The sequence below is a fragment of the Cohaesibacter sp. ES.047 genome (assembly GCF_900215505.1).
Lineage (GTDB): Bacteria > Pseudomonadota > Alphaproteobacteria > Rhizobiales > Cohaesibacteraceae > Cohaesibacter.
In genome coordinates this window covers 2,646,302-2,761,644 of sequence record NZ_LT907844.1, presented here as the reverse complement: position 1 = coordinate 2,761,644, position 115,343 = coordinate 2,646,302, and the positions used below count along the sequence as shown (strand labels likewise).

The 115,343-nt window shown below is 55.7% G+C and carries 96 protein-coding genes and 3 pseudogenes (2 of these 99 running past the window's edge); 40 read left to right on the top strand and 59 right to left on the bottom strand.

Annotated features, from left to right (window positions below):
- Nucleotides 1-277 (top strand): annotated as a pseudogene (locus CPH65_RS12600) (IS110 family transposase); it begins 745 nt to the left of the window's first position.
- Between the two features lie 386 nt (nt 278-663).
- Here the strand turns inward: CPH65_RS12600 and CPH65_RS12595 are convergent.
- The 13 genes from CPH65_RS12595 to CPH65_RS12535 all read right to left on the bottom strand — a co-directional run bounded on the left by CPH65_RS12595 (nt 664) and on the right by CPH65_RS12535 (nt 15,956).
- Nucleotides 664-1,887, bottom strand: a complete 1,224-nt coding sequence (locus CPH65_RS12595) for an IS256 family transposase (protein WP_096171576.1) — start codon at nt 1,885-1,887, stop codon at nt 664-666.
- Between the two features lie 104 nt (nt 1,888-1,991).
- Entirely contained in the window at nt 1,992-3,089 is a 1,098-nt protein-coding gene (locus tag CPH65_RS12590) for an IS110 family transposase (RefSeq protein WP_244574392.1), read from the bottom strand.
- Between the two features lie 217 nt (nt 3,090-3,306).
- On the bottom strand, nt 3,307-3,705 hold the full coding sequence (locus CPH65_RS12585) for a Rap1a/Tai family immunity protein (protein ID WP_096173786.1): 399 nt from the start codon (nt 3,703-3,705) through the stop codon (nt 3,307-3,309).
- A gap of 399 nt (nt 3,706-4,104) precedes the next feature.
- On the bottom strand, nt 4,105-4,866 hold the full coding sequence (locus CPH65_RS12580) for an SDR family oxidoreductase (protein ID WP_096173785.1): 762 nt from the start codon (nt 4,864-4,866) through the stop codon (nt 4,105-4,107).
- Between the two features lies 1 nt (nt 4,867).
- The gene (gene lpdA, locus CPH65_RS12575) at nt 4,868-6,247 is read right to left on the bottom strand and encodes a dihydrolipoyl dehydrogenase (RefSeq protein WP_096173784.1); all 1,380 of its coding nucleotides are present in this window, start codon (nt 6,245-6,247) and stop codon (nt 4,868-4,870) included.
- Nucleotides 6,248-6,257: 10 nt separating this feature from the next.
- Nucleotides 6,258-7,136, bottom strand: a complete 879-nt coding sequence (locus CPH65_RS12570) for a 2-oxo acid dehydrogenase subunit E2 (protein ID WP_096173783.1) — start codon at nt 7,134-7,136, stop codon at nt 6,258-6,260.
- Between the two features lie 10 nt (nt 7,137-7,146).
- On the bottom strand, nt 7,147-8,571 hold the full coding sequence (locus CPH65_RS12565) for an NAD-dependent succinate-semialdehyde dehydrogenase (RefSeq protein ID WP_096173782.1): 1,425 nt from the start codon (nt 8,569-8,571) through the stop codon (nt 7,147-7,149).
- A 15-nt stretch (nt 8,572-8,586) separates the two neighbouring features.
- Nucleotides 8,587-9,873 (bottom strand): biotin/lipoyl-containing protein, encoded by a 1,287-nt coding sequence (locus CPH65_RS12560; RefSeq protein ID WP_096173781.1) that lies wholly within the window; start codon nt 9,871-9,873, stop codon nt 8,587-8,589.
- Nucleotides 9,863-10,858 carry an alpha-ketoacid dehydrogenase subunit beta gene (locus CPH65_RS12555; RefSeq protein ID WP_096173780.1) on the bottom strand — a complete coding sequence of 332 codons (996 nt, stop codon included), beginning with the start codon at nt 10,856-10,858 and terminating at the stop codon, nt 9,863-9,865. Before CPH65_RS12555 ends, CPH65_RS12560 begins: the two co-directional genes overlap by 11 nt.
- A gap of 10 nt (nt 10,859-10,868) precedes the next feature.
- A complete protein-coding gene (locus tag CPH65_RS12550; RefSeq protein ID WP_096176391.1) occupies nt 10,869-11,864 on the bottom strand; it encodes a thiamine pyrophosphate-dependent dehydrogenase E1 component subunit alpha in 996 nt (331 codons plus the stop codon).
- 73 nt (nt 11,865-11,937) lie between these two features.
- Nucleotides 11,938-13,236 carry a Xaa-Pro peptidase family protein gene (locus CPH65_RS12545; protein WP_096173779.1) on the bottom strand — a complete coding sequence of 433 codons (1,299 nt, stop codon included), beginning with the start codon at nt 13,234-13,236 and terminating at the stop codon, nt 11,938-11,940.
- A 67-nt stretch (nt 13,237-13,303) separates the two neighbouring features.
- Nucleotides 13,304-14,113, bottom strand: a complete 810-nt coding sequence (locus CPH65_RS12540) for an SDR family NAD(P)-dependent oxidoreductase (RefSeq protein WP_096173778.1) — start codon at nt 14,111-14,113, stop codon at nt 13,304-13,306.
- A 22-nt stretch (nt 14,114-14,135) separates the two neighbouring features.
- Nucleotides 14,136-15,956, bottom strand: coding sequence for an ABC transporter substrate-binding protein (locus CPH65_RS12535; protein ID WP_244574391.1), 1,821 nt, complete (start codon nt 15,954-15,956; stop codon nt 14,136-14,138).
- Nucleotides 15,957-16,178: 222 nt separating this feature from the next.
- On the opposite strand from CPH65_RS12535, the gene CPH65_RS12530 reads away from it, so the two are divergent.
- The 8 genes and pseudogenes from CPH65_RS12530 to CPH65_RS12495 all read left to right on the top strand — a co-directional run bounded on the left by CPH65_RS12530 (nt 16,179) and on the right by CPH65_RS12495 (nt 23,938).
- Nucleotides 16,179-17,135, top strand: a complete 957-nt coding sequence (locus tag CPH65_RS12530) for a sugar ABC transporter substrate-binding protein (RefSeq protein WP_096173776.1) — start codon at nt 16,179-16,181, stop codon at nt 17,133-17,135.
- A gap of 79 nt (nt 17,136-17,214) precedes the next feature.
- Nucleotides 17,215-18,012 (top strand): SDR family oxidoreductase, encoded by a 798-nt coding sequence (locus tag CPH65_RS12525; RefSeq protein WP_096173775.1) that lies wholly within the window; start codon nt 17,215-17,217, stop codon nt 18,010-18,012.
- A 31-nt stretch (nt 18,013-18,043) separates the two neighbouring features.
- On the top strand, nt 18,044-19,018 hold the full coding sequence (locus CPH65_RS12520) for an ABC transporter permease (protein WP_096173774.1): 975 nt from the start codon (nt 18,044-18,046) through the stop codon (nt 19,016-19,018).
- A 13-nt stretch (nt 19,019-19,031) separates the two neighbouring features.
- Complete coding sequence (locus CPH65_RS12515) at nt 19,032-20,033, top strand: ABC transporter permease (RefSeq protein WP_096173773.1); 1,002 nt, start codon at nt 19,032-19,034, stop codon at nt 20,031-20,033.
- Nucleotides 20,030-21,541, top strand: coding sequence for a sugar ABC transporter ATP-binding protein (locus tag CPH65_RS12510; protein WP_096173772.1), 1,512 nt, complete (start codon nt 20,030-20,032; stop codon nt 21,539-21,541). Before CPH65_RS12515 ends, CPH65_RS12510 begins: the two co-directional genes overlap by 4 nt.
- Entirely contained in the window at nt 21,541-22,407 is an 867-nt protein-coding gene (locus CPH65_RS12505) for an NAD(P)-dependent oxidoreductase (RefSeq protein WP_096173771.1), read from the top strand. The genes CPH65_RS12510 and CPH65_RS12505 overlap by 1 nt, the downstream gene beginning before the upstream one ends.
- Nucleotides 22,404-23,108, top strand: coding sequence for a ThuA domain-containing protein (locus tag CPH65_RS12500; protein ID WP_096173770.1), 705 nt, complete (start codon nt 22,404-22,406; stop codon nt 23,106-23,108). The genes CPH65_RS12505 and CPH65_RS12500 overlap by 4 nt, the downstream gene beginning before the upstream one ends.
- Before the next feature lie 255 nt (nt 23,109-23,363).
- Nucleotides 23,364-23,938, top strand: a pseudogene (locus CPH65_RS12495) (tyrosine-type recombinase/integrase).
- 377 nt (nt 23,939-24,315) lie between these two features.
- Here the strand turns inward: CPH65_RS12495 and CPH65_RS12490 are convergent.
- A pseudogene (locus CPH65_RS12490) lies at nt 24,316-25,376 on the bottom strand (IS110 family transposase).
- Nucleotides 25,377-25,425: 49 nt separating this feature from the next.
- Between CPH65_RS12490 and CPH65_RS12485 the strand changes: the two are divergent.
- Nucleotides 25,426-25,878: a GGDEF domain-containing protein gene (locus tag CPH65_RS12485; protein ID WP_096173769.1), complete on the top strand. Its 453-nt coding sequence runs from the start codon at nt 25,426-25,428 to the stop codon at nt 25,876-25,878.
- A gap of 57 nt (nt 25,879-25,935) precedes the next feature.
- Here the strand turns inward: CPH65_RS12485 and CPH65_RS12480 are convergent, their stop codons facing one another.
- Genes CPH65_RS12480 through CPH65_RS12470 form a run of 3 tightly spaced genes read right to left on the bottom strand, consistent with a single transcriptional unit; the run spans nt 25,936 to nt 29,294 of the window.
- Nucleotides 25,936-27,066: an ABC transporter permease gene (locus CPH65_RS12480; protein ID WP_096173768.1), complete on the bottom strand. Its 1,131-nt coding sequence runs from the start codon at nt 27,064-27,066 to the stop codon at nt 25,936-25,938.
- Nucleotides 27,063-28,298, bottom strand: a complete 1,236-nt coding sequence (locus tag CPH65_RS12475; protein ID WP_096173767.1) for an ABC transporter permease — start codon at nt 28,296-28,298, stop codon at nt 27,063-27,065. The genes CPH65_RS12480 and CPH65_RS12475 overlap by 4 nt, the downstream gene beginning before the upstream one ends.
- Nucleotides 28,299-28,301: 3 nt before the next feature.
- The gene (locus CPH65_RS12470; protein WP_096173766.1) at nt 28,302-29,294 is read right to left on the bottom strand and encodes an HlyD family secretion protein; all 993 of its coding nucleotides are present in this window, start codon (nt 29,292-29,294) and stop codon (nt 28,302-28,304) included.
- A 106-nt stretch (nt 29,295-29,400) separates the two neighbouring features.
- On the opposite strand from CPH65_RS12470, the gene CPH65_RS12465 reads away from it, so the two are divergent.
- Nucleotides 29,401-30,033 carry a TetR/AcrR family transcriptional regulator gene (locus CPH65_RS12465; RefSeq protein WP_096173765.1) on the top strand — a complete coding sequence of 211 codons (633 nt, stop codon included), beginning with the start codon at nt 29,401-29,403 and terminating at the stop codon, nt 30,031-30,033.
- A gap of 59 nt (nt 30,034-30,092) precedes the next feature.
- Here CPH65_RS12465 and mgrA read toward each other — a convergent pair whose 3' ends face one another.
- Together mgrA and CPH65_RS12450 are read right to left on the bottom strand one after the other, a co-directional pair.
- Entirely contained in the window at nt 30,093-31,124 is a 1,032-nt protein-coding gene (gene mgrA / locus CPH65_RS12460) for an L-glyceraldehyde 3-phosphate reductase (RefSeq protein WP_096173764.1), read from the bottom strand.
- A 265-nt stretch (nt 31,125-31,389) separates the two neighbouring features.
- Nucleotides 31,390-32,322: a LysR family transcriptional regulator gene (locus CPH65_RS12450; protein ID WP_096173762.1), complete on the bottom strand. Its 933-nt coding sequence runs from the start codon at nt 32,320-32,322 to the stop codon at nt 31,390-31,392.
- 221 nt (nt 32,323-32,543) lie between these two features.
- Here CPH65_RS12450 and CPH65_RS12445 point away from each other — a divergent pair, with 221 nt between their 5' ends.
- Nucleotides 32,544-33,386 (top strand): SDR family oxidoreductase, encoded by an 843-nt coding sequence (locus tag CPH65_RS12445; protein WP_096176390.1) that lies wholly within the window; start codon nt 32,544-32,546, stop codon nt 33,384-33,386.
- Complete coding sequence (locus CPH65_RS12440) at nt 33,379-34,314, top strand: SMP-30/gluconolactonase/LRE family protein (protein WP_096173761.1); 936 nt, start codon at nt 33,379-33,381, stop codon at nt 34,312-34,314. Before CPH65_RS12445 ends, CPH65_RS12440 begins: the two co-directional genes overlap by 8 nt.
- An 85-nt stretch (nt 34,315-34,399) precedes the next feature.
- On the opposite strand, the gene CPH65_RS12435 is transcribed toward CPH65_RS12440, so the two are convergent.
- From CPH65_RS12435 to CPH65_RS12410, 6 genes are all read right to left on the bottom strand, one after another.
- On the bottom strand, nt 34,400-35,047 hold the full coding sequence (locus tag CPH65_RS12435) for a dihydroxyacetone kinase subunit L (RefSeq protein ID WP_096173760.1): 648 nt from the start codon (nt 35,045-35,047) through the stop codon (nt 34,400-34,402).
- A gap of 10 nt (nt 35,048-35,057) precedes the next feature.
- Nucleotides 35,058-36,059 (bottom strand): dihydroxyacetone kinase subunit DhaK, encoded by a 1,002-nt coding sequence (locus CPH65_RS12430; RefSeq protein ID WP_096173759.1) that lies wholly within the window; start codon nt 36,057-36,059, stop codon nt 35,058-35,060.
- 40 nt (nt 36,060-36,099) lie between these two features.
- Entirely contained in the window at nt 36,100-37,128 is a 1,029-nt protein-coding gene (locus tag CPH65_RS12425; RefSeq protein WP_371359460.1) for an ABC transporter permease, read from the bottom strand.
- 5 nt (nt 37,129-37,133) lie between these two features.
- A complete protein-coding gene (locus CPH65_RS12420) occupies nt 37,134-38,678 on the bottom strand; it encodes a sugar ABC transporter ATP-binding protein (RefSeq protein ID WP_096173757.1) in 1,545 nt (514 codons plus the stop codon).
- Nucleotides 38,679-38,825: 147 nt separating this feature from the next.
- Nucleotides 38,826-39,836, bottom strand: coding sequence for a substrate-binding domain-containing protein (locus tag CPH65_RS12415; protein ID WP_096173756.1), 1,011 nt, complete (start codon nt 39,834-39,836; stop codon nt 38,826-38,828).
- A 41-nt stretch (nt 39,837-39,877) separates the two neighbouring features.
- Entirely contained in the window at nt 39,878-40,897 is a 1,020-nt protein-coding gene (locus tag CPH65_RS12410; protein ID WP_096173755.1) for an ABC transporter permease, read from the bottom strand.
- A gap of 206 nt (nt 40,898-41,103) precedes the next feature.
- On the opposite strand from CPH65_RS12410, the gene CPH65_RS12405 reads away from it, so the two are divergent.
- From CPH65_RS12405 to CPH65_RS12380, 6 genes are all read left to right on the top strand, one after another.
- Nucleotides 41,104-42,159, top strand: a complete 1,056-nt coding sequence (locus tag CPH65_RS12405; protein ID WP_096173754.1) for a LacI family DNA-binding transcriptional regulator — start codon at nt 41,104-41,106, stop codon at nt 42,157-42,159.
- Between the two features lie 217 nt (nt 42,160-42,376).
- The gene (locus CPH65_RS12400) at nt 42,377-43,660 is read left to right on the top strand and encodes an NHLP bacteriocin system secretion protein (RefSeq protein ID WP_096173753.1); all 1,284 of its coding nucleotides are present in this window, start codon (nt 42,377-42,379) and stop codon (nt 43,658-43,660) included.
- Entirely contained in the window at nt 43,660-45,834 is a 2,175-nt protein-coding gene (locus CPH65_RS12395) for a cysteine peptidase family C39 domain-containing protein (RefSeq protein ID WP_172891516.1), read from the top strand. Before CPH65_RS12400 ends, CPH65_RS12395 begins: the two co-directional genes overlap by 1 nt.
- On the top strand, nt 45,831-48,020 hold the full coding sequence (locus CPH65_RS12390; RefSeq protein WP_096173751.1) for an ATP-binding cassette domain-containing protein: 2,190 nt from the start codon (nt 45,831-45,833) through the stop codon (nt 48,018-48,020). Before CPH65_RS12395 ends, CPH65_RS12390 begins: the two co-directional genes overlap by 4 nt.
- A 261-nt stretch (nt 48,021-48,281) precedes the next feature.
- Nucleotides 48,282-49,250, top strand: a complete 969-nt coding sequence (locus CPH65_RS12385) for a hypothetical protein (protein WP_096173750.1) — start codon at nt 48,282-48,284, stop codon at nt 49,248-49,250.
- A 39-nt stretch (nt 49,251-49,289) separates the two neighbouring features.
- The gene (locus CPH65_RS12380; protein WP_096173749.1) at nt 49,290-49,736 is read left to right on the top strand and encodes a hypothetical protein; all 447 of its coding nucleotides are present in this window, start codon (nt 49,290-49,292) and stop codon (nt 49,734-49,736) included.
- A gap of 61 nt (nt 49,737-49,797) precedes the next feature.
- On the opposite strand, the gene CPH65_RS12375 is transcribed toward CPH65_RS12380, so the two are convergent.
- The 6 genes from CPH65_RS12375 to CPH65_RS12350 all read right to left on the bottom strand — a co-directional run bounded on the left by CPH65_RS12375 (nt 49,798) and on the right by CPH65_RS12350 (nt 56,113).
- The gene (locus CPH65_RS12375; RefSeq protein ID WP_096173748.1) at nt 49,798-51,324 is read right to left on the bottom strand and encodes an FAD-binding oxidoreductase; all 1,527 of its coding nucleotides are present in this window, start codon (nt 51,322-51,324) and stop codon (nt 49,798-49,800) included.
- A 157-nt stretch (nt 51,325-51,481) separates the two neighbouring features.
- The gene (locus tag CPH65_RS12370) at nt 51,482-52,555 is read right to left on the bottom strand and encodes an L-idonate 5-dehydrogenase (RefSeq protein WP_096176389.1); all 1,074 of its coding nucleotides are present in this window, start codon (nt 52,553-52,555) and stop codon (nt 51,482-51,484) included.
- 9 nt (nt 52,556-52,564) lie between these two features.
- The gene (locus CPH65_RS12365) at nt 52,565-53,842 is read right to left on the bottom strand and encodes a TRAP transporter large permease (protein WP_096173747.1); all 1,278 of its coding nucleotides are present in this window, start codon (nt 53,840-53,842) and stop codon (nt 52,565-52,567) included.
- Nucleotides 53,833-54,333 (bottom strand): TRAP transporter small permease, encoded by a 501-nt coding sequence (locus tag CPH65_RS12360; protein WP_096173746.1) that lies wholly within the window; start codon nt 54,331-54,333, stop codon nt 53,833-53,835. Before CPH65_RS12360 ends, CPH65_RS12365 begins: the two co-directional genes overlap by 10 nt.
- A 63-nt stretch (nt 54,334-54,396) precedes the next feature.
- Nucleotides 54,397-55,368, bottom strand: coding sequence for a TRAP transporter substrate-binding protein (locus CPH65_RS12355; RefSeq protein ID WP_244574390.1), 972 nt, complete (start codon nt 55,366-55,368; stop codon nt 54,397-54,399).
- Complete coding sequence (locus tag CPH65_RS12350; protein ID WP_096173744.1) at nt 55,358-56,113, bottom strand: GntR family transcriptional regulator; 756 nt, start codon at nt 56,111-56,113, stop codon at nt 55,358-55,360. The genes CPH65_RS12355 and CPH65_RS12350 overlap by 11 nt, the downstream gene beginning before the upstream one ends.
- 95 nt (nt 56,114-56,208) lie before the next feature.
- Between CPH65_RS12350 and uxuA the strand changes: the two genes are divergently transcribed.
- Nucleotides 56,209-57,432, top strand: coding sequence for a mannonate dehydratase (gene uxuA / locus CPH65_RS12345; protein WP_096173743.1), 1,224 nt, complete (start codon nt 56,209-56,211; stop codon nt 57,430-57,432).
- 105 nt (nt 57,433-57,537) lie between these two features.
- On the opposite strand, the gene CPH65_RS12340 is transcribed toward uxuA, so the two are convergent.
- From CPH65_RS12340 to CPH65_RS12320, 5 genes are all read right to left on the bottom strand, one after another.
- Nucleotides 57,538-58,386: a sugar phosphate isomerase/epimerase gene (locus CPH65_RS12340; RefSeq protein ID WP_096173742.1), complete on the bottom strand. Its 849-nt coding sequence runs from the start codon at nt 58,384-58,386 to the stop codon at nt 57,538-57,540.
- Nucleotides 58,387-58,388: 2 nt separating this feature from the next.
- Entirely contained in the window at nt 58,389-59,384 is a 996-nt protein-coding gene (locus CPH65_RS12335; RefSeq protein WP_096173741.1) for an ABC transporter permease, read from the bottom strand.
- The gene (locus CPH65_RS12330; RefSeq protein WP_096173740.1) at nt 59,381-60,376 is read right to left on the bottom strand and encodes an ABC transporter permease; all 996 of its coding nucleotides are present in this window, start codon (nt 60,374-60,376) and stop codon (nt 59,381-59,383) included. The genes CPH65_RS12335 and CPH65_RS12330 overlap by 4 nt, the downstream gene beginning before the upstream one ends.
- Entirely contained in the window at nt 60,369-61,874 is a 1,506-nt protein-coding gene (locus tag CPH65_RS12325) for a sugar ABC transporter ATP-binding protein (protein WP_096173739.1), read from the bottom strand. Before CPH65_RS12325 ends, CPH65_RS12330 begins: the two co-directional genes overlap by 8 nt.
- A 72-nt stretch (nt 61,875-61,946) precedes the next feature.
- Complete coding sequence (locus tag CPH65_RS12320; RefSeq protein WP_096173738.1) at nt 61,947-62,936, bottom strand: substrate-binding domain-containing protein; 990 nt, start codon at nt 62,934-62,936, stop codon at nt 61,947-61,949.
- Between the two features lie 193 nt (nt 62,937-63,129).
- Between CPH65_RS12320 and CPH65_RS12315 the strand changes: the two genes are divergently transcribed.
- Entirely contained in the window at nt 63,130-64,182 is a 1,053-nt protein-coding gene (locus tag CPH65_RS12315; protein WP_096176388.1) for a LacI family DNA-binding transcriptional regulator, read from the top strand.
- Nucleotides 64,183-64,225: 43 nt separating this feature from the next.
- On the opposite strand, the gene fucK is transcribed toward CPH65_RS12315, so the two are convergent.
- Nucleotides 64,226-65,629, bottom strand: a complete 1,404-nt coding sequence (gene fucK / locus CPH65_RS12310) for an L-fuculokinase (protein ID WP_096173737.1) — start codon at nt 65,627-65,629, stop codon at nt 64,226-64,228.
- Nucleotides 65,630-65,671: 42 nt separating this feature from the next.
- A complete protein-coding gene (locus CPH65_RS12305; RefSeq protein WP_096173736.1) occupies nt 65,672-66,445 on the bottom strand; it encodes a DeoR/GlpR family DNA-binding transcription regulator in 774 nt (257 codons plus the stop codon).
- A 304-nt stretch (nt 66,446-66,749) separates the two neighbouring features.
- On the opposite strand from CPH65_RS12305, the gene CPH65_RS12300 reads away from it, so the two are divergent.
- Nucleotides 66,750-67,403 (top strand): L-fuculose-phosphate aldolase, encoded by a 654-nt coding sequence (locus CPH65_RS12300; protein ID WP_096173735.1) that lies wholly within the window; start codon nt 66,750-66,752, stop codon nt 67,401-67,403.
- Nucleotides 67,404-67,508: 105 nt separating this feature from the next.
- Here the strand turns inward: CPH65_RS12300 and CPH65_RS12295 are convergent, their stop codons facing one another.
- The 7 genes from CPH65_RS12295 to CPH65_RS12265 all read right to left on the bottom strand — a co-directional run bounded on the left by CPH65_RS12295 (nt 67,509) and on the right by CPH65_RS12265 (nt 74,877).
- On the bottom strand, nt 67,509-68,045 hold the full coding sequence (locus tag CPH65_RS12295; protein ID WP_157747663.1) for a chalcone isomerase family protein: 537 nt from the start codon (nt 68,043-68,045) through the stop codon (nt 67,509-67,511).
- Nucleotides 68,046-68,175: 130 nt separating this feature from the next.
- Complete coding sequence (locus CPH65_RS12290; RefSeq protein WP_096173733.1) at nt 68,176-69,648, bottom strand: mannitol dehydrogenase family protein; 1,473 nt, start codon at nt 69,646-69,648, stop codon at nt 68,176-68,178.
- A 98-nt stretch (nt 69,649-69,746) separates the two neighbouring features.
- A complete protein-coding gene (locus CPH65_RS12285; RefSeq protein ID WP_096173732.1) occupies nt 69,747-70,475 on the bottom strand; it encodes an SDR family oxidoreductase in 729 nt (242 codons plus the stop codon).
- Nucleotides 70,476-70,556: 81 nt separating this feature from the next.
- Entirely contained in the window at nt 70,557-71,669 is a 1,113-nt protein-coding gene (locus CPH65_RS12280) for an ABC transporter ATP-binding protein (protein ID WP_096173731.1), read from the bottom strand.
- A gap of 4 nt (nt 71,670-71,673) precedes the next feature.
- Nucleotides 71,674-72,537 carry a carbohydrate ABC transporter permease gene (locus CPH65_RS12275; RefSeq protein ID WP_096173730.1) on the bottom strand — a complete coding sequence of 288 codons (864 nt, stop codon included), beginning with the start codon at nt 72,535-72,537 and terminating at the stop codon, nt 71,674-71,676.
- Nucleotides 72,534-73,430 carry a carbohydrate ABC transporter permease gene (locus tag CPH65_RS12270; protein WP_096173729.1) on the bottom strand — a complete coding sequence of 299 codons (897 nt, stop codon included), beginning with the start codon at nt 73,428-73,430 and terminating at the stop codon, nt 72,534-72,536. The genes CPH65_RS12275 and CPH65_RS12270 overlap by 4 nt, the downstream gene beginning before the upstream one ends.
- Before the next feature lie 193 nt (nt 73,431-73,623).
- Nucleotides 73,624-74,877 (bottom strand): ABC transporter substrate-binding protein, encoded by a 1,254-nt coding sequence (locus CPH65_RS12265; protein ID WP_096173728.1) that lies wholly within the window; start codon nt 74,875-74,877, stop codon nt 73,624-73,626.
- A 267-nt stretch (nt 74,878-75,144) separates the two neighbouring features.
- Here CPH65_RS12265 and CPH65_RS12260 point away from each other — a divergent pair, with 267 nt between their 5' ends.
- Both CPH65_RS12260 and CPH65_RS12255 read left to right on the top strand, forming a co-directional pair.
- Complete coding sequence (locus tag CPH65_RS12260; protein ID WP_096173727.1) at nt 75,145-76,311, top strand: ROK family transcriptional regulator; 1,167 nt, start codon at nt 75,145-75,147, stop codon at nt 76,309-76,311.
- Nucleotides 76,312-76,567: 256 nt separating this feature from the next.
- On the top strand, nt 76,568-77,128 hold the full coding sequence (locus CPH65_RS12255; RefSeq protein WP_096173726.1) for a ClbS/DfsB family four-helix bundle protein: 561 nt from the start codon (nt 76,568-76,570) through the stop codon (nt 77,126-77,128).
- A 38-nt stretch (nt 77,129-77,166) separates the two neighbouring features.
- Here the strand turns inward: CPH65_RS12255 and CPH65_RS12250 are convergent, their stop codons facing one another.
- The 6 genes from CPH65_RS12250 to CPH65_RS12225 all read right to left on the bottom strand — a co-directional run bounded on the left by CPH65_RS12250 (nt 77,167) and on the right by CPH65_RS12225 (nt 86,646).
- Entirely contained in the window at nt 77,167-79,134 is a 1,968-nt protein-coding gene (locus CPH65_RS12250; RefSeq protein ID WP_096173725.1) for a bifunctional diguanylate cyclase/phosphodiesterase, read from the bottom strand.
- Between the two features lie 167 nt (nt 79,135-79,301).
- Nucleotides 79,302-80,351, bottom strand: a complete 1,050-nt coding sequence (locus CPH65_RS12245) for an ABC transporter ATP-binding protein (RefSeq protein ID WP_096173724.1) — start codon at nt 80,349-80,351, stop codon at nt 79,302-79,304.
- Between the two features lie 10 nt (nt 80,352-80,361).
- Nucleotides 80,362-83,535 carry a glycoside hydrolase family 38 C-terminal domain-containing protein gene (locus CPH65_RS12240; protein WP_096173723.1) on the bottom strand — a complete coding sequence of 1,058 codons (3,174 nt, stop codon included), beginning with the start codon at nt 83,533-83,535 and terminating at the stop codon, nt 80,362-80,364.
- Nucleotides 83,532-84,347 (bottom strand): carbohydrate ABC transporter permease, encoded by an 816-nt coding sequence (locus CPH65_RS12235; RefSeq protein ID WP_157747662.1) that lies wholly within the window; start codon nt 84,345-84,347, stop codon nt 83,532-83,534. The genes CPH65_RS12240 and CPH65_RS12235 overlap by 4 nt, the downstream gene beginning before the upstream one ends.
- Nucleotides 84,347-85,249, bottom strand: a complete 903-nt coding sequence (locus CPH65_RS12230) for a carbohydrate ABC transporter permease (protein ID WP_157747661.1) — start codon at nt 85,247-85,249, stop codon at nt 84,347-84,349. The genes CPH65_RS12235 and CPH65_RS12230 overlap by 1 nt, the downstream gene beginning before the upstream one ends.
- Before the next feature lie 74 nt (nt 85,250-85,323).
- Nucleotides 85,324-86,646 carry an extracellular solute-binding protein gene (locus CPH65_RS12225; protein WP_096173720.1) on the bottom strand — a complete coding sequence of 441 codons (1,323 nt, stop codon included), beginning with the start codon at nt 86,644-86,646 and terminating at the stop codon, nt 85,324-85,326.
- A gap of 247 nt (nt 86,647-86,893) precedes the next feature.
- Between CPH65_RS12225 and CPH65_RS12220 the strand changes: the two genes are divergently transcribed.
- From CPH65_RS12220 to CPH65_RS12205, 4 genes are all read left to right on the top strand, one after another.
- Nucleotides 86,894-87,910, top strand: a complete 1,017-nt coding sequence (locus CPH65_RS12220; RefSeq protein WP_096173719.1) for a LacI family DNA-binding transcriptional regulator — start codon at nt 86,894-86,896, stop codon at nt 87,908-87,910.
- 100 nt (nt 87,911-88,010) lie between these two features.
- The gene (locus CPH65_RS25040) at nt 88,011-88,499 is read left to right on the top strand and encodes a GNAT family N-acetyltransferase (RefSeq protein ID WP_096173718.1); all 489 of its coding nucleotides are present in this window, start codon (nt 88,011-88,013) and stop codon (nt 88,497-88,499) included.
- Between the two features lie 381 nt (nt 88,500-88,880).
- On the top strand, nt 88,881-90,311 hold the full coding sequence (locus tag CPH65_RS12210) for a M81 family metallopeptidase (protein ID WP_172891515.1): 1,431 nt from the start codon (nt 88,881-88,883) through the stop codon (nt 90,309-90,311).
- 204 nt (nt 90,312-90,515) lie between these two features.
- Entirely contained in the window at nt 90,516-91,460 is a 945-nt protein-coding gene (locus tag CPH65_RS12205; protein WP_096173716.1) for a LysR family transcriptional regulator, read from the top strand.
- Nucleotides 91,461-91,717: 257 nt separating this feature from the next.
- Here the strand turns inward: CPH65_RS12205 and CPH65_RS12200 are convergent, their stop codons facing one another.
- Together CPH65_RS12200 and CPH65_RS12195 are read right to left on the bottom strand one after the other, a co-directional pair.
- Nucleotides 91,718-92,737, bottom strand: a complete 1,020-nt coding sequence (locus tag CPH65_RS12200; protein ID WP_157747659.1) for a uroporphyrinogen decarboxylase family protein — start codon at nt 92,735-92,737, stop codon at nt 91,718-91,720.
- Between the two features lie 2 nt (nt 92,738-92,739).
- Complete coding sequence (locus tag CPH65_RS12195; RefSeq protein WP_096176387.1) at nt 92,740-93,738, bottom strand: dipeptidase; 999 nt, start codon at nt 93,736-93,738, stop codon at nt 92,740-92,742.
- 382 nt (nt 93,739-94,120) lie between these two features.
- Here CPH65_RS12195 and CPH65_RS12190 point away from each other — a divergent pair, with 382 nt between their 5' ends.
- The 5 genes from CPH65_RS12190 (at nt 94,121) to CPH65_RS12170 (ending at nt 98,605) form a co-directional block, all read left to right on the top strand.
- On the top strand, nt 94,121-95,119 hold the full coding sequence (locus CPH65_RS12190; RefSeq protein ID WP_096173714.1) for a TRAP transporter substrate-binding protein: 999 nt from the start codon (nt 94,121-94,123) through the stop codon (nt 95,117-95,119).
- A gap of 4 nt (nt 95,120-95,123) precedes the next feature.
- Complete coding sequence (locus tag CPH65_RS12185) at nt 95,124-95,648, top strand: TRAP transporter small permease (protein ID WP_096173713.1); 525 nt, start codon at nt 95,124-95,126, stop codon at nt 95,646-95,648.
- On the top strand, nt 95,645-96,937 hold the full coding sequence (locus tag CPH65_RS12180; protein ID WP_096173712.1) for a TRAP transporter large permease: 1,293 nt from the start codon (nt 95,645-95,647) through the stop codon (nt 96,935-96,937). The genes CPH65_RS12185 and CPH65_RS12180 overlap by 4 nt, the downstream gene beginning before the upstream one ends.
- Nucleotides 96,938-97,106: 169 nt before the next feature.
- Nucleotides 97,107-97,496 (top strand): RidA family protein, encoded by a 390-nt coding sequence (locus CPH65_RS12175; protein WP_197704056.1) that lies wholly within the window; start codon nt 97,107-97,109, stop codon nt 97,494-97,496.
- Complete coding sequence (locus CPH65_RS12170) at nt 97,496-98,605, top strand: PLP-dependent cysteine synthase family protein (RefSeq protein WP_197703838.1); 1,110 nt, start codon at nt 97,496-97,498, stop codon at nt 98,603-98,605. Before CPH65_RS12175 ends, CPH65_RS12170 begins: the two co-directional genes overlap by 1 nt.
- A gap of 278 nt (nt 98,606-98,883) precedes the next feature.
- Here the strand turns inward: CPH65_RS12170 and CPH65_RS12165 are convergent, their stop codons facing one another.
- Nucleotides 98,884-99,951: a LacI family DNA-binding transcriptional regulator gene (locus tag CPH65_RS12165; protein ID WP_244574389.1), complete on the bottom strand. Its 1,068-nt coding sequence runs from the start codon at nt 99,949-99,951 to the stop codon at nt 98,884-98,886.
- 121 nt (nt 99,952-100,072) lie between these two features.
- On the opposite strand from CPH65_RS12165, the gene CPH65_RS12160 reads away from it, so the two are divergent.
- The 6 genes from CPH65_RS12160 to CPH65_RS12135 all read left to right on the top strand — a co-directional run bounded on the left by CPH65_RS12160 (nt 100,073) and on the right by CPH65_RS12135 (nt 108,748).
- Complete coding sequence (locus CPH65_RS12160; RefSeq protein WP_096173709.1) at nt 100,073-100,885, top strand: ABC transporter permease; 813 nt, start codon at nt 100,073-100,075, stop codon at nt 100,883-100,885.
- Nucleotides 100,886-100,908: 23 nt separating this feature from the next.
- A complete protein-coding gene (locus CPH65_RS12155; RefSeq protein ID WP_096173708.1) occupies nt 100,909-101,967 on the top strand; it encodes an ABC transporter ATP-binding protein in 1,059 nt (352 codons plus the stop codon).
- A 24-nt stretch (nt 101,968-101,991) separates the two neighbouring features.
- Complete coding sequence (locus CPH65_RS12150; RefSeq protein WP_244574388.1) at nt 101,992-103,047, top strand: PotD/PotF family extracellular solute-binding protein; 1,056 nt, start codon at nt 101,992-101,994, stop codon at nt 103,045-103,047.
- Nucleotide 103,048: 1 nt separating this feature from the next.
- Nucleotides 103,049-103,882, top strand: coding sequence for an ABC transporter permease (locus CPH65_RS12145; protein ID WP_096173707.1), 834 nt, complete (start codon nt 103,049-103,051; stop codon nt 103,880-103,882).
- Between the two features lie 11 nt (nt 103,883-103,893).
- Nucleotides 103,894-106,329, top strand: a complete 2,436-nt coding sequence (locus CPH65_RS12140; protein WP_096173706.1) for a glycoside hydrolase family 3 protein — start codon at nt 103,894-103,896, stop codon at nt 106,327-106,329.
- Between the two features lie 154 nt (nt 106,330-106,483).
- Nucleotides 106,484-108,748: a Tex family protein gene (locus tag CPH65_RS12135; RefSeq protein ID WP_096176384.1), complete on the top strand. Its 2,265-nt coding sequence runs from the start codon at nt 106,484-106,486 to the stop codon at nt 108,746-108,748.
- Nucleotides 108,749-108,910: 162 nt separating this feature from the next.
- Here CPH65_RS12135 and CPH65_RS12130 read toward each other — a convergent pair whose 3' ends face one another.
- A complete protein-coding gene (locus CPH65_RS12130; protein ID WP_172891514.1) occupies nt 108,911-110,590 on the bottom strand; it encodes a methyl-accepting chemotaxis protein in 1,680 nt (559 codons plus the stop codon).
- A gap of 285 nt (nt 110,591-110,875) precedes the next feature.
- On the opposite strand from CPH65_RS12130, the gene CPH65_RS12125 reads away from it, so the two are divergent.
- Nucleotides 110,876-111,712: a response regulator gene (locus CPH65_RS12125; RefSeq protein ID WP_197703837.1), complete on the top strand. Its 837-nt coding sequence runs from the start codon at nt 110,876-110,878 to the stop codon at nt 111,710-111,712.
- 190 nt (nt 111,713-111,902) lie between these two features.
- Here CPH65_RS12125 and CPH65_RS12120 read toward each other — a convergent pair whose 3' ends face one another.
- From CPH65_RS12120 to flgG, 4 genes are all read right to left on the bottom strand, one after another.
- Nucleotides 111,903-112,589, bottom strand: a complete 687-nt coding sequence (locus CPH65_RS12120; RefSeq protein ID WP_096173704.1) for a response regulator transcription factor — start codon at nt 112,587-112,589, stop codon at nt 111,903-111,905.
- A 959-nt stretch (nt 112,590-113,548) separates the two neighbouring features.
- Complete coding sequence (gene flgI, locus CPH65_RS12115; RefSeq protein ID WP_197704055.1) at nt 113,549-114,661, bottom strand: flagellar basal body P-ring protein FlgI; 1,113 nt, start codon at nt 114,659-114,661, stop codon at nt 113,549-113,551.
- 87 nt (nt 114,662-114,748) lie between these two features.
- Entirely contained in the window at nt 114,749-115,261 is a 513-nt protein-coding gene (gene flgA, locus CPH65_RS12110; protein ID WP_096173702.1) for a flagellar basal body P-ring formation chaperone FlgA, read from the bottom strand.
- On the bottom strand, nt 115,261-115,343 hold the 3' portion of the coding sequence (gene flgG / locus CPH65_RS12105; protein ID WP_096173701.1) for a flagellar basal-body rod protein FlgG. 706 nt of this gene lie beyond the right edge of the window; only the last 83 of its 789 coding nucleotides appear in the window; its start codon lies beyond the right edge, outside the window — the gene reads right to left on this strand; its stop codon occupies nt 115,261-115,263. Before flgG ends, flgA begins: the two co-directional genes overlap by 1 nt.

Genomic DNA, 115,343 nt, shown 5'->3' with positions numbered 1-115,343 from the left:
TTTGACGCCAAAACAATATTCATCGGGAGGAAAGGAACGCATCGGTCATACCTCGAAAATGGGGCAACGCGACTTGAGGCGGCTTCTCATCATTGGAGCGGCGTCAGTTGTTAGGTGGGCTATACGGCGTGGTTCCGATCAAGGTGGCTGGCTCGGGCAAATGTTGGCGCGCAAGCCAAGAATGCTGGTAACCGTCGCATTAGCCAACAAAATGGCCCGGGTTGCATGGGCCTTGATGTCTAAGAACGAGAAATATAAGGATCCCGCGATGGTATAATCCATCTTTATTGCCATAGCGAGGCATGTAGGAAGGGCGTAGGTAAGTAAGGACAAACGATCAACGAGACAGGGTTGGGAGAACCAGACACAGGCCGTGCGCCGCAGAGCGCGCGTATCCGAATTGGACCCGACCCGCGTATCTCCATACGGGCCCGTGGCGTGTTGATGCCACATCTGGAGGCCGAACACACGACAGCACCTGATCCTTGTTCATATTGACCAAAAACTTCTTGCATTTTCCGGGGTGTCCACACACGGCCTTTTGATCGACACGCGGGTCGTGGCCATGTTGGAGTTACGCTCGCACCGTGATCTCATTAGCGGAAAGGTCCATATTGACCGAAAGGGCGGGACTATGCAGAATTTTGTGCCCTGGCGCTTTGATTACGCCATTTGGAAACGATCTTCGAACATTATTGCGAACTGGCTTTTCACTGAGTGCCATTCGCGCACGGAGCGTTTCCATTCCACAGAAGTAGCATTCAGGGCGAGATAAATCAATTTCGCAGCTGCCTCGTCACTGGGGAAATGCCCGCGGGAGCGAACGGCCCGGCGGATTTTCGAGTTCAGTGCTTCAATGGCGTTCGTGGTGTAGATCAGCCTGCGCACTTGGGGCGGATAGTCAAGGAACGGGATCACCTCGTTCCAAGTCCGGCGCCAACTCGGCGCGATTGCCGGGTATTTGGCGGCAAGGTCGCTGTTTTCGAACTCCGCCAGCGCAGTCTCCGCGGCTGCTGCGTCCACAGCGGTGTAGACAGCCTTAAGAGCCGCTGCGACGGCCTTGCGATCCTTGTAGCTGGCAAAGCTCATGGAATGGCGCAGCAGATGCACGATACAGGTCTGGACCTGGGTCTGAGGAAAGGCTGCCTCGATGGCCTGGGGGAAGCCCTTCAGACCGTCCACGACGGCGATGAGAATGTCCTGAACGCCACGGTTGCGCAGATCGCTGAGAACTTTAGCCCAGAACTTGGCACCCTCATTGGCCTGGAACCAAAGCCCCAGAACGTCGCGGGTGCCGTCCGGGAGAACAGCCAGGGCCACAAAAACCGCCTTGTTCAGAACCACGCCGTCGGTGCGGATCTTGACCCGGATCGCGTCCATGAACACAATCGGATAACACGGTTCCAGCGGGCGGTTCTGCCAGGCGGTCACTTCCTCCATCACGGCATCGGTGATCGCCGAAATCAGGCTCGGGGACGCCTCTATACCATAGATATCCTCGATATGCCCCTGGATCTCGCGGGTCGTCATCCCGCGCGCGTACATGCTGATGATCTTGGTGTCGAACTCGGGAAAGCGGCGCTGATACTTGGCGATCAGCAGAGGATCAAAGCTGCCGTTGCGGTCACGGGGAATGTCGAGAATGACCTTCCCGCTGTCGGTGGTCACCGTCTTCTGGCTGCGGCCATTGCGACGATTTGGCGCCTGGTTCGCGCCTTCAGGCGGCGCATCGGCGCGTTCTTCGGTCAGATGCTCGTCCAGTTCGGCGCTCAGGGCTCGTTCGGCCAGCGCCTTGGTCAGTTCTTGCAGAATCCCGTCCTCTCCGAACAGATCGCCCGCTTTGCGGCCTTCCATCAGATGATCCAAAAGGGCTTTGTCGATGCTCATACGTGGGTCTCCTCATATTAGAGTTACCACGCCAGGGCACAAAATTCTCCATAGTCCCGAAAGGGCCGTCAGATTCTGGGGGCGTATTTTTCTGTTCCATGCAGTCAGTCTATCGCGAACTCCTTTGAGGCCGAAAATGGTTTCAGATTCCAATCTCGACCGCATTTCTTGGGCGCATCAAACGCCGTTTTGTGTCTGAGGATACTCCAAGCCATCCGGGCCAGTTTGTTGGCCAAAGCTATCGCCAGCTTGTTCTGGTTCATGCGTTCTGATGCCCTTATCAGCCATTCACCAAAACTGAAGTCTGGCCATCGATTGGATCGCATCAGAATAACCCTCGCCGCTTGCACAAAGAGCATCCGCAAATATCGGCTGCCCCGTTTCGATATGCGTCCAAGTATTGTTCGGCCCCCTGTGCTGTGTTGACGGGGAACCAAACCGACCCAGGCGGCAAAATCGCGCGCTCGATCAAAGGCTTCTCCAGTTCCGACAGCAGCAACCATCGCAGTCGAGATTACCGGACCAATGCCGGGGATCGTCATCACGTTGATGCAGTTTTCTTCCCTTTGGCTGATCTCTTCTATCTCCTTGGAGACAGCCTCAATCCTGTCATCAAGCCAGAGCCAGTCTCCATAGAGGCCAAACAGGATACTGCGCATTCGGGGCGATATCTCATCTTTGCGCTGTTCGAGAATGGTTTCGAAGGAATTTTTCAAAGCCCGCAGCCCCTTGCGAACCGTAATGCCCTGTTCAATCAAAAATGCACGGATCTGGTTTATCGTTGCTGTGCGACGGGACACCAAGCGGGACCTGACGCGATGAAGAGCTTGCAGGTCGAGCTGGTCCTGGCTTTTCTCTGGCACTGTCGGCAAGTTCGGCCGCAAGGCTGCCTCCGCAATGGCCTCAGCATCATTGTAGTCATTCTTCTGGCCCTTGATGAAGGGCTTCACATAAATGGCAGGGATGATCCGAGGTTTGAACCCGAGTTTGCGCAAGCATCGACTGACAAAGTGGGCGCTCAGGCATGCTTCCATACCGACAACGCATCTCGGAAAATTTTCGAAGGTCTGCAGCAGGGCAAGTCGTTTGATTTTCTTGCGCAGAACAAGTTGGCCATCGTAATCAAAGCCAACCAGATGGAACGTGTCTTTGCCGATATCGATGCCAATCGACATCAATGCATCAATTGCTTTCTTCGTCATGCCACTTCTCCTAATCTGCAGTTGAAACAGTCAAACTATAACCTGCTGAGTTGGGGGAAGCAGCCGGTACATCCCATTCCTGACATTCGATTAAAGCGCAGCATTTCTATCGCTCGAAGGTGACAGTGCGGACTTCGCTAACAGACAAAGGAAACGGAAGTTCGGTGTGTTTCTGCCCGCAAATGCGAGTGGCAGGCACCCATACAGACGAGATCTGCTAATTGCAGGGAAACATCTCCATTAGAGACACTATGATCATCAAGTCAGCAGAGCTCCTTTGCATGGAAGGGTTCTGCTGAAGGTGCTTAATAACATCAGATTGTGCCTCTTTGGGGTTGAATGCTGCTCCGTGACAAACTTGCAGAGCTTCCCAAATCGCGCGGCTACGTTCTTTCTCGTCTTCTATGCGTGCGTGAGTTTGCACGTAAACAACTCCACCACCCATCTTGTAACTTTGGATGACCGCGGAAAAGTAGTCATTGCAGGCTCTCTGTTGAAGCGGATCATCGCTAAGGCACGCCCCTAGAAACTTCTCGCCTGTAAAACCTTTTGGTTCAAAGGCTACTGATGGCTCTCCATGAAAAAGCCAGAACAGTAAAGCAATTGCATATAACATTCGCAACTCCTGATGAAAGCCAAGTCAGAATACAACATTTCAACCTCTCTTGTTCAAGACTGGCGGAGAGGATTGTGATTGTTTGGTTGGCAAGAAAGCGGATGGAGGAGATAGAAGCAGCTCTATGCGGTCATTCACCAGCAGACATCTGCCTCAAAATGACTTCTGCATTGCTGCCATTCGAACGAAGTGCAGCATTTCAATCGACCAGATGGCGGGTGAGCGGACGAAGTCGATTTTCGGGTTGCGTCTGTTTCATATGCAGTATTTGGTTGCATGTGCGGCACTTAACCTGCAACGATCCCGCGCCCGTCGCCGAAACGGTCATTCAAATCCGCAATCTGAGCCAAATTCAAACTCGGCTTTCGTTAGTGGGACACTTGAAAAGTGCTCTCAAGCCTAGCGAGATAGCCAGCCGCCGTCGACGGGCAGAACTGTGCCGTGTATGAAATCGGCCAGTTCGCTTGCCAGAAAAGCGACCGGCCAGGCGATCTCTTCGGGCCGCCCCCAGCGGCCGACGGGTATGCGAGCCATCAAAGCAGCGCTGCGGTCTTCGTCAGCCTGTAGAGCGGCGGTGTTGTCCGTCGCTACATAGCCAGGCGCGACGGCGTTTACGTTGACACCGCCTTGCGCCCATTCATTTGCCAGTGCGCGGGTCAATTGGGCAATCGCACCCTTGGCCGCGGCATAGCCGGGTACAAGGACCCCGCCCTGGAATGACAGGACCGAGGCGATGTTGACGATCTTGCCACCGCCGCGCTCCAGCATACGCGCGCCGAGCGCACGGCTGAGCAGGAAAACCGCATCAAGGTTGACCGCCATCACGGCATCCCAGTCCTCCAAGCTGTGCTCGGCTGCGTGGTTCCGCCGGATGATCCCAGCATTATTCACCAAGATGTCGATCTCGGCTCCTGCGTCATCCAGTTGCGCGAGCAACGCCTTGATCTGATCCCTTTCGGAGAGGTCGCAATCCATTGGCCGAAACACACCGGGCAAGCCCGCAAAGGCCCCCTCCAGCGCCTGCGCCGTGATCGACGTGCCAAGCCCGATCACATCGGCGCCAGAGCGTGCCAGCACCTGTGCGATCGACAATCCGATCCCTCGGCTCGCTCCGGTGACGAGGGCTGTCTTTCCGTTCAGGTCGATCGTGGGCCCTGTCATATCAGAGGTCCGTCAACGTGCCGAGCGCACGCTCTGCCGTGAAAGTGACGGTCTCGGAGAGGGTCGGGTGTGCATGTACCGTCAGGGCGATGTCTTCTAGCGTTGCGCCCATTTCCATCGCCAGCACGCATTCGGCCAAGAGCTCTCCCGCGTTTCGGCCCACGATCGTTGCGCCAAGCAGGCGGTTCGTCTCGGGGCAGTAGACAAGCTTGGTCATCCCCTCGCCACCGCCCGAACTGAGGTTGCGCCCGCTTGCGGCCCAGGGGAAGCTGGCAACCTGATGGGCGACGCCGAGCTCTTTGGCTTGCGCCTGGGTCAGCCCGGCCCAGGCCAGCTCGGGGCTGGTGTAGGCCACCGATGGGATCAGGTCTGTATCAAGCGCCGCGGCGTGCCCGCTGGCGACCTCGGCGGCGACATGGCCCTGATGCGTGGCGCGGTGGGCCAGCATCGGGTTGCCCGTGACATCGCCGATGGCGAAAATCCCCTCCACGTTTGTGCGGCAGGTGCGGTCCACAGCGATGACACCGCGGTTGTCGATCTCGACGCCTGCGGCCTCGGGTGCAACCAAGTAGCCGCTCGCGCGGCGGCCAACGGCCTGAATGATGGCATCCGCCTTGAGCGTGCCGCCAAACCCGCCTTCGCATGTTAGGCTGAGCGCGGATTTTGTAGCTTTGACCTCTATGACCTTGGTGCCCGTATGGATCGTCACGCCTTCGGCTACGAGCGCGGAATGCAGGACCTTGACCGCCTCGACGTCAGCGCCGGGGGCGATCTGGTCCATGAATTCGATAACGGTCACCTTCGCGCCAAGGGCCGCGTAGACCGTGGCCATTTCCAGCCCGATGATGCCGCCGCCTACGATGGCAAGCGCCTTGGGCACGTCCCGTAGCTCTAGCGCGGCGGTGCTGTCCCAGATGCGATCATCGTTCGGCCAGCCGGGCAATTGCACCGGCGTCGAACCAACAGCAATCACTGCCTGATCAAAGCTCCATGCCGCTCCGTCGATGTCGAGGCTTTTCGCGCTCGTGAACTTGGCGGTGCCGCGCACCGTTTGAACTTTGCGCCGTTTGGCAAGGCCAGTGAGGCCGTCTGTCAGCGTCGCAACGATCCCGTCTTTCTTGTCTCTCAATTTGTCCAGATCGACCGAGACCCTGCCTGTCGAAATCCCCCAGTCGCCGCCATGTCGTGTTTCACGGATAACCTCAGCGGCATGAAGCAGCGCCTTCGATGGGATGCAACCTTCGTTGAGACAGACGCCTCCCAATGCGGCGCGTGGATCGACGAGGACGACTTTGCGCCCAAGATCGGCCGCACGAAAGGCGCAGGCATAGCCACCGGGGCCTGCGCCAAGAACGATCAGATCGGCGTGATTGTCAGCCATCTCCACCCCCTCAGACCATCATCCGGCGCGGATCGGCGATCAGCCCTGCCATATAACTCATGAAACGAGCCGCATCGGCACCGTTGATGACGCGGTGATCATAGCTCAGATCGAGCGGTACCATGTCCACCGGGCGTGCCGTGCCACCATCCCAAACGGTCACGGTTTCGGTGCGGGTGATCCCAAGGATTGCCACTTCAGGCGGATTGACGATGGGGGTAAAGCCAAGCCCGCCTATGCCGCCCAGATTGGAGATCGACATCGATGCGCCGCCCATCTCTTCGGGAGCGATCTTGCGGCTCTGGGCGCGGGTGGCGAGATCGGTGATCTCTGCCGCGATTTGCCACAGGCCCTTGCGATCAACATCGCGGACGACAGGAACCATCAGTCCGTGCGCCGTATCGACAGCAATACCGATATGGACGTAACCCTTGAGGATCAACGTCTTGCCATCGGCGCTCAGCGAGGCATTGAAGCGAGGGAACGCGCGCAAGGCCCTTGCCAGCGCCTTGGCCTGAAAGGCCAGCGCCGTGAGCTTGACACCGCGCGCCTGCGCCTCTGGTTTGAGCTCCTTGCGAAGAGCTTCGATTGCAGAAACATCGGCGCGGTCGTGATGGGTAACTTGTGGAATGAGCGCATTCGCCGCTCCCAGATTCGCGGAGGCCAATTGAGCAAAACGGCTCATTGGTTCTTCGCTGACAGGGCCGTAAGCAGCATGATCCACATCCCAATAGGACGTATCCGCAGCCGGGCCGGCGGCGTGATTGCTGCCCCCCAGATCCTCACGCGCGATGGTGGTTCGGCCCATATCTCGGGCCAGCCTCTCGAGGTCGATTCCCTTTTCCAGGGCCAACGCCCTGACCGATGGTGCTGCGATAACGTCTCTCATGTTCGCCCCCTTACCAGCTGGCTGAAATGTATTGGGTTTCCATGAATTCGAGCATGCCCTCATGCCCGCCTTCCCGCCCCAAGCCCGATTGCTTGACGCCACCAAACGGCGCGGCAGGGTCGCTCACGAGGCCGCGGTTGAGGCCGACCATGCCGTATTCCAAACGCTCGCAGACCTGCAGTGCGCGTTTGAAATCTTCGGAGAAAACATAGGCGACCAGGCCATACTCGGTGTCATTGGCGCGCGCGACAACATCTTCCTGATCGTTGAAAGTCTGGATTGCAGCCACAGGGCCAAAGATCTCGTCGCGCACGCATTCGGCGGTTTCAGGTACGTTCGAAAGCACTGTGGGAGGATAGTAATAGCCCTTTCCGTTTGGCAGGGTGCCTCCGCATTCGACTTTGGCGCCCTTGGCGACCGCATCGGCTACGAACTCGGCCACTTTGCCGCGCGTGTCGGCGTTGACCAACGGGCCCACATCGACGCTTGGGTCTGTCCCGTCGCCCATCTTGAGAGCAGACATGGCCTCGCTCAGGCGGCGGGTGAACTCTTCGGCAATGCTTTCGTGCACATAGATGCGGTTGGCAGCGGTGCAGGCTTCGCCGAGGTTGCGCATCTTGGCCAGCATGGTGCCTTCGATGGCTGTGTCCATATCGGCGTCTTCGAAGACCACCAGAGGTGCGTTACCCCCGAGTTCCATTGCGGGTTTGAGCACCTGGTCCGCCGCGCCTTTCAAAAGCGTGCGACCAACCCCCGTGGAGCCTGTGAATGACACGACCCGCACGCGCGGATCATGCAGCATGTGATCGACCAGTGCGCCGGTGCGGCGCGAGGGTAGCACGTTGACGAGCCCCGGCGGCACGCCAGCCTCTTCCAGAAGCGGCATCAGCGCCAGCATGGTCAGCGGCGTCTCGGAGGCGGGCTTGATGATCACAGCGCAGCCAGCGGCCAGCGCGGGCGCGATCTTGCGGGTGCCCATGGCGGCGGGGTAGTTCCACGGCGTCACCAAGACAGCCAGTCCCGCGGGCTTGTGCTGCACGACGATGCGCGCAGCGGATGCAGGCGCATGGGTGATCATCCCGTCGGCGCGCACGGCTTCTTCGGCAAACCAGCGGAAAAACTCAGCGGCATAACCTGCCTCGCCCATAGCGTCGGCGCGGGCTTTGCCATTTTCCAGCGTGATGAAATGGGCGAACTCCTCAAGCCGCGCGGTCATAAGCTCCCAGGCCTTGCGCAGCACTTCTGAGCGTTCGCGGGGCGTGCGCGCCGCCCAGTCGGCCATGGCCTTCTCCGCTGCATCCAGTGCAGCGTCTGCGTCGACAATCTCGGCAGAGGCGACAGAGGCCAGAACCTCTTCGGTGGCTGGGTTAATAACATCGAAACGCTCAGACGTTTTGCGCCATTCGCCGTTGATGTAGAGGTCGGTGAATTCCATTTCGGACTCCATTATTTAAAGCAGGTGGCGGAGCGGTTGCTCCACGCGGCCTGCGAATTCGGACAAAAGGCTGACAGCCTCGCTTGCAGTGAGGTGATCTGCGGCGCATTCGAGCGTGATCAGAAGCCCGGGTCCGAAGCGTGTGAGGGTCAGAACGGGGCAGGCCTCGGCGCCGAGTTCTACCGCTGTGACACGGCTCATCCGCAGATCGCGCAGAAGGATATCTGGCGAAGCATCTGCTTCAGCAAGGGTGATATCGGCTAGCTGACTGCCTCTTGCGGCAAAACTACGTGTCTCCCCGAGCAGCTCCACAGCAACGGTGCACGTCTCATACCCGAGGCTCGCAGCGGCCAAGCCGGCGAGCAGGGCATTGGCTTCAGAAAGCCCTGCCGCTTCAACCGCCCAGCTTGCGAAATCCGCAAATCCATCCTGAGCAAGCTCAGCCGTCAGGCGGCGGGATTGGGCGAACACAGTATGCGGCACGGTGGCGGGCAGGGATTTGATAACCTCGAGATCAGCCACATGATAAGGCTGCGGATGCTCTGCTTCGACGAGGCAGCCCAGATCAAGCCCTTGCTCAAGGGCGAGCCGTCGCGCTTTGGGAGAGGCAAGAATGCGCCCATCGGCGCGCGGTTTGGCGGGCGCCTTGGGAGCCGGCTTGGCCCCTTCAGCTGGCTTGGGGGCAGGCATGTTCGCGGACGCAGGTGCAGCTTCGGCTTTGGGAGCGCTCGCAGCGCTAGATTGGCTCAGCTGAACCGGGTTCGAAGGTGCCTCGGGAGAGATGATCGCGATTGGTGCGCCGACGGGGGCCTCTTCACCCGCTTCGGCCAAGAGCGCGGCGACGAAGCCATCGGCGCCGGACTCAACTTCCATGGTTGCCTTATCGGTTTCCACTTCGAAGAGAATGTCGGAAGCCGCAACGGCTTCGCCGAGGTTCTTGTGCCAGGAGACGATGAGGCCAGTATCCTGCGCCATCCCGAGCGCGGGCATGATCACGCTTGCGCCTTGGGGAAGCTTGGGTGATGGTCCAGCGGCTGAGGCGGCGGATGCTTCGGGAGCCGCGGCTTCCGCTCCAATTTGCGCGATCACATTGCCGACAGGAACTTCCTCGCCCGCCTGCGCGCGCACACCGTTGAGGAAGCCATCGGCTTGCGCTTCGACTTCCATTGTCGCCTTGTCGGTTTCCACTTCAAAAAGCACATCGCCCGTCTTGACCGCATCACCTTCCGACTTATGCCAGGCGACGATCAGACCAGTATCCTGCGCCATGCCGAGGGCTGGCATGATCACGTCATGCGGCATGGATCATCTCCCCCGACATGAGCTTGCGCGCATTCTCGGCCACGGCCTCTGGCGTGGGCACTGTGATGTCTTCCAAGGCAGGCGAAAATGGCACAGGCACATCCATAGCACCCATACGAAGCACTGGCGCATCGAGATGATAAAAGGCCTTCTCGTTGATGCGCCCTGCAATCTCGCCGGTGATACCAAAGCTTTGGTGACCTTCGTCGACGACGATGACACGGCTGGTCTTCTTGGCAGAGGCGATAAGTGTGTTTTCATCCAGCGGAACTATCGTGCGCGGGTCGATCACCTCGGCGTCGATGCCTTCGGCGGCCAGGATCTCGGCTGCCTTTTCACAGACCTGCACCATCGAGGAGGTGGCGATAAGCGTGATATCGCGGCCTTCGCGCTTGATTTTGGCCTCACCGAAGGGAATAAGAAACTCTTCCTCGGGCACGGGGGCCTTGTCGTTATACATCAGCTTGTCTTCGAAGATGACGACGGGGTTGTTGTCGCGGATCGCCGTTTTCATCAAGCCTTTTGCTTCATAAGCCGAAGACGGTAAGGCAACCTTAAGCCCGGGGATATGGGCCACAAGCGCGTGCAAGCTCTGGCTGTGTTGCGCGGCCGAGCGGCGTGTTGCACCAAGGTTGGTGCGCACGACCAGCGGCGCGCTCATCTTGCCGCCGGACATGTAGTGCGTCTTGGCCGCCTGATTGCAGAGCTGGTCCATGATCAGGTAGATGAAATCGCCGAACATAAGGTCAACGACAGGGCGCGTGCCTGTCATCGCTGCGCCGACGGCGAGGCCCATGAAGCCGGGCTCGGCGATCGGGGTGTCAACAACACGGTCGGTGCCGAATTCCTCGACAAGACCGGATAAAACCTTAAAGGGCGTGCCTGCTTCGGCAACATCTTCGCCGATGATGAACACGGTCTCGTCGCGGTGCATTTCTTCGGCCAAGGCTTCGTTGACGGCCTGTGATAGTGTGATCTCTCTCATGGGTCTCTCCTCAGGCCAACGCGTGTTTCACATCGGTGTAGACATGCATGTCCACTTCGGCCTCATCGGGGTATTTTGCCGCGAGCGCATGTTCGACAGCATCGGCGGCGTCTTTTTTGATCTCGGCGTTCATCGCTTCAATCTCCTCTTCGCTGGCGATGCCTTGCTCAACCAGCCAGCCGCGGAAACGGGTGATCGGATCACGATTGTCTTTCCAATCCTGCTCTTCTTTCTTGGAGCGGTAATATTCGCGGTTGATGTCGCCTACGTGGTGACCGTGATAGCGATAGGTCATCAGCTCGATGAAGAACGGGCCTTCGCCCTTGCGTGCACGCGCGACGAGCTTTTCGGTCAGCTCGTTAACGGCCAGAACATCCTGCCCGTCGACCTGATGCGCCTCGATGCCGAAAGCCTCGGCACGAGCGATGATCGAACCGGCGGCGATCTCGTCTGTGCGGGTGTATTCGGAATAGCCGTTGTTCTCACAGGCGTAGATCACCGGCAAGTTCCATAGCGCGGCCATGTTCATGACCTCGTACATGAGGCCCTGCGCTGTGGCACCATCACCAAAGAAGCAGACGGTCACATCGTCCTTGCCCAAGAGCTTGGCCGTATAAGCCGAGCCCGTGGCGATGCCCATTGAGCCGCCGACGATGGCATTGGCACCGAGGTTGCCGTTGGACTGGTCGGCGATATGCATCGAGCCGCCCTTACCGCGGCAATAGCCCTCTTCCTTACCTAAAAGCTCGCAGAACATCTCCTTGAGGTCAGCGCCCTTGGCCACGCAATGGCCATGGCCGCGGTGCGTGGATGTGATCTTGTCGGTTACTTTCAGCGCTTCGCAAATACCCACGGCAACCGCCTCTTCACCGGAATACATATGGGTCAACCCCGGCATCTTGGCCGAGAGGTAAAGCTGGTTGGCGTTGTCCTCGAAGGTGCGGATCCGCACCATTTGGCGATATATGCGCAAATAGTCCTCGGTGTTTGTTTTCGTCTTGGCCATGATGTCCTCTTGGGCGATAGGATCATCCCCGCCCTGCACCGGGAGTGTGTGCAGAGCGGGGCGCGTCCGCCTTTTAGTAGCGGTTGGCGATCGGAAGCTCTTGCGCAGGGAAGAGCGAAATCACTTCGCAACCGGTGTCGGTTACAACCACTTCTTCCTCGATCCGCGCGGCAGAGAAGCCGTCGGAGGCCGGGCAGTAGGTCTCCAGCGCAAAGACCATGCCGGTCTGGATTTCCATCGGGTTGTCGAGCGAAACTGCCCGGCTGATGATCGGGCGCTCGTGCAGCGCAAGGCCAAGGCCATGGCCGAACTGCAGACCGAAGGCAGACAGCTCATCGGGGAAGCCGAACTCCTCAGCTTTAGGCCAGAGTTTGGCGACCTTATCTGTCGTTACGCCTGGTTTGATGGCTTGGATAGACGCATCGATCCATTCACGCGCTTTCACATAGGCGTCCTGCTGCGAGGGCGTCGACATGCCGATGTTGAAAGTTCGGTAATAGCAGGTGCGATAGCCCTGATAGCTTTGCAAAATGTCGAAGAATGCCTGATCACCGGGGCGGAACTGACGGTCGGTGAAGTTGTGCGGATGCGGGTTGCAGCGCTCGCCGGAGATGGCATTGATCGCTTCCACATCGTCCGAGCCCCATTCGTAAAGGAGCTTGTTCGACATGGCGACGATCTCGTTCTCGCGCACGCCGGGTTTCAGCTCTTCGTAGATCATGTGATAGACACCATCGACCATCGATGCGGCCTGCGTAAGAAGCTGGATCTCGTCCCAGTTCTTGATTTCGCGGGCTGAAAGCATGATCTGCTGACCGTCGACGACGTTTAGACCCGCTTCCTTCAGCGCTTCGAACATGGCTGTTTCGGCATAGTCCACACCAACGGGCATGCCTTTCATACCAGCATCTTCGATGAGGCCTGCAATATCGCGCGCGTATTTCTTCATCAGCCCGAAGCTGGGCGGGATCGTGCCCCGCATACCGACAACCCCTGCATGGCAGTTCTCAGGCACGAGCCAATCGGAATACTTGCGGTGGTGAACAGCGGCAGAACCGAAATCCCAGACGTGCGGCGCGTCATTGCCCGTGATCAGGGCAAAGCGGCACATCTTGTCGCGCTCCCACTCGCCGATCTTGGTGGCCGTGGTATATCGGATATTGTTCACGTCGAAGAGCAGCAGCGAGCCTGCGTTGCTTTCCTTCAGTGCTTTTTGGGTGCGGGCCATACGGTAGCGGCGCAAACGGTCGTGATCGATCCGGCGCTCGAAGTCGACGGAGTTGTGTCCCCATGCGGGGATCTTGCCTTCCCAGCGCCAGTTCGGCTCAAGGTCTTGCGGGGTCAGAACGTTCGGTGTGAGTGCACGAGACATGAGGTTCTCCTTCGGGGGCCTGTTCTGCTCCCGCCTTTCTGTTGAATAATATCGTAATTTCAATATGTTACTTAGTGGCCCAACCGCCATCGATCGAGATCATCTGCCCGGTCATGTAGTCGCTGTCGTTGGAGGCAAGGAAAGAGGCCGTACCGGTGATGTCATCAGGACAAGACACCCGCTTGATCACGAGGTTGTTCTCGACGATGTCATCGTAAGCTTGTCCTGCGCGGTCCTTGAAACCGATCTCCACGAGATCCTTGTCGAGCTGCTCCCAGAGCGGTGTGACAACCACGCCCGGCGCATAGCCGTTCACCGTGATATTGTGCTCGGCAAGCCCCAGTGCGCCGCATTCCGTAAGCGCAAGGCAGCCGTATTTCGACGTGCAGTAGACTGTCACATCCACCAGCGGCTTGCGCGAGGCGATGGAACCGACGTTGATCAGCTTATAGGGATGGTCCTCCATCGGGCCCTGCGCGATCATCTGCTTGGCGGTCTCTTGCATGCCGAGCCACATCGCCTTTGTGTTGACATTCATGATCATGTCCCAATTGTCTTCATCGATATCCATGAAGAAGCGGGGCTTGTTGAGGCCGGCATTTAAGAGGCCGACGTTGATCGAGCCGAAGGCCTCGACCGTGGCGGCCACTGCGGCGGCATTGTCTTCGCGCTTGGTCACATCGCATCTGACCGCAACTGCCTTGCCGTTTCCAGCGGCGTTGATACGGTCTGCAACAACCTGGGCCTCATCGCCGTCAAGATCGGCAAGGCAGACATTGGCGCCTTGAGCCGCGAAGCTCTCGGCATTGGCCGCCCCCATGCCGCGGGCGGCTCCGGTGATCAGGATATTCTTGCCTTTTAGGCGATTGGGCTCCATGGTCTCTCCTCCTCAGATGACGTTAGTCTGGTAAAATCAGGGCATCGGCGCAGGCTTGCGCCGCTTTCAGGGCTTCACGCGGGGTGAGGATCCCACGCAGCATGTCGTGAAACTCCGTGCCGCAGATCTGGATGATGTCGCAGATCTCGGGCACGGGCGGGCGCGGCCAGAACTGAAGCTCATCGCGCCATGACATGCCATCGACGGCCTCAAAAATCGGCGAGGCGCGGCGCACCTCGGGATCTGCGCCGACGGAATAGCGCGGGTTGGTCCGGCTGCCGTTTTGCACATAGAGCTTCTGCGCCTCGGGCGAGGTAAAAACCGTCAGCGCTTCGACTGCCGCCTTGATCCGCTCTGGCGCCAGATTGGCTGGAATGCCCATGATGTAGCCGCCCACAGGGGCCACGGGGCTAGCGCCTGCACCGGCGGGGTGCGGCAGGTAGCCTGTCTGGCCATAGGCGGGCGAGCTTTCGTCGAGCTCGAAATAGGGCGCCAAAAGCGTGTAGCCATAGGCCATGGCGATCTTGCCAGCGGCATAGGGGCGGATGCGCTCGTACCACGACATCGACAGGATGTCGGAGGGCGAGTAGCGCAGCAACTCCATGAGGAACTCCGCAGCCTGCAGGCCCAGCTCAGTGTCGATCGTCGGGCGGTAACCACCCTTTGCAAGATCGTCTGTCTTGAAGCCTCCCGCCATTTTAGGCAGATTCAGGATTGGCTGTCCGAAATCGGCCATTGTCATCAAGACGGTATGTCCCAGCGCGGTGCCGCGCGCGGCGTTCCAGGCGATCCCGTAGCGGCCACGGGAGGGGTCGTGCAGCGCCTTGGCGGCTTCGAGCAGCATGTCGGTCGTCGCCGGGGGTTTCAGCCCCACTTCGGCAAAGAGATCCTTGCGGTAGAACAGCAGCTCCGGCGTTTCCTGGGCCGGCACGCCGTAGGGCCGACCGTTCCAGTGGGCTGCCTGCCAGCCTGCCGTGTGAAAATCGGCCGGATCGATCCGCGCAATGTCCATCGCCTCATCGAGCGGCATCAAAAGGCCGTTCTCGGCGTAGTCACCGACCCAAGGCAGGTCGAGCGCGATGATATCGTATCGGCTGCTCTTGCGCTCTGCATTGCGCATCGCTTCCTCGCGCAGACGGTCGATCGAGAAGGCACGCTGATGAATCTGCGTGCCTATTACCTGTTCGAACTGGCGTTTGAGATTTTCCATGACCATAAAAGTCGGATCGCCGTGCACAAGAACGCGGATCCCTCCCGAAACCTTGAGCGGTTCGGGAAGAACCTTGAGCGGCGGGATGGACTGAGCGGCCATGTAAGAGCCACCAAAATAGTAATCCTTGCTTTCCACGCCGCGTTCGCGCCCGCCAAAGCGCGATTCCGCAAGGCGCGCGACGCGGCCCGAAAGCTGCATCCACTGTTCGAGCAGCTTCTCGCTGGGATGCAGCGAAAAGCTTTTTCCAGTGCGCGTGCGCGGGCGTTGCTCGATGAGGCCCAACGACACCATTTCCTTCAGGCGCCGCGTCGCCGTGGCGTAGGGCACCTGGCTGGCGCCAATCAGCGAGGTGGGCGTCACCGTTTTCGCTTCCAAATGGCCGCGCACCAGATGCAGTGTCATGCGGAAGTAGGGGTTGGGCGCAAAGAGCTCGACCGATGCTTCCACCTCTTCGCCGGAATCCTCCAGAAAGGACAAAATGCGCAACATCTCGCTTCTCGCCTGCGGCGATACGATATGTCTTTCATCTTGTCCTTTCATCGCGTTCATTGGCTTTGACCATCTTTGTAAGGGCTTGCGCGTCGTGGGGTTGCGCTTTTCATCCATTTTGGACGAGTCGTGATTCACCACTGGTTCTCTCCCGTTCAATTTGGTTAAAATGACATCCAAATCGTATCGCATAAAAATCCATTCTGGATATATTTACATCCAAAATGGATATTAAACGTGCATTTTGAGGGCTTGGGACGCGTCACATTAGTCGCAATCGCCTGAACAGACGGGTGATGATTCCTCGAAAGGAGACGAGGATGAACCGGAAATAACCTATGGATACTCTGGGAGGAGACCCAAATGAACTATCGCAACGCACTGGCAGTAACGACGACAGCTGCCGCACTGATGGTCGCCAGCGCCGCTGCCGCAGACACGATGAAAATCGGCATCACTCAGAACAACGTGGGCGTCGACAGCTACCAGACCACATATGAAAAGGCCTTCATCGCCGCAGCCGAGGCGAACGAGAATGTCGAGGCGGTTGTTCTTGACGCAGGCGGCGACGTAGCCCGCCAAATCGCGCAGATGGAAGACCTGATCCAGCAGGAAGTCGACGCCATCATCATCTGGCCGACAAATGGTGAAGCGGTGATCCCCGCAGTTCGCAAGGCGCACACAGCAGGCATTCCGGTCATCGTCACCAACTCGAACATCGCCGAGCAGGGCTATGATTTCGTTGCGTCCTTCTCGGGTCCCGACAACATCACCCAAGGCTCGCGCTCAGCAGAGATCATGTGCGACAAGTTCAAGGCGATGGGCATCGACAACGAAGCACGCGTCGTGCAGATCTCCGGTCAGCCCGGCTACACCACCGCAATCGAGCGCCAGAAGGGCTTTGACGACCGTTTGCCCGAAGTTTGCCCGAACGTGACGCTCGTCGAGACACAGCCAGGCGACTGGAACCGCGAGAAGTCGCAGAAAGTCATGGAAGCCTTTCTCGTCAAGTATGACGACATCGACGGTGTTTACGCGGGCGACGACAACATGGGTGTTGGCGCACTGAACGCCGCCAAGGCAGCGGGCCGTGATGGCATCATTTTCGTCGGAGCGACGAACTTTGCTGTTGGCTATGAGGCCATGGAGCGTGGCGAATATTGGGGATCGATCTACCAATCGCCGGTTGATGACGCTGAAGCGGCTCTTAAAACGGCCATCGAAACGCTCGAAGGCAAGGAACTGCCGTTCCTGAACTACTTCGATACACCGAAGATCACCCAGGACAACATGGGCGACTTCACAAAGCCCGTCTTCTAAGACTTTGGCTTTAGCGGGTGCGGCTTAGGCTGCGTCCGCATCTTACCTGACAACACTATTTCTTTCGAGAGCGTAGATCATGGCCCGTGTTTCCGGTCGATCCTGCATCGTGACCGGCGCCGCCCAGGGTATTGGGCGCGCCATCGGCGAAGCCCTTCTGGAAGAAGGCGCCGATGTTTGCTTTGCCGATATCAACGGCGAGAAAGTCGCCGAAGTGGCTGCCGCCAATCAAATGCGTGCAGCGCAGGGGGGTGGCAAAGTCACCCATGCCGCGGTTGATGTGACAAACCGCGCCCAGGTCCGCACGATGATCGACCATGTGGTCGAGACCTTCGGCAAGCTGGACGTCAAGTTCAACAATGCGGGCGTGAATAAGCCGATGAACTTCCTCGACGTGACCGAGGAGAACTGGCGCTTCATTACCGATGTAAACGGTCTCGGCTGCCTCATCGGAATGCAGGAAGCGGCAAAACAATTCATCCGCCAGGGAACGTCCGGCAAGATCATCAACACCGCCTCTATCGCCAGCCGGCAGGGCTTTGACAATGTTGCGCCCTACTGCGCGTCAAAATTTGGCGTTGTGGCGCTCACACAATCCGGCGCACGCGATCTGGCGAAACATGATATCACCGTGACGGGATTTGCACCCGGTGTCGTGGCCACCGAGATGTGGGAGCAGGTCGATCAAGATCTGATGGCAATCGGTGCAGCCAAACGTCCAGGACAAGCGATGGAGGAGTTTTCCTCAGAGATCCTGAAAGGCCGAGTGGCCAAGCCTGAAGACATCACAGGAACAACAACGTTCCTGGCATCGAAAGAAAGCGACTACATGACCGGTCAGATCGTGATGATTGACGGCGGCATGACATTGGTATGATCGCCGCATTGGCGAGAAATGGGAGGAAGCCATGGCAGGGCTGACGAAAAAAGAGATTGGCGGCTTTCTGGCCCGACAGGGCATTCTTGTCGCCTTCGTGATCTTCATGATCGGGTTTGCGCTTGCAAATGGGCGCTTTATCGATCCCGATAACATCATGGGCGTAGTCCGTTCCTCAGCCATTCTGGGCGTTATGGCCATTGGCGTCACCTTCGTCGTGATCAGCGGCAACCTTGATCTTTCGGTCGGCTCAATGATGTCGTTCTCGACCATCGTGGTGCTGGATCTGCACGACAAGATCGGCCCCGCGCTCGCGATCCCGGCAATGTTCGCCATGACACTCTGCCTGGGCGCATTCATCGGCTTTCTCGTCGGGTATCTGAAGCTCAACTCGCTGATCGTGACCTTGGGTATGTTGTCGGCCATTCACGGCCTGACGCTGACCTATTCGGGTGGCAAGAACATGGACATCGCCGACAAGGAAGGTACGTGGTTCAGCGTATTCGGTCAGGGCGACGCGCTTGGCATCCCCGTGCCGATCCTGCTCTTTGTTCTACTGTTGGTGGTGTTGGGGACAATGCTGTCGAAGACACCGTTCGGGCGCAAGGTCTATGCTGTTGGCGGCAACGGAACAGCGGCGGCGTTTTCAGGCATCCGGCGCAGGCGCGTGATCTTCTCCTGCTATCTGCTCAGTGCATTCTGCGTTGCCACTGCGGGCCTCATCCAAGCCAGCCGAAGCCTTGGCTCGCAAAACACCGTGGGGCAAGGGCTTGAGCTGGAGGTGCTGGCTGCCGTCATCTTGGGCGGGGCATCGCTGCTGGGCGGTTCGGGCACGATCTTCAAGACCGTGATCGGCGTTCTGATCCTTGGTTTCATACAGAATGGCCTCTTGCTCGTCGGGCTCCAATTCTATGTTCAATTCGTTGTGACTTGGGTCATCATCATCCTTGCTGTCTGGCTCGATATCGCAGCCAAGCGCGGCAAGCTCTGGTCCCCAATCGCGTAAATCAGGAGAGATCATGCAAGCCGGAACTCTATCAAGCTTTCTCAAACGCGGTGCCATCTGGGGATTCATCATCTTCGAGCTGATCTTCTTCTCGATCGCGGGCGAGTTCCTTTCGGTCAGTGACAAGGCCTTCATGGATATCGACAACATGCTGCTTTTGTTCAAGCAGTCCGCGCCGATCGGCATCATTGCCATGGGCATGACTATCATCATGATAAACGGCAATATCGACCTCAGCGTCGGGGCCACCTATGCGATCTGCGCAATCGTGCTTCTCGACAGTATGACCTGGCCGATCTTTGCCGGGCTCGGTGACGGTGTGATCCCCGTGGCATGGGTGCTGGCGCTGCTGACCGGAGTTTTTCTGGGCGCGCTCAATGGGCTCATTGTCTGGAAGACAGGAGTCGATGCCTTCATCGTCACGCTGGGCTCCATGCTGGGTTATCGCGGGCTTGTCTTCATGTACAATGGGGAGCAGCCGACCAGCCACCTCAACTGGACATTGGTGGACTTTGCCGAGGCGCAGTTTCTCGGTCTGCATACGGCCACATGGTTTCTGCTCATCGTAACCGCCGCAATCTGGTTCCTGATGAACCGCACGGTGCACGGGCGCAATGCCTACGCCATCGGCAACAACCGCGAGGCGGCCGTCAACGCGGGTATCCGCGTCGGTCCGCACATGATGGTCAACTTCATGATCATCGGGTTCCTGGCCGCGCTTTCTGCGGTGGTGTTCTACTCCGAGTCCGGCTCGGTCAACCCCAACGACGGTGAGCTTTACGAGCTGTGGGTGATCACGGCAGTCGTTCTGGGCGGCACGAAGCTTACAGGCGGCGCAGGCTCGATCATATCGACATTCGGCGGCGTTCTGGCGATCCAGCTTCTACGCAAGGGCCTGGCCCATCTGGGGGCCGACACATCAACGGTCAACCTCGTGATCGGCCTGATCCTGATCGCGGTCCTCTTCCTAGATCGGCAGTTGAACTTAAAAGGCAAAGAGGAGTTGAAGGTATGACCGAGAAAACCCCCGTCCTGCGGCTCGAAGGAATCGTCAAGACTTTCCCCGGTGTGCGCGCCCTCGATGACGTCTCCTTGACGATCCTGCCTGGAGAGGTTCATGCCCTCATGGGAGAGAACGGTGCTGGCAAATCGACCCTGATGAAGGTGCTCGGTGGCATCCACCAGCCCGACGAGGGCCAGATCATCGTGGGTGAACAGCCCGTGGTCATGTCCGGCCCGCTTGATGCGAAGGCCAAGGGTATTGTTTTCATTCATCAGGAACTGAGCTTGGCCGATGAGCTGAGCGTGGCTGAGAACATCTATCTAGGCGAGCTGCCCCGCAAGCGCTTTGGGTTTGTCGACTGGGCCGAGCTTGAGGCCAAGACAAGCGCAATCCTTGAGCGCCTGAAAGTCGGGTTCATGGCCAAGACGCGCGTCGGGGATTTGTCGATTGCCAACCAGCAGATGGTTGAAATCGCTCGTGCCCTCACGGTCGATGCGAAGGCGGTGATTTTCGATGAACCTACAGCCTCGCTGACTGACGCCGAAAAAATCGTACTCTTTGAAGTGATCGCCGATCTGCAGGCGCAGGGCGTTGGCATCGCCTATATCTCGCACCGCATGGAGGAGATCTTCAAGATCACTGACAGGATCAGCGTGCTGCGTGACGGCCAGTATCAAGGCACGGTCAACACCGCCGACACCGACGCAGAAGGCGTCACGCATATGATGATCGGGCGCAAGCTCGATCTTTCGCGCAACGAAACGCACCATGAATTGGGCGATGTGGCCCTTGAGGTGCGCGGGCTGAGCTGCGGCGAGCTGTATAACGCTGTCAGCTTTGAGGTGCGTCGCGGCGAAGTGGTCGGCTTCTATGGCCTCGTCGGGGCCGGGCGCACAGAGATCGCAGAAACGCTTTTCGGTCTGCGTGACCCTTCTTCCGGAGCGATCTTTCTGGATGGCGAAGAGGTGCGCATCCACTCTCCGCATGACGCCATCGAACGTGGCATTTCGCTGGTGCCAGAAGATCGCAAGAGCCAGGGTCTGGTGCTTGGTATGAACTGCCGAGACAACATGACCCTGCCACAGGTCAACGACTTGACGGCCGGGCCGTTTGTGGCCGAAGGCTCAGAGATTGCCATCTTCGATCAATACCGCGACAGACTAGGCATTCGCACGCCCGGGTGGAAGCAACTCGTCGGCAATCTTTCGGGGGGGAACCAGCAGAAGATCGTGATCGGCAAATGGCTTTCGATGCACCCCAACGTGCTCATCGTTGATGAACCGACACGCGGCATCGACGTTGGCTCCAAGGCCGAGATCCACAACCTGATCCGCGAGTTGGCCGCACAGGGCTACGCCGTGATCGTTATCAGCTCGGAGATGCCCGAGATTCTGCACGTCAGCGACCGGATCGTTGCCATGTATTCGGGCCGAGTGATGCGCACATTTACCTCCGAAGAGGTGACAGAAGAAAACCTCATCGCAGCAATTTCTGGGCTTGAAGCCGAAAAGGTGGCCTGATGCGAGTCGGCTTTGTCGGTCTCGGCCGGATGGGCGTGCATATGGCGCGCAATCTGTCGCATGCAGGGCATGAGGTGACACTCTGGAACCGCTCACCTGACAAAGCTCAGGCTCTGGCTGCGGTGTTGAACTGTGCCGTGACGGACAGCCCTCGCGCGCTGTCGAATGCGACGGAGGTGGTCATGACCATGCTTGCCGACGATCCGTCTTCGGAAACAGTGCATAGCGGCCCGGACGGGCTTTTCGCCGGATCGGCGCAGACCTATGTCGAGATGGGCACGATGAGCCCGGACCACATTCAGCGGCTTGTCCAAGGCGCACCTGAGGGCGCGTGCGTGATCGACGCTCCGGTCTCGGGCGCGACACAGGCCGCCGCCGAAGCGCAGTTGGTGATCATGGCAGGCTGCACGCCAGAAGAAGCCAGACCGCTCGGTCCGCTGTTTGATGCAATGGGCAAAGAAACCCTCTGCCTTGGCCACGCGGGCGACGGAGCGGTGATGAAGCTGGCGGTCAATTCGCTCATCCACGGTATCAACCAGACACTTGCAGAGGCGATGACACTGGCCGAGGCGGCGGGCATCGATCCGGAGGCGGCGTTTGACGTGATCGAGGCCTCAGCCGCCTGCGCGCCAATGCTTAAATACCGCCGCCCGCTATATCTGGACGAAGCCGCCAATGAAGTGACTTTCACCGTCGCACTGGCGCGAAAGGATATGGAAGTCACCGCCGATCTGGCCCGCAAGTTCGGCACCAATATGCCTCAGGGTTTGAGCACATTGGAAATCCTTAAACAGGCTGAAACGGAAGGCTATGCCGCCCGCGACATGGCCTCGATTCTGACCTATATGAGGAAAAAGAAGAGATGAAAGCTGTACTTTTTGTTGGAGGCTGGAAAGGTCACGCGCCGATGGAGTTCGCCGATTGGTATCGTGATCTGCTTCAGGCGAATGGTTTTGAGGTTGTCATCCATGACACGTTGGCGCCGCTGGAACGCCCCGAAGAGATGGCGGACGTCGATTTGATCACCCCGATCTGGTCATCCGCCCGATCTGGTCACAAAGAAGAATTCGGCAACATGACCAAGCCACAAGAGGATGGCTTGCTCAAGCTCATCGGGGATGGGTGCGGGCTGGCCGGCTGGCACGGGCATATGGGCGATGCGTTTCGCGACCGCCCCACTTACCACTTTCTTATCGGCGGCCAGTTCGTCGCGCACCCGCCCGGCTGGCCTGACAACCTCCAACCCAAAGAAGACTATATCGACTACGATGTGACAATCTGCCAGCCGGATCATCCGCTGGTCGAAGGTATCCGCAGCTTCCGCATCACATCCGAACAATACTACATGCTCACCGATCCATCGAATAACGTGCTGGCGACAACGACGTTTTCAGGCGACCACCTATGGTGGATCGAGGGTACGGTGATGCCTGTCACGTGGACGCGCCGCTGGGACAAAGGGCGCGTGTTCTATTGTTCAATCGGTCATGAGTTGGACGACCTCAAAGTACCAGAAGTCTCCGAGATGATCCGCCGCGGAGCGATTTGGGCTGGGCGCAAAGCATAAAGGCCACTTCACAGCGACACTACAATTTGCCTTGCGATTTGAACCTAGATCGCTTCGTTGTCGCCGTAGATCACATAAGTTACCGGTCTTGTCACTGCGTTGCAGCATATTCAGCTTTGCCCTTGCAGCGCGAAAATCGAATTCACAATTATGGCTCGAATCTGCCAATTGCAGAAGAACAGCAATAGGATCAAAATTGCCATACCCAATGTCTGGGTGTTCGGGCGCGGTGGGATTGGGAAGATGGAGGGAAATATGTCTTCTTCCAACTTGCCTGCAATCATCCCACCGAAACGGGCTTGGAACCGCGGAAGGGTATCGGCCAGAAGCGCCCCCTTTTGCCGAAACATGTTTGGGCAATCCGTGTCCGACTTGAGTTAGCCGGTGAACTTCGAGATCTTGCTCTTTTCAATCTTGCTATCGATAGCAAATTGCGAGGTTGCGATTTGGTCAGGCTGAAAGTGTCGGACGTCTTCGCATCTGGTTCGATCAAAGAACGGGTGTCGGTGCTTCAAAGCAAGACACAGACACCGGTCCGATTTGAAATCACAGATGGCACTCGTAAATCTCTTCTGGAATGGATCTCAAATCCAGCAATGATCGGCCATGAGTACCTTTGGCCTGGGCGTTTTCATGATCGACCTCACATTTCGACGCATCAGTATGCAAGGCTTCTCAAAGATTGGGTCAAGTCAATCGGGCTGGAGTCAAGCGCATATGGAACGCATTCCATGAGACGAACGAAAGTCGCTCAGATATACAAAAAGACAGGAAACCTAAGGGCTGTGCAGCTTTTGTTGGGCCATACAAAGATGGGCAGCACAGTTTGATATCTGGGCGTCGATCTTGAAGATGCTCTTGCCATTTCGGAAAGTGTTGAGATTTGAAGACATAAGGAGAGGGCCGGTGTCATAGCCGGCCCTTTGGAGACCTTCAGCAGGGAGGACTTCCAAGAAGCCAGGTTCCCCATATATATGTACCGGCTGCTATTCGCAAGAGGTTTGTTTGCATGTTGCAGGAAGTCGCTCATATGTATTCGGCCTGTTTATCGGCGCGCGGGCCGTGGCCATGTTGGGATTACGCTCGCACCGTGATCTTATTACTAGAAAGGTCCAAACTGACCGAATGGGCTCTCAGATTCTGGGGGCGTAATTGTTCCGTTCCATGCATTCAATCAATCGCGAACTCCTTCGAGATCGTGGTTGCTTCAGATGCTAACCACGGCCGCATTCTTGGGCGCATCAAACGCCGTTTTGTGTCTGAGGATACTCCAAGCCATCCGGGCCAGTTTGTTGGCCAAAGCTATCGCCAGCTTGTTCTGGTTCATGCGTTCTGATGCCCTTATCAGCCATTCACCAAAACTGAAGTCTGGCCATCGATTGGATCGCATCAGAATAACCCTCGCCGCTTGCACAAAGAGCATCCGCAAATATCGGCTGCCCCGTTTCGATATGCGTCCAAGTATTGTTCGGCCTCCTGTGCTGTGTTGACGGGGAACCAAACCGACCCAGGCGGCAAAATAGCGCCCTTAATCAAAGGCTTCTCCAGTTCTGACAGCAGCAACCATCGCAGTCGAGATTACCGGACCAATGCCAGGGATCGTCATCACGTTGATGCAGTTTTCTTCCGTCCGGCTGATTTCTTCGATCTCATCCGAGATGGCATCAATCCGACCATCAAGCCAGAGCCAGTCACCGTATAGGCCATACAGAATGTTACGCATGCTGGTCGATATCTCGTCTTTTCGCTGCTCCAGAATGATTTCAAATGAATTCTTCAAGGCCCGCAGTCCTTTGCGGACTGTAATGCCTTGCTCAATCAGGAATGCGCGGATCTGATTGATGGTGGCTGTCCGACGTGACACCAGGCGAGAGCGGACACGATGCAGAGCTTGCAGGTCGAGCTGGTCATGGCTTTTCTCTGGAACCGTCGGCAGGTTTGGCCGCAATACAGACTCCGCGATAGCCTCGGCATCATTGTAGTCGTTCTTCTGGCCCTTGGCGAAAGGCCGGACATAGACTGCAGGGATGATCCGAGGTTCAAAGCCCAGCTTGCGCAAGGAGCGACTGACAAAATGGGCGCTCAGACACGCTTCCATGCCGACAACACATCTTGGAAGCCTTTCGAAAGTCTGCTCCAAGGCATGCCGCTTGATTTTCTTTTCCGCGGGACCAGTTCGCCATCGCAGTCGAAGCCAATCAGATTAAATGTGTCTTTGACGATATCGATGCCAATCGACATCAAATTCTCAGTTGCCTTCTTCGTCATGCCACTTCTCCATTCCACAGGTGAAACAGTCAAACTATAACCTGCTGAGTTGGGGGAAGCAGCCGGTACATCCTATTATCAGAAGACCCCGATCTCGATCCTGATGATCGATATCGACCATTTCAAAGATTATAATGACCATTATGGGCACCCGGCTGGTGATGCGTGCCTGACGCAGGTGGCAAACGCGATCATGGGCGCTTGTGGCACCGGGTTTGCCAGCCGCATCGGCGGCGAGGAATTTGCGGTCATTCTGTCTGGCTTTGATAACGCGCACGCCGAAGCAATCGCCAACCAAATATGTGACGCCATTTTCTCTCTTGGCATCGAGCATAAAAAATCGAGCACCGCAGATGTCGTTACCGCAAGTGTCGGCGTAGCGACCCAGCAAGCCGCTGAAGCTATGGATGCCAAAAGTCTGTTGGTCCAAGCCGACAGTGCGCTCTATTTTGGCAAGAGACATGGTCGCAACATGGTCAACTCTAGGCAAGACGCGGCCTGATACCCTTTTAACGCCCGTGAGAAGCCGAGAGATGGCATTGCTGAAACGGCAATGCCATCAAGCTTTTGGTGCTTTGTCTTCTACCCGCAAGCGCTTCGCTCCGATGGCCACAGCAATGGCGGAATAGAAAACCGTGAGGCCAAGCAGAGTGAACACAGCGTCTTGCACCGCGTCGAACCCTGCCCCCATCTGGTCCACCTGCACAAAAGCCATGATTGCCGAAGTCGAGGGCACCAACAAGGTGATCAAGCGGACCGGTAGCGGAACCTCCTCGATTGGCCAGGACACCCCTGAAGCAAAGAAGAACAGCAGCCCGAACGCGATCAGGAAGAACACCACCCCTTCCCGCCATGGAATGATGCGGGCGATGACATACCCCATCGCCGTCGTTGCCGTGAGGAAAGGAATGGCCACCATGAACAGCGTGAGCGTGTCACCGATCTTCGGGATGGAATAGAACTGCGGCAACAAGACTTGGGAGAAATAGATCCACACCAGATACAGGCTGACATAGGCAAGCGGGGCTGCAAGAGCCTCCATGCCGCGACTGGCCTTTCGTCCCGATTGCAGGATCCCAATCCCCATCATCAGGGTTTGCTGCAAGATCAACACGAAGGCAGCAGGCACCACATAGCTCGTATAGCCTCCTTGCGGATTGAACAGGGACACCGTGGTGATCGTGACAGGTGAGATCATGGCGGTGGCGCTGGCAACGTCCATGCCTGCAGCGGTCAGGCGGGACATCTGGACTTCCGCCCCCAAGCTGCTGGCAGCGCTACGCACCCCGGAAACAATGGAGCTATAAATCAGGAAATAGCTGCCGTCACCATAAACGGCGATGGGAGACGGTTGACCATCGAGCAAGCTCTTCTCGAAGTCTGGCGGGATGATCACAAAGCCATAAGCCTCGCGATGAAAGAACCGATCCTTTGCCTGTTGCAGGTCGGCGACCTTGGAGACAATGGTCACACCATCTGTATTGTCGATCCGCCGAGCGAGGGCGCGGCTGAGGGACGAGTGATCCTGATCGACCACCACCACCGGGGCATTGCGAACCACCTCTCCCACATAGGGTTGGGGATAGAGCACGCCATAAAGCAGGATCGCAAAGACCATCGTGGAAAAGGAACCATAGGTCGTGAAAATAATCCGAAAGGTATCCAGATAGGCATCCCAGAAGCGCTTCATGATGCGGCTCCTTGTCCAGCTGGCGTGGAGGTATCTTCCTGAGCACTGGCCAACTTTTGCTTGGCTTTCTTACGGGGGATGATCCAAATCAGCAGCAAAAGAATCCCGCCCCACCCGGCGGCAACGGCGAGCGCCCACCCCATGGTTGGTAGCGAGGTCAAAATAGGCGTGCCGCGCAACACCTGATCTGTCCGCAGCTCCAGATAGGGCGTCAGCGGAATGATCGCTCCCCACCCTTGCGCAAAGCCACTCATCATCATGCGCGGATAGCTGATGCCGGCAAACCCGAAGGCAGGAGCGGTCAACAATCCGGCAAAGCCGAGCGTCGCCACGGCATCCCGGCTCAGAAGCGCACTTGTCGCTCCAAGGAACTGACAGGCCAGCACAAAAACCAGGCTATACAGGCAGTGCAACAGGATGCTGCCATTGAAGGCGGCATCAAAAACCCCGAACAGTATGGCGTCAGTGAATAGCATCATGAAGCACCAGATGATCGTATAGGGCGCCATCTTGCCCGCGATCATACGCAACGGGGTCCGTCCAAGCCGCAAAGCCCGCGCAAGGCCGGCTTCATTGTGATGATCCCGCGAGAAGGACAAGGCCGTGCTGACGCTGATGAACACCTGCAGCAAAGCGGGCATGATGGAAGCAAGCAGAAACTGGATATAGTCCAGTGTCGGGTTGAAGAGCGCGTTGGTCTGCAGTGGGATAGGATTGGCGGCCGCCATGGCGCTGTCCCTGTCGCTCCCCCTCGCCATGCGGGTCTGAACCGACACGCCCGCATTGAAGGTGCTGAGCGCGCCGCCGATGGCACGCTTGGCAATACTGCCCGTGGTATAGAGCTGGTTGTTGATGAAAATCACCAGATCGGGCCGGTATCCCCGCTGCAGATCCCGCGCCATATTCTGCGGAATATAGAGCACCGCATAAGCGCGCCGTGCAACCAACGCCTCTTTGGCTTGCGTCAACGAAGACAGCCGCAAGGTCACATCCACCTCCGGTGTGGCATCCACCATGCGCGTTACCTGACGGGACATGTATGACCCATCCAGATCAACCACAGCAACGGGCAGACTGGTCGGCAGACCAGCCTGGAACATGTAGGCCAGTGTGATGAACATCAGAAGCGGCAACGGCCCCAGCATCAGAGCCAGAGCCGGACGATCCGCAATCTGGCGCATTTCGCGCCGCATCATTCGGCGGAACCCTGCAGGAAGGTGTCCTTTCCACATGCTCTAGCGATCCATCTTTTCCGGAACGGACCAAGAGATGAGTGCACTCATTCCCGGACGCAGATCTTCGTCGGGTTTTTCCGGCTCTGCGCGAATGCTGAACGTGCGCAAGTCAAAGTCACCGGTTGCCTTGGTCGCACGCCAGTTGGCATAGCTGCCCTCGACATTGATCGCAGTAATTCTGATATCAAGCTCCCGGTCGCCAAGTGCAGGAATTCTGACTTTGAGGACATCCCCCACAGCCAGACCGTTGAGAAGATCTTCGCGCAGGTTGAACGTGAACCATGGATGATCGCTGTCGATCAGCGAGATTTGCGGCGCTCCGGCAGAAAAGAGCTTGCCCTTTTCCGCCATCCGGGCCGTGATCTGGCCGTCAATCGGCGCATAGAGCGTCAGCTCATCGATGTTGGTTTCGATCTGCGCTACAGCCGCCTGCGCCTGCTCAACCTTTGCTTCGGCGACGGCTTTTGTCTCGGCACTGGAGCCTTCAATCGCCAGCTTCAGCTGTGCTTCAGCGGCGAGTGCTGCTTGCTTGGCGGCCGTCAACGACTTGTATGCCTGATCATAGCTCTGCGCGGAAACGGTATTGCTGTTGCGCAGTTTTTCGAGGCGATCAAAGGTCTTCTGCGCCAGTTCCTCGGAGGCCTTGGCTTGGCCTAAAGCGGCCCTTGCTGCGTCGATCGTTTCAGGGCGCGTTGAAAAAGCCAAATCACGATTGGCCTTGGCCACATCAAGCGCAGCCTTGGCCGACACCAAACTGGCTCTCAATTGCGGGCTTGCCAGTTTGATCAGAACCTGACCGGCTTTCACCTTGTCGCCAAAACCGACAGGGGTCTCGGCAACACGGGCTGTTACCTGAGCGGCGACATCAACACGCGTTGCCTCCACTTCCCCCTGAACCAGAAGCTCCTCGGGGTAGAGCACGGACCAGATCACATAGCCCCCCACAAGAAGGAACAGAAAAATGACAAGTGGAAGGATTTTGCTTTTCAACATGTTTCGATACCCACCAGAAAAAACGCCCTTGCGCCAATTAGGAAAACCGTTGTCTTCTTATTCTCCATTGTGACAATATGTCAAGAGTGTTGCAGGAGCTGCAGACATGGCAGAACAACGACGTGCACCGGGCCGACCACCGACCCACAAGGACGGTGAAATCCGCAAACTGCTCATTTCCGTCGCTGCAGAAGAATTCCTGGCCTCGGGATATGAGCAAACGCGCGTGAAAACACTGGCCGAGAAAGCCGGAATCTCCACACGTACTTTCTACAAATTCATACCCAACAAGGCCGAGTTGTTCCGGATGGTGGCAGAGGACTGGCTGCAGAAAGAGTTGCAAACCCTTGAGCGGCGGCCCCAGCCCGAGGATACGAATAAGCAGGAGCTGGCGCGTCTGGTGCTGCTCTATACCCGCCTGCTTCTCAGCCCGACCGCCAAACGCACCGCTGTCATTATCATGAGAGAAATGGAGCGCTTCCCTGAAATTCTGGAAAACTATCAAACAGCGGTAGAAAGGCTGGCGCACGCCTTTGACACCCGGATTGTGCATTTGTGCAGCAAGAGCGACATCGACTGCCCAAACCCGACTGAAGCCGCTGTCATGTTGCGCACGATGATCAGCGGCCTTCAGCGTCAGTCAATGATGCGGTGGCAAGAAGATATGACCGAACAGGACATCATCCGTTGGGCCGACCACTGCACACGCTTTTTCCTTGAAGGCTGCAAGGGTCTCTAGGACGAGACCCTTCGCCTGTTTGACGCGCGATCCGCACGGCACGGTTCGCCAACGCTAGGCTACAGTTTGGTCGACACCTTCCACAAATCGGTATTGCCATCATGGGCATACTGGTCGATTTCCGTGAGCTCTTCTGCCGTGAAGTCCAAACAATCGAGGGCGCTGAGAGAATTTGCCAGCTGCTCGACCGTTCTGGCACCGATAAGCGACGACGTAACCCGTTTGTCTCGCAAAGTCCAAGCGATTGCCATCTGGGCCAGAGTTTGGCCGCGCCGCTCGGCGATAGAGTTGAGAGCGCGGATGCGGCCAATGACATCATCGGTCAGACTGTTGGGATCGAGAGAGCCGCCTCGGGTCGCCCGCGTCTCTTCGGGGATGCCATTGAGATATTTCGACGTGAGCATGCCTTGGGCCAGTGGCGAGAAGGCAATGCAGCCCGTTCCGAGATCTTCAAGCGTGTCGATCAAACCGTCCTCAATCCAGCGATTGAACATGGAATAATTCGGCTGATGGATGAAAAGCGGGACGCGCTCTTCGGCCAGAATGGCCGCCGCCTTGCGGGTCAATTCCGGCGAATAGCTCGAGATCCCGACATACAGTGCCTTGCCCTGCCGATGCAAATGAGCGAGCGCCCCCATGGTTTCTTCGAGCGGCGTGGTTGGATCAACCCGGTGCGAATAGAAGATGTCGACATAATCCAGCCCCATGCGCTTGAGCGACTGATCAAGGCTGGCGACCAGATATTTGCGGCTACCGCCAACGTCACCATAGGGGCCGGGCCACATGTCCCAGCCAGCCTTGGTGGAGATGATCATCTCGTCGCGATAAGGGGCAAAGTCGCAGGCCATGACGCGCCCGAAATTCTCTTCGGCCGAGCCGTAGGGAGGACCATAGTTGTTGGCAAGATCGAAATGGGTCACGCCGTGATCGAAGGCATGGCGCAAAATGGCCCGCCCGGTTTCATAAACGTCCTCCCCACCGAAATTCTGCCAAAGGCCGAGGGAAATGGCAGGCAGGTCTATGCCACTTCGACCGCATCGGCGGTATCGCATGTTGGTTTGATAGCGTTCAGCTGCAGCCTGATAGGGCATGGTGGAAACCTCCGAATATCCGTTCCATTTCATCCCTCTTGATGGCGTGGATTGCCTCGGGATGGTCGTCAGCGCAATCATAGGCTCTGAAGCTGTCTGGACAACGGAAAAGGCTGCAAAGCGCGATCAATGCATCGTTGAATACTATTCAACAAATGCACGATCTATGATGTGGTAAAACAAGGCTGGAGACGTTTGGAAAGGGTCAGGAGCAGGGAGGGCAGAAGCAAACGGAGAGATCTATTTGCCTCGTATCGGGCTAATTTCACGTGTTGTTTCGCGTCGCGAGCCGCGCCAGACCATGGTCTTCGCGGATCAAGTCGATGAGGGCATGCAGACCGGGAGGAACCTGTCGCCGGCTCGGATAATAGATGGTGAAAGGCGGCCCCTCGGAGGCCCAGTCAGGCATGACGAGTTCAAGCCTGCCGGTTGCAACTTCATTGCGCACGCGGCTCTCCAGACAATAGGCAAAACCAATGCCCTCAAGTGCCGCGTCAATCGTCTGTTCCGTTGCGTTGGAGCAGAACGGCCCGCGAACATCAATGCGGATCAGCGACGGTCCATTGCCCAATTCCCACGGGTAACGACTGTTGTCGCCGACACGCATCTCGATACAGGGCACCTCGAGCAGATCCTGAGGTTGCGCCGGGCGGCCCACACGGGCGATCAGATCGGGAGAGCCGATGACAACCCAGTTTTGCGGGCCGGTCAGGGCCACACCAATCATGTCCTGAGGCACGCGGTCGCCATAGCGAATGCCTGCATCAAAGCCCTCTTCGACGATATCAACCAGATGATCGTCGACGCCGAGATCTATGTGCATGTCGGGGAATTGCTCGAAATAGCGAGGCATGACAGGACGCAGGATCAAGGTCGCCGCATCACGAAGCGCATTGAGGCGGAGCCTGCCGGTGGGGTGGTCGCGGTATTGAGACAGGGTGCCAAGGGCATCGTCGATCGTCTGCAAGCCAACCTCAAGTTGGGAGGCAAGAATGGCGCCTGCTTCTGTGGGCTTGAGCGAGCGGCTGGTGCGGTTGAGAAGCTTGACGCCGAGTTCGGTTTCAAGCTTGCGCAGGCGGTGGCTAAGGGCAGACGTCGTCACGCCAAGCTCGATTGCAGCCTGCCGCATGCTCTGTCGCCGCACGATGGTGACAAAGACATTGAGATCTGCCAAGAGGGTCCGGCCGGTTGCGCGCACGATGCTATGCCTTTCGTTGAGGGAGACTCAACAGATAGCAGTTTGTTGCAGGGTTTGAAAGCCACATGGCGGGTCGTTCTGGCAGCAATATCTGCTATGATCTCAAGACAATCATGAGTGGGAGAGGCAAGGATGCAGCGACCTCGCAAGGGGCAGCCGGATCGGCATCCATTGCACAAAAACAATTCCGGCAATTATGCAATTTTGGAAGGAATATCAACATGTCGCATGGAGCTATCAAAACAGGCAAGGTTGCTTTCGTAACGGGAGGAGCCAGTGGCATAGGGCTGGCGGCTGCGCGTCGTTTCATGGACGCCGGGATGAAGGTTCTGCTCACCGATTTGCCCGGCGATGCGCTTGATCAAGCCGCTCAAATGCTGAAGGCCGAGGGCGGAGACGTAACGGCGCTGGCCGTGGATGTCACGGATCGTGACCAGCTTGCGCGTGCCAGGGAAAAAGCCGACCAGATGGGGCAGCTTTCCATGGTCATGTCGAATGCAGGCCGCGAAGGCGGAGGCGAAATCCTTGCTGGTGAGGAAGTCTGGAAGCGCACGCTGGAGACCAATCTCTGGGGTGCCATTCATGTCTCCCAATTATTTCTCCCCGATCTCATTGCGGCAGAACAGGACGCGGCGATCATTTTCACCGGTTCCAAGCAAGGGATCACCCTGCCGCCGGGGGATACAGCCTACAATGTCTCGAAAGCAGCGCTGCGGGCCCTTGCGGAATCCGTCTCTCATGATCTCGTAAAGAAAACCGGCGGACGCGTGAGCGCTCATTTGCTGATACCCGGCTTTACCTTTACCGGCTTCACGCGCGCGCATGGGGTCACGGAAAAACCAGAAGCCGCATGGGCCGCTGATCAGGTTGCCGATTTTCTCATGAGCGGTCTGGATCATGGTGACTTCTATATCCTGTGCCCGGACAATGATGTTGATCGGGCTACCGACGAGAAACGGATGCGCTGGGGCATTGGCGATATCATTGAAAACCGTCCGGCCTTGTCCAGATGGCATCCCGACTATGCCGACGCCTTTGATCACTACATGAAATCTGATGACTGACAGACTGGAGATCGGAATCGGAGACGCTGGCTCGGTGCTGACCGCATATGAGCCAGCCTTCCTGGACCTTTTCCCGGCAGACACCCGTTTGCGGGCGCTTTGGCGACAGGGCACGTGGACAGAGGGGCCTTCCTATCTGTCTGCGACAAGATCTGTGATCTTCAGCGACATTCCGAATGATTGCCAGATGCACTATTCCGAGCTTTCGGGCGAGGTGAATGTCTGGCGCGGGGGTCAACGGCATTTTGTCAATGGAACGACGCCCGATGCCGCTGGCGGCCTGCTCATGTGTGAACATGGCACCCGCTCTCTCACCCGACTGTCTCATGAAGGGAAAAGGGAGATATTGGCAGATCGGTTTGACGGCGGGCGTCTCAACAGTCCCAATGATGTCGTACAGCATCTGGACGGTTCGATCTGGTTCACGGATCCAACCTATGGCATCGAGTTCCCCGATCAGGGCAATCCGGGCAAGAAGGAGCAAGAGGGCAGCTTTGTTTACCGATTTGACCCGAAGAGCGAAAAACTCTCGGCCATGATCCGGGACTGCGCCTATCCCAACGGTTTGGCCTTCTCACCGGACGCAAGCAGGCTTTATGTTGCCGATTCTGGTGGCAGCCGAAGCCCGGGAGACGAACGGCACATTCGCGTCTTCGATCTTGGCGACAATGGTCAGCTGTCGGGAGGCGACATTTTTGTGCGCTGCCCCAACGGTGTGTTTGATGGCTTTCGTGTAGATCGAACCGGTCGACTCTGGGCCAGCGCCCGTGATGGCGTTTATATCATCTCGGAACGGGGCACGGTCTTGGGACGGATTGCAACGCCTGAGACCGTGTCCAATCTTTGTTTTGGTGGCCCCGATCAGGATCGGCTTTATATCACCGCGACAAGCAGTCTGCTCGTGATCAATCTGGCTCACCCTGTCTAGACAAGCGTCGCGCACGAAAACAAAACCGCCCGCTTCAGGGTCAATCTGAAGCGGGCGGCCAAGATTGCTTTATAGACGCGTTGGATTAGCCCGCGGCCTTTTCATTCAGGAACAGGCTTAGTTCTTCTGCAAGCATGCAGGCGACTGTGCCGCCAGCATCCTGCAATCCAAGCGTTTTTTCCTGAAAAGCGGCGGCCTTGCCATGTTGCGCGACCATTTTCTTGGTCGCTTCCAAGGCATCAGCAGCAGCCTTAGCCGCCTCCTGTCCGGCGACGTCCAGCTCGGCTCCGGTCTCTGCTTGTGCCTCGAAGGCCTGTGCAATGGGATCCAGAACATCAAGGACCGTTTTGTCTCCCAACTGGGCCTTGCCGCGCATCGCGACGCCATCGGCATAGGCTCGCCAAAAGGCAGCGAGACCGGAGACATCGAGGGTCTCAGCCTCTCCAAGGGCCTTGCCGCCACGCAGAAATCCCGTCGCCATCAGGGTTCCCATCGTGGATGGCGCCGCTTTCGAGATGGCCGCACCAGCCTGTTTCATCAGATCGCCAAGACCGGGCTGGTCAAGCTCATGCACCTTGTCACGGGCAGCGATGAAGGCTTTTGACATGGTCAGGCCGAGGTCGCTGTCGCCAACCTTGCCATCAAGTGCAATCAGCGCATCCCGTTCGGCTTCAAAGCGGTTGGCGAAGCGGTCAAACAGACCGACAACCAATGCAGGTTCGATGGATTTCATCACCGGCTCCTCAACTTGCGAAATGCTGAAAGAAGGGCGTATTGGCTTCTGCTGCGATCAAGGGCGACAATTCGTCATCCAGATGCAGCACGGAAATCGAGAAGCCGATCATTTCCATGGAGGTCGCGAACTCACCGAGCCAGACATGTTTGACTTTGACGCCTTTCTCATCCATCAACTGACCAAGGCGACGGTAAATGATATAGAGCTCTTCCTTGGGCGTTCCGCCAAGGCCGTTGATGAGAACAGCCACTTCATCGCCTTTGGCATAGTTTGTTTCGGCAAAGATGCGTTCCATCATTTCATCAACGACAGCGTCGGCAGGTGCCAGTTTCTTGCGGGAGATCCCGGGTTCGCCATGGATGCCCATGCCGATTTCCATTTCGTCTTCCCCGATCTCGAAGCCGGGCTTGCCGACTTCCGGCACGATGCAGGGCGAAAGGGCGACACCCATGGTGCGGGTTCTGTTTTTTGCCTTCTCGGCAATCCGCGCGACTTCAGCCAGAGGCTTCATTTCAGCCGCCGCTGCGCCTGCTGCCTTGTAAAGGAAGAAGATGCCGGCAACACCGCGCCGCTTATGCTCTTCACCCACAACGGACGACGCCACATCATCATTGCCAACGACCGTTGCCGTTTCGATGTCATCAAGCTCGACCAGCTCGCCAGCCATGTCGAAATTCATGATGTCGCCGGTATAATTGCCATAGAGGAAGAGAACGCCAGCGCCTTGGTCAACGTAGCGCGTGACCTCGGCAAGCTGATCGGCGCTCGGCGATTGAAAGACGCCCCCTACCCCGCAGCCATCGATCATATTTTTGCCGACAAAACCCAGAAATGTCGGCAAGTGACCCGAACCACCACCGGTGACGATGCCCACTTTGCCCGGAACCGGTTTGGCTGTCACATAGCAACGAAGATCGTCGGCAGCATATGTCACTTCTGGGTGGGCGCGATAAATTCCTTCGAGCATTTCATCGACGAAATTTTCAGGCTTGTTGAGAAACTTCTTCATGTCTGTCTCTTTCCTTCGGGATTTTCAAAACTGGGATTTGTTACTTCTGGCGCCGAACAAAGAACGCCGCGGCCAAGAGGATGAATGCACCGACCACCGCACGCTGCCAGGTTGACGGAATGCCTACGAGCACCAGGGAATTGTTCACGACGGTGATCAAGAGAACGCCGGTTACCGTTCCCAGAACCGTGCCTGTGCCGCCCGTGATGCGGGCACCACCCAACACCACCGCTGCGATCACTTCGATCTCTGATCCAACGAGATCAAACGGGTTCGCCATACGATTGGAGCAGACGTGAATGATACCCGCCATCGCAGCAAGGGCGCCCGTGAAGGCGAAAACGAAGACGTGAACCACACGCTGGTCATACCCGAGACGCTCGGCAATGTCGGCATTGCCGCCAGTGGCAAAGATCGCGCGGCCCATCAATGTCTTGTTGAACATGAACCACGTAAGGATCGCGGCGGCTGGGAAGATCAGAAAATACATCGGCAAGGTAATCGTGGTATCCGCCGCGCTCTGGAATTCCAACAGCGGCGCCTTGCCAAAGGCGAGCATCTGAGGGGGCAACTCCATCAACCAGACGGTTCCGATGAAGGCCAAAAGGATACCGCGGAAGAGATACTGGGTGCCGATGGTTACAATGAGGGCCGGTACATTCAGCTTGTGAACCATCCAGCCGTTGACTGCGCCAAGCAATGCACCGCCCACGACCGCGGCGCTAATCACAAGCGACATTGGCGCATCAGGCCAGATGTTGATCACGAACAATGTCGCGGAATACATGGTCAGGGCAGCAATAGCCGTGAACGAAACATCGATCCCGCCCACGGCAAGGATCGAGAAGACACCAAGCGCGAACAGTCCCGTCACGACGCTCGATCGGCCCATGTCGATCAGGGAGGACGGTTGCAAGAAGGCCGGATTGAGCACGGACACCAGACAACAGATCACGATGAGAATGGAAAGGCTGATGAGCTCCGGGCGACGCTTCAAGAGTTTACCGATCTTGATGAGCGTGCCATTTTTCGCAGAAGATGATGCAGTGCTATCCATATTTTGAACCATTGTCATTAGGCAGACTCCCGTGTGCTGGCGAGCATGGATTGATACACGCGCGCCTCATCGCTCGTTGCCGCGTCGAGTTCATCGACCATTTCTCCCCGGTTCATCACCAGGATTCGATCGCAGTTTTGGAAAAGCTCAGGAAGGTCGTCAGAGACGATGATCAGGCTGATGCCTCGTTCCGCCATTGCTTGAATTGCGCGATAGATTGTGTCCTTTGAGCCGACATCCACGCCAACCGTTGGTCCATGCAACACCAGAATGCGCGGTTCGATGCTGAGCCAGCGTCCGATCAGAACCTTCTGCTGATTGCCGCCGGACAGAGCGCCGACCGGCAGGTCGATATCGGTTGTGTTGACCGTCATCAGTTTTGAGATACGGCTCGCCTCGACGCGGCCTTTGCGTTGGTTGATCAAGCCGAATGCATTGACCAACTTGTCAAAGAGCAGCGTCACTTCGTTTTCGAAGATGGATTTTTCGATAAAGAGCCCTTCTGCAAGACGATCCTCCGGGACATAGCCGATGCCCAAGTCGATTGCACATTTCGGAGAGAAGATCTCGGTTTCTTTCCCTTCGATTTCCAGACAGCCCTTATCGAGATGCATGTGCCCTGTCATGGCCAGAGCAAGCTCGTTTCTGCCTGAATCTGACAGGCCGGTAATGCCCAGAACTTCGCCTCTCTTGAGAGAAAAACTTACATCGTGAAAGGCATCGCCAGCGCTTGCGCGCTTCACCTTGAAGATCTCGTCATCAAATGGCTTGCCTTCCCGATAACGGGAAATCTGGATCTCGCGCCCCGTCATGAGGCGGGACAGATCCGAGCGGGAATAGTCGTCTATTTTGCCCTGTGCGACGCACTGGCCATCACGGAAGACGATAACCTGACCGCCGATACGGTAGCTTTCTTCCAGCTTGTGCGTGACAAACAGAACAGCGACATTCTGGGCGCGCAGCTTGGCGACCAGTTCAATCAGAACATCGACCTCCTTGCGCGTGAGGGAGGTCGTGGGTTCGTCCATAATGACCAGCCGGGCTTTTGACGCGATCGCACGCGCAATGGCAACCCTTTGCCGAATGGCAAGCGGCAAAGTGGCCGTGGGGGATTTCAATAGCTGTCGCGTTGGCTCAAGGCCAACATTGCGAATGGCTTCTTCGGCGGTTTTGGTGAGCGCCTTGCGATCAAGGCTGCGCAACAGTCGGCCCCGCGCCTTCACCAATTGCTGCCCCAAAGCGATGTTTTCTTCAACCGTCAGGTTGGGGAGCAGAGACAGGTCTTGATAAACGGTTTCAATGCCAGCTTCGAGTGACTGGATGGGTGTCAGGCGATTGAGACTTCGCCCATCAAGAATAATCTCGCCCTCACTGGGAATGTAAGAACCTGATATTACTTTGATAACCGTGCTTTTCCCGCAGCCGTTTTCACCAAGCAGGTGATAGGCTTCGCCTTCGCTGATTGTCATGCTGACACCGCGCAGAGCGTGAACGCCTCCGAAGCGTTTGTGGATGCCTTGAAGTTCCAAAAATGGGGGAGAGCTTTCGGGAATTTGGGACATGGGATGGCACTTCCGTCTTGGGGATTGTGAAAGACGTAGACTTAAACTCACGCACAGGGGCGAGGTTGAAAGATCGCTTCAAAAAAAATCGCAGCATGGCCCGGCCCCGCCATACTGACGGGACCGGGTGGCTCGATTTCAACTCAATCAGAAGAGATAGTCTTTGTAGGTATCCTTGTCGGCCAGCACCATGCCATTGCCGAAGACAAGAAGGCCGTCGCCTGCGCCCGGTTTGACCGTGACCTTGTGATAGCCTTCGACGCCCAGATCCATACCTTCGGTGATCTCGCCACCTTCAAGGAGAATCTTGGCAATGGCGTTCATAGCCATGCCAGCTTTCTGCGGATCCCAGAAGCCGATGGCGGTGATTGCACCAGAATCGAGATAGGCAGCAGCGGGGTTCGGCAGACCTGTGCCAACCAGGCAGACCTTGCCAGCCAGACCGGCTTCCTCAATGGCGCGGCCTGCACCAAGAACGTCGTTCCCGGCAGAGGATTGAATCCCCTTCAGGTCCGGATGCTTGCGCAGCAATTCCTTGACCTTGTTGTAAACGAGGTTGGCGTCGTCGAAGCTTTCGTTGTTGGCATCGACAAGTTCCATGTCAGGGTATTTTTTGGCATTTTCCTCACCAGCGGTCACCCACTGGATATGCGTGCGCGAGCCAAGACCGCCAACGAAGGTGGTCCACTTGCCTTTTCCGCCCATGCACTCGGCCAGCCGTTCGTTCATTGCCGCACCATAGTCGGAGTTATCGAACGCCTCGACATCGACCATGGTGTTTTTCTGGTTGTCTGCCTCATGGGTGACAACGATAATGCCGCGATCCATGGCCCGCTTCAGGATACCTTCAATGATAGACGGATCCATCGGCACAACAGCCAAGGCATCGGTGCCCTTGGCAACAAGGTCGTTGATGATCTGAAGCTGCTGGGCAGAGTCGGCGGTGGATGGCCCGAACTGCTCGATGTTCATGTCCGGGTTGGCGGCAGCAAACTTTTTGACGCCGGTATCCATCCGGTCGAACCAGGGAATACCGCTGATCTTGACGACAGTGGTGATAGACTTGGCGTCATCTGCCTTTGCCTGCAATGATGTCATTGCGACGGCTGACAGCAACGCTGCTGCGAGAACGCATGTTTTCTTAAGTCCGTGTTTCATAATTTTCCTCCCGAAAACTATTCAGATATGTGAAGGTTCCCTCAACTTTGTGACCTCGAGGCACGAGGGGATTGCCCCGAAGAGAACAGAACCGCGAAGTGTTCGACGAGACCCATACGGTTGACGAACAGGAAGAAGATGAGCATTGCTCCCCAGGCCAGATCGCGGACGAAATTGGAAAGGCCGATGAAGTTCAACAAGCTGGTCATCAGCTGAAGCACCATCGCACTCAGCACGACATTCACCACACGCCCGGAACCACCCTCAGGTTTCACACCAGCCATGACGGCGATCAGGATGGCGACCAACAGATAGGTGGTGCCGTAATCCCATTTCACATTGACGTTGCGGGCAGCGATAATCGCGCCGGACAGACCGGCCAGCAGGCCCGAAATGCCGTAGGTGGTGATAATGATCCGGTTATGGGCAAAGCCGCTGAATGCAGCTGCCTTCTGGTTGGAACCCGTCATCATCAGCTTGACGCCATAACGCGTGAACCGCAGCACGATACCGAGAATGACGGCAGCGATGATAAAGAGCAGAAAACTCCACGGGATACCGAGAAAAAAGCCGTTTCCCATTTCATAAAGAGGGCCCGGCGCGCCGATCCGAACAGCACGACCATCTGACAAGACAACGGTCACGCCGGTGAAAAACATCTGCGTGCCAAGCGTGCAAAGGATTGGTGTGATACCGAGCCTTGAAATGATGAAACCGTTGAGAATCCCCCCTGCCGCGCCGATAACCAGACATCCGACAACAAAGACGGCCGTAAAAACAACAGGCATGTCGTCAACCGGAAACAGGCTCAGGGCAAACAGGCCCGAGGCGACACCGGCCATGTTGGCCATCGCAATGCCTGACAGATCGATACCGCCATCGCCGGCACACATGGCCAGCATGACGCCGATTGCCAGCAAACCGATTTCTGGCACCTGATTGGCCATGGACTGAAGATTGAATAGGGAAAGGTATCCTCCGCCAGACACGATTCCGCCAAACGCCATCAAAGACGCGATCAGCACGATCAACAGGGAAAAGCTCTTGTCCAGCTTCCGCATACCTACCTCCTTCAGTAAACGCCCCACCGAATTTAGTAAAATGCTCTCATGTCTCAGAGGATATTTCAATAAATTTTTTTGCTTTTTGGAAAAAAGTTTAGTGCTTTTCACTCGTTTATTTAGTAAATTTCAATTTGCAACCAAAAACACGCTTGATCAATCCGTGCGGAGCGATGTAGGAGTTCAACTCTGGAGATAGGGATCGAATGGAAACAAAATCAAAAAAGGCAGCGACCCTGCGGCAAGTGGCTCAACTGGCTGATGTTTCCATGGCCACGGCATCTCTCGTCGTGAATCGCAAGGGCGAAATTTCGTTCGAAACTCGCAGCCGGGTTCTTCAGGCAATGGAGACCTTGAACTATGTTCCCAAGCGAGATCGCCTGCGCGGGGATATCCCCGTTCCTGAAACCCTGAACACTGTTCGTTTTCTCAAGATTGCCCGACACGGTCAGACCGTGAACCGCGATCATAATGTCTTCATTTCCGACTATATCGATGGGATGTCCTTTGAGGCGACACGTCGTGATTACTTCCTTCAGGTCGTTTCCTACGAAAACTCTGACATCAACGAAATCCTTGAAGGAATGGTCGGGGCCGAGCTGAGCGGGTTCATCGCGCTTGGAACGGAATTGACGGATGACGATATTGAAACGATCCTGTCCCAAAATCTTCCGTGCGTGATCATTGATACTCACAGGCCCTTCATGAATGGCAATTTCGTCAATATGGACAATGATCAGCTTGTCTATCGGGCGCTTGATTATCTGAAGGGCAACAATTTCGAAAAGATTGGCATGGTGAGCAGCCATACGTCGGTCGGGAATTTTCAACTCCGCCATGACGCATTTCTGCGCAGCATGAACCGGCTGGATCTGAAGATTGATCCGGCCCAGATTCTGTCCGTCACATCAACCCTTGACGGATCGTTCGCGGAAGCCACCGAGCAATTGGCCAACATCGATACATTGGCGGACGCTTATCTTTGCACCAACGATATTGTTGCATTTGGCTTCATTCAAGCCTTGCGTCGCCGGGGCGTTTCTGTTCCTCAGGATGTTTCTGTCATCGGCATCGACAATCTGCCAACGGCGGCTGTTTTTGAGCCCCCCCTCACCTCGCTTGACGTACCAAAGCAGAAGATCGGTGCCATGGCCTTGCGTATCCTTGACGATTTGATCAGCAACGGCAAAGCACAGCCTTCAATCAAACTGCTTCTTGCCGGAGAACTTGTCGTCCGCGACAGCGTCTTGCCCAAGTCGTAACGCCAAGGCAAAGCTTCCCACCATTCTTGACTGTAGAGCATGTCTCGACGACCACCATCTTTCTTGGCCGGGTCTTGGTATCGGTGCGTTTTGGTCAGTTTTATCAATTGCTAACCATAGAGTCATCTCATGGTTTTTTGCGCCATTCTTTAAAACCATCTTCAGTGATTACCCGCAATTTTGTTATAGCCGATAAACCAATGGGTAAGCACAATTCATGAGCAATCAGATTTTTCGGAAGGAAGCGCTCGAAGCGTCAGGGCAGATCGAGGATGTTCAGAACTCGATGCGTGTCACCCGATCTTTCACGCGCATCGCGACCGGAACAGTCGCAGCCGCTATTCTCATTGCGGTTGGGTGGTCTGCGATTGTTGATATTCCGATCCATGTCAAAGGGCATGGTCTGCTTGTGCACGATGGCGGCATATTGGTCACAACGGCCCCCACAGCGGCGAGCGGCTACGTTGCCGAAATTCTGGTCAGGAAGGGCGACACAGTCAAGAAAGGTGAGACATTGGCGCGCCTGCGATTGACCGACAGGGAAGCCGAGCTCTGGAAGCAGCAGCGCGAACTTGGCTTGCTGAAGAGAAATACCGAGGAAAGTCAAAAGCTGCTTGGTGCAGAAACGGCGCTCAAGGTGGCGACGACCAAGCAAAGCATTGCTGCCCTTGATGAACGCATCACCTCGCTGACCACGAAGCACAGCTGGCTGCTGGATCGCCGCATAAAACTTGCCGGTTTGCAGACCAAAGGCGTCGTTTCTCTTGAAACGTCAACCAATGCTCGTATTGCGGCAGACGCGGCAGAAGATGCACTAGCCAGCGCGCGCGCGGATCGCATCAGGCTTCAGGCAGATCTCAAGAGTCTCCAATTTGCGCAAAAGCAAAAGCTCATGCAGGACAAACTGCAAATTGAGCAGATGGAATCGTCCCTTGATGCCTTCAAAACGGCCCTTGAACAGGATGCACAGATACTGGCCGATGTCTCTGGCAAACTTGTGGGGCTGAACACACAGCAAGACGCATTGGTCGCCAGTGGTCAGCCCCTCTTTGAAATCATGCCCCAAAGCGAAGGTCCGCTGCAAGCCGTCGTTTATGTTGCTGAAAAGGATGGCAAGCGCCTCAAGGGCAACAACAAGGCATTGTTGACACCGGCCAACCTGCCACTTGATGTCCATGCGCAACTGGTTGGCAAGGTGGTCGAGGTTTCCAGCCTTCCGGTCACATCCCAATCCCTCAAACACACCATAGGGGACGATATCCTGATCGAACGCATTGTTGCTAAGGGGCCCGTGTTCGAAGTTCGGATCGATCTTGATCGCGATGCCAAATCCAAAAATGGCTATCGCTGGACCTCCAACAGCGCGGCGGATCTGCCGGTCGACTTTGGCACCCCGCTCAGGGCAAGAGTGACCACAGAGAGAACACCCCTGCTGGCTATGGCTGTTCCTGCTTTCAAGCGTTTCTTCGGTGAAACGCCTGACGGATGGATCGGTCGTTGATGATGGGTCTTGGCAAGACAAAGACGCGGATTGTCCTTCAGATGGAGGCTGCGGAATGCGGCGCGGCCTGTCTGACGATGATGCTCAGTGCACATGGACGCGAAATCACCCTTGAAGAAGCGCGGGAGCGCTGCGGCACATCAAGGGATGGCGTTGACGCCGGTTCGATCGCACGCGCCGCCACCTCCTATAACATGAAGGTCAAGGCTGTGCGCCTTGAGCCCGAGACATTGGACAGCGTTCCCCTGCCAGCCATCATGCATTGGAACTTCGATCATTTCGTGGTGATTGAAGCGGTCAAGGGCACGAGCGCCGTGATCCTTGATCCGGCAACCGGTCGCCGCACGGTTTCAGCGGAAGAGCTCAACCGGAACATGACGGGGCTCATTCTGGCGATGGTGCCCGGCGAAGCTTTTGAGCCCGGCGGCATGCCGCCAAAGCTGATCCCCACATTGATCGAACAGGCTAAAGGCTCTTTCGATGGCCTCGCTATTGTCTTTGCGGCTGGGGTCCTTGGGATCGTACCCGGCCTGATCCTTTCGGGCGTGGTGCAAACCTTTGCCGACTATGTGATCGGAGAAAAGCGGCAGGATTGGCTGATCTTCATCGTGCTGGCCCTCGTCGCCACCATTGGCGTACAGGCGGTTTTGCGCAGCTTGCAAGAATGGACGGTCACTTCGCTGAAATCCAAGATCGGCGTTGCCATCGCTGCCCGTGCATTCGAGCATGCGCTTTTTCTGCCGTTGTCCTTCTTTTCTCAGCGCAATCCGGGGGAGGTCGTCTCCCGTCTGAAGATCGGCTCGGAAATTGGAGGCCTTGTTGCAGGGCCTCTGGCTCAGATCTTTCCCAACGTGCTGGTCGCTGTGGGATATCTCACAATCATTTTCCTTTATGACGGTTTCCTCGGCAGCGCCGTATCGCTCATTGCAATCGCGAACCTGGTGGCATTGATCTGGCTTTCCAAACGGCTGGCAGATGCCAACCGCTATCAGAATGTCGTGGATGGACGGACAAACGGCATCGCCACCGCCGGCTTCATGGCGTTCGATTCCTTCCGCCTCATGGGGCGTGAAGATCTGTTTGCATCCAAATGGCTGGCGGCTGAGGAAACATCTCTTGATGCCGAGCAGCGCCTTGGGATGCTGCGGATATTGGCGAAACTTGGTCCATCGGTCACGGCAACACTCATCTCGATCTTCGTTCTCAGCGTCGGTTCCTTTCGCGCCATTGAAGGCGAACTGGACCTTAGCGCCCTGCTCGCACTTCAGGTTCTGGCCGGGCTGGTGGCGGCCCCTGTTGCTGCGATTGCCGCGGATTATTGTGCCTTGCAGGAGGCCGCGGGTTCGCTGTTGCGTCTTGGCGACCTGATGCATCATCCGATTGATCCGCTCATGAATAACCGCTCGGCAAAAGTACCCGCAGAGCCAAGGCAAGAGACGCCATCCCATCAGTTGGAAAAAGGTGTTCTTAGCCTCGATAAGGTTTCCTTCGGCTATGGCAGCCTGCCTGATCTCTTTAGCGAGATATCCCACACGTTCAAGCCGGGCGTCATCACGGGTGTGCTCGGGCGCTCCGGTGTTGGCAAGTCAACCTTTGCCCGGATTTGCGCAGGCATGCAGGCCCCGCGCAAAGGCCAGATCCTCTTTGAAGGTCGCGCACTCGACCACTGGCGCCACGAAGCTCTGCGGCAAACGCTTCTTTATGTGCCGCAGGCAGGCGCAATCTTTACCGCGTCGGTGCGGGATAATCTGACCATGTGGGACAAACAGATTGACGACGACCAGATCGAAGAAGCGCTTGAAAAGGTCGGCATGACCAATGTCGTGCATTGTTCGGGCGGGCTTGATCGCATGATATCGAGCCAGCAGCCCGCTTTCAGCGGCGGCGAAATCCAGCGCCTTGCATTGGCCCGGGCTCTGGTGCGCAAACCAAGCTTTCTTGTTCTTGATGAAGTGACTAGCGCCCTCGACGCGCTGAGCGAAAAACGCATTCTTGAGACCCTGCGCGATAGTCAAGCATCCGTTCTGATCGTCACACACAGGACCGGCACCACCAATCGATGCGACCAGCAACTGGTGCTCGATGGAAAGGGTGGCTTTTCCCTTCAGCACCGGCCAGATGATATCCGGCGCGCACAACCGGACAGCTCGGATACAGGAAGGGACGTGGCATGACCGAATTGGCCCATGAAACGGAGTTTCAAACCTCCGCGCACCGTATCAGCCGCTTTCTGCAATGGCACACGCCGGAAATGTCGATGCCTCGCGATCCCCTGATTGAGGCGCTTCAGCATTTGGCAAAGGGGTGCGACGCCAAATTGCCACCGAGTGCAAAATTGATGGGCTCGGAAAGCCGGGATCGCTCGATCCATCGATTGTCGAGGGAAGCGGGTGTTCATGCGCGCATGGTGCAATTGAAAGATCAGACGATTGGCGAGTCTCCCATTCCGCTCCTCGCCTTCCGCAAGACCGAAGATGCCCTGTCAGAACCAGTCCTGTTGCACAGGAGCGGCAAAAACTGGTCCGTTTCGGACATGGCGAAAGACTGGAAAAAGCAATCTCTAAAGCGGTTGGACCTTAGGAGTTTTGAAGAGACGGCCTACATGATCCTGCCGTCCCTGCCAGATGGGCAGATTTCCAAAAAGGCGCTTTTGATGTTCGGGCTCGGCCGCAGCAAGCGTGAGCTGATGGCGTTTGGCTTGATGACGCTGCTCTCGGGGCTTGCGATTACCCTCATTCCGATGGCCAGCGCGCCTCTTCTGGATTATGTGGTGCCTGAAGGCGACCGTGGCCTGACGTACAATATCGCGATCTTTTTCGCGATTGTGTTGGGGGTCAACATGTTGACCCGATTCGCGTCGGGCATCGCGCAATTACGGATCAAGGGCATCAACGGCTTTTTGCTCAGAGCCGCAGCCATTGATCGCGCCATCAGGCTGGCTGATAAAAAGTCCGAGTTGGGCCAGTCCATTCCATCTGCGCCGATTGCTGTCCTGTCGACGCGCTCCATAGAAAGCTGGCACAGAGGTGTCTGGGGCATCGCCCTGTCGGTTTTGTCCAGCATCCTTATCGCGCTGCCAAGCATTTTCGTCATTGCCACGACCTCTCTGGCCGGCGGGCTCGCATTTGCCGGTATTCTCGCAATCGTTCTTGCCGTGGGCTATGTCATCTCGAAACGCCGCATCATGGCGCTGATTGATGGACTATCGACCCCGCAAAGCTGGATGACCCATGCCTATGAAGGCTTGTCCATGGTCGACACCATCCGCTCGACCGCCGCTGAAGGACGCCTGTTCAACAACTGGACCGATGCCTTTCTGGCTCTGCGTCATCGTTTCCTGAAGTCCGATCGGGCTGGCGTCTCGAGCACGGCAATGGAAGGCTCTGTCGATGGTCTTCTTGTCTTGTCTGCCATCATTGCGCTGGCGATAACCGGCGGGGTGACATCCGGGTCTGCGCCGGTTTCGCTGGTCATTGCGGCAGGCAATGTGGCAGGCGCGATTGTTGCCTTGTTGTCCGCTTTGTCCCAAGCACCAATGCTTGGCATTCAATATCGCATGATTGAGATGCTCCTCAAGGATACGCCCAACCCGGCCAATACGGGGCTCATTCCTCCCGACCTATCCGGGGAGATATCCTGCCGAACAATTACCTGTAGGCACGGCAATTCAGCGCGCCCCGCCATTGAACAAGTCAGTTTTGACATCAAGGCCGGAGAACATATTGGCATCACGGGGCCCTCGGGTGCAGGCAAGTCGACCCTGATCAAGGCGATCCTTGGTCTCATCCCCTGTGAGAGCGGTTCGGTGCGCTTTGAGGGCCTCGAACTCTCAAGCCTTGACCAACAGGCAATCCGCCAGCAGATCGGCATTGTCGATCAGAATGGCAAGCTGTTTCCCGGCACATTGTTTGAAAATATCGCCGCCGGCGCGCCGATTTCCAGCCAGCAGGCAATGCAGGCGGTTGCCATGGCAGGATTGCAGCAGGATGTTGAAGCCCTGCCCCTTGGTCTGAATACACCGGTGGGTGAAACCGAATGCGGCTTTTCCGGTGGGCAGGTCCAGCGGTTTCTTTTGGCGCGTGCTTTCGTCAACAAACCCAAGATCCTGATCTTTGACGAAGCAACCAGCGCTCTTGATCCGGATCTTCAGGACCATATCGACTGGGCAATCGATCAAATGGACGCCACGGTGATCAGCATCGCTCACCGTCTTGAGACCTTGCAGACCTGTCATCGCATTCTTGTTCTGGATCAGGGTGTTCTCGTTGAGCAGGGTAGCTATCACGAACTCGTTGAGGCGGGTGGACTGTTCAGCACTCTCATCGACGCAGGGGAAGATCATCAACCGCTACAAGCATAGAGTTCATCAAAGAAAAGCATCAACTCATTTATCGAGGCAAGCTTACCCAACAAATTCATTAAAATGCAATTCAATTATATTGATTATCGAAAATATTGAATAGAAAATTCAATATTTCCAAATATAGCTTATACGTAAAAACAACGATATTTCCAGATTATTTAAGAAATGATAAATAACTTATACCTACGATACCAGAAATTGCATTGTCATTTTTAGCATAAGCGAGAGTGGGAACTGGGAATGAATAACAAAGATACAATGAAGTTTGATGCACTGGACGACGTTGTTTCAGCGGATGCACTGGCAAGCATCTCCGGTGGCGCACGTGCCACGGCAGATACTGCGGGCGATTTGTCAGACCCAGATTTGGGTGTGCATGCAGGGGCATCTGGCCATGTCGGCAACGAAACAGCTGGTGCGTCTGGCAGTGTCAGTGCTGGCGACGGCGTGTCCGGTCATGCAGGCCATGGCAGCGTTTCCGGTTCAGCTGGTGCTGGGGCTTCTGCTTCCGGTGAGGCTCACGTTCATGCAGGTCCTGTTGATGCAAGCGCGTCCGGTGAAGCCCATGCAAGCGCTGGCGTATCCGGTTCGGCCCACTCCAATGCAAGCGATACCGGTGCTTCAGCCAGTGCTGGGGCAAGTGCCGGTGCATCCGGTGATACCAGCGCAAGCACCGGGTCTCACGGTGTCAGCGCCGGTGGATCAGCGGGCGGCAGTGTCGAAGCCGGTGCGAGTGCTTCCGGCTCTGGCGATGTCCAGCACGGTCACGGATCCTATGGAGCGGGTGGCAGCGGTGAAGCGTCTGCTGGCGCGGGCGCTGAAGCCCATGGCGGTGGCAGTGGTTCAATCCACGGTGTCGGATCGGGCAGCGGTTCAGGCGGCGTTTCTGCCGGTGAAGTCGGTGTTGGTGGGGAAGCGCATGCTGGCGTGTCCCATGGCCATCTCAACTTCGGTCTTGGTGGTGATATCGCGGCGGGTCTGGGCATCGACTTCGATTTCAATATCTCGATCAATATTGCCCCGTTTGAAAGTGCCTTCAATTTCCTCGGCCATGAATTTGGCCACGAATTCGGACATGTCGCTTCCGAGGTCGGTCACGACGTCAGTCATGCTGCGCACGAGGTTGGCCACGCGGTCGGCCATGCAACGCATGAAGCCGAGCATGCCGTCAGCCATGCTGCCCACAAGGTCGGCCATGCGATCAAGCATGTCTTCCACGGCTGGTAAGCGTCGCGACTATCGATCAATTACATCAGGAGTTCCATCATGTCCGAGAACAATACCATTCAAGAAGTCAAAGATGCGATCACAGGCATGGCGGCAGGCGCCGCCGCCCTGTCAGGCTGGTCGGCGGGTCAAGCCGCTCTGATCGGTGTCAAGGCAGAGGTATCCGCCTCCGCTCGCATCGCCCAAGGCCAGGAGATGCCGAGCGCATTGGATGCCGCTGTCCCTGAAGCAGAGATGCTGATGCTCATGGATGTTTTCTGCAAAGCACTGGATGAAACCAACGATGCCATGGCCGCATTTGACCGGGTTGTTGCCATCAAGATGAAAGCGACCGAAGGGGTTGCTGGCGCTGATGAAACCAAGAAAGTCGCCGAAGCGGAATATCGCGACGCTCTCAAGTCTGGCCTCGCGCCACAGGCAGCCATGCTCAGTGCCTTTCTGACAGCAGGGGCCATGCTCCGCACGATTGCAGCAGGCAGCCACTGATACCGCCTCGCAAAAACGGATAAAGCAGGGGCCGATCTTCGGCCCCTGTTTCGTTCAAGACCTATCGCGTCCCTATACGGCCAGGGGACAGGATACCGGCTGGGTCCAGCGCGTCCTTCAATCTGCTGCTGACAGCACTCCACGCCTCATCTGCATCTGACAGATTGGCAGCATCGAGCAAGCCCAACCGGTAGGGTGAGAATCCTTCATCAGCAAGGCATTTGGAAATCTGCTCATAGGACTCCATCGCTTCTTCATCAGCACCGGCTTCATCCCGATCCCACGCCAGAGAAACAAAGCAATGAAGCGCGCGTGACGAAATGGCCTGCATGCCGAGCGCGGCAAAGATTTTCTCGCTCTGGCTGGCATCGGACAGGATTTGATCGAGCCGCGCAATGGCCTCAGCTTCGAAGGGGATGACCGGACAACGCCAGACAAAGCCGCAATGATCAAGATCGAGATTACCGGGACGCTCAGGTCTCTTCTTCTTGCCCCAATAGCCGCTCATGACATTGTTGCCATCGGAAAAACCCGTCATGATCGTTTCCTGACGTTTTCCGGTTTCGTCGCGATCACTTTGCACATGCACGTCGCTGGAGACGCCGGACAATTCGGACCAGACCACTTTTTCCGTCCATTTCATCAGGTCCGGATGCGGCGCAAAGACCAGAACAGATGCCCCCCATTGTTTGGGGCCGGACAACAGCGCATCGGCATCTTCAGCAAACCGGCCAACCAGCGACGATGCCCGTTTGGAACTGTCCCATAAAACAAGCGACTGGGGTGCGATCATCCCCGACGTAATCAATCGGCGCAGCACCGGCACAGCGGTCTGCAATGCCTCGTTGGGACCGATCTCGGCCATCATGGCGGCCGCATACGGCAAAGTGGGCTGCAGCTCCATCGTGGCAGACAGGACAATGCCAAAGTTGGACTGACTGAAAAGGCCTTCGATCAAAGGTCCGGCAGGGCGTGCATGGATTTCAGCGGTACGTTGCGATCCGGTCCGGGAGTGTCCTGTGCGCAGTCTTTCGCCAGTCGTCAGAGCAACATCAAAATCCCACATCAAGCCAAATCGGTCACCATAGGCACCGATGCCCTCCCCCCGTTCAAGCGCATTGGCCAAAACGCTGGCATCAACAGGCCCACCAAATGCGGGCAGATGATAGGCAAGTCCTTCTTGCTTGAGCCTTTGCTGCAAGGCGGTAAAGGTGACCCCGGGCTCAACCCGCACCGTTCCGTTGCTCATATCAAGTTCGAGAATCCGATCAAGAGCAGACAGATCCAGCACCAGCCCATCGCAAGTTGGCAACCGCGATCCAAGCCCCCAATTGCGCCCTCTGGCGATCGGGTGGACCGGTAATTGCGCATCGGCGGCAAGCTTCAGAAGTGTGGGCACACTATCCGCATTCTCTGGATGCAGCACCGCCAGAGGTTTTGCCGTCCATGGGAAAGTTCCCCGGAGCCATTCCTCGCCAATGGCATCACCGGTCTCAATCGCCAAAGCAGGCAACTGGTCATGCGTAGCGACCAGGAAGCCTTCAAGGCGAGATTGCAGGTCGGATGAGGTAGGCGCTGAAGACTTCATTCCCGGGACCTTCTGCTTGCACGAAAGAAAATTACGCTATCAGAAGCCTGTTCAGGCGACCACAGACAGCATGCAAGCAAGTGTTGAAAAGGCGCCTTGAGCCCTCAGCATGCGGTTCTTCTTTGCGTGAGCGCAGCAAAAGTCCGCGAAAGTCCCCTCACCCGGCAGGCTGTTGATCGCCGGCTTGTTCATCCGCAAAGGAAATCAGAACTTTCAACGTCTGCGATCGATCTCCAGCAAGATCAAACGCGTCCTTGGCACTCGAGAGAGGGAAGACGTGCGTGATAACAGGAGAAAGATCCAGCACGCCGTTATCGATCAGCTCAACTGCCTCAGCAAATTCCTTATAGAAGCGATGCGTCCCGATAAAGTTGATTTCCTTGCCGACCAATGTGTTGATGGGGATCGGCCTGTCGCCGCTGACGCCCACCTGCACGATTGTTCCAAGAGGCCTGACGGTTTCGATCGCAGACCGTATCGCCGAGGGCGCCGCCGAGCATTCGAAGGCAACATCAAACGTCCCCTTGTCATTGGCATAGTGGGCAAGGCGCTCAGGATTGCTGCCGATATTGATAACCTCCGTTGCTCCGATCTTGGTCGCGACATCGAGAGCATGATCCTCAAGATCCGTTACCACCAGCTCAGCAGGCTCTGCGGCGCTGGCAACAAGAGCACAGAGAAGGCCGATTGGACCGGCACCGGTCACCAGAACTTTCTTGCCCTTCAGATCTCCAGCCCGACTGATCGCATGCAGGCAGACTGCCAAGGGTTCGCTACAAGCAGCGAAGCGGGTGTCCTTGTTCTTCGAAAAACGATGACATTGTTTTTCCGGGACGACCAGTTGTTGCCGGAAAAGCCCCTGACAATGGGGGAAGCGCAATGCCGAGCCCATGAACTCCATGTTGAGGCAATGGGAATATTTGCCTTCCTTACAGAATTTGCATTGGCCGCAAGGCTGGCTTGGGTTGATGGAGACAACATCGCCTTTCGAAAGCGTCGAACAGCCCTCACCGACCGCCATCACGGTGCCTGCGGCTTCGTGACCCAGAATGATCGGTTCGCGCACCCGGATCGCGCCAAAGCCACCATCCTTATAATAATGCAGGTCGGAGCCACAGATCCCGCCGTGACCGAGTGCGATCAAGACTTCGCCGGCTTTGGGTTGTTCCACATCGACTGTGTCGATGCGAATTTCTTCAGTGCTTAGAAGGCGACAAACTTTGGCTTGGATGGACATTGCTTAATTCTCCAGCAAAGATGGCAGCCAGGTGGCAATTCCGGGGATATAGGATACTGCCAAGAGGACCATGATATTCGTTACAAGGAATGGAATGATGGCGCGGACCACTTGTCCGAGCGGCAGTTTTGCGATGTTGGAACAGACAAACAGGCAAACGCCAATCGGGGGTGTGGTCAGTCCGATCATAAGGTTGAGCACTGCGAAGGTCGCAAAGTGCAAGGGCTCGATCCCGACAGCCTGAGCCAGTGACAGCAAGGGCACAAACAGGATAATGAGCGCAGCGATCGTCTCCATGAACATGCCGATGAAGAGCAGCAGAATGTTGATGAAAAGGATGATCAGATATTTGTTGTCGGTCAGGGACAGCACCGCATTGGCAAGCGCCTGCGGAATGCGCTCTGACACAAGAATCCAGCCAAACACGTTTGCAAAGCCAACCAGCACCAGAATGGCGGCGGACGATACAGCGCTATCGACCAGAATTTTGGGCAATGCACTCAGTGGCAATTCTCGATACACCAGCAGGCCAACGACAGCGGCATAGACACTGGCAATGATCGCCGTTTCTGTGGGTGTGGCCAATCCACTGAGCAGGCCATAGATAATCAGGCCCGTCATGGCCAATGCCCAGATTGCGTTCCCGAAGGACCGACCGACCTCCCTAAAGCCCTGCCATTCCTGTTTGGGGAACCCTTTCCTCACCGAGATGAGATAGGCGGTTACCATCATGGCGCATCCCATGAGAATGCCCGGAATGGCCCCGGCCAGAAACATCTTGCCCACGGATATACCGGAGAGCGATCCGACGATGATCATCGGAACGGACGGGGGAATGATTGGACCGACCGTCGAAGAAGCGGCCGTCACCGCAGCAGAGAAATCGGCCGGGTAGCCGGACTTCTTCATGCCGGGAATAAGAACACTCCCGATGCTGGCGGCGTCGGCAACAGCGGTGCCCGTGATGCCTCCAAACAGCATAGATGCTGCAATGTTGGTCAGGCCCAGACCGCCTCTGACCCAGCCGACCAGAGCGTTGGCAAACCGGATCACGCGTTCGGTAATGCCGCCGCGGTTCATCAGATTGCCGGCCAGAATAAAGCCCGGAATGCTGAGCAGCACAAAGACATCCATGCCAGCATACATTTTCTGCGGCATCACGACGATGGGAATTCCGGATGCGAGGAGATACGCCAGAGATGAAAGCCCAAGTGTCGCCGCAACGGGGATACCAATCACCAGCCCGAAGACGAATGTCCCGAAAAGAATGGCTACGTCCATTTGTCAGTCTCCTCTGACGCTTGCTTCTCATGGGATCGACGGTAAAGCGTCAGGAGACCCAAAAGAGAATAAAGAACAAGACCGGCAAGCAGGATCACGACGCTGGCATGTGCAATGTCCATGCGCAGCCCAAGAGCGGGCGAGGTTTGCATGCTGCCGATTGAAGCGAAACGGAGGGCCGGTTGAAACAGGATCGCACCAAGAGCGATCACAAACAGGTAGGAGACGATCTGCAGTCTCCGGGGCCATGGCGCTGGCAAACTCTCACAGACGAGATCGACATTGACCAGTTCCTTGCTGTGCAGGGACAAACCGCCCCCAAAAGCCACCATGAAAAGCAAGGCAAAGCGTGTCAGTTCTTCGGTCCAGACAGGCGAAGTTCCGATGGCTCTACCGATAACCTGTATCAGAACAGTGCTTATCAAGGCAAAAAAGGCCAGGCCGACGCCAATCTGGGTCACGCGGATAACCAGACGTTCAATCCACTTCATCTCTATCCTCCCGAAAAACCGCGGCGGATGATCCGCCGCGGGTCATGCTTCCAAACCGAAGAGCTAGTGCTCGAACAGTTTTTCGACGATTGGTTTGATTTCGTCATTCACATTGGCCAGAACCGCGTCTTTTGCCTTGGCAGCAAAGGCATCACCATCGACTTCGGTGAAGGTCATGCCATGTTCCTCAAGATACGCACGGTCATCAGCGATGCTCTTTTCGAACAGATCGCGTTCATAGGCTTGAGCAACCGCAGCAGCCTTCATGACGGCTTCCTGATCTTCTTCGGACAGCTTGTTCCACGTCAGTTCTGAAATTGTCAGATAGATCCAGGACCGCACATGCTGGGTCATGTTTACGTTGGACTGCACTTCGTTGAAGCTGGCAGAGCGGATCAGAGCCAGCGGGTTTTCCTGACCGTCAATGGTGCCATTCTGCAAAGATGTGAAGACCTCGGAGAAGGCCATGGGTGTCGGCTGAGCGCCAAGAGCTGCCCAAACATCAACGAAGAGCGGCACGTTTGGAACACGCATTTTCAGGCCATTCAACTCATCGGGACTGGTAATCGGACGGTTGGATGTCAGATTGCGCGGACCACGTGCGAAATAGGCAATCGGACGGATCTGAACCTTTTCGATAATCTGCGCCTTGATTTGATCTCCGATTTCGCCACTGGCGACTTCATCCATATGCTCGATCGACTTGTAAGCATAGGGAACGGCCAAAAGTGCGGCTTTTGGAGCCCAGTTTTGCAGGCTTTCACCGGTGATGGTCATGTCAACGGTGCCCAACTGCATGCCGTTGATCAGGTCGATCTCTTTGCCCAACGATTCATTGGGGAAGATTTCGGTCTCGATGCGACCATCCGTCAGTTTTGCAAGTTCCTCTCCAAACTTGACGGAAGCCATATGCCAAGAGTTTTGTTCATTGGCAACGTGGCCGAGTTTCAACGTGACATCTGCAGCCATGGCAGCGCCCGATATAAAGGTTGCAGCGACACTGATAGCCAGCGTTTTTGCGAGTTTAGACGGCATCTTCATCATTTTCCTCCATGTGTGATGAGCCGATATTGAGGCCGGACAAAGCCGGACCCTCGAATAGATCTGGGTGCGCTTGGAATATTTCGGGCAACACCTGCAGAAGTTCGCGCATGTGTGTGCGAATGGCGACGACAGCATCAAGGCTGTCTCCCTGCTCAATCGCATCAACCACAGCGGTATGCTGTTGAATGAGTTTTTCGATGGGATATTGCTGAAGCCGCAAGATCCGGACACGGTCCATTTGGGTTTTCAGATCGTCGATAAACCGCCACGTCTGACGCTTGCCCGCAGCTTCAGCCAGCGTGCGATGGAACTGCTCGTCGCATAGAATGAACTCGAACGGCGATCCCGTTGCGTTTTCCTGCAAGACCAGCAAGTGCCGGAGCTCTTTAACCAGACTGGTGTCTCTTTCTCGCGCAAGGAGCTGGACGATATCTGCCTCGATAGCCTCTCTTACGAAGCGTGCTTCCATCACTTCTTCATAGGAGATCTTTCGAACAAACGTGCCGCGTTGCGGGCGGATTTCCACCAAGCCAACATCCGACAATTTGATAAAGGCCTCCCGGACAGGTTGCCGCGAAATATTATAGATCTTGGCGATCGCTGGCTCGGAAATCGACGTGCCGGGCTTGATGTCGTTGTAGACAATCCGCTGTCTCAAAATCCGAAAGATTTGCGGGCCAATTGCCAAGCTCTGGTCAATTTCCCAATCGTTCGAAACGGATGAATTCATGTCCATCTTATCCTCCCCTACACAAAAGAGCTAACATGCATCTTGCATTCTTGTCAACTTCCATACAAGAATGCAAGAAGATTTAATTTCTGGAGGATGACATGAAACAGACATGGCGATGGTTTGGTCCGGTTGATCGGGTATCGATTGACGATATGCTTCAGGCCGGAGTTGAGGGTGTGGTGAGTGCGCTCCACCATATTCCGGTCGGCGAGGTCTGGAGCAATGAGGAAATAGCGCTCAGACACAAGCTGATTGCCCACAAGGCAAATGGCGATCCGTCCGGGTTGAAATGGGATGTGGTTGAGAGCTTGCCGATTTCAGAAGACATCAAACAGCAAAAGGGAGACTGGCGCCTCCATATCGAAAACTACAAGCAGAGCCTTCGGAATCTTGCCGCGTCTGGCATTGAAGTTCTCTGTTACAACTTTATGCCGGTGCTGGACTGGACACGAACAGACCTCTTTCATCGCTTGCCGACCGGGGCGACGTGCATGCGTTTCGATTTCATCGATTTTGCTGTCTTCGACTTGTTCATCCTCAAGCGAGAGGGTGCGGATCGTGATTTTCCCGAAGACATAATCGAGGAAGCCAAAAAGCGGTTTTCACAACTCGATGACAAGGGCTGCAAGAAATTGTCGGAAGCGATCATCTATGGATTGCCCGGCGATGCGGAGGCTCCCTCGATGGAGGCCGTGCGATCCAATCTGGCGCAATATGACAAGATTTCCAAGCAGCAGCTGCGATCCAACTTTATCGCATTTCTGGAAGAGGTGGCGCCGGTGGCCCAGACACTCGGGATGCGACTGTGCTGCCATCCAGATGATCCGCCGTTCGGATTGCTTGGCCTGCCGCGCATCATGTCGACCGAAGCCGACTATAAGTATCTTATGGAAGCGGTGGATATTCCGGCCAACGGAATCACATTGTGCTCCGGTTCGCTCGGCTCCCGGCCTGACAATGATTTGCCAGGCATGATGGAACGTTTGGGCGATCGCGTCCATTTTCTCCACCTCAGAAACGTCACATTGGAAAGCAATGCCATCAAGGGGTCATTCTATGAGAGCGAGCATCTTTCGGGTCACGTTGACATGATCGCGCTAATGGATGCCGCACTCAAGGAAGAGGCGAGACGGCGGGCCATCGGACGGAAAGATCACAGCATTCCATTCCGGCCGGATCATGGGCTCGATATTCTGGATGATCAGTCCCGAGAAGCCCAACCGGGCTATCCGGCCATTGGTCGCCTCAAAGGGCTGGCCGAACTGCGCGGTGTCATGACCGCTTTGACAAGACCAGAAAGCGTGTCATTCAGTCGGGTTTGAAAAAATCCAAACCAAAGAAGACCAGTCCCACATAAAAAATCACCCTCACGAAGCATGCGTTCGCGAGGGTGAGCGGGGACTGTTTTTGTAAAGACGTCCGAAAGATCAGATCAGTCTGTATTGTTCTGCCTTGTTGCGGAGGAAAGACAGACCCTTGGTCATGACTTCATCATGACTGTTGGCCACAGGCCGCCAGACCGAAAGGCCATAGGCTATCTCTGGAGGCATATTTATGAAGCTTTCCATGGCCAGACCACCCTTGAAGTCAATTGCCTTCAAGGTCGCATAGATCTCGTCCCAACCACAGGTACCCTCACCGGGCGTCCCGCGATCGCTCTCACTCAAGTGGATGTATTTGAGATGTTCGCGCGCATCGAGAATGCCGTTGCCAAAGCCCTTTTCCTCGATATTCATGTGATAGGTATCGAGATGGACAAACACATTCTCGGCTCCAACCCGCTCAACCAGATCCGTCGCCTGACGGGCCGTGTTGATGAGATGGTTTTCATAGCGGTTGACCGCCTCAATGCCGAGCTCCAGACCGAGCTTTTTGGCATGCGCCGCGGCTGCAACCATCACCCGGGCAACATTGTCATATTCCCCTTGAGTGGGTGGCACGCCAGTGCGCTCGCCGATGCCGCCATAGATGACGCCAGACAATGCTTCGCCGCCAAGCGCCTTGGTCTTGTCCAAAGCCACCTTGAGATAGTCGATGGCTTTCTCAGGATGGGCCGAAGCCCAGCATTCTTCTGGCAACCCCAGTGAGCACACAGCCCGCAGTTCGTTTGCCTCGATCAGAGCCTTTGTATGCTCCGTATCGACATCATGAGGGCGCAACAACGGGATTTCAATGAAATCGACGTTGTACTTTCGAGCACCGGCCACGGCGCGTTCCGCCCCTTCCCGGTCCCAGTTCATGGTCCACATACTTGTGTGTACACCAAAGCCTTCCATGATCAATCCTTTCTGAAGTACGTTATGATCATCTTCACCTGATCGGACCGCAGCATCATGACGCCGATCAGAAACAGTCCCCAGACCGCGGTAGCCAGATGCTGGTTGGCTCCGATCAGGTTCAATCCCGAAGACAGGATCTGGAGGATGACGAGCGAGAGAATGACTGGCACCACACGACCATGACCGCCGAAGGGATCAATGCCCCCAAGGAAACAGGCCAGAACCGTGACCAGCAGCAACGCTTCCCCATGACCGACACGCACCGAATTGAAGCGTGCCGCCATGAGAATCCCGGCGACCGCACACAACAGGCCCGACAGGCTGTAGAGCAGCACCAGAGACCGCTTGGTGTGCAGACCGGCATATTCCGCCGCCTGAATGTTGGAGCCGGTCATGTAGACCGAAAAGCCATGTTGTGTCCGTCTGAGCAGGATGTGCCAGACAACGGCGATCACGACGAACAGCACGAGCGGCATCGGAATGCCAAACAGATAGCCGTGCCCAATGACGCGCATATAGTCCGGAAAACCGGAGATATCGCCCCCGCGGGTAAGGAACTCGCCAAGACCACGCAGGAAGACCATCATGGCCAGCGACACCAGAATGGGATGAGCCCCGACATAGGCAACAATCGCCCCGATGATCGCTCCGGCCAGCATACCGACGGCAACCGCGGCAATACAGCCGATGATGAAAGCCTCGATACCCGCATCCGGTCCACCGAACTGAATCAGCACCCATGCGAGGGTCAAGCCGGAGATATTGGCCGTGTAGATGACAGCTAGGTTAAGGCCGCCCGAGATGACAGGTGCCACCATGGCAAGGGTCAACAATCCCAGAAGTGGCATCTGGAAGCCCATGGATTCCAGATTGGCTGGCATCAGAAACTTGGGCGAAGCAATGCTGAAACCTCCCCCGATGAGAACCAATAGAACGAGCAGACTGGCCGCGTCCGATCCCATGGCAGGCAGATAGCGTTTAAGCCCTGTATTCATGATCTGCTCTCCTGTCTTTTCCGAAACAGGTCGGAAAAATTCATATTCGAGGTTGAAATCGCAATCACGATTGCGCCACCGATGATCATCTGGAAAGCGAAGGGCGAAACGCCCAGCAGATTGAGGCCGTTCTGCGTCACAGCAACGAACATCACACCCAGCACACAGCCCAGAATGGATCCCTTGCCACCACCCAAACGCGCACCGCCAAGCACCACGGCAGCCAGCACATCAAGTTCGCGGCCATACAGGGCGTTTGGCACAACCTCCTGCACGATGTTGACCTGCATCAGTCCTGCAATGCCGGCCATCAGGCCCATCCAGCCAAAAGCGATGGCCTGCATGGCTGCCATATTGACCCCGGCCCGACGCGCCCCTTCGGGATTGTCCCCAAAGGCATAGAGTTGGCGCCCCAGATTGGTCTTCTGCGTCAGCACCCACGTCGCAAAGACGCACGCAACCATCACCCCGACCGACAGGTTCAGCTCGGACCAGATGCCATTTGCTGCCTGTTGTTCAAAAATAAAAATGCGTTCGGTCCACCAGTCGGGCAGATTGTAGATGCTGCGTCCGCGCGTGAAGAACATCAAAAGCCCGAAGAAGGCGTTGTAGGTGGCAATCGTCACGACGATGGTGATGATGCGGAATGTGTGGATCAGGAACATGTTGACCAGACCCAGGCAGATACCGATGACACCGCACAGAGCAAAGCCAAGCACCCAGTTGCCGCCGCCCATCCCGATCAGGGCCTGAGCCGCTACATACTGGACCACCGATGTCGCGACGGCAAAGGAGATGTCGATGCCGCCCGCAATGAGAATGACCAACAAGCCGACGGCCCAGATCAGGTTGATTGAATTGTTGTTGAGCAGGGATGTCAGGTTGCTCAAGGTAAAGAAGGTGTCCGTGGTGATGGACAATCCAATGCAGATCAGAAGCAGCACAATCGCAATGCGCATCTCGATCTTCTTGTCTCGCATGTAACTACGCATAGATCCGCTCCTCTAGCTCGGTGACCGTCACCTCCTGGGGATCATATTCGGATATGATCTGGCCATCGGCCATATGCAGAATGCGGTCAGAGTGGAACATCACCTCGGTGACTTCGTCAGAGATCAAAAGGATGGCGAGCCCGTTGTCGGCCAGCTCCCGGACGATCCGAAATATGCCGGCACGTGCACCGACATCGACACCGACTGTCGGGCTATCAAGGATGAGCAGGCTTGGATCGGTCGCCAGCCATTTGGCCAGCACCACCTTTTGCTGATTGCCGCCAGAGAGCGAGGAGATCGGATCTTCCTGATCCCCGATCTTGACACCCAACTCCCGGATCCAGTGATCGACGAGCGCCCTTTTCTTGACCAAAGAGATCAACGGCACCTTCATGAGCAGCTTGCCCAGGACTGAGATGACCGTGTTGTCGGCAATCGACTGCTTTTGCAGCAGGCCAAGCGTCAGACGATCCTCGGACACATAGGCCAGCCCCCGGCGAATGGCCTCACGAATGGAAGAGGGACGATAGGATTCACCCTGCAGCATCATCCGTCCGGCCGTTGCATGCCGCATCCCTATCAAGGCATGGGCAAGTTCGGTCCGGCCCGATCCGATGAGCCCGGTCAGGCCAACCACCTCACCGGCGCGAATGCTCAGGGAAACATCCTTGAACTCGCCTTCCCGGCTGAGCCCTTCAACCTCCAGCACCGGCTTGCCAGCCGAGCGATCACGCGCCGAAACCTTGTTTTCAATGAGCTGACCGGTCATCAGTTCGCCAAGGCGCGCCTGCGTCATCCCTTCGGTCTTGTAAACACCAACCAGCTTGCCATCACGCAACACCGTGACACGCGAAGCGATCTCGAGCACCTCGGCCAACCGGTGACTGACGAACACCACGGCAACCCCGTCCGCCGAAAGCTTGCGCACGATGTCGAGCAGCTTGTCGGTTTCAGTTTTGGTCAGCGATGCGGTCGGTTCGTCCATGAAGATAAGGCGGGCATCATTCATAAGAGCACGGGCAATGGCGACGACCTGACGCTGTGCGATGGGCAGATCTTCCAGAGCCATGCTGAGATCCAGCTTCACGCCTAGCCGGGCAAGAACCGCAGCAGCCCGCTCGCGCATCGAGTTTTTTAGCAGCACTTTGGGCGCAAGACCGACCATATCGTCAAACGCGATATTTTCCTGCACTGACATGTGCGGGAACAGCGCCAGATCCTGCCATATGACGGAGACGCCCTTGGCACGGGCCTGCGTGGGGGAGAGTGAAGTAAGCTGCTCTTCGAACAACTCGATTTGATCCGCCTTCTCAGGCTGGTAGACGCCGGTGATCACCTTGATCAACGTGGACTTTCCGCACCCGTTTTCACCAGCGAGGCAATGCACCTCTCCGGCAAGAACTTCGAAATCCACATTATCGAGAGCTTGCAAACCGCCGAACGCCTTGGACACGCCTTTTAGGCGCAGCGCATAGCGCTCCGTTGTGGCATTAGACATTGGGATAGAACCTTTTAGTGAACCGACGTGCGAGCGCACTTGTTAGCCCGCACGTCAGCTGGGAGGAATTGATTACAGGCCCATTTTGGCCAGACCATCCACGGAGTCTTTGTTCAGCTCCAGCAAGTTGTCAGTGATGATGTCGTGTCCTTCCACATCGGGATGAACAACGCCGAGGCCGGGAATATCCATGCCATCTTTGATTTCTTCACCATTCACGAGCATCTTGCCCATAGTTACAAAGACTTCGCCTGCCTGAGCAGGATTCCACATAAAGCCGCCTGAGAGCACGCCACTATGGACCATTTTGCGACCCTGACCGGGCGAGAACGGACCAAGCACAACGATTTCACCGCTTTTGCGGCGTTCTTCAACAGCACGTGCTGCGCCGATCGGACCCTGACTACCGAAGGCAAGAATGCCTTTGAGGTCGGGATGTGCAGCAATCAGATCAAGCGCTGTCGAGCGGCTGTCATCGACGTTTTCAGCCACGCCATAGCGATCACCGACCAGTTCGATTTCGGGATGATTGGCCTTGAGCCAAGCGATGGCCGCATCCGCCCATGCATTGTGCAGCGGCACAGTCAGCGAGCCAACGAAGACAGCGTATTTGCCCCCGCCTTCCACTTTTTCGGCCAGCAGCTTGCCATAGGCTTCACCAAATCCCTTGGCAGAAGCCAGCTCGAAGTTCCAGTCAACATTCTTGAGGCCGGGACCTTCATGGGAGATGACGATGATGCCCGCGTCCTGAGCTTTTTTCAGCACGGGCTCGAGAGCGGATTCATCATTGGGCACGACGCCGATCACATCAACGCCCTTGGCGATGAGATCTTCGATCGCCTGCACCTGCAGAGCCGGGTCGGCGGATACAGGACCGATCATCTCGGCGTCCACTCCGATTTCCGAAGCGCGCTTTTCGATGCCCATCTCCATTGCATTGAACCAGGGAATACCACCAATTTTCACGACGACACCCATCGTCGGATCAGCCGCACTGGCTGACGTTGCAAGGCCTGCAACCAACGCGATTCCTGCGACAAAACCTAATAGTTTGCTTTTCATATGATCCTCCCAGATCTTTAATTCTCGTATAAAACGAACAATCGATTGCGCAAATGCATAAATTGACAATTCCCAAGTCCTTACAGAGGTATTATCAATTAGTCTCCTTCGATTGCACAATCGATATTTCACATCTAGTCAAACTTGGCATATGATGTCAATAGAGTTCATTGCCATCACGAATCGAGACCAAATGAAATCGACCCCGAAGAGCACCATCTACGACATTGCCAAGCTGGCCAACGCGTCTCCTTCCACTGTCAGTGCGGCCCTCAACGGAACGTGGAGAAACCGCAGGATTCGCGCTGAAACCGCTGAACGCATTATAGCGATCGCGCGCGAATTCGGATATTCGACCAACCTTCAGGCGCGCGGCCTGCGCACGGCGCGCTCCGGATTGGTCGCCTTGTTGATGCCGGACTACACGAGCTTCTTTTCCACTCTGGCCGAAGCCTTTTCGGCTCGTGTGCGACAATTGGGCCTGTGCCCGGTCATTGTCTCCACCGAACGAAATCCGGAGGAGGAAATATCGACGGTCCAACAGCTGGCATCCTATGCCATAGATTCCCTGTTCATCGCCGGAGCTGCAGCTCCTGAGACCATCAGCAAATTCTGTCAAAAAGCGCATATCGATCATGTTTTCATTGACCAACCCTGCGCCTTGGCTCCTTCGGTCGTGACCGACAACGAAGCGGGATCCCTTGCACTGACACAGGAAATCCTGCGCAGCATGCCCAAGGGTCCGGCTTCGGACCGCCATCGGCCCTATTTTATTGGCGGCGACGCCACCCTGCCCGCCACAGCCAGCCGCATCCACAGCTTCCGGGCAGAAGTCACGCGCCAGCTTGGGCAATGCACTGACGACCAGATCATCGCCTGCTCTTACGATTCCGATCGTGCCGAGCAAGAGATCAAAGAGCTCTATGCGCACCTCGGAGGCTTGCCCGCCGGCCTTTTCATCAACTCGAGCGCAACGTTCGAAGGCGTCTTGCGCTTTCTTGCCATCATCCCGGAAGCAGATCTTCGAAACTGCTCCATCGGCTTTTTCGACTTCGAACCCTTCGGCATGCTGCTGCGTTTCCCTGTTCACATGGTGCGGCAACGGCATCGTGAGTTGATCAAACAGGCCTTCAAGCTGCTTGAATCCAAGGCCGAACCGGGCACTCTGGTCACCGTCACCCCTGTGATCTACAAGGCGGACGATCCTTACTCCTTGCAACGCGACCTTCCAACCGGAGCCATCTAGAATCAGCCGCTCGTTTAAAGGTCCGATACCCTCGGGCCGCGCATCAGGTGCGCGGCAGGGTGGTCGTGTGGTGTAGATCAAAGGCAGCACGCGCCGCCTCGGCGCTTTCATGCAACCCCGCCCCCTTGAGCGCAAACATCGCAGCGCCTAAAACGGTTGTCTCCGCCTCATCAACCGTATGAACCGGAATCCCAAGAGCATCGGCCTTGAGCTGCGTCCAAAAGCTGTTGCGTGTTCCACCGCCCACCAGGGTCAGCTCGCTGGCCTCGAAATTGCCGACCTTCTGCAGGATGGCCATGCCAGTCTGGAGGCGCGACACCAGCCCTTGCAAGGTGGCGCGAAACAGGGTGCCGCGATCCACATTGAGCGAGAGGTGATGCATTTCCCCCTTACCCACGAGCAGGTTCGGATTGACCGTGACCCCCCGACAGTCCTGCGGTGCGGCCATAGCCTCCTTGATCATGGTTTCATAGCGTTCCGCCCCTGACAGTTCGGAATACATGGTCCGGGCGATCCACTCGACCACCGCCGAAGCGATATATTGGAAACCGGGATTGTAATGTCCCTTCAAGACATCCCATTCGCAGGTGAAGGCCTCGTTGAAAATCTCCGGCCCCGGCAAATCGATCGTGTCGCACCGCGCCATCAGGATCTCCCACGTGCCAGAGCTAAGCACCGGCCTGTCGGGCGCCGCCCCTGCCCCAAAGATCGCAAACTGAGTGTCGTGACCGGCGGAGACAACGGGCGTTCCAGCATCAAGTCCCAGCGCTTCGGCTTCTTTGGACAATAGCGGCCCGATAACCTCACCGGGAAAGACCATCTGAGGAAACAAGTTGCTCGTCACCGTGACCGCGTCTAGGATTTCATCACTGAAGCTCTGGCTACGCAGATCGGTCATCTGGGATGTTCCCACCATGGTGGCGTCATTGGTCATGCGCCCGGTCATGCGGTGGCTGAACAAGGAACTCATAAACAGGAAATGGCTGGCCTGATGCAACAATTCCGGTCGATTCTCACGAAACCAGACAAATTTGTTGAGCGTGTTGAAAGAGAAATTCCCAACGCCGCTGATCTCGACAACCCGCTCGGGCGCAATATAGCGCTGCACATGGTCCATCGCTTCCAGCGTTCGGGGGCATTTCCAGCTGACGACTGGAAACAGCATTTTGCCATCTTGATTGAGGAAGGTGCCATCCGCTCCGAAGGTCGTCACGGCAATGGCCTTGATGCGCCCTGCCCCGATCTCCGAGGCAACCTGCCGCGAGCACAGGCAGAGCTTTTCATACAGCATCTCAAACGGCCAGTAATGCCAGTCGTCATGATCCTGATCCGGCGTTGTCACATTTTTCTGCGAGGCGCGTGCCAGCACCTTGCCTGTGGCATCCACCGCAATGGCGCGGACATTTGTGCTGCCGCAATCCAAGACCAGTACAGCTTCATCTGACATGGCAACTATCTCCCCCCTGCAGACACCAGCTCCCCTATTGCGTCAGGGGCTTGAATGGAATCCCTTGTTTTGTTGATCCGTCCTGCGCTTGACCTCGCCCTGTATGCCCTCCTCGCTTACATGGCAGTCGATACGCTCGACGGTGTTGATCAGTGTATAGCCGTCGCGCCCAAGCTTCGCTTTGTCACAGAGAAGAACATTGGAGCGACTGCTTCTGAGCATCGCCTTCTTCACACCCGCGTTCAGATCATTGCTGTCCCACGCCCCGGTTTCGGGGTCATAGGCCGAGCAGGAATGGAAACAGACGTCGGCGTGATAATCCAGAATGTGGCTGACGGTAACCGCACCCAGAAACGCCCCGTATTTCTCGTGATAATGCCCGCCGACGCAAATCACCTCGATCTTCGGCTTGGACACCAGATCAAACACGATACGAACGGAATTCGTGATCACGGTCAGCTTCATATCCGGTAGAGCCTGCGCCAGATTCCAAGCTGTGGAACTGGGATCAAGCATCAGGACGTCTCCCTCGCGAATAAGCGGCAACGCGCGCTGCGCAATCACGCTCTTGGCCTCAGGGCTCTCCTGCTGCCGGCTGCTGAAGGACAGGGCGCTGATGTGATCGTTGAGCGAGGTGGCACCGCCATGGATACGGCGCAAATAGCCTGCGTCCTCCAGAGTACGCAGATCCCTGCGGATCGTCTCTACGGCTACACCGAACTGATCTGACAGCTCCGCCACAGTGATCGACCCGGCGTGGTCTACGCGATTGACAATGTCCCTTAGGCGGTTGGTGAGCATCTGAGAGTTGTCCATAAACAGTCATAAACGGGCTTTTACAGATTGCCTGATCCACCCGTGAAGAGCAAGTTAATTCTGCGACACACAAGTGCATAATCATATTATATATCTGTTTTAGTTGTTTTATTTTTCTCACTCGCCGCAAATTTTCTATAGGGCGCTGCGTTGAAGAGACGCAATTAGCAAGCTTGCCGAAATCAAAATTGCATGATAAAACGGTCGAAATCGGTCATTTTGACCTCAAACCCGAATGACACGCCTTCCCTAAGTTCATGGGGTGCCTGCTCCATTCGGAATTCAACATTGAAGGAGCACCACCATGAGTGATGAACTAAGCTTGAGAAAAAGTCTGATTGCAGCGTGTAATGAAATGAATGCAAGCGGGCTCAATCAGGGGACGTCAGGCAACATCAGCGTGCGCGTCGACGGCGGCATGCTTATCACGCCGTCCGGCGTTGCCTACGACCAGATGGAACCTGAAGAAATCGTCTTTGTCAGCACGGACGGCAAATATGCGGAGGATCAGGTGCCCTCAAGCGAGTGGCGCTTTCATCTGGCCGCTCTGGAAAGCCGCCCCGAAGCCAATGCCGTTGTGCACAATCACGCGCTTTACTCCACCACAATCGCAATCATGAACAAGCCGATCCCGGCAATTCACTACATGATCGCAACTGCGGGCGGCAACAGCATTCCGTGCGTCGACTACGCCACATATGGCACGCCGGAGCTCTCGAAACTGGTGGAAGCCGGCCTCAAAGATCGCAAGGCCATCCTGATGCGCCATCACGGCATGATCGCAACAGGGTCTTCGTTGGCGCAGGCCATGTGGCTGGCAGTTGAAGTGGAAACGCTGGCGAAATGGTACGTGAATCTGTTGCAGATCACCGACAATCCTCCCTGCTTGTCCGACGCGGAAATTGAGGTTGTCCTGAAGAAAATCGCAAACTACGGCCTGCGTGAGAAAACCGCCTGAGGCTACAGCCACATGACGGTTTAACGCAGTCAAACGACATGTCAGGAGTGCTCCTATTGAAGCTCTCCTGATCACACTAGAGGCACACGCTTCAGCCCGTGCGTCTTAATTCATGCCGCGCAATCTGCGGCTTAGGCTTTTGTCTCGAGATTGGTCAGACAACCAGATCCCGAGCAGCCGTTCGCGAATTCCGGCGTGGCTGATCTTGCAAGTCTGGCGACCGTTGAAATAGAAATTCACGCTATTGCGGCTCGTGGCCGTGGCTGTGAACCGATCCGACGCTTTAACCGACCGAAAACAATTTTCGAGTTTGGCCGCGATTGCGGCATGATCAGGCCGGTCTCCCTCCATGCGTTCCATCTCGGAAATGGAGGCATCGATCAGGCGTTTTTTGGAAAAGCTACGGTCATAATCCAGCGTCAAGGCAAATGGCCGCTTCCAGTTAAACGCCCTTCCTTGCTGAGTAAACAAAGCCGCAGAATAAACTCGGAACCCCAGAAAGCGAACCTGTGCTTCGCCTATTTTCTCTGGTGATCGAACCTGCGCCATGACATTGCTGGAAAGCGTGTTGGAGGAGGCCGGCGCGGCCATCAATAGACCGAGTAAAACAACAATTGATCTCAAAACGGGATGTCCCTGCACGTTAAAATCCCCTGCTTGGTTGTATTGGGGTTTTTACGCAAGGTCTCCCGCTTCGGATCATATCGGGTCCGTTGATGTGTGGTTGGTCGCCCTGCATGCATCCATGCCGCAATTGACCAAGCGCTTTCATCTATTGCTTGGCGACATAGGCCTTTAAAGCCGCACGAACGCCTTGCGAATGAAGAAGGGTAAGCCACTTTCCGAACGCATCAGCGAAAGAAACGTTACGCGCCAAATCGCCAAAGACCGCTTCATTTTCAAGAAAGGCCCTTGGTTGGTCGATTGCCATGTTCGACAGTCGCACCAAAGTCTCCGCCATTGGATCGACAATCTGAACTGCCGAACCATCTTCCATGACACCGGTGCAGTATCGACACCACAGCGCCACCTCAAGTGCGAAGCCTTCCACTGAATGTCCCATTTCCAATGCATCCCGCAGGGCTGGCAATATGAATTTGGGCTGGCGATCGGATCCGTCGGCGACATTCCTTGGAATGGTATCGCCCATTTCCCGATTTGAAAAACGGGCGATCACTGTCGCAAGATATGCCGCATAGTCGACGCCTGAAAGTGGCTTCAGGGTTGGAATTGCCTCTCTGGTTTGCACCGCCTGAAGCCAATTGCAAATGTCCTGATCCGCCATTGCATCATGAACGAAATGGTAGCCCATCAAGGCCGCTGCGTAGCAAACACTGGCGTGCCCCGCGTTCAATATTCGCAGCTTCATCAATTCATGGGCTCGAACATCTTTGACAAATTCACACCCGACGGCTTCAAGCGGAGGTCGACCTTGAGGGAATTTATCCTCGATAACCCACTGGCGAAAAGGCTCACAAACCACCGGGGCGGCGTCTTTCACACCAAATGTTTCCTCAACAATCGCACGCTCCCGCTCTGTCGTTGCCGGTGTGATACGGTCCACCATGCAATTGGGGAAACTCACATTTGCATCGATCCAATCGGCAAATTCGGGATTGGAGAGTCTGGCCAGCCCAACAAGGGTCTGCTTCGCCACCTGACCATTTTCTGGCAGATTATCGCAGGACAGAATGGTGAACGGGGGAACCCCGCTCTCTTTGCGAGATTGCAAGGCGCGCAAAATGATCCCGAACAGCGTCTTCGGACTGTCCGGATTGTTCGCGTCGGCCTGAATGTCCGGATGTGCGATGTCCAACCGGCCACTGGCCGCGTCTATGTAATATCCGCCTTCTGTGATGGTCATAGAGAGAATCCGAATTCTGGGATCCACCATGCCTGCCAGAAGGGTGTCTGGGTCGATTGGCAGAAAGTCAATCATCGCTCCGGTGACAGAAGCAGACAGCCCGTTTGGATCCAACTCAACAACTGTCGTTAGCCAATCCTGCGCTTGCAATGCCTGGCGCATCGTCTCATCACTGGGCCGCATGCCGGCCCCAACGATGCCCCAATCGAATCCCAATCCCCTGTTCATCAGGTCGTTGAGATAGACTGCCATATGTGCACGATGGAAATTACCAACCCCGACATGAAGAATGCCGGGAGTGATCCCACTGCGATCATAGGACGGAACAGACTGTATTCCAGACAGGGATTGCAACGCTTTTCGGTTCAGAGCGGTCGTCATGATTGCACCAGTTTTCAGATGGTCGACACAGGAAAGACACCTGGAACCAGAGGCGGTTGCTAATGGGGATCACCACCTCTGGCCAGGGAGTTGGACATTCAGCAGGCGGTGAACCCGCCATCAATTGGCAAGGTGACGCCGGAGATCATGGAAGCACCATCACTGAGCAGGAAGACGATGGGCGCCGCAATCTCGGCTTCTGTGGCCCAGCGCCCGAGGGGCATTTGTTCCAGAAACGGGCCTTCAATGTCTTCCCGTCCCCAGTACCATGCCGACATCGGGGTCATTACCACGGTTGGATTGACGCTGTTGACCCGAATGCCGTGCGGGCCCAGTTCGAGCGCCGACACACGCGTGATATTGTCAAGCGCGGCTTTCGAAGATCCGTAGGAAATATGGCCCTTCAGGGCGACGAGAGACGCCTGACTGGATACATTGACGATTGCGCCGCCCTTGCCGAGTCGCACCATGCTCTGAGAGGCATATTTCGTCGCCAACAAGGCTCCACGCGCATTGATTGTCATGACCTTGTCGAACACCGAGATATCTGTCTCCATTGGCGTCGCGATCTCACCGCCAAAGCCGCCACAATTGACCAACCCCCAAAGGTCGAGACCTTCCAGTGCCTTGCGCACGTCTTCTTCAGACGCGAGGTCGAAAGCCAAGGTCCGACAACCGGTTTCTTCGGCCAATCGGGTGAGGACTTCTTCGTTTCGTCCGCTTGCGATCACCTCAGCACCAGCGGCAATGAGCTGTCGAACAGTCTCCGCGCCGATGCCGCCGCTGGCTCCGGTTACAAGAATAGGGCCTTTATCAAAAGCTGACATAGTGAGTTTCCTTGTCGTTAGAATATTTAGTGCGCGCGGGCATCTGTTGCCCCAACTCTTCTAAAGCTCTGTCCCGTCCACTCATGCCAGGCGCTCTTCGGTTTTCGGATCAAACGCGACGGCCTTGTCCATGTTGAAAGCGAACGGGAATACACCACCGGGTTTGACAGGGGCATAGGCACGGAAGCGACCAACCACATCCTTGCCGCCCAAATGGGTCATGACAAATGTGTCCGATCCGGCAGGCTCTGTGATTTCAACGAGCGCTTCGGCAATATGAATGCCAGAACTGGTCGGGTCCGCTGCTTCGGGATCCGTGATCGCCTCTGGTCTGATGCCAAGGATCACTGAACGCCCGTCATCGTCTGCCGTCACGTTGTCGCGCTTGAATGGAAGGCGGATGCTCGAGCCATCCTTCTTGGCGATTTCTACCTCCATGCCTGATCCACCTTGGCGGAAGACGGCCGGGAACAGGTTCATTGAGGGAGACCCCATGAATCCGGCAACAAACATATTGGCCGGATTGTCATAGATTTCCTGCGGTGTCCCCAACTGCTGCAAATAGCCGCCATACATCACTGCGATACGCGTCGATAGGGTCAGGGCCTCGATCTGGTCGTGGGTAACATATATGATGGTCGTGCCGAGCTTTTGATGCAGCTTCTTGATTTCCGTGCGCATGTCCACGCGCAATTTTGCGTCCAGATTGGACAATGGCTCATCGAACAGGAAGACATCGGGATCCCGGGTCAGGGCGCGCCCCATGGCCACGCGCTGCCTCTGCCCTCCAGACAATTGGCCAGGCTTGCGGTCAAGCAGCTGATCAATCTGAAGCAATTCCGAAACAGCATTGATCTTTCGATCACGCTCTTTCTTGGGCACACCATGCATTTCCATGCCGAACGAGATATTTCCGCGCACGGTCATGTTCGGGTAAAGCGCATAGGACTGAAACACCATGGCGATGTTGCGCTCGGACGGGCGGGTTTCATTGATGCGCCTATCCTTGATGCGAATTTCCCCCGAGGTTACCTCATCAAGCCCGGCGATCATGTTGAGCAAGGTGGATTTGCCGCAACCAGACGGGCCGACGAGCACGAGAAACTCCCCCTCCTCTACCGATATGTTGGTTTCTTTGAGAACCTGCACCGAGCCGTAGGATTTGGTTACGTTGTCGATATCGAGAAAACCCATCGGATTATCCTTTCACAGAGCCGGACATCAGACCGCGCACGAAATATCGGCCAGCGACGATGTAAACAAACAGGGTTGGCAGGGCCGCCATGATGGCTCCCGCAAAATGGACGTTGTATTCCTTCACGCCTGTCGATGACTGCACCAGATTGTTCAGGGCCACCGTCATTGGCTGGCTGTCAAAGTCGGAAAATGACGCGCCAAACAGGAAGTCGTTCCAAATGTTCGTGAAGAGCCAAATGATGCAAACAACTGCGATCGGCCCCGAGGATGGCAACAAGATGCGCCAGAAAATGGTGAAAAATCCCGCTCCATCTATCTGAGCGGCCCGCACCAGCTCGCTCGGGAAGGCAGCATAATAGTTGCGGAAGTACAGCGTTGAGAAGCTGATGCCATAGACGACATGGACGAAAACAAGCCCCGGAACCGTTCCTGCAATGCCCATGAAGCCCAGTGAGCGAGCCATGGGAATGAGGACGGTTTGGAAGGGAATGAAGCAACCGAACAGAATGAGACCAAAGATCAGCGTTGCCCCCTTGAAGGTCCATTTGGTCAGAACATAGCCATTCAGGGCACCCAATACCGTCGTGATCAGCACGGAGGGCACAACCATGATGATCGAGTTGAGGAAATAGGGTTTCAAACCCGTCGCATCGACACCGACCTGTGCTTGAGACCAAGCGCTCAACCAAGGAGCCAAGGTCCATTCTCCGGGCAGCGCCATCATGCCACCGGAGGTGATTTCATCGAGTGGCTTGAGCGAGTTGACCAGCATCACATAGAGAGGAAGCAGATAGTAAATGCAGAACAGAAACAGAGTTCCATAGATGGCTATCCGGCCAATCAGATTTGAGCGTTGAGCTGTCATGCCTTTTTCTCCCTCAATTCGGACCAGAGATAGGGCACGATGATGGCGGCGATCGTCAGCAACATGATTTCAGCCGACGCCGCGCCGATACCCATGAGATTGCGCGTGAATGTGTAGGAATACATGAAGGTGGCGGGCACTTCGGTAGACGTTCCGGGGCCGCCATTGGTCAGGGCAACAACAAGGTCGTAGGACTTGATTGCCATATGGGCAAGCACGACAAAGGCCGACATGAAAGCAGGGCGCAATTGCGGGATCACGATCCGCCGATAGAGTGCGAATGTTGAGGCGCCATCCACTTCAGCTGCGCGCAGAATTTCGGTGTCGATGCCGCGCAAGCCTGCAAGGAATGTCGCCATTACAAAGCCTGATGTCTGCCAGACTGCTGCGATCACGATGGTGTAGATCGCCATGTCGCGGTTCTTGATCCAATCGAAGCGAAAGCTTTCCCAGCCCCAGCTATGCATCACAGCTTCAAGGCCAATGCCGGGATCGAGGAACCACTTCCACGCAACGCCCGTTACAATGAAGCTGAGCGCCATGGGATAGAGATAAATTGTCCGGATGAAGCCTTCATTCCGGATTTTCTGATCCAGAAGAATGGCCAGAAACAACCCGAGCAAACAACAAATGCCGATATACAGGCCTCCAAAAATCATGAGATTGGATGTTGCAATATCCCAAGCGCGAAGACTGAAGAGCTTTTCGTAGTTCCGCCATCCGATCAGTTCAAACCGCGGAAACATCCTCGAGTTGGTGAAGGACAGGTAGGTGGTAAAAAAAATGAAGCCATATATGAAGATGGCAACAATCGCGATGGTCGGGCTCAAAACCAGCTTTGGCAAGAGTGTTCTGAGCTGATCGCGAAGATCTCCCTTTACAGCATGGGCCAAAATGACGCCCCTTTCATTCCGAACGAGATGACAGTCAGATATCCGTTTCCCGCAGCTCGAAAGCTGCAAGATTGGTAGAGTTCAGACAGAGTGAAGCCTCGAGCCGTGCCAACGGATTTATCAATCCCACAAAGCACTTAGTTGAATATCGGGGCCGCCCGGAATTGTGGCGGACCCGATTTCGTTTCGTGGATCAGTAGCTGGCTGCCTCGACAGCATTGATCAAAGCAGCGACAGCATCCTCCGAACTCATATCCGAGTTGAAATGTTCGGTAACCACATCAAAGATTGCCCGCTGCACTGCTGATGTCTGCGCGGTGCCATGCGCGAGAGATCCGACAAGCGTGTTGTTTTTGTCAGCAATCGCGATGTCTTTCATGGAGCGCTGTCCGCATGCATCGAATTTTTCAGGCCCAATGTCATTGCGAGCGGGGATGGAGCCCTTCACCAGACTGAATGCCTCCTGAAAGTCCTTGGACATGATGCTTGATGCAAGTTGCAACTGGGCGTCTTTTTTGTCGCCAGACACATCAAAGCCTGCAAAGAAATCGGCGATCCAGAGGAAGGAGCCTTCCGTGTCCGGAGCCGGAACGCAGAGGATGTCTTCGCCCGGAACAACCTTGGCCCGCACGATCTCACCTTTTGCCCAGTCGCCCATCAACTGCATGGCCGCTTCGCCCTTGAGCAGCATTGCGGTCGCCAAGTTCCAGTCACGCCCTGAGAAATTATCATCAACAAAGCCGCGGATAATGCGCATCTGGTCAAAAACCTTGACCATGGTATCAGAGCCAAGGGCTTCCGGATCAAGTTCATGGATTGCCTTACGGTAGAAATCCGCTCCACCAAGACCGAGCACGACGTCATCAAAAATTGTCGTGTCCTGCCAAGGCTGACCACCATGAGCCAGCGGAATGATGCCTTTTTCTTGCAAGGTTTTGGCGACAGTGTTGAATTCCTCCCAGGTTTTTGGAGGTGTCAGCCCATTGTCCTTAAAGATCTTGGCGTTGATCCAGAGCCAGTTGGGACGATGAATTTCAACTGGCGCGGCAACCCATTTGCCGTCATAGATGGCAAATTCCTTCACCGAGCCGGGCAGCAATTTGTCCCAGTTTTCCTTTTCAGCGACTGAGCTCAGATCACCCAGAGACCCTTCTTGGGCCCATTCGCGAACGGCCATACCAAGCAATTGCGCAGCGGCAGGCGGATTGCCTGCGGCGACACGGGCTTTCAAAGTCGTTGAAGCGGCCTCACCGCCCCCTCCGGCAACCGGCATGTCCTGCCAACCGATGCCTTTTGATTGCAGATCTTCCTTGAGCACATTCAGGGCAGCAGCTTCACCGCCTGCAGTCCACCAATGCAGAACTTCAACATCGCTTGCCATGGCCGTTGATGAAAGGGCGAGCGCTGAAAAGACGGCAGCCACTCCGCCAGTGATAAACTTCTTCATGAAAATTCCTCCACTTCGTCTTTCGGCGCGGCAAATTGCACCTCGCGAAAGGCCTGAAAAAAACAAAGGAGTGATCCTAATTCCTCCACACTCACTTTGTTTGTTTGCTAAACAAACATAATTCTGATTTACTGTCAAGCAGCGATAGGACCTGCCAACTGCGTTTGTCGGGAGAGATCAATAAGGGTCTTTCATCGACGCATATTCTCTTTTGAATACTTGCAAAGAATGCCGTCCAGACGCTATGGGAGGAGCTCGGAGTAGAAAATGTCAAAGCCCAAAGCTGTACGCCAGACAAACGAAATTCGAACGCTTGAGGCCTTGCTGAAAAAGGGCCCGATGAGCCGTGCCGATCTGGCAAGGGAATTGAGCATTACACGGGCCACGGCCAGTAGCTTGGTAGCGTCTTTGGAGGAGGCAGGCTTTCTTGAAGAACCGAGCGACGCTGTCGAAGAAAAGCCGAACAGAACGGGGCGTCCGAGTATCCTAATCTCCCTAAAGCCGGAACATGCGATCTTTCTTGGAGCTTATATCACGGTGGGCCGTATCATACTTGCGGCGATTGATCTCAGCGCCATGGTGATTGCGATCGACATCATGGACTATGACCCGGCTGAGTTTACTGAACCCACTCAGATCGCGTCTTTGATGTCCGAACGGATTGCAGCCTTTGTTGGTGGTTTGCCACATCCACAGAATGTCAAAGGCTTGAAAATTGCCGTTCCGGGCCTCGTCGATCTTGATAGCACGATCGTGCGCGCGCCGATGCTTGGGTGGCGGGATGTGTCGTTCAAAGAGCTCATGCAAACGCACCTGCCTAATATAGAGATCTGTGGCCTCGACAACGACGCGAATGCCTTCGCCTTTGAAGAACTCTATTTGGGCAAACGATCCGAATTGCGGGAAGCCATTTATGTCTTCATTGATGCCGGTGTTGGCGGGTGTCTTGTCAGCGATGGTGAAATCCTGCGCGGGTTTGATGGCTATGCCGGAGAAATTGGACATATCATTGTCGGGGATGAGGGCTATTTTTCACCAACAGATGTCAAAGGGACTCTGGAAAGCTACATTGCTCGAAAAGGCATTCTTGCCCGGTTCCGGTCATTGGGCGGTGAGGCCCGTTCCATTTCGGATTTCATCGAGCGGCATGAGGCCGGAGATGCAGCAGCAAGACAAACGTTAGCGGACTGGTCGTTTTACCTTGGGCGCGGGATCGCCACCATGACAAGCATGCTGAATCCGGAAAGGATTATTCTGGGTGGTGCAGTTGCTCGTTTGCACAAGCTTGCCGATCAGCAGGTCATCGACAGCGTCAGAGCGCATCTCATGCCGAATTCCCGAGAACCGCTCATTGAAAGGTCCAGAATGGGTGCCGAAGCACCTGCCATCGGAGCCGCTCGAATGCTGCACCGAGATTTCTTTGCCCTCAAGTAGATAGAGATACCGCAGGCTCGCAGTCCGATAGAACCCGAGTTGATACGTCCCATTCGCGGGCATCGGATCGCAATAGCGTGTTGCTCTTCAGCTCCCAGCAAGCCGACATGCCTGCCAAGATTTACCGTCTTGATGTCGCCATTTCGCGACAATTGTAACCAGCTCTGCCGTCAGGTTCCAGTTCCGAAGATCATATGTGCTGTGGTACAAATAGTGGAACAATCGCGGCAATCAGGCGTATGAAAGAGTTTCCGGGATGGCCAGACCAAAATCCAAAGAGGAGCTGCTCGACGCGGCCGACAAGCAGTTCGAGGCGTTATTGTCTTTGATCGCTTCCATGAGCGACGACGCTCGATCTGCGCCGCTTTATTTTGGTGATGGGTTCGTGGGCAAGGAGGCTCATTGGGCGCGCGACAAGAATCTGCGCGACATACTGGTTCACTTATATGAATGGCATCAGCTCCTGCTCAACTGGGTTGCCGCAAACCAGAATGGGGACGACAAACCTTTCCTGCCAGCGCCATACAACTGGAAGACCTATGGCGACATGAACGCCGAGTTCTGGCGCAAGCATCAAGGCACCCCTCTTGAGGACGCCATGCGACGGCTCGAAACAAGTCATAAGCAGGTCATGGAAATGATCGAGCACTTCAGCAACAAAGAGCTGTTCGAGAAAAAACACTTCACGTGGACCGGCACGACAACACTCGGCTCCTATTGCGTCTCGGCGACGTCCAGCCACTATGACTGGGCGATGAAGAAGCTCCGAGCTCACATCAAAGCGCTCAAAAAGAGCAAGGACCAGACGCGGGCATGACAGGATCTTTTCATCCGGCTTCAGGCGTCAAATGTCGGTTACGCACTTCGCTGATTGGGCTTTGATGAGACGTCATTCAGATAATCAAGAGCGTCGGATCTGGACATGGGTTTAGCAAAATAGAAGCCCTGTATGTGCCTTAATCCCAATTCATGAAGGGCTTCCAGTTCGGCCTTGGTCTCCACACCCTCGACGATACAGTCAAGGTCCATGTCCCGTGCCAACATCGACAGCGATTTGACGATCTTGTAATTCTTCATGCCCTTATGAAGTCCCGAGACGAAACTGCGATCAATTTTTATCTTTGACAAGGGAAAGTGGTGAAGCCTGGTCAGACTCGAGTGCCCCACGCCAAAGTCATCCAGTGATATAGCGCAGCCGAGATTTCTGAATAGTCCCAAATTTCTGACGACTTGCTCAATATCTGAATTAAGAGCGGTTTCGGTGATCTCGATATTGAGCCTCTGAGGGGCAATGCCCCGCTTTCCGATCTGCCTGTAGAACCAAAGCATCAGTTTTTCATCCGAGACATCAAGCGCTGACAAATTGACCGACAGGCTGACGGGCGCTGGCCAATCAGAAAGCGCACTCAGAGACTTTTCAAGAATGACCCGGGTAATATCTCCGATCACGCCCAGATTTTCGGCGACGGAAATAAACTCATCAGGAGCGACGAGCCCCAAACGCGGATTGTGCCATCTGGCAAGCGCTTCGAAGGCAATCACGCGGTTATCGACGCTGTCGACGATGGGTTGAAACAGGGGACAGATCTCGTCGCTGAAATGAGCTCGTTTCAAATCGCTTTTGATTTGTCCCGATCTGCGGAACTGCTCGTTCAACTCCTCGGAAAACAGGACGCATTGGCCGACATGTTCGCTTTTGCCCTTGTACAGGGCGAAATCTGCCTTTTCCATCAGGTCCGCGAGACCGTCATTGCTTGCATCAAAAACAGCCAGCCCTACCGTGGCCGAGATGGAGAGTTCTATCCCCTTCAGAGCATAGGGTTGGGCGAGGATATGACAGATCTCGTCGCCAACGGTTTGACAGTCTTCAGTGGAAGCAGGGTTGCGGAACGTGAAGACGAATTCATCGCCTCCAATACGGAAGAAGGTGACATCGGAATAAACTTTATGGAATTCATCCAAGCGATGGCCAACCTCTTTTAGCAACTCGTCACCAAGCAAATGACTGTAGAGATCATTGACCAGTTTGAATTCATCCAGATCGATTGATCCAACAGCGAGGCTGTATGCTTCGGCACAGCTTGTGAGGCATTCATGTTCCAAATGTGCGTAAAATGAACGACGATTGGCCAGTCCGGTAAGATTGTCGCGATTTGCCAGCTCGAAATTCACATCGGCCAATTGCTGGGATCGTGCTTGTTCAGACACCATTTGCTTGAAAGACTGAAAGCCTCTTCGGGAGACGATCAGCATCCCGATGCAGACAAGAGTCAGATTGGTCAAGGCGCCAAACGCCAACATATCCCACTGCGTCCAGGCATATACGAACAGTGACGAAGCAACGATTACAGATACGACGACAGCTGCGGGCGGCAGGACACTCAGACAAAAAATGCAGGTTACGACCGAGAAGGCCATAAAAAAGGCGGTGTGCGCTTTCAGCAAATCATCGCCAAATTGGTAAAGCAACGTTACCCAGACCGAAAAGGCAAATGCGATGGCGCCGGCCGAATGTATGACTGACGTCAGCTTCATGGTCGCCGTTCGGGTATTGACCGTTTTCGCGTCAAAATTAAGCCAATGCACAATGCGAGGCAGGACAACGATCATGGACGCAAGCATGGGATAAAAAGTCAACCAGTCCGGCGCGATTCCGACATATTCGTAGCTGAGCAGGCCACCACAAATGAGTATGATGGCATACATGATGGGCAACTGTGTCGAGAGTGCCTCCAACTGAGCCTTTTTAAGGTTCAGATTGTCCCTGTCTAGCAGATACCAATTTTTCACCGATGCAACGAATTGCCGTATAGAAAGGGTCATTCGACACTACTTTGAGAGAGGACACGAATGGACAATCTATACCAATTCTAATTTAAAGATGTCTTATGATCGGCTCATAGACTGAAAGCATGTTGAGACCATGCGACGGTAGACACTCAAAAGCCAGAGCTTGTCAGACGGATCCCGATGCATCAGGGTCGCGCGCATCAGAGCGCGCGACCCTTTTCATTGAAGAGATGCCAATGGTCTGGATCAAGCGTCAGTTCTATCGTGTCACCTTCGTTGCCAACCCAATGCTCATCGCTTTTGAAAATGAGCAATGGTGCGTCAGGCGCGGCCCCGTCGAGACTGATGTAGTAGAGCGCAAATTCACCAAACTGCTCGACGACATCGACTTTGCCATGCAGTTGCCCCTCGCCTGAATTTGCCAGCCGAAGATGTTCGGGCCGGACACCGACAACATGTGTCTCTTTTGGAAAATCCGGGCTTCTCCGGTCGTTGTCGAGGGCAAGCTTTCCGCCTTCCACCGGCAGAAAGTTCATCGTCTGACCACCGATAAAGCCACCAACGAACGCATTGCAGGGAGAGCGGTATAGCTCAAGGGGTGTTCCCACCTGCTCAATCTGCCCTGCCCTTAAAACGACAATCCGGTCGGCCAGTGTCATGGCTTCGGTCTGATCGTGGGTCACGTAGATCATCGTGGTGCCAAGTTGCGCATGCAGTCTTGCCAGTTCGACGCGAGTCTGCCCTCGAAGGGCGGCATCAAGGTTGGACAGGGGTTCGTCAAAGAGAAAGACCTGCGGTTCCCTGACAATGGCTCGTCCGATCGCGACGCGTTGCCTCTGACCACCAGAAAGCGCCTTTGGCGAGCGATCCAGATACGGCTCGAGCTGCAGGATTTCTGAGGCGATTGACACACGCTCTTCGATCAACTCCTTTGACGCGCCCGACATCTCCAGCCCGAAGGACATGTTTTCCCGCACCGACATATGCGGATAAAGAGCATAGGACTGGAAGACCATCGCAATGCCCCGCTTGGGCGCAGGTAAATCATTGACGACCTTTCCATTGATCAGAACATCGCCAGACGTGATGTGTTCGAGCCCGGCAATCATCCGAAGCAATGTGGATTTGCCACACCCCGACGGCCCAACAAAGACGATGAATTCACCGTCTTTGATATCAAGGTTCACGCCGCGAATGACCTGAACCGCACTATAGGCTTTTTCGACATTTCTGAGTTCAAGATTTGCCATATCTAAATCCTCACGCACACTCGACGAGCAAAGTGACAAGCTCGAATGGACGGAACGACACGGTGACCGCGTTGTTGGAAAGTGTCAGCGGCTCAGATGGCTTTTCCTCCATCAGATTGACGATCCGTACGGATTTGACCGGAATGCCGAATGTGATGTCAGTGCTTGCGCGTCTGTTTGCGTGTTCGAACAATCGCAGCACCAAGCCGTTGCCAGCTTCGGCGATCTTGACGGTTTCAATCGTCACATTCTCGGCAGAGGCTGCGACAAGTGAGAAGTCCTCTTCGCAGGTGTCTTTGAGCGCTCCGATCACCTGAAGCGGATTGTTGAAGCGTTCGGCAGCATGGTGGACCGACGCGAGATCCTTGACCCCTTCATGCACCAACAGGGCGTAACGGATGTCGTGCAGGCCCTGATCCGCCGCCTCGAACGGAAAGATCGATCCGCGAACCAGTGTCAAACGAACTGTCTGCTCAAAGGCGTCATAGGCATACTTGCAATCATTGAGCAGAGCTGCCCCGAAGTCGGCTTCCGACATGTCCACCCAGCGGTGCATGGATGCTTCGAAACGAGCCTTGTCCCAACTGGTATTGCGATGGGTTGCCCTTTTGACGTGGCCAAACTGGATCTCGGAGCGGATTTCCGAGACATTCATGTCAAACGGGAAAATGGCTTTGAGAACTGTCCGTGTTTCATGCCAATCAAGGCTCGTGTCGAATTCGACCATCGCACTGTTGTCGGCCAAGGACACGATCTGCACGATTTTCGAAGATTGATACGAGCGCTCAATGCGAAGTGCGGCGCGGTGCGGTCCGGTTTCAACAACCGTAACGTCCGCTGTTTCACCAAATGGCCAGCTTTGCTCTTCAAAGTACCAGTCGATGTCCCAGGCATCCCATTCCATTGACTTGTCTTCATAGGCGACTAGCTGATTGGCGACCTTGCCTGCTGCCAGCAATTCGCGCTGGAAGCGCTTGTCGAACACCGATGTGATCTCTCCTTTGTCGTTGAAGGCAACCGCCACCAGATCGTTTTCGAGGCACGCTTTCGAGACTTTGAGGCGGGTCTCTTTCGGGGTGGCTTCAGCCAAGGCAACACCGGCCCATCCATGAGAGCCAACGGCATGCACCGGGGCCGCCTGAACACGGGAGCCATCAGCCTTGATCAGTATTTGCAAAGGTTCGCTGGTGCCACCCGATTGAATGGCCGTGGCCTCCATTCCCTCAGGCAACGCGAGCAGGTCACCATCGCGGTCCAGACAGGTGAAATTGTAGACCCGTGCTCCCGAGCCATCTTGCCGGAGGGCCTTTTCAGCCGAGAAGAATGGCCCCTCCTCTGCTGCAAGATCTGCAAACAGCTTGTCATAATCGGCTTCGGTGTCTTCATAAACCTCGCGAATGGAGGTGCCGGGCAGGATGTCATGGAACTGATTGATCAGAACCACCTTCCACATCTGATCCAGAGCTTCAAACGGATAGGATGCGCCTGTCTCAACGGCGGCCATGGACGCCATCCATTCAAGTTCACGCATCTTGCGTTCGGCCAGGCGGTTGTTGCGTTTGGTTTTGCCGATTGTCGTCAAAGTACCGCGGTGATACTCGAGATAAAGCTCGCCATTCCACCGCGGAAAGCGATCGGCGTCGCCATCCATCTTGGCCCCGAGGCGGTCAAGGAAAGGCTTCAACCCTTCAAGACGCACGTTTGGTGCGCCGGGGATGCCGCGCTCAAGGCGCATGCCGCGCTCCACCATCTCCCGGGTCGGGCCACCGCCCCCGTCGCCATAGCCATAGCAAAGGACCAATTCGTCATGGACGGCCTTTGGTTCATATCGCTTCCACGAGCCCATGACTTCCGATACCGACATGTCCGAATTGTAGGTGGTGTAAATAGCCTCACTCTCGAACCGCTGCGCGGTGATCAGGTGTGCCTTGGTGTCGGTTCCGTCGATGCCGCGCCAGAAGAAAGTGTCAAACGGATGCTGATCGGTGTCGTTCCACGACAGCTTGGACGTCAGGAAGTAACCAAGCCCGGATTTGTCCAGAATCTGCGGCATGTTGGCCGAGTAGCCAAAGGTGTCAGGCAGCCAGACACAGCTCGGCGTGACGCCGAACTCGGTTTGATGGAACGTGCGCCCCATCATGATCTGGCGCACCATGCTCTCGCCCGAGACGATGTTGGCGTCCGGCTCCACCCACATGGCCCCTTCGATTTCGAGTTGGCCACGACGAACCGCCTCTTTGATCCCCTGCCAAAGAACGGGATAGTCCTGCTTGATAAAGTGGTAGAGGACGGCCTGATTGTACATGAAGAGATAGCTTGGATATTCCTCCATCATGTTCAGTGCGGTCGCAAAGGATCGCCCACCCTTCTCGCGTGTATGCAACACACGCCAAAGCCAGGCGATATCGACATGGGTGTGACCAAACGCCGTAATGGTTGGCTGCACTTCTGTATCCTGCAGCGCATAGATTTCGTCAGCAATCGCCTTTGCCTCAGCGATGCTCTCCTTCAGGGCCGCGCTGTATTCCGGTCCTCGTCTGTCTAGCGACCGCAAGGCGCGGTCAACAAGATTAAAGAGCGTATGTCGGCGCGGATCGGTCTGGTGCAGGCGGCAAGCCACTTCATAGGGCGTGTGCAAGTCAAAATAGAGGCTCTCCACATCAGCATGGCGAATGAAATACTCGACCTTGAAGCCGGCGAGTGGCCGGTCGAAAAAGGTAAAGGCGTCTACATGCAACATGTGTTTTGTGCCCGGCTTGGCATCGCGCATGATGACGAGTTCATTATGGTTGCCATCGATTGCCTGCACGATTTCCCCGTCCAGATAGGCAAGGCACTGCGGGTCGGTTGATCCGGGGCGCTCGGTCCACTGAGACGTGAAGCGCAAGAAGAATGTCTGGTTGGCGGCCTCCTCGGGCACGGTAATCTCGGCGGCGAACCACGTGTGCCCCTGAGACTTGGACCAGACCGTGCGTTGCGAGAAGGATGGCCATTGTTGCCAATCGGCTTTCAGTGCTGCTGCGGGCAACAGATCTTCTTCGGTGTAGTGCCAAGCGATATCGCCTGGAGCCGGTTGATTGATCTTCTCGTTCAGATCCTCAAGCAACCGTTTGAGCTTACCCTCTTGTTTCACATCATCAACATTGAGGCCAAGTTTGCTTTTGAGCGGTGTGGTGTATGTCATCCTTTAACTCCAACTCCTGCAAAGCCAGTGTTCATATTCCGGCGCAGGGCAAAATAAACGACGATTGCAGGCGCCGCATAAACGATTGAAAACGCAGTCAGAAAGCCGTACTGGACAGATCCGTGCTGCCCGAAGGCGGCATAAAGGCCCATGGACATGGGGAAAGAGGCTTCCGTGCGGGAAAACAAGAGCGGGAACAGAAACTCATTCCATGCGCTCGTGAAGGTATAGAACCAGACGACAGCCATGCCGGCTCTGGAAAGCGGCAGCACGATCTTGATCAGGATACGAGGGAGGGATGCCCCTTCGACGTGCGCCGATTCCTCCAGCTCCACCGGGACCGTGTCGAAGAAGTTTTTCATCAACAACAGGGCGAACGGCAGGTTGAGAACCGTGAGAGCAACGATAATGCCCAAGTTGTTCAACAGCCCCATGCTCTGGGCAGCGAAATAGATCGGCACCAGAATGCCCGTGGGCGGCAACATGCGCAGCAACACCAGCGACCACAACAGCGTGTTGCGCCCCGGAATTTTCAATCGCGACAGGGCATAGGCTGACCCGCAGGCGACAACCAGTGTCAGGGTTGCTGTGCCACATGCGATGATAAGCGAGTTGAGCAATTGCTGGGCCGAATTGCCGGAAAAGGCCTCTATGAAGTTGCCGATCCCGACCTGTCGGGGCAAGTGCAAGCGCCCATCCGCCATGGGGTCGATGGCGTTGGTGATGAGCCAGGTGAAGGGACTGACCCAGATCACGGCCATAAAGACGAGCGCAATCGTCAAGCCTTTAGAGGGTGCATCGTTACCGTTCATCATTTTGGCTCCTTGAGAAGGCGCAGATAGAACAGGGACAGGAAGGCAACGATCAGCAGCATGGCAACCGAAATTGCACTGCCATATCCGAGCTTTCCGACACCAAAACTCTGGCGATAAAGGAAGATTGAAAGAACTTGGGTTTGCCGTCCCGGTCCGCCCCCCGTCAGCGCGTAAATCAGCGGGAAGTAGGTGAAGGTCCAGATGGTGATGAACAGCATGTTCGTGCCGATATGGGGTTTGATGATCGGCAGGATGACACGGCGGATACTCTGAAGGGCGCTGGCACCATCCACTTTGGCCGCCTCAATGATATCGCGAGAGACATTGTCGAGTGCTGCGGAATAGAGCAGATACGACCAGGCTGTGCCCTTCCATATGTTGGCCAGAATGACCACCTGCAGGGCATAGTCATTGATGAAGTTGATTGGCTCGAAGCCCAGCGGCTGCATGATGACCTGATTGACAAGGCCGGTTTTGCTGGTGGTGGCAGACCATAGAAAGGCCGCCACGATGTCCGGCAACAACCAGCCGAGCATCAAGGCCACTTCAAGGGACGTCCGCATCGAGCCGCGCAAATTGCGCAGGACGGCCGCAAGTCCGAACCCGAGCACGCTCTGGCCTATAATGGCCGAGAAGAAGGTGAAATTGAGGGTTGTTACGAGGCTTTCAAGAAACCCGCGCCTCCTGAACAGCCTTTCATAATTCTCAAATCCAACAAAGGACCAGTCAACAGACTTTCTGCCGACCAACGACAGGTCGGTAAAGCTGAAAAAGAATGCCCAGCCTGTGAAATAGAGCAGGATGCCCACAAAGATCAGCGCCGGAATTGCTGCCAGAACAAGGACGGGCAACGATCCGGCCAGCCAGGGGCTGACCCAGTTATTACCGGAGATTTTCATGATGGTTTTCCGAAGCAGCGAATGGGATGGTTCAGGCCGATGACGCCGCATCACCGGCCTGTTCCGCCATGGAGTTATTCGATGACCATGACATTTTCCTCGCCGAATTCGTCGACGAGCGCTTCGTGATATTCCTCGAGAGCTTCTTGTGCAGGTGTACCTTCGAGGATCAGACTTGTCATTTCCTGCACAAAGCTGGAAACGATCTGATAGCCGGGATAGGTATCGCGCCCGGTGGTATCTGCTGCGAGTTTGGTCGCTGCCGAGAGAAACTCGTTCTCTTTATAGGCGTCCATGTTTGCGATGTCGTCGCGAACCGCCATACGACCATTCTCCAGAACCCACTTCGAGAAGGCTTCCTTGTCGAAGATGGTCGTCAAGAGCGCGACGCTTTGATCTGGATTCTCGGCTTTGGCATTGATGCCAACAGACCAACCGCCGGAAACATTGGTGGTTGTCGGAGCCCCTTCAAACCCGGAGCCGGGCCACGGTGTCCATCCGATGATTTTCTTGCGCTCTTCAATCGGAGGCAGATTGACGCCGGTGCAATCAAACAGGCAGGCCCAGTCCCATGAACCGCCGGCCAGAATGCCGAATTCGTGGTTGGCAAGGGCATCACGCAATGCGGCGTCCTTGTCCGCGGCATAGTTCAATGCCGGTTTGGAAAGCTCCTGTTCCACGTAGACTTTATAGTAAAGCTCGGCAGTGCGCGTGATCGCCGGGCTCTTGCCAATCCATTTGCCTTCTTTCCAGTTCCGCAGACGGTTGCGTTCGCCTTCGGGTGTATCAGCTCCAAGCATCGCCATATAGAAGCCCTGCATTGTGGTGGCTTCGCCCATCTTCGTGCCCGCAGGGAGTGCAAATGAATAATCCGCGCCGGTTTTTTCCTTCACCTTCGTAGCAGCATCAAGGATGTCATCCCAGTCTTTCGGCTTCCATGGCATTTCAATGCCTGCTTTTGCAAACAGGGCCTTATCGTACCAGAGCATGCGCACGTCGGTGTCTGTGGGGAGTGCATAAACCTTGCCATCAACCGCATTCAGCTTGAGCAGCGCGGGCATGTAATATTTGTATTGGTCCCAAGAGCTGAGTGGCTCGTCGAGGGCCATCAGGTAACCGGCAGATGCCAGCTCAGCCACCATGAAGCCGTCCATCACATTGATATCAGCAGCAGTGCCAGCAGCCAGATCAACGGCAATGCGCTTGTCGTAACCATCGCTTGGCAACTTGATGCTTTCAACGTCGACGCCAGTTGCGGCTTCGTAGTTTTTGATCCCCGGCTCGACCAGTGTGGCAAGCCATTCGGGATACATGATCGAGACGTCAGCCTGGGCAGCCGCGCTCATGCCGAGTAGGGCAAGGCTGCATGCAGCAGCACGAAATGCAAATTTCTTCATAATTCCTCCACTTCGCTATGAAGAGCGATCTCATCGGTGTGTTCCCAATCCTCCGAACACCTCTATTTTGTACCATTAGCACAAATTAATTGCAACGTTGCAATTTTACTTTCGGCTAAGAATTGAGCGACCAAGTGTCAATAATTGTAAATATTGGCGGAATTGTTGAACAATTTTTGATTTCTGGCAGTGAACTATAGTATCGTTGCAATAACGTTGAAAACGCGATCGCCAAAAGGAAAACTGGATGGTCCAACCTCCCAATCGTCCAACACTGAAAACACTTGCCGAATTAACCGGGCTCAGCCAATCCACGGTGTCGCTTGCGCTTCGTGGCGGCAAGAATCTGAAAACGGAGACGCGGGATAGAGTTCTCAAGACTGCAAAAGAAATTGGCTATGTCCCCGACCGAGCGGGCGTCCGGCTTCGCACGGGACGAACCAATTCGATTGGACTGATCCTCGATGGCCGTGAAGATTCGATCGGCTTCACGCGCTATCTCATGCACGGCATCAGCACCGAGGCGCACAAGTCGAATTTCAACGTCAATGTCTACCCGCAGTTCAGTCGCGCAGAAAGCGAAGAGACGATGCTGCGTTTGGTTCGCTCCGGTCTGGTTGACGGCATCATTCTAACCCACACCGAACCACAGGACAGACGGGTCAAACTCCTGCTCGAAATGGACTTTCCCTTTGTCACACACGGCCGGACCGAGCTGTTCACCGAGCATGCCTATCATGATTTCAACTCTGAAAAATTCATAGATCTTGCGTTCGAGATCTTCACCGCCCGCAAGGTGAAAAATCTGCTGGCGATCCTGTCGGATAGTTACACAACAAACAACAGCTTGGTGAAAAGGCTGTTCGAGGATCATTGCAAGCAAATGGAGATCAACGGAGAGGTCTTTGAATATAGTCACGGAGCCGAAGGACACATCGCAACACTGCGCTCCATGAGCATGTCGATTTTGGATCAGCAAGCTCCTGTCGACGGCATTTTGTGTGAAAATGAGCTCGATGCCATCAGCGTGGCTACGGGCTTGCGCGATACCGAATATCCGGGATGGAAAGACATCGCACTCGTCACGAAACAGACCTCAGACCTGCTGCCTGCCCTCTACCCGTCCGTGATCGGGATCAAGGAAACCATCTATGATTCAGGTGTTGAACTGGCCCGATTGCTGATCGCCCTGATGAATGGAGACGCTCCGGCCAATCTCCAAACATTGTCGGAACCTGTCGTCGACAAATCCCACTTGCGCTAAAAGAAGCTCCTGACTTCTGCAATGCGGACGAAGGAGACATGCAGTTCGTAGGACCGAATGTCAGCTTGCCATTCGCATCTCTCTTTGATAGCAGATTCGCATGATAAGCGTGCGCGACATGACAAGCCAAGACTACGCCGAAGTGCGAGAGCATCTGTCTAGGTGTTGGCGTGAGACTTATTCGCACCTAATGCAACCGTCAGACTTCGAGAAGATGTTGGCTCCTTTGGATAGCCCAAATCTTGGCTTGATCGCATCAGACGGCTTGGCCTTGGTTGCCGTGGATACTCAGGGAAATCGAGCAATCGGAACTGCAATGGCAGCCGAACGCCGTGGGGTTGGGTATATCTGGGGCGTATATGTTGCAACGGACAAACAGAGGTGTGGCATCGGTCGCACTCTGATCAACGAAGTCTCTGCCCGATTGCCCTCAGCTAGCCAGTTTTCAGTGATAGTTCTCGAAGCTAGCGTCGAAGCTCGGGCATTTTACCAGGCACTCAATTTCTCGACGATGGAGCGGTGCCATGAGGAACTCGCGCCAGGTTTAATAATGCAGGCAAGAACCATGGTTTACACACGAAGTCGATAGGCTCTTGGGTAGTGTTCGCTTCCCTAAAGCAGTCTTTCAAATTCTACGCAGCATCAGTCACAATGGGCTCGAAGCAGACATTTTGGATTGGTCCAAACATCTTGAACGCCCGAACAGGCTTGGGTCTGCCGCTGGAGAGTTTATGTATTTGCTTGGCTGATTTATCTGGGTCTTTTTGATCCGGTGTCAAAATTGGAAGGTCCGTTCCAGTAGAGGCAAAATTGCTGGATATGGGTGCTTTTATTGGCGTCAGCCCTGTTTTCTTGTCTCACTTCTTTGCAAAATGTGGTTTGATCGTTGCCGGGATTTGCCCAGACTCTCATGCAACACAACCCCTTGCCATCTGATCCTTGGCAACTTGAAGCCCAAAGCCTGACTGTGATGACCGAAACACCTAGCCCCGCCCCGCGTGCGGGGGTTCTGCAATTCTTCCATGAAGCCAGCTGCCTTTCCCCGCGCCTCGTAACCCGTCAGGATTTTCTAGGCCGCCACCACCTTGTGGGTGACGCCGCCCGCGCCGAGTTCAGAGAGACGCAAAACTGGCTGGGCGGTGTCCTGAATGCTCTTGACGGGCTGTCGATGGAGACCGAGATCGGGCTGTGCACGGCCTGTCTGCCGGGCGGGCCTGTTGCAAGGGATGCGTTCGAGCATCTTCTGTCGGAATTGCTCGAAAGCTTGCAGTCCATACTCGCGAACGGTCCGCTTGTTCATCTGTTCCTGTTGTTGCATGGCGCCCTGCTGGTGGACCAGTGCGAGGATCCTGAAGGCCGTATCGTCCGCGCGGTCAGGGCCCTGATCGGCGATCAGACCACGCTTGCCATTTCGCTTGATTTTCACGCCAATATCAGCGCGGCCCTAGTCGAGACGGCGGATATCGTCATCGGCGGCAAGCTCTACCCGCATACGGATACAGCCGAACGCGGCGCGCGTCTGGTTCACCTCGCCACGTCGGGCGAGGTGCTCAAAACCCACAGATTCCCGATGGGACTTGCGGTCCCCATGCCAAGACAGGAAACCCTTTCAGGGCCCTTTGGCGCTCTCGCGCGCCTAAGCGACGGCTTGGAAACCGGCGCCATCCGCGATGCAAGCCTTCTTGGCGGCTTCCCCTATTCCCGGGCGCCCTTTCGCGGTACCGCGCTGCTCGTTACCACATCCGACCCACACGCAACAGAAGCTGTTGCCAAGAGAATGGCCAAGGCCATTGACGCCGTCAGGCAGGATCTGGTTGCGCCCATTCTCTCAATCGAACAGGCTTTGCCCCAGATTCGGCAAGCTCTTTCGGGCGGCCGCGTCGTGATTGGCGATGTAGGCGACAATCCCGGCGGTGGCGGCAACGGCGATACGACCGATCTGTTGCCTGTGCTCCTCTCTCTCGAACGCCCCTTTGCTTTTGCTTTCCTGATCAATGAGGGTTTGGTCAGACAAGCCGTTTCAGCCGGTGTGGGTGCCAGCTTTCAGCTTCCCACGGCTGGCGGCGATGTGGAGACGACCATTCTCGCCCTTCCGCACATTGCCTATCGCAACACGGGTCCGATGATGAAGGGGGAAAGGCTGGACGGCGGGCAAGGCGCGGTGCTGGGCGTGGGTCCTTCGCGGATTCTTCTATCCAGCAACCGTGTGCAGGCGTATGATACCAATGCCTTTACCGCCTTCGGGGTCGATCTTGATAAGATGGACATCGTTGCCGTGAAATCCATCGCCCATTTCCGCGCGTCCTATCGTACCATTGCGACGGGCGGGGTCGTTCTGGTCGACAGTTTTGGCCTGTCATCGCCGCTCAAGGCACCTGCTTTTGAGGCCGATACGATCTGAAGACAGAATGAAAGATGATCGGTTGCATCGGGGTTTTGAGAGAGGTGGGGTTCACGCCTTCGAAGAATTGACGCAGAATTTTGTTTTATATATATCTTTTCGGGTTCAGACCATCTCGGAATCGTTCTGACAACAGGCCTTCAGTGCCTGACGCATCGGCACGATAGAGAGAGTTGGTTCCGCAAGAAATCAAGAGGAAACGACTTGGATTTTCGTCAGCTTGAAGCTTTCGTTACGGTTGTATCAACCGGCAGCATGACCGTTGCCGCTCGGGTACTGGGGACGTCTCAGCCGACTGTGTCGCGCCTCGTGCAGGATCTGGAATCCTCGGTCGGCTTTCAACTCCTGACGCGCAACGGCCCCAAGATCATTCCCACCCATGATGGCCTTGATTTCTACAGTGAGGCGGAAGGACTTCTGAATGCTGTCGTACGGCTCGAACACCGGGCCCGCGACATTGCCACCTCGGCTCCGCGGTCGTTCAATATCGCGTCGATTTCTTCGGTTGGCGTCGCGTTCGTTCCCAAGATTCTGGCGCGGATGCCTGCTGAGCAGACACCGGGCAATATCGGCCTCAGTCTGCAACGGGCGGAGATCGTTCCTCAGATGGTTGTCAACGGGCAAGCTGATCTGGGCTTCTCAAACCCGCCTCTGGATCATCCGGGCCTTGAGATTATTGGCTCCTTCGCGGCCCCTTGCGTTGCGGCCCTGCCAGACGGCGATATGCTGGCCAGCAAGAAGCTGCTGAAAATAGATGACTTCCGAGGTCGCCGCTTTGCCACGCTGGGCGACCGCTTCCGTTTCCGACGGATGATCAATGATGCCCTCGCCGAGCGCGGCATCCATATCGATCAGGAAATCTCCTGCTCCTCCACCATCGCCGCGCTTCACTGCATCCAGTCGGGCTCCGCCGTTGGCATCGTGGATCCTCTGACAGCCTTCAGTGTGCCGCTCGACAAGGTTGCCATTCGACCGCTGGCCGAGGAAATCCTGTTTTCGTGGAGTGTGATTGTCGCCGAGGGCCATCCGCAGCTGTCTGTGTTGCGCGATCTCGTCAGTCTGCATGAAGAAGTGGTTGGCGAGGCGGTACCCGGCTTCCGCCGTCTGGACAAATCCAAAAGCAAAAAAGCAGACAGCCGCAAACGCTGACGCGGTGCCAGATTGGCGCTTGTGGGACGCAAGGCTTGTCTTGCGCTGATCTTGCCTGAGCAAAAAAAAGATCCCTGGCCACTCAAGACCAGGGATCAAAGTGCCATCTCTTGGACTGGATCGGATTACTGGGAGAGGTCCGAAACCTGCGGGATAGAGATGGCGGCTGCTTATTCTTGCCTTGTTGGCGCGCTTCAATGGGGGGGATGGGGAAGGCGCGCCAACAGGTGTTTATTCTGTCTTGCAGAGCCTGAGCGTCAGGCGGCTTTTCCTTTTTCGAGCAACGCCTGTGCCTTCACCGGTGCCTCGCTCAAAGCCTGCAGATTGGCACTTGAGGTTTTTGCCGTGACGATGGAGCAACCCGGCGCAAGGATCATGCCCTGACCATTGTTCTCAAGGATCGTGTTGACGGCCTTGGCGCTGACATCGTCCGGCGTGCCGTTGGCCAGCGTCTTGGCATCAACCCCACCACCGGAACACAGGCCCGTCATCTGGCGGCCCATGCGCAGGCTCGGATTGTGCGGTCCATGATCATCCCAATGCATGATCGAAACCGGATAATCACGGAAGGTGTCCATGAAAACCTCATTCTGGCAGACATGCATGATGTTGAACGGCAGATTGGCGGCTGACGCCATCATGCTCAGATCATGCGGCAGGCAGAGTTTGCGATAGTCTGCGGCGCTCAGCTTGGCACCGTTCACCCACTTGGTGGAGAAGAAGATCCCGTCAACGCCGAACTGTGTCACCTTGCGGACAAAATGGGACAGGGTTTCGGCAAATACGGACAGACCATAGGCCACCGCTTCGGGGGCTTCCTCGATATGCTGGGCCAGAACTGACGCATTGCGGTCCAGCATCTTGTCGGCGATATCCAGCGGCGTGAAGACCGTCATGATCAGCGGCACATCCTTTGGAAGGCCTTTGCGGATCAGCTCGAGCACTTTCATCTGCTCATCAAAAGCGGCATTGTCGACCGGCTGCGGCTTGAGCTTGAACCAGTCTTCGGCTTCCTGCACCGGGCTGTGAAGCAGTCCGTGACCAACAGCCGGATCATCGGATGGGTCGATCTGGAAGCCGAAAGGCTCGACATGATAACTCGCCCGCGCATGCACTTTCAGGATGTCCCAGTCATAGGTCTCGCGGAACGACAGCATCTTGTCAGCGAAGGTGTCTGCCCGCTGTTCCTCGACATAGAAATGTCCCCAGGCGGAAACCGGAATGCGGTCGGGTGTCTTGCCGTTGACTACGGCTTCGAGGCGTTCAGTGCGGTTCATGATCATTCTCCTTCCCAAACCTGACCAAGAACGCGCATCCAGTTGCCACCGTAGATCTTCAGGATGCGTTCTTTGGAATAGCCATGTTTGAGCAGCGCTTCGGTGAGATTGGGGAATTCGCGCATCCGCTCGATGCCTTTTGGCTTCTTGACCGGCTTGGAGCCAAATTCCGTCAACTTGCGGCCCGTGCCCTTGTCCTTGTTGCACCACAACAGGAACGATCCGGGACGCGGATGGCCGATGCTGAAGTCGGTGCCGACGGTGACATGATCTTCACCAATCAGATCGACCAGATAGTCGATGGCTTCGACCACATCATCAATCGTAGAATCATTGCCTTTTTTCATGCCCGGCGCGAAGAGAGAGAAACCGACGACCCCTCCGGTTTCAGCCGCGCCCTTGAGCAGGTCGTCAGGCTTGTTGCGCCCGCGATCAAGCAGGGCCCGCGGTAGGACATGGGTAAAGGCGACCGGTTTCTTGGAATAGGCAATCACATCGGCGCTTGTCTTGTCGCCTACGTGCGACAAATCACAGACCACACCGGCCTCGCCCATGGTGTCGATCAGTTCCCGCCCCCAATCGCTGAGACCGGAGTCGTTCGTTTCCTGATAGCCAGATCCGGCATAGTTCTGGGTGTTGTAAGTCAGCTGCATGATGCCGACACCGAGCTTCTTGAACAGGCGCACATAGTCGAGGCGATCTTCCAGCGGCGACGTGTTCTGCCAGCTCAGGATAATACCGGTCTTGTCTTGCTCTTTGGCTTTGAGGATATCGGCAGGGCTGTGTACGGGCATGATCAGGTCGCCATGCTCTTCATACCACTGGAGCCACTTGGCCACCTCGATCATGCCATCGCGGAAATTCTCCCAAACTGCGGTCGTGCAGGAAACAGCCGTTACGCCGCCTTCGCGATACTCCTCGAAGATTTCCCTGTTCCAATTACAAATGTTCAGGCCATCAATCAAAATGGCTTCCTGATGGAGGGCTTGCGCCTCGGTCATGTTCCAACTCCAGATGTCGAAGAGCAACGCATTGAATTCACAGAGCGTGTTTCATCGTCTTGCTGCTTTTATAAGTCGCATAGTTATATCTATATCATGCATTAAATGAATTATAGAACAAGCCCAAACTTTTCCAAAAGCGCGCCACCCCGTGCGTAGGAACCGCAAGAATTTTTCTTTAATAAATTGAACTTGCTAGATTATATAACTTTTAACATACAACATCAGAAGCTGTGCATGATCAGGTTGACGAAATTTTCGCAATGCATTTCGTCCATTCTCTATTGACATGATATATATTTTATCATCAGATATATGCATAAATATAAAAATCACCCGCATATCCGACAATAGTTTGGACACGTTCCAAGAGGAGTTCTGTATGACGTCCCTGCCCGCACGCCTTGCCTGCGCCGCCGCCTTGACCTTCTTTGCTGCCGATGCAAATGCCGAAACATGGCGCCTGAGTTCCATGATGACCGCTGAAAGCTTCGAGGGTCAGTCCTATCAGAAATTTGCTGAGCTGGTTTCCGAGTATACCGATGGTGACATCGAGATCCGCATCTATCCCAATGAGCAGATCGGCTCAATGAACTCTGTTGTCGAACAGTTGAGCCTGGGCCTCATTCAGCTCGCTCCGTCCGGTTCATCCTTCCTGGCTCGCTGGGAAGAAGGCATCCGTTATGCTGCCGCGCCATTCCTGTTTGACGACTATGCGCACTGGTCCAACTTCATCGAAGGCGACTTGTTTCAGTCCTGGCTGAAAAGCGTCGAAGAGACAGCCGATATTTCGGTCCTAGGCTCCATTCCCGATATGCCGCGCGGTTCCTTCCGCACGTTGCTGACCAAAGAGCCGATTGAAACCGCTGCCGACATCGAGGGCCTCAAAATCCGCCAGTATCAGAATGAGCTGGTAATTGATGCCTGGACACATCTTGGTGCAGAGGTTCGCGTTCTGCCATGGGGCGAAGTCTATGACGGCATCAATCGCGGCATCGTCGATGGTGTGACCTCTCCGGCCGAGCTGATCAAATCCATGCGTTTCTACGAAGTTGCTCCGAACATCATCCGGACCGACGAATATCCTCAGGCCGTTGCGTGGATGATGAACAAGAAGGCATGGGATAAGCTGTCCGAGGAAAACAAGGCCGCCATGCTACGCGCCCACAAGGAAGCAGCTGCCTTTGGCCGCGATCTTCTTGCCAAGGCTTCAGCCTCCATGCAGGCCGAACTTGAGGCGGTTGAGGGCGTAAAGGTCAACTTTGAATTTGACTCCAGCCCGCTCGTGGCCAAGATGGCCGAATTTTACGAAGCACGGGAAGCCGCAGGCAAACTGCCAGCAGGTCTTCTTGACGCAGTAAAAGCGGCCCGGGGAAAATAGTCGAATGATGACGTCGCTCAACAAAGCGCTTGATATGGTTGCCATCCTTTTCAGATGGTTGGCAACCATCAGCCTGTTGATCATGGTCTCTATCAATCTGGTGAATGTCGTGGTTCGGGCGACGCTCGATCAAGCCTTCGGCTGGGTCTTCCCTTGGACCCTGTTGCTCTTTGCATGGATGCTGTTCTTCGGCTTCTATGCCTATGTGCGCGGGAAACGCGATGTTGTCGTGGATGTGATCATGATCCGCCTGCCCAAACCACTGCGTATCCTGGGTGGTTTGTTTGCCTGCACGGTGGGTATGCTTTTCATGATTGCCATCCTGCGTGCGGCACCTTCGCTGATTGTCATCCAGCAAACCAAGATGGACATGATCGACCTGCCACTGTGGGCGAGATCCTTGCCCCTCTTCATTTCATCCGTTCTGGTTTTCCTCCACATGCTGCTGAACTTCATCCAGATCGCAACCGGCCAAGTCACGCCTTTTGAAAAGGTCGACACACTTGACGAACCGGAGGTACAGACATGACCCTCGGATTTCTCGTCATTGGTGGCTTCATTATCCTGATGATGGTCGGTGTACCGGTCACCATTGCAATCGGAGCTGCCTCGGTTGCCGGCCTTTACTATGCCGGGTTCGGGGATCAGAGTCTGGTTGTTCCCCAACAAATCATCGACGGGGCGGCCAAACCCGGCCTGTTGGCGATCCCCTTCTTCATTCTGGCCGGCAATCTGATGAATGCGATCGGCCTGACGGATCGGATCTTCAACTTCGCCCTTGCGCTGGTGGGGCACTTCCGGGCCGGGCTTGCCTATGTGAACGTTCTGGCCTCGCTGCTGTTTGCCGGTGTGTCCGGGGCGGCGACCGCCGATATTGCCGGCCTTGGTCAGCTAGAAGTCAAGGCCATGCGGGCCCGGGGCTACACCCCTGAATTCGCCGCAGCCCTGACGGTTGCAACGTCGCTTGTGGGTCCAATCGTTCCCCCATCGATCAGCCTCATCGTCTATGCATGGCTGGCGAGTGAATCCGTCGCCCGGCTGTTTCTCGGCGGGATTGTTCCGGGGATTCTCGTCGCGATCTCCTTCATGCTGTATATCCGCACCATGGCCATCTGGGTTCCCATGCCGCGCGAACCACGCGCAACACGCAAGGAACTCTTGAAGGCCACTATCGAGGGCATTCCTGCTTTGGTTGCCCCCGGCATCATCCTCGGTGCGATCGTATTCGGCTTTGCAACAGCCACCGAGGCGGGTGTCATCGCATGTGGTTATTCCGTGCTGATCGGCCTGTTCTATCGCAAGCTTAAATACGACGCCCTTTGGGATGCGTTGGTGCAAAGCACCACGCTGGCCTCGCTGATCATGATGATCATCGGTGTCTCCCAAATCATGGGCTGGCTGTTTGCTTTCGAACAGGTACCGCAGGCTTTTGCATCCGGCATTCTGGACGCCATCGCCAGCAAGGGGGTCTTTCTGACCTTCACCATTGCAATGCTGGTTCTGATTGGTTGTTTCATGGAAGCGACACCCGCAAAGATCATCCTCCTGCCGCTGCTGCTGCCGATTGCCGACATGTTCGGGATCGACCGGGTTCAGTTCGGCATGGTGATCACGCTGTCCCTGCTTCTGGGCATCGCAACACCCCCATTGGGCGTTGGGCTCTATCTGATGTCGGCGGTGTCTGGCGTAAGGTTCGAGAAGTTGGCGGTTGCCATCCTGCCACTGCTCATTCCACCGATCCTGGTGCTGATCCTTATTGCCTCAGTTCCCGAGATCACGCTCTGGCTGCCGAACCTGGTGATGGGACCAGCCCAGTAGCCAATTGAACGACAAGTCAAACCGAAAACTGGACGCGCGGACCTTTAGGGTTCGGGCGCCCGACGGGTGAACTGTGCCTTTTTCTGACCGGGAGCATGAAGGGCCGTCACATGTCACACAGCCTCTATCAATCGTTTGCCCGCTTCTCACGCGGGCTGAAAAGGAACCGATTATGAAAGTGATCAATACCGACAAGGCTCCGGCCGCCATCGGCCCCTACTCCCAAGCCATCGCTGCTGGCGATCTGTTGTTTGTATCCGGGCAGTTGCCGATCAACCCCGCAACCGGCACAATCGACAGCGACGTTGTTGTTTCCCAACTGCATCAAAGCATGAAAAATATCGCAGCAATCGCAGAGGAGGCAGGAACCTCATTTGCCAATCTGGTCAAGACAACCATTCTGATGCAAGACCTTGCCGGCTTTGCCGACGTCAACGAAGCCTATGGCAGTTATCTCTCAGAGCCCTTCCCTGCTCGCGCCACCTTTCAGGTTGCAGCCCTGCCCAAAGGCGCTCTAATCGAGATCGAAGCGGTCTTTTCGCTCAAGGGAGCGCTGTGATGTTGACCAAAGCTGAAATGACGATCGATGCGTCCCCGTGTTTTGCACTTGTGGAGCATGAAACCCATCACGAGTGGGCCTGTGAAGCGCTGGAAAAGCTGGAGTGCGAGAAACAGAGAGCGGTTGACACACACCTGATCCGGCTCGAGCTGCCCGGCTTTGAGAAAACGCCTCTCTATTTCAAGGATGAAAGCACGCACCCGACGGGAAGCCTCAAGCATCGTCTGGCGCAATCGCTGTTCACCAATGCGATCTGCCATGGCTATATCGGTCCGGAGACGACTGTTATCGAAGCCTCATCCGGCTCAACTGCGGTCAGCGAGGCGTATTTTGCGAAATTGCTCGGCCTGCCCTTCATTGCCGTGATGCAGAAGGACACGTCGCAAACCAAGGTCAACGCCATCAAGCAATATGGCGGCCAGATCCATCTGGTGGACCGCGGCGATCAGGTCTATGAAGCTTCCGAAGCACTGGCAAAAGAAACCAACGGTCATTACATGGACCAGTTCTCCAACGCGGCGATTGCCACCGACTGGCGCAGCCCGGGTTGCATTGCCGGCGCCATCCTCGATCAGATGAAACGCGAACCGGAGCCTGAACCCGCATGGATCGTCATGGCTGCGGGCACCGGCGGCACATCGGCAACCATCGGACGGCATCTGCGCTACCACAAGCTAAAGACAAAGCTCTGTGTTCCCGATGTCGAGAATTCGGTTTTCATGGATGCCTGGGACACCCATTCGTGTGCGCTGACCTGCTCGGCAGGATCCCGCATCGAAGGCATTGGTCGTCCACGCGTGGAGCCATCCTTCAAACCTGATCTGGTGGACGCCATGATCAAGGTTCCAGATGCGTCATCCGTGGCCGCGATGCTGAAACTGTCCGATCTTGTCGGTCGTCCCGTCGGACCATCCAGCGGCACCAACTTCTACGGCGCATTGGTAATTGCCGGGAAGATGCGCAAAGCCGGCCAAAGCGGTCCGATTGTGACGGTGATCTGCGACAGCGGCTATCGCTACCGCGACACCTATTACAACAAGGACTGGCGCATCGAGAAATCCCTCGAAAGCGAGGCTTGCCAGCAAACAATCGAGCAATTGCTCGGCTAAATTCGAGCCAAGGCGAAGCGCCCCAAGCCCCTCGCCTTGGCTTTTGTTTGAAGAAGCGGCTTGAAGCTGCATCGGCTGATTAAACCAGCCTTTCACTGCACCTCAAAGCCTGAGAACTGTCAACAATGCGGATGGCGATGGCAGTGAGTTGGCGAAGGCTTTCATGGAACTGGTTGCCGAAGATATGCGGCCGTAAACAGCGATACAGCATGCAACAAAGTTACCTATATGCTGTTCCTTCGACGCTATCCGACGCATCCAATTTTCTGTTTTGAGGCCTAGCCGTTTCTCTTGGAGGTCGAGTGACGCAGAACCAATTCCGTCGGGAACGTGATGCGGTTTTCCTCTTTTTCGTCTTGCCCATTGATAGCGCCAACTGCCAGATCCAATGCACAGCGGCCGATATCAACAAGCGGGCGACCAATGGAGGAAAGAGGCGGATTGAGCAGGTTGGCAATGGAGTTGTCAAACCCAATGACAGACATGTCTTTGGGCACGGATAGACCGGCCTCCCCCAAAGCCTGTAGCGCGCCGGCCGCCAGAATGTCGCCGGATGCAAGCACGGCGGTCGGGCAATTTTGCTCCTTCAACAAGGCATGCATCATTTCGCGGCCAGCCCGGGCGGGATCATCTCCCGTGGTTGAAAAATAAAGCCCCAAACGAATGAGCGCGTCATCATCACTGGCTCCGTGCTTCTTTACGGCAGCACGAAAGGCAGCCAGACGGTCCTCATCCATGGATGTGCCGCGCACGCGCGGGCGATCATAAAGCGCGGGGTTACCGCCAATGAAAGCAATGCGTTCATGCCCGAGTCCGCACAGATGCTCGACCGCTGCATCGATGCCGACAACGGGATCGATCAAGACCGCATCGGTTCCTGCGCACACTTCCTGCTCGATCTGAACGACCGGAATGCCCGCCTGCAGCAGCGGGGCCACGCCTTCTGCATTCACCCCATAGGCTAATATGACAGCATCGGCGCGCTGTTGCAGCAACTGGGTGACAGCCTTTGCCTCCCGTTCCGGCTTCATACCGTGCTGGAACATCAGGACATTATATCCCCGCTCGAGCGCCTCATTCCTGATCGCCTGACTGAGTTGGCTGAAAAACGGGTTGAGCGTCCCATCCACCACGATAAGCCCGATCGTCCCGCTTCTTTGTGTTCTAAGACCACGCGCTGCTGCGTTCGGTCTGTAGCCCGTGGCTTTCAGGGCGTTTTGCACAATCGTGCGCTTTTCAAGACTGACCTTTTCAGGCTCATAAAGGACGCGCGCGACGGTGGCTGGAGATACGCCAGCATGCCTTGCGACATCACCCATGGTGGGAAGAGGAGAAAATTTTTTCATAAAAAAACCGAATTTTCTATTGATGATGACGTCATCATTCGCAATGATGACGTCATCATATCAAATTCATGACAAAATTCCAGCCCGTTTGATTGTCTCGAAAACAGCACCTTAGGCTACAATGACCCTGAACCGTACCTTTTCCAAATTTGCCTATTACTTGCTGGTGTTTCTGGCCTATGCCTTCATTATGGCTCCGGTGCTGGCGGTGATCCTGGTCAGCTTCTTTAGCAGTCAGATTGTCAGTTTCCCGCCTGAAGGCTGGACGTTGAGATGGTTCGCGAATGCGTGGGCGCATCGGGAATTTGCCGAAGGGCTTGTTACCAGTCTCCAGCTCGCGCTCATCGCCACGGCGATCGGGGTGCCTCTGGGAGCCATGGCCGCTTACGGGATCAACCGGGGAAAGTTTAAAGGCAAGAGCGCCCTTTCCGCCCTGCTGCTTGGGCCGCTGGCTGTGCCTGCCATTATCGCGGGGACGGCGCTCTATATCTTTTATATTCAGGCAGAGTTCGTGATTGACCGGACCATCGTCGGGTCAACCGCGGGTCTGGTTGCCGCCCATGTCTTGCTGACCATTCCATGGACCGTAAAGCTGGTGTCTGCTGGCATGGAAGGCCTTGACATGCGGGTCGAAGAAGCCGCAGCCAGCCTTGGCGCCTCCCCGCGTGTTGTCACATGGCGCATCACCATCCCGATGCTGCGCTCGGGTATTGTTGCGGCCTGCATGTTTTCCTTCATCCAGAGTTTCGAAAATCTCGAGCTGTCTCTTCTGCTGACAGGGCCCGGCAAGATCACCCTGCCGGTCGCCATGCTCAACTATCTCGAATTCCGGATCGATCCGACCCTTGCAGCTGTCGGCACCGTGCAAATCGTGCTGATCGGGCTCCTGATGGTTCTCACCGATCGCTATGTCAAACTTTCCCGTGTCTTTTGACGCGCCAGTCCTGGAGACTATCCTTGAGCAAATTGACCATCGAACATTTGGCGAAGAGTTTCGGCAATACCGCCGTCGTTCGTGATCTCAACTTCATCGTGGAACAGGGTGAAATGGTTGCGCTGTTGGGGCCGTCAGGGTGCGGAAAGTCAACAACCTTGCGCATGATCGCCGGTTTCGAGACACCATCGAGTGGGCGCATTCTGTTTGGTCAAGAGGATGTCACCTCTTTGCCGCCTTATCGGCGCGATGTTGGCATGGTGTTCCAGTCCTATGCCCTTTTCCCCCATATGAGCGTGGCGGCAAACGTCGGCTTCGGGCTTGAAATGCGCAAGCTTGGCAGAGCCGACCGCGACAAACGGATAAAGGATGCGCTGGAAATGGTCCGGCTGGAGCATCTGGCGGATCGCATGCCGGGGCAATTGTCTGGCGGCCAGCAGCAACGCGTGGCGCTCGCTCGTGCCCTTGCCGTCAACCCGGCCCTCCTGTTGCTTGATGAACCGCTGTCCAATCTGGATGCCAAGTTGCGCGCCGAAGTTCAGCATGAAATCAGAGACCTGCAACAGCGCCTTGGCGTGACAACGCTGATCGTCACCCACGATCAGGAAGAAGCCTTGATCATGGCCGACCGCATGGCCGTCATGGAAGGGGGTGTCTTGCGCCAGATCGGTAGCCCGCGCGCCCTTTACGACAGGCCGGAGAATGTCTTTGTCGCAGGCTTTGTCGGACAGTGCAATCTGGTTGAAGGAAGCGTCAGCCGCGGCGGGTCTTTCACCTCGGCATCGGGCGTTGACCTGCCCTGCCGAGCGCACGACACCCTCAACGGGGACGCCATCTTTGCCCTGCGCCCCGAAAAAATTTCTCTTGATCCGCAGCTCAAGTCTCCTCGGCAAGCCAGCGTGCTGGAGGTCACCTATCTGGGTGCCCAAACCGAATACAAGCTCGATCTTGGCGGCACGTCCCTCGTGGCAACAATTTCAACCCCCGCAGAACAAACCGACCTTGCCGGTTTAACGGCAGGCATGAAGGCTTCTGTAGATTGGGCAGCTGAAGACGCCCATCTTCTACCGCCAAACACCTAATCAGACACCAGAAAGAGAACCACCATGTCAGACAAAATCAGCCTTACCAGAAGACATTTTCTTGCTTCTACGATTATGGCCTCGGTGTTAGCCGTGGCGCTTCCTTCGGTCACTTTTGCAGCGGACAAGGGCGAAGTCATCGCGTCTGTCTTTGGCGGCGACTATGGCGACATCCTGCATCGCACCGTTGATGAAGCCCTCATGGCGCCGGAAGGCTATGAGGTTATTCAGGACATCTCATCGACCGAAGCGCGTCAGACCAAACTGCGCACCGAGAAGATGCGTGCAAAATCCAGTTTCGACGTTGCCGTTCTGGCGGATCTGGACATGTATCCGATGGCAAAGATCGGCACGCTGACGGAGCTGGATGAGACCAATGTATCGCGCATTTCTGCGGTCATCCCCGCGTTGCGTAAACCCTACTCTGTGCCCCAGATCTATTCCTACATCGCTATTCTCTACAATCCAGACAAGATCAAGACACCGCCGACCTCCTACGCTGATTTGTGGAAGCCGGAATATAAGGGCCATGTGGGCGTCTCAGACAAGCTCCATGTCGCAACCTCTGCTGTGGCAGCGCTTGTTGGTGGTGGCTCGATGAGTGATTTCGAGCCCGGCCATGCCAAGCTGATGGAGCTGCGCGAAAAGCAGGATGTGCAAATCTTGCCGTCGAACGAAGCGATTGCGGCTTCATTCAAATCCGGCGATGTCTGGATCACGCTGAACTATGTGTCCCGTGCCTATTCCTGGTCCAAGGCGGGCCTTAACATCAAGCGAGCCGTTGCCAAGGAAGGCGCGATCCCCATCGCTTTCGAAATGGCTGTGCCCAAGAATGCGCCCAATAAAGAGGGTGGTCTTGCCTATCTGAACGCCGCCCTCGACCCCAGCGCTCAGACAGGGTTTGCCGAACAGATGGGATATCTTCCCACTGTGACCGATGCCGATCTGCCCAAGGAGCTTGAAGAAGCCATCGGCCTGCCGGCTGAAGATCAGGACCGGCTCCTGCGTCTCGACCAGGACTATCTGATGGAGCATCAGGTCGATATTCTCAATTTCTGGAACCGTAACTTTAAGGGTTGATATGCCGTTTCTGGTTTTTCCCGCTTCCTTGTTGGTTTTTGTCTTGCTGGTTCTGCCTATGGCGGGCCTGTTCAGGATGTCGCTCAACCTCTATAGCCCGACTGAACTGATGGTGACCGCACTAAGCGGGGAAAACTATGTTGCTGCCCTGTCCGACCCGTATTATCAGGAAATTCTTCTGACCACGGTCGGGGTTGCCGTGCTGTGTATGGTTCTCAGCCTATCGCTATCGCTCGCGCCGGCCTATTGGCTGGCGCGGATGCAGAGCCGGTGGAAATCTCTGCTGACGATTTTCACCCTGTTCCCGCTCTTGGTGGGCAACGTGGTCCGCTCCGCCGGGTGGATGGCCTTGCTCGGCACGGACGGGGCGATCAATGCCAGTTTGGGGGCGTTTGGCATCGGCCCGTTCAAGCTGATGTACACCCCGTTCGCTGTTGTTGTTGGCACGACCGCAGTCATTCTGCCCTACATGATCCTGACGCTATCGTCCGTGGTGGAAGCCGTGCCGCGGCAAACAGAAGAAGCTGCCGCCAGCTTGGGAGCAAGGCCCCTCACGGTCTTTTTCCGGGTTCTTCTTCCTCAGGCGGCGCCCGGCGTTCTGGCTGGCTGTGTTCTGGTGTTCATTCTGTCGATGAATGCCTATGCGACCCCGGTTCTGCTTGGCGGGCCCGGCTTCACCATGCTGGCTCCGGCTGTCTATGAGCAGTTCATCCGCGCGGGCAACTGGCCGTTTGGTGCGGCTTTGGCCTTTGTCTTGCTCACCAGCACGTTAATCCTGACGATGATTGTCAGTTATGGCCTCATGCGGTCCCTGACCCGCCAAAAGACCCAATAAAAAGACAAATAATGACACAGTCCAATCTTGATTCCTTGCTCGATGCGATGACGCTCGAGGAGCAGGTCAGTCTGTTGTCGGGTGCCAGCTTTTGGCGCACGGCTTCCATCGATCGTCTTGGCGTTCCGGCCATCAAGGTCACCGACGGCCCCAACGGTGCCCGCGGTGAAGACTTCAGCGGCGGCGTTCGGTCTGCTGCCTATCCGGTGGCCATTGCGCTGGCGGCAAGTTGGAACCCCGAGCTGGTTGAAGAGATCGGGCAGGACCTTGCGCGTGAGACCCGTTCCAAGGGCGCGCGCGTGTTGCTTGCCCCAACGGTCAATATGCATCGCAATCCTCTGAACGGACGGAATTTCGAGTGCTTCTCGGAAGATCCGCTGCTCGCCTCAACAATGGCCGTCGCCTATATCAAGGGTGTGCAATCCGAGGGCGTTGCCGCGACGATCAAGCATTTTATCGGCAATGAATGCGAATATGAGCGGCGCACCACAAGCTCGCAAATTGATGAAAAGACCCTTCGGGAAATCTATTTCCCGCCCTTTGAGGCCGCAGTGAAGGAAGCGGGTGTTGCTTGCGTGATGACCGCCTACAACGCGCTCAATGGCACGCACACATCGCAAAACAGATGGCTCATCGAGCAAGTCTTGCGCAAGGAGTGGGGCTTTGATGGTGTTGTCATGTCCGACTGGACGGCGACACACTCGACAGTCGAAGCGCTTGAAGCCGGGCTTGATCTGGAGATGCCCGGCCCGGCCAAGCATCGCGGCGAAAAGCTTGTGCAAGCGGTGCGGGATGGTCTGATAGATCCCGATCTGCTTCGACAGGCCGCACGGAGCATATTGGCGCTTGGTGCGCGCGTTGGCGCGAAAGCAGAAGATGAGCAGACGCAGGAACGGGCAGAAGATCGCCATCACACACGCACCCTCATTCGCAGGGCCGGAGCGGAAAGCGCCGTTCTTCTCAAGAATAACCACCTGCTGCCGATTGCCCCAAAGAGCGACCTCCGGATCGCCGTGATCGGTCCGAATGCGGCCCGCGCCACCATGTTTGGAGGGGGATCAGCCCAGATCAATGCCCATTATGCGGTTACTCCGCTTGACGGTATCAAGGACGCCTTCCCCCTTGCCAAGATCGACTACGCGCTTGGCTGCCCGGGCGATCGTTATGTTCCGCTGATCAAACAGCCCGTGGAGATCAGTTTTTTCCAGAGCACCGACTTGTCAGGCGAGCCTGTTCTGAAGCAAGACGGGGAGCGGAGCGAATTCAAATGGTTCGGTCCGGTTGCACCACAAGTGGACCATCAGGCCTTCTCCGCCCGCTTGCGCTGCGTGTATGTACCGCAAGAGACGGGAGACTATGAGGTCGGCTTGATGAGTGCTGGCACCAGCCGCCTATCCATCGATGGAGCGCCGGTGCTTGAAGCATGGGAGAGCTGGGAGCGCGGCTACAGCTATTTTGGCCATGGCTGCGCTGAGCGCCGGACCAATGTCCATCTTGAGGCAGGTCGGTCCTATGAGATTGAGGTGGACTATGCCTGCGGTGACGGCCTGACCACCACCCTGAAGGCCATTCGGTTCGGACTGCGTGCGCCGTCTGATTTTGGCTCGCTTGATCACGCCGTGACGCTGGCACGCAAAGCGGATCTGGTCGTGCTGGTTGCCGGGTTGAATGATGATTGGGAGACCGAGGCTGAGGACCGCGCCAGTCTGGATCTGCCTGCAGCCCAGAATGATCTGATCGAGGCGATAGCGCAGGAAAATGCCAAGACACTTGTGGTCATGCAATCCGGCTCACCGGTCACCATGCCTTGGGCCGACAAGGTTCCTGCCATCTTGCAACTGTGGTATCCGGGGCAGGAATGCGGCAACGCTCTTGGTGATATCCTGAGCGGCAGGGCGGAGCCAGCGGGCCGTCTGCCCCAAAGTTTCCCCGCGGTTGGAGAAGATCTTTCTCCAATGACAGATCGTCCAAAGCCGCATGACGACATTGTATATTCAGAAAAGTCCCATATCGGGTACCGCGGATTTCAGGCGCGCGGAACGCGGCCGCAATTCCCGTTTGGCCATGGCTTGGGATATGGCAAGATCGAACTGGTGAGGTCCGAAGTGCTCAAAAGTGCCTGTACGCAGCAGGCGCTGGTCGTTGTTGTCACGCTCACCAATCACGGTGATCTTGAGGGCAGTGAGGTGGTTCAGCTCTATCTCAGGGGCAAGACCGAACGTGTGAGTGGTTTGGCGGCCTACTCAAAGGTCCGCCTCGCGCCGGGCGAGACGGAAACGATATCCATCACGGTCCCTCGGCGTGCCTTCCAGCGATGGTCCGCGCGATACGAGCAATGGAGCATCCATGATGCCCGCTTCCAGCTGAGCATCGGCACATCAAGCGAGACACTCTACTTTCATCACACAATTGAACGGGACGAGCTGAGCACCGACAGGCAAGATTGAGATGGAAGTCATCAGATAGGCAACGCTCATCGTTTGTCTCCGGCAAGCCTGCAAGAAGCTTGTGGGAACATCTAATCCGCTTTCCTATTGCCAGCAAATGCATCAATATCGGCCCGAAACAAACAAGATTCGGATTCTGACTTTGATCAAAGAAATGTCCATCCCATCTCTGATCGCCACGGAAATTGGCTGTCAGGCAAAGCAGGTTATCGCGGCTATCGAGCTCATCGATACCGGCGACACCATTCCATTCATTGCCCGCTACCGCAAAGAAGTAACTGGCGGGCTAGACGACATCCAGCTGCGCAAGCTCGATGAACGGCTCCTGTATCTTCGCGACTTTTCAAAACGGCGCGAAACCATCAAGACCGCGATTGAATCCCAAGGCAAGCTCACGGATGAGATCCTCGCCCGGCTTGACAAGGCGACAACGAAGGCTGAGCTTGAAGACATCCACGCACCCTTCCGCGTCAAGGTCAAAACCAGAGCTCAGAAAGCGATTGATAACGGCCTGCTTCCCCTCGCCGACGCTATTCTGTCGCAGCCCGGCAAAGCCCCTGAAGATTTGGCTCAGCCCTTTATCGGGGAGAAAATCGCGGACACTAAAGCCGCTCTGGACGGTGTGCGCGATATCCTGTCTGAACGGTTTGCCCAGCACCCCGATACAGCGGCCAAGATTCGACCGGTCGTGAAGCGGTCTGGCCGGCTGAAGGCCAGCGTTGTGTCCGGCAAGGAAGAAGAAGGCCGCAAATTCGCGGACTATTTCGATCATACGGAAAACTGGGCCAAGGCACCCGGTCACCGGGTTCTGGCGATGTTGCGTGGTCAGGATGCTGAGTTCCTTTCCATTGATATCGAGTTCGATGACGACGCTGTTGCCTTTTCCAAGTCGGCCATCATCAATGACAATGGCGTGCCGCACGGCAATGCTTTTCTCGACAAGGTCATTGACTGGACATGGAAGGTGAAGTTCACGCCGCGCCTTAATCTGGAAATGACGTCCGAGATGCGCGAGCGGGCCGAAAAAGAAGCGATCGACGTCTTTGTCACCAATCTGAAAGCCCTTTTGATGGCCGCCCCGGCGGGCATGAAGTGCACGATGGGGCTTGACCCGGGCATCCGGACCGGCGTGAAGGTCGCCGTTGTGGACGCCACAGGAAAGCTTCTGGCCACCAGCACAGTCTATCCGTACGCGCCCCGCAATGATGTGCGTGGCACATTGAGCGAGCTTGGTGCCCTCATCAAGCGCTTTGGTGTGGAGTTGATCGCCATCGGCAATGGCACCGCATCGCGCGAGACCGACGCATTGGTGGCTGATCTGCTCTCTTCAATGGAAGGCAAGAAGCCCACGAAAGTGGTCGTCAGCGAGGCCGGAGCATCGGTCTATTCTGCATCCGAATTTGCCTCCCGCGAGTTTCCTGAACTGGATGTCTCTTTGCGCGGCGCGGTGTCTATCGCGCGCCGGTTGCAGGATCCTCTTGCAGAACTGGTGAAAATTGATCCCAAGGCGATTGGCGTCGGACAATATCAGCACGATGTGGATCAGACGCGGCTTGCCAGAGCGCTGGCTGGCGCGGTGGAAGATGTGGTGAATGCCGTTGGGGTTGATGTCAACACGGCATCTCCTGCCCTGCTGTCCTATGTTGCCGGCGTCGGCCCCTCTCTTGCCGAGACCATCGTCACCTACCGTGATACAAACGGCGTCTTCACAAAGCGGTCTGAATTGAAATCGGTCCCTCGCCTTGGCCCACGTGCCTTCTCGCAATGCGCAGGGTTTCTGCGGGTGATTGGCGGGACTGAACCGCTCGATGCTTCGGCGGTTCATCCGGAAGCCTACAAAGTTGCCAAAAGAATCGTTGCAGATTGCGGCCGTGATCTTCGAGACATCATGGGAGATGCCAACAGCCTGCGGAACGTCGAACCGGAAAAATTCGTGACCGGCGAGTTTGGCATTCCGACAATCAAGGACATTCTTGAAGAATTGCGCAAGCCGGGTCGTGACCCGCGTCCCCAGTTCAAGACGGCCACCTTCAAGGAAGGCATCAACGAGATTTCTGATCTGCGCCCGGGAATGAGACTTGAGGGAACCGTGACGAATGTCGCCGCTTTCGGAGCCTTCGTGGATATCGGCGTGCATCAGGACGGCTTGGTCCATATCTCGCAGCTATCGGACAGTTTTGTGACCGACCCCTCCAAAATCGTCAAGGCCGGACAGGTCGTCAAGGTTGTGGTCACATCGATCGATGAAAAAGCCAAGCGCATCGGCTTGTCGATGAAATCTGCACCAGAGATTGGCGAGACGGTTCGCGGCAAGAAACCAGCCCCCAAGCCCCGAGACAAAGGGCCTGCAAAGCGTCAGGATAAAGGGGATGGAATGGGGCAATTGGGAGAGGCGCTTGCCAAGGCCTTTCGCAAGTAAAAGGCCAAGCGCGCTGCTCGGCTGACAGATGACAGGCCTGATAACAAACAATAGGGATGGCTAGAAGCCATCCCTACCCTGTCATGTCAAATCTTCCTTCTCGAACGGCAATCAAAGACGGATCGCCGTTCAAGGCTCATATATCAAGCGACGAGATTGGCACTAAGCGGCAACGTTGGTCAGGAATGCTTCAATACGTGCGCGAAGATCCTGCGTGCTGTCCTGCAACTTGTCGGCAGCCCCTTTCACCGTGGCCGCAGACTGTGTTGTCACGTTGGCTTTCTCGCGCACATCACCCATATTGTCAGATGCAGACGTTGTGCTTTGTGCAGCCTGTTGCACATTGTTGGCAATCTCGATGGTGGCCGTGCTTTGCTGGTCAACCGCTGATGCAATTGCCGATGTGTAGCCATCGACCTCTTCCATGACGCTTGTGATGTTCGAGATGGCCTGAACGGTTTCTCGGCTGGAGGACTGAATGGCGTGGATCAACGTCGAGATCTCTTCGGTCGCCTTGGATGTCTGATTGGCCAATTCCTTGACCTCGGCAGCCACCACAGCAAATCCCTTGCCGGCGTCTCCTGCTCGTGCGGCTTCGATTGTGGCGTTCAGGGCCAGAAGGTTGGTCTGCTCGGCGACGGCCTGAATGAGGCTGACGACTTCACCGATCTTGCGAGAGGCGTTATCGAGTTCGGCCACTTTCTCGCTCGACATGCGGGCCTCGGACGAGGCCGTTGCAACGACCTCGCGACTGCGCACGGCCTGCTGCATGATCTCGTTGATGGAAGCGCTGAGCTCTTCGGCTGCAGACGCGACGGTTTGCACATTTCTCGAAGCATCTTCGGAAGCAGCCGACGCTTGGGCCGAGCCTTCTTCCGTCTGGTTTGCAATGCTGCGCATCTGATCGGCAGCTTCTTCCATTTCCGCTGTCTGTGCCGTAACGATTCCAAGGTTTTCGGCGACGGTTTCCCTGAACTCGGTAATCAGCCCGGTCACACGCTCTGCGTTGCGCATGCGCTCTAGATCGTTGGCCTTTTCCTGTTCTTCAAGCTTGTCGCGCTCGATGGCATTGTGACGGAACGTCTCGACCGCCCGGCTCATATCGCCGATTTCATCCATGCGCTTTTGTCCAGCGACCTCGATTGACAGTGCGCCATTGGCGATCTGCATCATGTCATGGGTCAGTTTGGCAAGTGGGCGCGTAATTGACCGGACGAGGAATGCTCCCATAAAGACGGTTACCAAGATAAGCAGGCCTGTGATTGTGCCAGCATTGATCGCGGCGCGCCAAAGAACGGAATTGATGCTGTCAACTAGCATGCCGGACCCAATCATCCAGCCCCACGGCTGAAACCCCTTAACGAAGCTCTGCTTCTCGCGGAATGCCCCTTTGGTATCTTTCCACCAATACTGAACGAACCCTTCGCCATCTTTCTTGGCGACATTCACAAATTCCTGAACATAAAGCTTGCCCTTGCCGTCTCTCGTCATGGAGAGGTCTTTGCCTTCTTTCTCAGGTTGCACCGGATGCGCGACATTGTAGTAATTATAGTCATAGACAAACACGTATTCTTTGCCTTGATAGCGAATGCCCCTAACGGCGTCTTTGGCAAACTCCTGCGCTTCTGCATCAGAGATTTCACCATTCTGGGCTTTTTTGTAGTAGAAGTCGGCGACGTTATAGGCGGCCTCAACAGCCCCCTTCGTTTCGGTGCGTTTCGACTCCAACAAATGACCGCTGAGGACCTGGATCTGGTAAGCGAGAAGCACCAGAAAGGCGACAGTGAAGAAGGCAACCAAACCATACAATTTGGCCGACAGGGAATGAAATAGCTTGGTCACAGGGTGGCCTCCGGTTTTATTGCCCTCCTGCGATGGGAAGGTCAAAAGCTAACAAAACGATGCGGGTCAATGTTTTTGAACCGGAAGCAAACTGTCACAATACCTGCTACCAAATTATTACCTCCCAACATTTCTTCCATGTATTCATTTTTAAAATTTTCGCTACAAAACTGCGCAATACCCATAATTGCAACCATTAATTGAATATGTTCAATGCTTACGGTTTTTTATGTAATTTATATTTATAAAAGTCAGGTATGTAAGAAAACGTAAATCGGTAGTTCCATGCCCATCTCCCCAGAAGACAATAAAACTGTTCACAGACTGCTACGTATTCTTGTAGCGGATGACAGCTCAGTCACCAGAAACCTGGTTCGTAGAGGCATAAATCTTCATAGCGAAAAAGCATACTTCGAGCTGCAACTTGCATCTGACGGGGCGTCCGCTTTCGAAATACTGCGAAATACATCAATTGATTTGGCATTTATAGATATCAATATGCCGGGACTGACCGGACCTGAGCTGATTACTGCGATGCGAGGGACACAATCTGAATCATGCCTGACGATTGCCATGTCAACGGATCTTGATCAGACCTCAGAGCGGGTTTTTGCAGAATATGGTGCATACCACTTCATTCAAAAGCCTTTTAACAGTGCGGAGATCGCGGAGATTTTTCGCACATTTCTTGTGATGGTCCGAACCTATTCGATCTTGATCGTTGATGACTCGAACACCATGAGACGCCTCGCACGGAAAGTCTTCGAGAAATCCCGCTTTTCCTTCGACATATCTGAAGCAGGAGGTGTTGAAGAAGCAATCCAGGTCATCATAGCCAAAAAGCCACAAATCATCATCACCGACTATCACATGCCCGGGAATGATGGCTTGCAATTGGCAGGAGCCGTTCGCAATGTGTCTGACAAGATTGCGATCTATATGATGTCTACCAATGATACCAGTTTTCTTGAGCGATCCGCTGCCTTTGTCGGGGTCAATGGTTTTCTGAAGAAACCATTTGGTCCGCAAGATGTTGACTGCATCATGCATAAGTATCTTGGGCTAGATACGCCAAAATTCGGCAAGACACGCAATATGTTCAGTTTTCTTCAACGCGAGTGACAAGACGTAGCCTTTAGGAACATCCTTTGAAACCGACACCCCAAACACCTGACTTGTAGCCCCCAAAAGGGGATTTTTGATTGCCTGGCGGTCCGGGACATAAAACTGTCCAGGGTCTTGGGAAATATAGTGCGGATCGTCACACCGATGAGAGGGAGCCATAGCGCCAGGCTGATCCGCTCTCATGCTATCAAGCAATTTCCATTTCGCTGTTGAACATATAGCCAAGATAACGTTTGGAATCGATCGGATCGTAGCCCAATCTGACTTTCAGTTTCTTGCGCAGCTTGCTGATGTGACTTTCGACAACAGTCTCTTCGACGTCTTCGTTCAGCAAACCATAGACCGCGTTGTAGATTTGGGCGCGGCTAACACGACGTTCCTTGTTCTTGACAAGAAACTCAAGAATACGGCGCTCGCGACGGGGTAGTTCCATGACTTCCCCCTTTATCTCTGGCGATCGACCATCAAAATAAACGCGGATATCACCTTCGGGCTGCATGTCGTTAAAGTCTCCTGTACGACGACGGATCGCTGCGGCTCTGACCAAGATCTCTTTGACGTGAACTGGCTTTCGCACGACGTCGTCGAACCCTGCAGCAAACAGATCGAGTGTCTGTTCAAGGGATGGCGCATCATTAAGAGCTATAACTGGGGTTTTGTTGCAGCGTCTGCGGATCAGACCGGGGTATTGAACCCGCCCATCGCAATCGCCTAAAAGAAAGGCTTCAACAGCGTCAATATCAGTATCGGATATGCTGCTGACCCAACCATCAAATTCTTGTGGCATGATCCCGATAGAGGCCACGCCTTCTCGCTGAAATCCGGATGTATATCCGTCTGTCACAATACCACGATTATCAATAACTACTATCATCGCAATACTCCCTCTTGATGAAGATAGGAGTACTTTTATATTGCCGCGGCGTCACTATAAAACTGACGTGAGGCTTGCGGATTTAAAAGTTGCGGGAAATAGTCTTTAAAAGACGGAGGAGGGGTTTTATACGAATTGTTGCAAAAAATATCTCAAACTCTACAAGACATTTATATAAACTTGTTTTCAATGTCCGTTTGAGTGACCGAGGTATATTCCAATTCCCCTGCATCTTCAAGCAAATGCCCTTGATCTGGTTAACGGGTATTTACACGCATTTCAATACTATTTTTGATAATCTATACATTTCAATCACTTATAAATTATTGCATTCAGATGAATTGTTAATTGGCTTTTCGAGATTGCAAATAGTTTGTCAGCGTTTTCATTTTAAGTTGTGACGATGGCAAGCCGGTGGGAAGCCCTTCGCGGCAGCGAAATCCCCGAAGACTGCGATGTTTGACCAGCCCTTCTCCAAGACAGGATACAACACCAACCTTGTTGCAACCTGTTGCTTGTGTTGAAAGTTTGTGGGATTTGGCGCTACATTGCCGCTTCATCAAACCATTCATCAATCACTAGAAACAAAGACGCCCCAACCCGGATCTGGTGAAGCGCGCCCTCCCCGGCCCAATCAACCGCCAAAACGGACATGAGCACACAGCTGCGGGCCACCACGGATCAGGCCAGAACCGCTCTGGTGAGCAGCGCTGAGCGTAGAGCCTGGCCTTGATGAGAGCTCAACAACAAAGAGCCACAAAACCGCGGGTTCGACAAAGCGCTCTGTTGGCATTCAGATGGAGACGGAGATGGTTGGGGATGCGGGCGTAGGTCCAGAGCCAGACTCGCACGGCAAAAAAGAGAAACCCCGCCATATCTTATGGCGGGGTCAAGTTGTGGCATGGAGAGTGCCGTATTGAAGGGTTGGAAACTGCGGTCTTTTGACCGGGCACCTTGGCCTACTGGATGACCAGGTCGGCCTGCAAGGCGCCCGCAGTCTTGATCGTCTGCAGGATCGTGATCACACCTGACGGCCTGAGACCGATGCGGTTGAGGCCACTGACAAGGGTTTGCAGATCGGTGCCGCCAACAATGGACATGTTACCATTTTCCTGTTCCGCCTCGATGGTTGTGCGCGGCAGCACGACCGTGTCGCCATTGTCGGAAAGCGGCGCTGGCTGACTGGCGAAGGGATCTTCCGTGACCCGGACGACAAGATTGCCGTGGGTCACCGCGACGGTCGATATCTGGACATTGCTGCCGATCACGACCGTTCCCGTCCTTTCATCGACGACGACACGGGCCGGCGTATCGGGCTGCACCGCAAGGCCCTCGATCTCGGAGATGAAGCGGGTCATGTTGACATTCTTGGGGAGCCGCAGCTCGACCGAGCGCAAGTCACGCTCTCTGGCCAGTTTCACGCCGTACCGGGCACGAGAGAAGGCATTGATCGCATCAGCCACTCTGACCGCGGTCTTGAAATCCGGGTTCGACAGCTCCAGCACCATGTTGGGCAGACGTGCAAAGGTATCGCCGATTTCGCGCTCCACGATGGCACCATTGGAGATGAGGCCGGATGTGGCAACCCCAGCCCTAACACTTTGTGCAGCGCCCTGCTCGGAAAAGCCCGAAACGGTCATAGAGCCTTGCGCAACGGCATAGACCTTGCCATCCGCCCCCATCAGTGGCGTTGCGACCAAGGTGCCGCCCGACAGGGAACTGGCATCACCAAGCGAGGAAACGGTGACATCAATGCGTGAACCCTTCTGCGCGAAGGCGGGGAAGTTGGCGGTAACCACCACAGCCGCAACGTTGCGGGTTCTGAGACGGGAGTTGCGCACATTCACGCCCATACTGTCGAGCATAGATTGCAGGGACTGCTCGGTGAAGGGCGCGTTGCGCAAGGTGTCCCCGGTGCCCAGCAGACCAATCACCAGACCGTAGCCCACGAGCTGGTTGTCGCGCACTCCCTGCAACGAGGTGATATCCTTGATGCGGACGGCGGCGTTGGCGTCAACAGAGAACAGCAGCGCCAACAGCCCGATTGCAAGCCAGTTCAAAATGGTCTTCATGGTCATTCTCATGCTTGGGGGCCTTTCCCTGTTTTTTGGCCCTGTTTCTTGGCCCTGTTTCATGGCCCTGTTTGGCGGCCTAAAATTTCATGGACCGATGGAAATTGTGCCATCAGGCTGAACCACACCGCTTACGATCAGGCCAGAATCGAGATTGCGAACACGGATGACATCACCGATGACGCCATCTTCAAGCGGTTCCACATAGGCAATGATATTCAGACCCTGTTCCCGAAAAATCAGTTGCGCAGGAGCACCGCGCTTGATGATCTCGCGGTGAGCAACGGCGGCCCGATGGATTGGCATGCCCGCGATCAATTCACGCGTCACTTCCTTGCCCAATAGCTCGCCGCTTTTGGGCACGATGTTGAACCGGTCGATCCTGTTTGCCTGAAAAGACTTTTGCTCAAGCACCGTGAGATTGATGACGTCTCCGCGCTTGAGGGTGACCTTGGGGACAGGCAGACTGACAACACGGGACGCGGCCTCAGCGTATGAGGCGAGCATTCCAACCCCGAATGCCAGAGCGATAGCTGCTCCTGCAAGCCTGCGTTTCGGCCATGCATGGCTCTCAGGGGATGATGGACGAAGCTCAGTCATCAGCGGATGCCTTGCGTCACGACCCCGGCCATGTCATCGGCGGCCTTAATGACCTTCGAATTCATCTCATAGCCGCGCTGGG

What these genes read in the sequence shown, in the direction of transcription:
- CPH65_RS12230 (WP_157747661.1), bottom strand. Translation starts at nt 85,249, where the DNA reads ATGAAAATCTCCGGTAATAACTGGGTCAGCCCCTGGCTGGCCGGATCG.
- CPH65_RS12305 (WP_096173736.1), bottom strand. Translation starts at nt 66,445, where the DNA reads ATGGACAACTCTCAGATGCTCACCAACCGCCTAAGGGACATTGTCAAT.
- CPH65_RS12585 (WP_096173786.1), bottom strand. Translation starts at nt 3,705, where the DNA reads ATGTTATATGCAATTGCTTTACTGTTCTGGCTTTTTCATGGAGAGCCA.
- CPH65_RS12355 (WP_244574390.1), bottom strand. Translation starts at nt 55,368, where the DNA reads ATGCCGTCTAAACTCGCAAAAACGCTGGCTATCAGTGTCGCTGCAACC.
- CPH65_RS12520 (WP_096173774.1), top strand. Translation starts at nt 18,044, where the DNA reads ATGGCAGGGCTGACGAAAAAAGAGATTGGCGGCTTTCTGGCCCGACAG.
- CPH65_RS12595 (WP_096171576.1), bottom strand. Translation starts at nt 1,887, where the DNA reads ATGAGCATCGACAAAGCCCTTTTGGATCATCTGATGGAAGGCCGCAAA.
- CPH65_RS25040 (WP_096173718.1), top strand. Translation starts at nt 88,011, where the DNA reads ATGATAAGCGTGCGCGACATGACAAGCCAAGACTACGCCGAAGTGCGA.
- CPH65_RS12420 (WP_096173757.1), bottom strand. Translation starts at nt 38,678, where the DNA reads ATGTCCCAAATTCCCGAAAGCTCTCCCCCATTTTTGGAACTTCAAGGC.
- CPH65_RS12120 (WP_096173704.1), bottom strand. Translation starts at nt 112,589, where the DNA reads ATGATAGTAGTTATTGATAATCGTGGTATTGTGACAGACGGATATACA.
- CPH65_RS12480 (WP_096173768.1), bottom strand. Translation starts at nt 27,066, where the DNA reads ATGAAGCGCTTCTGGGATGCCTATCTGGATACCTTTCGGATTATTTTC.
- CPH65_RS12220 (WP_096173719.1), top strand. Translation starts at nt 86,894, where the DNA reads ATGGTCCAACCTCCCAATCGTCCAACACTGAAAACACTTGCCGAATTA.
- fucK (WP_096173737.1), bottom strand. Translation starts at nt 65,629, where the DNA reads ATGTCAGATGAAGCTGTACTGGTCTTGGATTGCGGCAGCACAAATGTC.
- CPH65_RS12515 (WP_096173773.1), top strand. Translation starts at nt 19,032, where the DNA reads ATGCAAGCCGGAACTCTATCAAGCTTTCTCAAACGCGGTGCCATCTGG.
- CPH65_RS12525 (WP_096173775.1), top strand. Translation starts at nt 17,215, where the DNA reads ATGGCCCGTGTTTCCGGTCGATCCTGCATCGTGACCGGCGCCGCCCAG.
- CPH65_RS12265 (WP_096173728.1), bottom strand. Translation starts at nt 74,877, where the DNA reads ATGAAGAAGTTTATCACTGGCGGAGTGGCTGCCGTCTTTTCAGCGCTC.
- CPH65_RS12275 (WP_096173730.1), bottom strand. Translation starts at nt 72,537, where the DNA reads ATGACAGCTCAACGCTCAAATCTGATTGGCCGGATAGCCATCTATGGA.
- CPH65_RS12435 (WP_096173760.1), bottom strand. Translation starts at nt 35,047, where the DNA reads ATGAAATCCATCGAACCTGCATTGGTTGTCGGTCTGTTTGACCGCTTC.
- CPH65_RS12290 (WP_096173733.1), bottom strand. Translation starts at nt 69,648, where the DNA reads ATGACGACCGCTCTGAACCGAAAAGCGTTGCAATCCCTGTCTGGAATA.
- CPH65_RS12235 (WP_157747662.1), bottom strand. Translation starts at nt 84,347, where the DNA reads ATGAACGGTAACGATGCACCCTCTAAAGGCTTGACGATTGCGCTCGTC.
- CPH65_RS12365 (WP_096173747.1), bottom strand. Translation starts at nt 53,842, where the DNA reads ATGGACGTAGCCATTCTTTTCGGGACATTCGTCTTCGGGCTGGTGATT.
- CPH65_RS12260 (WP_096173727.1), top strand. Translation starts at nt 75,145, where the DNA reads ATGTCAAAGCCCAAAGCTGTACGCCAGACAAACGAAATTCGAACGCTT.
- CPH65_RS12470 (WP_096173766.1), bottom strand. Translation starts at nt 29,294, where the DNA reads ATGTTGAAAAGCAAAATCCTTCCACTTGTCATTTTTCTGTTCCTTCTT.
- CPH65_RS12150 (WP_244574388.1), top strand. Translation starts at nt 101,992, where the DNA reads ATGTCAGACAAAATCAGCCTTACCAGAAGACATTTTCTTGCTTCTACG.
- CPH65_RS12255 (WP_096173726.1), top strand. Translation starts at nt 76,568, where the DNA reads ATGGCCAGACCAAAATCCAAAGAGGAGCTGCTCGACGCGGCCGACAAG.
- CPH65_RS12440 (WP_096173761.1), top strand. Translation starts at nt 33,379, where the DNA reads ATGACTGACAGACTGGAGATCGGAATCGGAGACGCTGGCTCGGTGCTG.
- CPH65_RS12580 (WP_096173785.1), bottom strand. Translation starts at nt 4,866, where the DNA reads ATGACAGGGCCCACGATCGACCTGAACGGAAAGACAGCCCTCGTCACC.
- CPH65_RS12530 (WP_096173776.1), top strand. Translation starts at nt 16,179, where the DNA reads ATGAACTATCGCAACGCACTGGCAGTAACGACGACAGCTGCCGCACTG.
- CPH65_RS12475 (WP_096173767.1), bottom strand. Translation starts at nt 28,298, where the DNA reads ATGTGGAAAGGACACCTTCCTGCAGGGTTCCGCCGAATGATGCGGCGC.
- CPH65_RS12280 (WP_096173731.1), bottom strand. Translation starts at nt 71,669, where the DNA reads ATGGGTTTTCTCGATATCGACAACGTAACCAAATCCTACGGCTCGGTG.
- CPH65_RS12145 (WP_096173707.1), top strand. Translation starts at nt 103,049, where the DNA reads ATGCCGTTTCTGGTTTTTCCCGCTTCCTTGTTGGTTTTTGTCTTGCTG.
- CPH65_RS12250 (WP_096173725.1), bottom strand. Translation starts at nt 79,134, where the DNA reads ATGACCCTTTCTATACGGCAATTCGTTGCATCGGTGAAAAATTGGTAT.
- CPH65_RS12185 (WP_096173713.1), top strand. Translation starts at nt 95,124, where the DNA reads ATGATGACGTCGCTCAACAAAGCGCTTGATATGGTTGCCATCCTTTTC.
- CPH65_RS12225 (WP_096173720.1), bottom strand. Translation starts at nt 86,646, where the DNA reads ATGAAGAAATTTGCATTTCGTGCTGCTGCATGCAGCCTTGCCCTACTC.
- CPH65_RS12505 (WP_096173771.1), top strand. Translation starts at nt 21,541, where the DNA reads ATGCGAGTCGGCTTTGTCGGTCTCGGCCGGATGGGCGTGCATATGGCG.
- CPH65_RS12560 (WP_096173781.1), bottom strand. Translation starts at nt 9,873, where the DNA reads ATGCCGCATGACGTGATCATGCCAGCCCTCGGCATGGCGCAGGATACT.
- CPH65_RS12555 (WP_096173780.1), bottom strand. Translation starts at nt 10,858, where the DNA reads ATGAGAGAGATCACACTATCACAGGCCGTCAACGAAGCCTTGGCCGAA.
- CPH65_RS12390 (WP_096173751.1), top strand. Translation starts at nt 45,831, where the DNA reads ATGACCGAATTGGCCCATGAAACGGAGTTTCAAACCTCCGCGCACCGT.
- CPH65_RS12335 (WP_096173741.1), bottom strand. Translation starts at nt 59,384, where the DNA reads ATGAATACAGGGCTTAAACGCTATCTGCCTGCCATGGGATCGGACGCG.
- CPH65_RS12590 (WP_244574392.1), bottom strand. Translation starts at nt 3,089, where the DNA reads ATGACGAAGAAAGCAATTGATGCATTGATGTCGATTGGCATCGATATC.
- CPH65_RS12160 (WP_096173709.1), top strand. Translation starts at nt 100,073, where the DNA reads ATGACCCTGAACCGTACCTTTTCCAAATTTGCCTATTACTTGCTGGTG.
- CPH65_RS12325 (WP_096173739.1), bottom strand. Translation starts at nt 61,874, where the DNA reads ATGTCTAATGCCACAACGGAGCGCTATGCGCTGCGCCTAAAAGGCGTG.
- CPH65_RS12375 (WP_096173748.1), bottom strand. Translation starts at nt 51,324, where the DNA reads ATGAAGTCTTCAGCGCCTACCTCATCCGACCTGCAATCTCGCCTTGAA.
- CPH65_RS12165 (WP_244574389.1), bottom strand. Translation starts at nt 99,951, where the DNA reads ATGAAAAAATTTTCTCCTCTTCCCACCATGGGTGATGTCGCAAGGCAT.
- CPH65_RS12465 (WP_096173765.1), top strand. Translation starts at nt 29,401, where the DNA reads ATGGCAGAACAACGACGTGCACCGGGCCGACCACCGACCCACAAGGAC.
- CPH65_RS12500 (WP_096173770.1), top strand. Translation starts at nt 22,404, where the DNA reads ATGAAAGCTGTACTTTTTGTTGGAGGCTGGAAAGGTCACGCGCCGATG.
- CPH65_RS12195 (WP_096176387.1), bottom strand. Translation starts at nt 93,738, where the DNA reads ATGACCGAGGCGCAAGCCCTCCATCAGGAAGCCATTTTGATTGATGGC.
- CPH65_RS12545 (WP_096173779.1), bottom strand. Translation starts at nt 13,236, where the DNA reads ATGTCTCGTGCACTCACACCGAACGTTCTGACCCCGCAAGACCTTGAG.
- CPH65_RS12180 (WP_096173712.1), top strand. Translation starts at nt 95,645, where the DNA reads ATGACCCTCGGATTTCTCGTCATTGGTGGCTTCATTATCCTGATGATG.
- CPH65_RS12540 (WP_096173778.1), bottom strand. Translation starts at nt 14,113, where the DNA reads ATGGAGCCCAATCGCCTAAAAGGCAAGAATATCCTGATCACCGGAGCC.
- uxuA (WP_096173743.1), top strand. Translation starts at nt 56,209, where the DNA reads ATGAAACAGACATGGCGATGGTTTGGTCCGGTTGATCGGGTATCGATT.
- CPH65_RS12445 (WP_096176390.1), top strand. Translation starts at nt 32,544, where the DNA reads ATGTCGCATGGAGCTATCAAAACAGGCAAGGTTGCTTTCGTAACGGGA.
- CPH65_RS12200 (WP_157747659.1), bottom strand. Translation starts at nt 92,737, where the DNA reads ATGAACCGCACTGAACGCCTCGAAGCCGTAGTCAACGGCAAGACACCC.
- lpdA (WP_096173784.1), bottom strand. Translation starts at nt 6,247, where the DNA reads ATGGCTGACAATCACGCCGATCTGATCGTTCTTGGCGCAGGCCCCGGT.
- CPH65_RS12210 (WP_172891515.1), top strand. Translation starts at nt 88,881, where the DNA reads ATGACCGAAACACCTAGCCCCGCCCCGCGTGCGGGGGTTCTGCAATTC.
- CPH65_RS12190 (WP_096173714.1), top strand. Translation starts at nt 94,121, where the DNA reads ATGACGTCCCTGCCCGCACGCCTTGCCTGCGCCGCCGCCTTGACCTTC.
- flgA (WP_096173702.1), bottom strand. Translation starts at nt 115,261, where the DNA reads ATGACTGAGCTTCGTCCATCATCCCCTGAGAGCCATGCATGGCCGAAA.
- CPH65_RS12125 (WP_197703837.1), top strand. Translation starts at nt 110,876, where the DNA reads ATGCCCATCTCCCCAGAAGACAATAAAACTGTTCACAGACTGCTACGT.
- CPH65_RS12300 (WP_096173735.1), top strand. Translation starts at nt 66,750, where the DNA reads ATGAGTGATGAACTAAGCTTGAGAAAAAGTCTGATTGCAGCGTGTAAT.
- CPH65_RS12425 (WP_371359460.1), bottom strand. Translation starts at nt 37,128, where the DNA reads ATGGTTCAAAATATGGATAGCACTGCATCATCTTCTGCGAAAAATGGC.
- CPH65_RS12550 (WP_096176391.1), bottom strand. Translation starts at nt 11,864, where the DNA reads ATGGCCAAGACGAAAACAAACACCGAGGACTATTTGCGCATATATCGC.
- CPH65_RS12430 (WP_096173759.1), bottom strand. Translation starts at nt 36,059, where the DNA reads ATGAAGAAGTTTCTCAACAAGCCTGAAAATTTCGTCGATGAAATGCTC.
- CPH65_RS12350 (WP_096173744.1), bottom strand. Translation starts at nt 56,113, where the DNA reads ATGGACATGAATTCATCCGTTTCGAACGATTGGGAAATTGACCAGAGC.
- CPH65_RS12565 (WP_096173782.1), bottom strand. Translation starts at nt 8,571, where the DNA reads ATGGAATTCACCGACCTCTACATCAACGGCGAATGGCGCAAAACGTCT.
- CPH65_RS12410 (WP_096173755.1), bottom strand. Translation starts at nt 40,897, where the DNA reads ATGCGGAAGCTGGACAAGAGCTTTTCCCTGTTGATCGTGCTGATCGCG.
- mgrA (WP_096173764.1), bottom strand. Translation starts at nt 31,124, where the DNA reads ATGCCCTATCAGGCTGCAGCTGAACGCTATCAAACCAACATGCGATAC.
- CPH65_RS12170 (WP_197703838.1), top strand. Translation starts at nt 97,496, where the DNA reads ATGTTGACCAAAGCTGAAATGACGATCGATGCGTCCCCGTGTTTTGCA.
- CPH65_RS12395 (WP_172891516.1), top strand. Translation starts at nt 43,660, where the DNA reads ATGATGGGTCTTGGCAAGACAAAGACGCGGATTGTCCTTCAGATGGAG.
- CPH65_RS12405 (WP_096173754.1), top strand. Translation starts at nt 41,104, where the DNA reads ATGGAAACAAAATCAAAAAAGGCAGCGACCCTGCGGCAAGTGGCTCAA.
- CPH65_RS12320 (WP_096173738.1), bottom strand. Translation starts at nt 62,936, where the DNA reads ATGAAAAGCAAACTATTAGGTTTTGTCGCAGGAATCGCGTTGGTTGCA.
- CPH65_RS12285 (WP_096173732.1), bottom strand. Translation starts at nt 70,475, where the DNA reads ATGTCAGCTTTTGATAAAGGCCCTATTCTTGTAACCGGAGCCAGCGGC.
- CPH65_RS12385 (WP_096173750.1), top strand. Translation starts at nt 48,282, where the DNA reads ATGAAGTTTGATGCACTGGACGACGTTGTTTCAGCGGATGCACTGGCA.
- CPH65_RS12245 (WP_096173724.1), bottom strand. Translation starts at nt 80,351, where the DNA reads ATGGCAAATCTTGAACTCAGAAATGTCGAAAAAGCCTATAGTGCGGTT.
- CPH65_RS12135 (WP_096176384.1), top strand. Translation starts at nt 106,484, where the DNA reads ATGTCCATCCCATCTCTGATCGCCACGGAAATTGGCTGTCAGGCAAAG.
- CPH65_RS12415 (WP_096173756.1), bottom strand. Translation starts at nt 39,836, where the DNA reads ATGAAACACGGACTTAAGAAAACATGCGTTCTCGCAGCAGCGTTGCTG.
- CPH65_RS12240 (WP_096173723.1), bottom strand. Translation starts at nt 83,535, where the DNA reads ATGACATACACCACACCGCTCAAAAGCAAACTTGGCCTCAATGTTGAT.
- flgI (WP_197704055.1), bottom strand. Translation starts at nt 114,661, where the DNA reads ATGAAGACCATTTTGAACTGGCTTGCAATCGGGCTGTTGGCGCTGCTG.
- CPH65_RS12315 (WP_096176388.1), top strand. Translation starts at nt 63,130, where the DNA reads ATGAAATCGACCCCGAAGAGCACCATCTACGACATTGCCAAGCTGGCC.
- CPH65_RS12330 (WP_096173740.1), bottom strand. Translation starts at nt 60,376, where the DNA reads ATGCGTAGTTACATGCGAGACAAGAAGATCGAGATGCGCATTGCGATT.
- CPH65_RS12360 (WP_096173746.1), bottom strand. Translation starts at nt 54,333, where the DNA reads ATGAAGTGGATTGAACGTCTGGTTATCCGCGTGACCCAGATTGGCGTC.
- CPH65_RS12380 (WP_096173749.1), top strand. Translation starts at nt 49,290, where the DNA reads ATGTCCGAGAACAATACCATTCAAGAAGTCAAAGATGCGATCACAGGC.
- CPH65_RS12140 (WP_096173706.1), top strand. Translation starts at nt 103,894, where the DNA reads ATGACACAGTCCAATCTTGATTCCTTGCTCGATGCGATGACGCTCGAG.
- CPH65_RS12340 (WP_096173742.1), bottom strand. Translation starts at nt 58,386, where the DNA reads ATGGAAGGCTTTGGTGTACACACAAGTATGTGGACCATGAACTGGGAC.
- CPH65_RS12510 (WP_096173772.1), top strand. Translation starts at nt 20,030, where the DNA reads ATGACCGAGAAAACCCCCGTCCTGCGGCTCGAAGGAATCGTCAAGACT.
- CPH65_RS12400 (WP_096173753.1), top strand. Translation starts at nt 42,377, where the DNA reads ATGAGCAATCAGATTTTTCGGAAGGAAGCGCTCGAAGCGTCAGGGCAG.
- CPH65_RS12570 (WP_096173783.1), bottom strand. Translation starts at nt 7,136, where the DNA reads ATGAGAGACGTTATCGCAGCACCATCGGTCAGGGCGTTGGCCCTGGAA.